Below are 115,343 nucleotides of genomic sequence, written 5' to 3'. Positions count from 1 at the left end.
GGCTTCAGGTGACGTTGGGGCGGGTTGAGTTGTAGGTGCGTCGGGGTCGCGTACGGTCTCCAGAGTGAAGGGATGAAGGCCCAACTGGTAGGCCTCCAATACAGCTATTCCCTCATTGTTGAGTACCTGGTTCGCGCTTGGCTGCAGCAACGGAAGTCCATAACGCAGCTTGTAGGTATCGGCGATGCCATCGTTCAGTGAGCTGATGTCCGCGCTGATATCCAGGTCTAGGCTTTCAACTACCGATGCTGCATCGAGTTGTTCGCCGCTTTGTACGTCCGATATCGTAAAAACTGCTGTCGCATCGTAAAGGAGCTCGTAGTACTCCATTGTGATTGCAACTCGTTCGTCAGCTGCGACGCTGATCTCGGCTGAATACTCAGTAGCAGATTGTTTTTTCCACTGATCAATAACCGCTTGACTGTCGACGAACAGGCGCACGCCGTCATCGGTTCGGGTGGTTAACCGGTAGTTCCGGGTTCCACCGTCATGGGGAGGCACAAACCACCCCTGCCAGCGGATACTGAAGCGGTTGCTGGGCATATCCGGTGAAGGTCTATCACTGCCCCAATTATTCTGGATAACTTGTTCTTTTCGAGTGTAAATCAACTCATCGAAATCGGTTCCGGAAAAATACTGGCCCACAAAGCCCGCAGTGTATTTTGGTGTCTGAGTGGGGCTGTCTTCGGGATCATTCGGGGCCGTGCCCGCTTTATATTCTTCCAGTACGCTGTAACCGTCACCGTCCAGGTCAACGGACTCATCTGACGGATTCCGTGGGTCCAGATCATAGGCGAACTCGTAGCCATCCGGGATGCCATCACCGTCGGTATCCGCGTCGTTGGGATTGGTTGCGCTCCAGAACTCGTCAAGTGCGCTGAGAAGGTCGTTATCCCGGTCTGAATTGGCGTCGGCTGGGTCTTCGGGGTTAAGCCCGTAAAGCACTTCCCAGTTGTCGTACAGGCCGTCCCCGTCTTCATCCAGAGCAGGGTAGTCGGGAGTAAATGCCAGCCCCTGCTCCGCGTCAAAGAAACCGACACGATAGCCCATTGCATAAGCATCTACGGCGGTCATTTCCTGGCCGGTGGTAGGTGAGCGCTGCGCGTAGCTGTGAAGGTATTGACCGCTGACGACCTGGAGGCTGATTCCCGGGCCCTCCCAGGCCACACTGAAGTGGTCGTCGTATCGGCCTTCTTTATGGCGTATTTCGAAATAGTATCGATTGCCCGCTTTGAGGTAGCGAATTGGTGAGGTTTGTGAGGAGTATCGGTCGTAGTCTTCGATGCGGGTGGCCCGGCCCGTTGTCGCAATCTGTTCGGCCGTATTGACACCTTGTGACTCCGATAACCAGAACGCTGTCTCGTCGTCGCCGCTGACATAGAAAGTGTATTCCCCAGTCTCTGGTGGCTCGATAAATCCTCGAACCAGAGTGCCATAGTTGTTCGCGCGGTCTTCAAGCCGCTGCAACTGGTTAAGCTCACTGATTTCATTAGGTGCGTCTGGATAGACGTCTGCACTGGTTAGGGAGTTTACAGTTTCTCCGCTAATACCGTCGAAATACCATACATCCACTTTCCCATGTTCACTTTGCTGGGGGATTGACGCAGTGGGTGGGAGTCTCTCGATGTCTCTGAGCTGCCAGCTTTGACAGCCACTGAACAGTACAACGGCGCTTCCAAGGCCAAGAACTTTACTTACCGACATAAACCTATCCTTCCGTGTAAGCCCGCGGAAGTTGCCTCCGCAGGCTCTTTCAGGTCAATGGTTCTACTTGGTAAGTATTGTTGGGCAATCCGTTAGTTGCCACCGGGTTCTTGGAACGTTTCGCTATGGTGCACAGATAGTTATTCTCTATATGTCTTGTCCGAAATTAACCCTGGTTCCCGAACTTTTTCAATATCCGCTTTGCATCGGCGTCGCGGCCGTTGGCGCGATAGGCTTCTGCAAGGTGCATGGCAATTTCCTCAGAATCCGGTTGTAGTTCGTGGGCTTTCTCAAGTACCGGCAGACTTTCTTCCGTTTGTCCGGCCTTAAACAGGATCCATCCGTAAGTGTCGGCAATGGCGCCGCTTTTGGGATTCAGATCGAATGCTTGTCTGGCAAGTTCCATGGCACGATCGTCGCCTTGCTGATGGTAGATCCAGGCCAGGTTGTTGAGCGCGACCACGTTCCGGGGGGTTACCTCAAGCAGCTCTTCGTAAGGAGGTATCGCCTTATCCGGCGCCTCGTTCTCCTGATGCAGCATGGCCAGATTCATCAAGATCTGAGGGTTCTGGGGGAAGGCCTGACTCGCGTTCTCGAGGGATTCAGCAGCTTTGATGCGTTGTCCGGACCGAGCCAGAGCACGGGCATAAGCGACTTCCAGTGCGACGTTTTTCTCCAGTTCGAGGGCAAGCTGATAGAGCTCAGCGGCTTGCTGGTATTCTTCTTGCCTTTCGAAATAGCTAGCTTCTATGCGGAAGGGAGCAGCGGATTCGGGATGTTGTTGTTTAACGTCTCTCAGGATGTCGCGAGCCTCTTTGGTGTTGCCTTCAGCAAACTGGATGGCAGCCGCTTGAATACCGATTTCTTCATTCTCTGGAAATAGTACGCGTCCTCTGCGTAAAACACTGGCTGCCTGATTCAGTCGTTCTCGCTGGGCCAGTTGGGTAGCAATGCCGTGATACACGGATGCAACTGCCGATTCAGCCGGAGCTGGACTGGACTCGTCTTCACGCTCCAGCAGGCTGGCTGTGAGATCATCGGCCCGCTGAGTGTCGTTGTCGATCAGAGCCGATTCCAGCAAAATCAATCTGGGGCCGTAGGCATCCGGATGTTGTTCACGGATCTGTTCCATCAGGGCGGTCAGTTCTTCTCGCTTCATTACAGCGGTCAGACCTTGGAGTGTCTGACGGTTGTCAGGTGATAGTTCAATGGCGCGGCGATAATAGTCTACTGCCTGGTCCGGTTCATCTCGTAACCGTGCGAGGTTGCCAAGGGCATTAAGTCCGGTGGGGTTATCACTATCAGCTTCTACAGCTCTTTGATAATACTGTTTGGCCTCTTCGATTTTTTCGGCGTTGGCGGCGACGTTGCCACGAGTAACCAGCGCGGCAACACTTTTGGGTTGCTCATTTACCCAATCGGAAGCGGCGGTAATTGCTGCGTCATTGTTGTCGGCGGATACATGGGCCTGGACGATCAACAATCTGGCTTGCTCAGAGTCCGGATCGTTCCCCAGTACCCGGTTTATCTCTTCTATGGCTCGTTCAGTCTGATTTGTGCGTACTAGATAGGTTGCGTATCGCAGTCGCAGGCTGTTGTTGTCCGGGGCCAGATCCAGGGATTTTTCGATAAACTGCTCGCCACTTTCGGTGTCGCCGCTGATCAGTGAGGCGATACCCACAAGCGCGAGTGTGTCGGGGTCAGAATCCTGATCTTCCAGATTGGCAAGAATTTCTCGTGCGCCTTCGGGATTGCGCATCTGAAGGCGGGTAGCGGCAAGCAGTTTTCTCGCCTGATCGGAGTTACCCATATCGGCAACTGGGGCCAGCAGGGATTCAGCTTCCTCTGACCGGCCCTGGCGAAAGCGAATGATGCCGAGCATCAGTGCCGCCTGTTCCTGACCCGGAGCCTGGGCCAATACTTCTTCGAGATAACGGGCGGCATTACTCAGTTCGCCGTTGTTGAATGCCTCCTGTGCGGCTATCAGGTTGCTTTTTATAGTTCCAGGTGCAGATTTGGCAAGAATTTCCTCGTAAACAAACGCTTCTGAGGATTTACCCTGCTCTCGAAGCACATCGATAAGCGAAGACATGGTTTCAAATTTCTGGAACGTCATAATGTCATACTGACCTATGGTTTCCAGTGCGTTGACGTAGGCCAGTTCAGCTTTTTCCCACTCTTTGGCCGCATGGGCGATTCGGCCTTTGAGGAGCCACAAATCCACATGTTCCGGGTCGAGCTCTTCGGCCTGAGCGACGAACTCATTACCCTGTTCCGTATTGCCTTCGCTGAAGGCAACTTTGGCCAGGCCAATTAATGGAAGGGCTGCGCTGGAGTCTAGATCACGCGCATCGGAGTAGGCCTCGCTCGCGTTATCGGCACGGCCGGCCGCAAGGTGAATGTCGCCCCTGATCAGTGAGGCTTCAAGTTGCTGGATACGGTCTGGATCATTCAAGCTCTCCAGGGCAGCCAATGCTTCCTCATATTGTTGCTGCATCAGCCTGGATTCCGCCCTGATCAGTGCTGCATCGTTCAGATTTTGCTGATCAATGGACTGCTCGCCAACATCCGCTAGCAGTTGGTCAAGCTGCCGTTCGGCGTTGCGGGCATCACCGGCAGTGAGCAGATTATTGACAATAAGGAGATAGGGCTCGATGCGGTCCGGCTGCATCTCAATCGCACTACGCGCCTCCAGAGTACTGGCTTTGAGTTCACCCTGGCGCTGGAAAAAGCGCGACTGGTCCAGGTGGCTGAGATACTGGATGTCCTCCTGGCTCATTTCATCGCTGTTGTTGCCGCCGCAGCCTGCAAGCGTCATCGATATGGCAACTGAAAGAAGGGTGGCACGTACTGCTAACACTGATTTCATGGCCCTGTTCCTTTCCTTTCTGGGTATTGTTATGGATTCCCTGTCTGTTACTCAGGCACTCGACGATTCAGAGGATGCCTCTATCCGGTATTTGTCAGTCAGGTTATAAAGCGTTGGCCGGGTGATGCCCAGTAGGCGTGAGGCTTGCGCCATATTGAAGCTGCATGACTGAAGTGCCTGTATAATTGCGGCACGCTCGGCGTTTTCGCGTACCTGCCGCAGGTTCAGCTGGCTTTCGGGGCCTTCCCGGTCGCAATTCAGCTCCAGGTCGCCAGCCGTCACCCGTTTGCCGTCCGCCATTATGGTGGCCCGCTTCACTTTGTTAATCATTTCCCGCACATTGCCTGGCCATGGATAGCTCTTGATGCCTTTGACGGCGTCTTCAGTAAAGGCGAGGTTGGGGCGGTCCATCTGTTTGCCAAGAGATTGCAACAACGATTGCGCGATGACCAGTGCGTCTCCTTCCCGGTCGCGCAGGGCGGGCACGTCGAGGGTGATTTCGCTGATACGATAGTAAAGATCTTCGCGGAAGGTGCCCTGGGTTATGAGCTCCTGAACGTCGCGGTGGGTTGCGCACACCACTCGGACGTCCACTGGGATGGGTTTCACGGCACCTACCCGGTCGACCATCCTTTCCTGCAAAAACCGCAGCAGCTTTGCTTGCAAGGCCATGGGCATGTCCCCGATCTCGTCCAGGAACAGAGTGCCGCCGTTGGCGTTCTCGATTTTGCCTTTTTTGCTCTGGGTGGCGCCGGTGAAAGAACCTTTTTCAAAGCCGAACAGTTCGCTTTCCAGAAGGTTTTCCGGAATCGCAGCACAGTTGATCGCTGCAAAGGGTCTCTCTGACCGATGGCTCAGGTCGTGGAGGGCACGTGCCAATAATTCTTTTCCGGTGCCGGTCTCGCCGGTGATCAGGGTTGTCACATCCGTGGGTGCGACTTTTTCCAGAGTGCGGCAAATGGACAGCATTTGAGGGCTGGCCGCAACGATGCCTTTGATGTTAGTGCCGTTACGGTGGCGGGCCAGTTCACGGTTGTCACGTTCAAGTTCCGCCAGCCTGAAGGCTCGGTTGACAACAAAAGTCAGGATGTCGGCGTCCAGGGGCTTCTGGTAAAAATCGCTTGCCCCCATTCCGATAGCCTTGACGGCATTCTCCTTATCCTCACGGCCGGTTACCACGATGATTTTGGTCATGGGGGCCAGTCGCAGGACTTCCTCCAATAACAGAAAACCTTCTGACGCTCCGCCAGGATCGGGGGGCAGGCCCAGATCCAGTGTGATCACGTCGGGTTCACTTCTGCGCAAGACTGCCAGGGCAGACTCCCGGTCAGCAGCAACAGTCACTTCCAGGTCTTCACTGAAACACCAGCGCATTTGGCTTTGCAGACCCGGATCATCTTCTACTATTAAGAGTCGTCTACTCACAACGGCTACAAATCCCTTTCTGTCTTGTGATGGTCTAGTGTTGAAAATCCCCACCCTTGATTCTTAACCGAACATTGACACTTTGCAATGATAAGCTTGGGTGGATTTGTCTTCCGCCAGTTATTTGGCGCCTCGCTGTGGCTCGGTCTGGCCATTGGTCAGCGGTTCCGGCTCGATTTTCGTCGACGTTTGTTCCCCTTCAGGCCGGACGAGAGGGAAGCGGATAGAAAAACAGGAACCCAGGCCGGGTTCGCTGGTAACGTCGATATTGCCGCCCACGTTGCGCACGTATTCCCGGGCCTGGTAGGCACCGATACCCATACCGGTCAGCCCCTTAGTGCTTTCAAAGGGTTTGAATAGCTGGGTCTGGATAAAATCATCAGTCATGCCGGCCCCTGTATCCTGAATAAACAGTACCACATTGCCACTGGCGGTTTTGAGGGTCAGGGTTATCTCGCCGGTTGGTGGGGTGGCGTCCTGAGCATTCTGTATCAGGTGGCCGAGAATGCTGCAGAGTTGATCTCGGTCAGCGTTGATGTGGATCTTTCCGGGCGTTCCAGCCACTCGGGGTGTTGGTTGACGACGGGAATAATGTTCCGCCAGGTGCGCAATAACCTCGTTGAGTTCTACAATTTCGGTTACCAAGGTCTCGTCGGCCGGTTTGCGGATGTGGTCCACCAGGTTGGACATTTTGCGAACTGCGTGGTCGGTGGTATTGATCATGTCGTCAATAAAGGCCGGGTTCTCCCGGTGCCTGGGAGCGTTCTTCACCAGTAACGAGAGTTGTGCAATCAGCGTTTTCAGGTCGTGGACCATAAAGGCCGAAGCTTTGCTGACGGCTTCGAATTGCATGGCTCGCGAGAGCCGGTTCTGTGCATCCGCCTGTGCCAGCAGGTTACAGGTTTGACGGGCGACAACCTTTATCAGATCGAAGTTTTCCCAGTTTAGCTCTACCCGGGCGTAAGGGGGGCCGATCAGGGCGATGCCATAGAGGTTGTTGCTGAGATACAGAGGAATGACGAGCCAGCCGTCGGGAATCTTCGAGATGGGGTCAGGAATTTCCAGTAGGTTGTAGGCAACCGGGTCGCGCTGGTACTCGCGAAGGTCAATAATCCACTCACGTTCACTCAAAAACCGGACCAGTTCTGAGTTAGCGTCGATGGTGGTGTATTTCGGCGTCACAAGATTTACGGCGTTTTTGAGTAGGTAGTCCCCTTGATCTTCCCTTATCCACAGCGCGCCAGCGTTGCTTTCCACCAGGCTGGTGAGGATGCGGATCACCCGTTCCGGTAGTGGCGGGTAGTCGCTGAGGTCCGCCATTTCGCGCGTCATTTTCAGCCATTCTTCCCGATAATCGTACTTGTAGTCGAAGAAGTTCTGACTGATGAATACCATCAGCCGGGATCTGACGCGCCGCGAGGTGAGTAGAGTGGTAAGAAATACCAGGGCAATGGTGAGGAAAAGTACCTGAAGGGCCTCTCCCCAATCACCGCCGAGGGTTTTTACGTAGTAGCCGCCCAGTGCGAGAAACAGGAGGTAGGCACCGGCCAGGAGTAGGGTTCCTGCATGGAATACCGCCGAGCGGGATAGCTGGAAGTCCACCGGCTGTTTGCGGGTATTGATGACGTTGACGGCAAACAGAGGCACCAGCACTGCATTCACCAGGCCCCTGGCATTCCAGAAGGAGTCTGCTACCTGACCAAATAGCAGGGCGTCGGCGTACATGAAAAAGTCGAAGGCAAACAGGGTGGCCACTGCGATGCAGACATACTTCATGCTGGAGCGGCCGAACGACAGCGAGTTACGCCAGATCTGTTCAACCAACGACAGGCCCAGCAGGGAGAGGGCGATCTGGCCAACCACTTTGGTTTTACCATCGAGGATCGTGAATCCGAAGGCGTATTCCATAACCCCGGAACCGAGCAGCAGGACGACCAGGGTAACCGTGGCGGTTGCCAGAATGCGACGCAGGCGACCAACCAGGTTAGCGGTGCGGAAGGAATCCCGCAGCAGGGCGAAAAGCACGATTATCCAGGCCGCGTCCCGCAACAGCTCAAGCGTATAACGGATGAAAAATCCGGGTGTTCCCCATAGGCTCTGGGTGATCAGCGACCCGGCCCAGATCAGGGTAACGAAAGAGGCGAGTACGAGTGAGCGGTCGATATCCCGCCGAAAGTATCGCGTGGCAATAACCAGCCCCAGCAGTCCATAGGCTATGGCTGCGGCGGAATGACTGATCAGGCTGAAATCATTCAGCATGGCTCGCGTCCTGCGTTATGCGCCATTGTTTACACCGGTTTTTTGTTTTCCCGGTAGAACCGGAATATTTCTTTTAGCGGGCGCCTGGGGCTGAATCCGAACTCCCTGGCGAACGCCCTGCCGTCGATGACTACAGGATACTTGAAAAAGTGCATCAGATACGAAGGAAAACTTCGCAGGTTAAGCGTGCGCAGTATCATCCGGGGCAACAAGGGGGGAATAGATGGCACGGGTATGCGGCTGCAGCCGCAGAGCTTCAACGCATGCTGGTAGGCCACCCAGTCTTGCGGCGCGACATTGAAAATCCCCCGTTGGGTTTTGTTGTAAGCCAGCACAATGGCATCGGCCATGTCATCAATATGAATAAACTGCATCATCGGTGAAAAGCCGGCCAGAACCGGCGCCCGCTCCATACCTAGCAAGGTGCTGATGGAATTGCGCACGCCTGGGCCGACGATGTTGCAGGGCCGCAAAATGGTGATGTTCAGGTCCGGGTAGCGCCAAAGATAGATGTTAGCCAGGTTTTCCAGTTCCACGGAGTCAATCAGATCGGCGCTCAACCCCGCGCTTTTTAGCGGTGCTTCCTCGTCAATCAGCGCCGGGTTGTAGGCCACTGCACCATAAACGTGGAAGGTGGACAGGACCACCACCCTTGTGATGTTGTATTTGTGGCTCAGGTCCAGCAGCTTCTGGGTGCCGAGCACATTGGCGTTGTAACGGCGCATTCGGGTGAGTTGGCTCGACATAATGCGGCCAAGGTGGATGACGCCGTCAAACTGGTAACGCCGGAAAAGGTCCTCGAAGGAGCGCTTGTTGAAGTCGATGCAGTAGCTGGGGATATCGTCGCCGAGATAAACCTGCTCACGGAAATCCACGGCAACGAGATTGCAGGTTTCCCGCAGGCGATTGATCACCTGTTGGGCCAGGGCCCCGGCTGCGCCCGTCACAAGAATCTGGGGTCTGCTTTTTTCAACCATCAGAACAGCCTTTTCCTTTCGCTCAGTCCGGTGTCGATCAATTCACTGATCGCCGCCTTCACCTGTTCCACCCGCTCCGTCACCTGTTCTTCGGGAATTTCCAGATCGTCAAACATCATGGGGTCGCCAAAGTTCAGGTGGACCTTGGCTGGCAAGACAAGCGGCATGGCCACCGGAGCGTAGGGAATGCCCAGCCAACGAGCCAGTGGTTTGATGTTGGCGATGGCGGGAATGGTTTCTTCGCACCCGACCACGCCTACCGGCACAATGGGTGCCTTGTATTTCATTGCCAGGTGCATGAAACCGTTGCCGAACCGCTTGAGCTGGTACCGATCCTGATACAGTTTGCCAGACCCACGAATGCCTTCGGGAAATACAATCACGGCCTCGCCGTTGGCCAGCATCTTGGCGCAATTGGTGGGGTCGCCAAGAACCGCGCCAAATTCGTTCAGCAGATTGCCCAGGTAGGGGACGGTCGGAAAAAAACGTTCGATCATCGCCCGGGGGATGCGGGGATTTTTCTCGCGGGAGGCGAGGGCGTAGGCGATCAGCAGGCCATCAACCGGCAACTGCCCACTGTGATTGGGAACGATCAGCACCGGCCCCTCTGAGGGTATTTTGTCAACACCGGTGGCTTCCACCCGAAAATATTTTTCATAGATCTGGCGGGTCAGGGAGAAGCCGTACTTCATCACTTCGTTGTTATAGCCCCAGGGATCGTACCCCAGAGAACCAATCGGCTTGCGGATGCGATTGATGTGGTTCTCCAGCTCTGCCGGGATCAACCGAGACTTCAGAATCGATGCTAGGCCCATGTGGTATCTACTCTCTTCCTATCATAACGCCAAGGGTATGACTCTGGCCTGTATTAAGCACGCGGTAATCGCCAAGGGCATTGGCACTTTCAACGCACAGCATGGACTGCCAGGCAACGTCGGGGAAATCCGACAATCGTGCCGCCTTCTCCGGCCCCGGATTCCAGACAACGGTGGAGTCACTGCCGATGGCGGTGATGCGCCGGTTCCCTGGTGGGGTTTCAACGATCAGCGAGTTACCGCTTTCATAGATGCGGTCGGTTTCACCCTCGAAGTTCACTGGCCCTTGCTGTGTGTGGTAACTCCAGTCTTTCAGGGAATCCACGTATCCGCAGTTTTCAAGGCCTCTGACCAGCGTTTTGGAAATGTCCGGGGTCGGAAGATAGGTGTGAAGTGCCTGGGTAAAGGCCAGAGGCTCCGAGCCGGAATTGGTGGTGGTTAATGCCAGTTGGCAGCCGTCGGCAGAGAAGTGGAAGGTCATCAGTAATCGGGCGCGGCCGTTCCAGGCATCGGAAAAGTCGCTGTTTGCGTCGAGAGACAGGCTGATCTCCACATCGTGCGCGGTTTCCCTTACATCCTCCAGTTTCCACACTGCCGTGCGGGCGAAACCGTGGGCGCTGGCGGTCAGTAGCCTGCGTCGAACTTCCGGGGGATTTTTCTCGGGCACCCCAAACCAGGGCCAGCATATGGGGATGCCACCACGGATGGCCACGCCGGGTTCAAAACGCGCGGTGTCGCTTATCCACAGCCAGTCAGGTTCGTTGTTGGCGGTAAAGTGGGTAAGGTGAGCGCCCTGCAGGAAAAGGCGGGCGCGGAACAAGGGGTGGTGTACCTCCATGGCTTCCAGTTGCCCGATGGTTGTCCATCGGGTGAACGACCAGTGCCCGGGTTTTAGTGTCACGTAGTGCCTCGTTACAGCTTTCTGGGTGGTCAATGGATTGTCGGTCTGAGGTGCCGCCAAAGTTACGGCATGTCCTTACACTCAGGGTAAATTAAAACTGTCCTTACGGCGAGAAACCATCATAAAATCGATCGTCCAAGTCGGAGTTTGATTAATGATTGATCCGTTTCTCGCCCTCGTCCCCGAGCCGTGTCAGGCTGGAGTCGGTTCCATGGAATCGACGCCCGGAAGCGATCAGTGGCTTGATGAGTTAGCCGATGGTCTCACGGAGCATGGCTGGATTAGCCAGGATGTGTCGGTGCAATTAACGCCGACCCTCTTACGGGGCCTTAGCAATGAAGTTCAGATACTGGACCGGACCGAGGCACTGCGTAAGGCGGGCGTAGGACGTGGCCAGGACTTGCTTCAGGACAGATCCGTAAGGCGGGACAAGATTGCGTGGCTACAGGGCGTGACGCCGGTTCAGGCCGCATTGTTCGAGTTCTTTGAGTCGGTCAGGCTTGGGTTGAATGAGCGTCTGTTCCTGGGACTGAAACGGTTTGAAGCACACTACGCCACCTACCACAACGGTGACTTCTATCGTCGCCATGTGGATAGCTTTCAGGGCAGGGCGTCGCGGGTTGTCAGTCTGGTGCTGTACCTCAACGAGGGTTGGCAGGAGTCCGACGGCGGCGCGTTACAAATTTACAATCGTGAAAACGAGAACGAGGTCTGTGGCGTCGTATTGCCACTGGAAGGGCGGGTGGCGCTGTTCATGAGCGAGGAAATTCCTCATGAGGTGTTGCCGGCCCATCGTACCCGTTACAGCATTGCTTGCTGGTTCCGTTGCGATGAAGTGCCGTTGCCATTGTAGTGCCCGAACCCTTTTGCTAATATGCGCGCCGCTTTGGAGGGATTTCGCCCCAAAGCCCGTTATGGTGGCTCCATTGGTGCCTCCGCAACGATAAACCGTGAACCCGGTCAGGCCCGGAAGGGAGCAGCCGAAGCGGTGGACTTGTGTGCCGGAGTGTCGCTGATGGAGTCACCCCCAGATTTCCTAACTATCTGGATTCGCTAGATATTTCCGCGATGTACGCCTAAGTGATACAAACAGGTGATACATCCGATGACTCATATTCCTTCCTATCTCCTCCGTTCTCGTCATTCAGTCTGGTACTTCCGGATAGCCGTTCCTCAGTCGATTCGCACACTCGTAGGTTGTCGTGAAATCAGACGTTCGCTTGGCACGCGCTCCAAACGACATGCCTTGATACAAAGCCGTGAACTACTGCGGCAGGTTCAGTCATTGTTTACCGAGGCATTTCAGGGCACTAGGCCGGACACGTCAGCCATTGGTTTCAAGCAGGAGTCATCAAAAGAGGCGTCAGACTGTCTCTATGGCGAGCCCACTGGCGCTCTCTCGGAGCGCGTACGTCGTGAGCCTGAGGCTCCGACAGGGTATGTCGGCCCAACAATCACGCAGGTGATGGACGAGTATGGCCAATATCAACGGCTGGAAGGCGTGTCTTTGAAGACCGTGGCCGACAAGGCCTCTGTCGTCGCGTTGCTGGTCCGGATAGTCAGAGACGTGCCAGTTTCCCATCTCAGCAGGAAGGACGCTCAGACGTTCCGAGAGACGGCCCTAAAGCTCCCACCGAGGGCCACCCAGCAAGCTGAGAAATCTCTGGCGAAATTGGCGGAACAGGCCGACAGAACCATCAGCGTGACCACCTTCAATCACTACGTAAAACACCTGAAGACGTTGTTTGTTTACGCTATTCAGGAGGGGTACTGCGACAAGAATCCCTTTGAGGGCCTGAAAATTCGTCAGAGGACCAAAACGAATAGCCTGCGAAGCCGGTTTGATTCGGACGATCTGCGAAGGCTCTTTTCACCAGCCACATACGAGCGTAAAGACAGCCCCAAAGCGTATCGCTATTGGCTACCGCTTCTGGGTCTGTACACCGGTGCCAGGTTGAATGAGCTGTGTCAGTTGTACGTCGACGACGTTGTCTCTATCGATGGCATTGACTGTATGCACATCCAGGCAACGAAACCGGGCCAGAAGCTGAAGAACGCGGCGTCCGAGCGTCTGATTCCCATACATCCAAAACTCAAGGAGCTGGGCTTCCTGACCTACGTCGATGGTCTCAAGAACAGAGGTCATCAGCGAGTATTCCCTGAGTTGAGTCTTCATAAGCGTCATGGGTTTGCAGCCAACCCGTCTCGCTGGTTTGCCAATTATCGCGCCAAGGTTGGCTTTGGAGACGGTGAAGAGCGTAAGGACTTTCACAGTTTCCGACATACCGTGGCGGACGAGCTCAAGCAGGCAGGTGTATCTGAAAGCCTGATAGCGGCTTTGCTGGGGCATACGTCGGGGGGAATCACTTATAATCGCTATGGCAAAGATTACGCACCGGGATTGTTATTGCCAGTCGTGGGCCAGCTGTCATTCGATGGCATTAAGACCTTGGGCTAGATGCCCAGACTACTTATTCTTGGTTTCCGTTCTCCTGATGAGCTGGGGTTGCTGCCGGAAGTCGTTTACCGATTGTGTCCAATCAGACCGGACCACGAACAGACACGGCCATCATCGGACATCCGCAGCCACTAACTCCGCCAACTGGTCAAGATCGTCAGAGGCTAAGTGGGTGTACCGTTGAGTGGTCTTGATGTCGGCGTGACCAAGCCATTCCTGGACATGCCTTGTGCTGGCTCCCATGCGAGTCAGTCTGGTTGCAGAGGTGTGACGGAGAGCGTGAAAGACAAACTCAACGTCCTTCTCGAGGTGCATGGCTTTTCTGAGCTTCCGCCATAACGCTTTTATCCGTTCTTTATCTAGGTCGTAAAACAGGCGCGAACGTTTGGCTGTCTTCGAGGACTCGATAAGTTCTTCGACAAGTTCCAGTACAGGCCCTCTGACAGGGATGTATCTTGATTTCCCGTTCTTGGTCGTATTCGAGCCTTGTGAACGATGTATGTAGAGCCGTGAGAAGTCTCTCTGGAAGTCGCCCACTTCGAGCGCAAGTAGCTCGCCCTGACGAATGCCTGTCCATAGAGCTAGCTGTATCGCCTGGGCCATTTGTGACGAGCCCTTGTTCTCGAAGGAAGCGAGAATGGTCGCCATCTTTCTCTGCTCTTCAGGTGTAATCTCCCGGCTGCGGCCCTTGCTCCGGTTTCTCTGACGATGTTGGCTCCAGTCAATCTTCTCCACGCCTGGAACTTCCCAATGATGGATGGCGAACTTCCATAGCTGCCCAAGAAGCGCCAGTCTGTGGTTTATCGTAGAAGCGCTTTCTCCCTTTCTCAGACATATATCGACGAAATTGCTGACATCTCTCGGACGAACCTCGCTGAGGACCGTTTTGCCTCCAAAGCGGGCGACAGTCTTGCCTCCCACATGAGTGTAATAGCCGTGCAGCGACTGTCTGTTTCTCCATTTCGTCTCCATAGCCAATCCGTAGGCTTCGCCCAAGGTGAATCTACTGGTGAAGCTGGGGTGAACTGACTCATCGTTTGTTGAGAAATCGAGCTCTTCTTTAGCTATTCCCTGTCGGAGTTGTGACATGACTTGGTCATGAATCAACTTCGCCTGAACCGCATTGACGCCTTTGAGGATTTTTCTAAATCTTGGGTGTCTCCTGAGTTGAATGTCTATTCGATATCCGTTTGGATGTTTAGCCACTGACATACCATGACTTCTCCTGATTGGTGTGAATAGATAGTTGACCAGCCAAACCACTGAGGGCTTGCCGCCTAAGTCTCAGTGGTGCAGCAACATAGCCTTCATGGACACGGCGTTGCGGTGGTCCCCCAAGCTAATGACGAGTAAGAACGATTATGCCTGTGCTCTGAGCCCTTGGGGCACAGGGGGTCTCACGATCCTATTAATGACATAGGTGGTCCCTAGGTATCCCGCATCAGTGTCCCGCCTCATAGGCATTACCTAGGCATGGTGGTCATCATCAATATAGACCACCACCCCTAAGTATTACCCTTGAACCAGTAGCCTCAGGCCTCTGATACCACAGGATAATGACCGCCCATGACCTTCCTGTACTCGTCAACCATCAACGCACGTAACAGGTCCCGGTCGTTCTCCTCGACCACAAAGGAATCATGTATGCCGAGGCAGGGCTTACCCGTTGCTGTCAGCTTCTCCATGATGTTCACGGCTATGGAGCTTTCGAGATAGTGGAGTTTCTCCCAGAGAGGATCCTCCATTGTTTGCCGGATGAGGGGATGGGACTCCCATACCGCCTCCAATAGCTCGGGCCCCGTTGGCAGGTCATCCGTTTCTGGCTCGTCCCGAAGCAGTTTACGGAGGGCTCCCAAGGTCTGCGGTTCGGACCTACAGTTCATGACCCGAATCGTGGCCTCCTTCATCAAAGGCCGGGGAATGCTCGGATGTTCATAGCAGTCCAAGGGAGGTGTCTTTCCATTGAGGTGATATAACATCCTTGCCTGGTGGGACTTGTAGTCAAGTTCAACGCCTCCTTTGCCATTAATCCGCAACAGTCCACGATCCTTCTTGCTTAACCGCTGCAGCGGGCAAGACAGACGTCCACCACTTTGGAAGTCTTCCCTGAAATTGCGTGTGAGCTCCAACTCTGAAGAGTGGACTCGGGCGTGGCCCTCACCAATCGGGATCTCAAAGCAATGATTCCTGATGACTTCGTTGATGCTGTCGATCTGCTTCCGCAAACCTTCAGTGTGCTCATTGTCTACGTAGTCAATCAGAACCTTGTCCCGGTCCTTCAGGTGAATGGGCTCATAACGAGTGTCCAGGTGGTCGGGGCCGAGAGCCTCGTAGTGGTCGCGGAACCATTCCTGGAGTTGGGCGGTTTGTTTGTAAGCGGCGGTCAGTCCCTGAAAATGTTCCTTGCCTTTGCAGCCGCCGGCAACCTTGACCAGAAAGCCCTGGCTTTGGAGCCACCGGAGAACGGTCACCCATGGAGTGAAGCCAATTCGATTCGGTCTGTATCGGCTGGGACACTGAAACGCACTTCGGGAAGAGGGCAAGCATGCGGCAACCCCTCCACCTTCCGTAGAGTGATAGTAGTTCTGGAATTCCCAGAAAAACGGAAGGAGGATGGCAGCCAACGATTGCGTATACTTTTCGGCATGCCTTCTACCTCTGGTCAAAGGCGCGGCTAACTCGTCCACTGGTCTTCCAAACAGGCCCCGCCGCTCCCTAGATGGGTTGATAGTAATGGTTGGTAAAGGAGTACCGTCCCCGTCGAGTAACTTCCAGTTATGTTGGGGGCGGTAGTAAACCACGGGCTGAATGTCGGTCATTTTTGCAGAGCCTCCTCGTTGTGTGTTGTTTTATTGGCCCGCTGTATTGCTTCTGATTTAGCAGCTCGGTCTGCAGCCTCATTGCCAATGTGCCCGGAATGGCCCCTTATCCATTCCCACCGGACGTACCGAGCCTGATTCAGTGAATCCAGCTGTAGCCAGAGGTCCAGGTTCTTTACTGGCTTCCTGCTGGCGGTCTTCCAGCCCCGTCGCTTCCACCTGTGAAGCCATTCTGTGATTCCTTTTTGCACGTACTCGCTGTCGGTCAGAATCAATAACGGCTGTTCAGTCGGTTGCGCCTCTAGAGCACGGATGACGGCCTCTAGCTCCATCCGCTGATTCGTGGTGTGCTGGGCACCGCCCGAGGTAACGCTAAGGACTCCCAGCTCGTCAGTGGTCATTACGACAAAGCCCCAGCCACCGGGGCCCGGGTTACCAATACAGGCTCCATCTGTTGCAATAACTACTGGTATTTCGAGGTTTTCATGTTCCGTGGTCATAGTGTTTCCTTGGTTGACCACCACCCCGACGAGCCGCCGTATGAGGCTTCCTAACGGCCACACAGAGGCGCATCAGCCAAAGATGGCCAATGGGTCGGGGTAGGTGGGATAGAATTTATTGCGGGCGCGTGTTGGCCCTTCGCTGCGTTACTGCGGGACTATTCGGAGGCTTCGGACGAGCTCCGGGGCCGGATTGGATGGAGCGGGCATTCGGTTACACCACACGCGCTCACCTGTTGCCGCCAATTGCCGGGCACCGATGGGTCATAAACGCAATCAACACACATGGCATTCACTCGTCTGCGCATTCCGGGGCGTGATATTTGTTGATGAATGATTTCGTGCCTGGTTCTGCGTCCATAAGGGTTATTCATGGTTGTCACTCCTTTGGTTGCGCTTCTTTCTTCTGCTGGCGCAATGCCGACAGAAACTCAATAGCTCCTGAGGGTCAGTGGTTGGGATCCCTTGGGCCGTCATAAGACCCAAGGCGCGAGCTATCACCGAAATGGAGAAAGTGATGCCGCAGCTACTCTGGATGCCTGTCTGGATCGTCTTCATGGCATGGAAGGACTGCGGGCAGTAGCTTGTGGGATAAACAACTCGTCCCGGACGTCTTTTACTGTGGCGGATTTCTGTCATAGATGAGCTCCTTAATTGGTTAGTAGGATGGTTGAAAGACAGACCCTCAAAGAAGGAGAGGGCCCTTAGGGGCAAGCAGAGGGATTGCGCCAGGGCGTGAGAGTCGCGATGCCTTACCCCGAAGGAGTAGGCCCAAAAAAATCATTACCCACTTGAAATCGGAAAGCTCGCGAGTCTCTATACTACTGTGTAGACCCGAACATTCGTGCGGAGTTGGAAATGCAAAAAATCGACGGGTTTACCCTATAGGAGTGACCCAAAATTGAGGCTGACCCGGCGGTAGGGCATTTCAGATTCTTCTGCCTATAGGATCGACCCGAAATCATTAACAATTGTCCCAACACAGCCCACCAATTGATCCGATAGTGTTTCCCTTGAAATTTCTTATCAGTGATTGCGACGGAACTATGACTAACCGCAAAGCTTGAACGTCCACAAAGCCATATTCAGTGACACTGAGAGGGGGGGGGTATGCAGTTGCGGGTTAACAAGAACTTTGGTCTGGAACTTGGACGGAGCCTGACGGGGGAGTCCATACCATTGAGAGCGGGGCCATGACAAACTCAAAGGGGCTTTGAAGCCCCCATCAAGCGGCACTATCAGCCCTTAGATGCCCGGGCGATAGTTGCCCGAGATGCGCCTGTAATCCGTTCGACCTCAGACCAGGTGTGCCCTTTATCGAGCATATTGCTGATATTCCGGCGAAGCTCGGTGTTTACCGGTCTCCCTCTGTACTTTCCTTTCGCCTTGGCTTCGGCGATGCCTTGGGCTTGCCTTCGCCTCCGATCCGAAAAATCCTTTCTCGCGATTGCCGCCAGCATATCCAGCATCATCCCATTTATGGCTTCCATCATTCGCGTGGCGAATTCGTCATTTTTATCCAGTAACTTATGCGAGGTTGGAAGGTCTAGGGCAACCACCCGAACTCCTCTGCTGGCTATCTCTAACCTGAGTTGCTCCCAATCCCTTGCATTCAGCCTGCTCAGTCGGTCTACCTGCTCAACAAGGAGTATATCTCCCGGATGACAATCAGAAAGCAGGCGAAAAAGCTCTGGTCGCTTGAGACTTGCTCCGGATTCATTCTCAACGTAGAAGGCCGCGATCTTAAGCCCTTCCTTTGCTGCGAACTCTTCTAAGTCTGCGCGGGCCCGGTTTGCATCTTGTTGGTCTGTAGAGGCTCTCAGGTAGGCACGAACAAACATCAGCGCATTCTCCTGCGGTTTATTTAGGGTGGTTTCATAATAACGGTATCGTTTGGGTTGTCAATGCCAATTACTAAACCGGTGTTGGAGACCACTTCGGGCGGTTTAGTTGATGCATACCCATGCAAGACCAAGGGCGTGATATCTGCAAACTGCTATCCTGTTTTCTCTGGTGAGACTTGAAACAGCGGTGAGGGATATTTCAGTAGGTTCCAAGCATTTCTTTAGGCGAGGGAAGCCACAAAAGTGAATGAAATAGTGGAGTTTGTATGTGGAAGTGACTGTCAAACCAATTGGTCAGCGATATCTGCTATGGCTACAACCTTTGCAGTTGTGGTCGCGCTGTGGATCCCTTTAAGTGAACGACGCATCCGACGACTAGAGAAATTTGAACGCGAGGCCAGAGCCGCAGTTTTGGTGAACCAAGCCATATCAGGGTTATTGGAAGTAATCCCACTGGCTATGGCTAAAATTGAATCAATGGATGGGGTGTTAATCGACGAGCCAGGGATGGAAATCCTGTACGGCCTTGACGAGTGCGAGATCGTCATCGAGAAAGAGGCGTTTGTCCATCAGTTGCCCGCATCGTGTTTAGCTTCCGGGGAGCTAACGGTCACGCTGGCAAAGATGTGGAGTCGACAAATCGAGACCCTTATCGGCTTCCAGCGTAGTAACGCCGGGCAGCAAGTCAGGCGGCCCAAGAATACCCCCTTCGCTTCCTCACTCGGCAGTCAGCTTTATGAGTCTACCGAACGGCTTCGAGAGCTTTGCAACGGCATCAAGCTTGACTATGAGAACGCCCAAAAACCTCTGACAGTACGTATGATGAGAAGCCTCTCAAAGCGGAGATCTTGAGCTGGAACGAAGTAGTTCGTGTCGCCCCTCGGCGGCTCGGCTCTTTCAGGCACCGAAATCGGGAAGAACTGGAGGCCTTAAAGTTTTTGCCGGTGACCCAAAGAACTCGCTTTCCTCTCTCGACTCATACTCGCTGCCCACCCCCACGGGGGGATTTTCGGCTGCGCTTTGTATATAAAGCCGCACTTAAAAATTTCCGGCGTTTTTAAATCAGACAGCGTCCATTCTTTCGATCCGGGGCATCACGACTTCCGTCAAAATAAAAGGAAATGTACCCCTCAGAGTGTTTGCTCTTCACATCTGCATTAAATCTGATTAACGTTAAGCTCAACCCGGATATGCAAGGACGACAACAACATGACTAAAGAAGACCTGATTAGCGTTCGCGGACCTGTCAAAAACTGGAACGCGCGGCAGACCTCCGTTCTGTCGTATTCAGTGTTTGTGAGTCATGGCGGGCTCAAAGAGAAAAAGGAACTAAAAAGCCGTGATCCATCCGTGCTACAGAGCAAACTGGATCAGCAGGTTCAGAAATGGGATGAAAAGTACCAGGCCCTGCTTGAAAAAAGAGCAAAGCAGCGTAACGCAGAGCAGGCGGAAACAGACACGCAGGAAGCGGCAAGAGTGCTTGAGGAGTGTGAGCGCTTGCTGCAAGCGACTCTCGATGTTGACGACGCCGTCGATTGGTCACATTTACGAACGCATCCAGAGTTTCGGCAGCCCAAAGGTTCGTTGAACAAGGTCAAATATAATGGTCAAGGTGAACCAGTAAAATTCGACCGATATCGTGACCCCTCGATACCAGAGGAGTCTGACCCTGAATTCCGCTCAGGTGTTCAGTGGTATCACAAGCTCATCCCGGGTTTGGCGGCAAAAAAGGAGGAGGAAGCTGTAGGCCGCTGGAAGAAGGCTATGAGCGCTTATGAGTCCAAGATTTCCCGAGTCAAAGAGAAGAACGACGATCTTAGGATTCGCTTCGAAGATGAGCGCACTAAATACTTCCATGCGCGCGACAAATACAATCTGGAAAACAGCCGTAAGGACAAGGTAATAGCCGAATTAGAGGAGAGCTGGCGTAAGGGAGATCCAGAAGCTATTCACGAGCATTCTGAGATGGTTCTCAACAACTCAAAGTATCCGGATTGGGTAAACGTCGATTTTGAGCTTGGCTATCGGCCTGATGAGAGCATGTTGGTTCTCAACTACGAGCTTCCTTCACCGGACTCCGTGCCTACGTTGAAAGAGGTCAGGTACGTTAAGACGAGAGATGAATTCGTTGAAAAACACATTACTGAGGCTCAGAAAAAAGCACTCTACGACAGGATTTGCTACCAAATAGCGCTCCGGACATTGCATGAAATTTGGGAAGCCGATGAGCCTGATAACATCCAAGGAATCGTATTCAATGGATTCGTTACCGCTATAGATAAGGCGACAGGGATTGAAGGTCGCTCTTGTATCCTGTCAGTCCAGGCTTGGAAAGAAGAGTTTCTCGCAATCAATCTTGAACTTGTGGATCCCAAGGAGTGCTTTCGGCGCCTTAAAGGTGTCTCTGCCTCAAGTCTTGCAGCAGTCCAGGCAGTTCCTCCGAAGATTAAGTTGGACTTTGAAGACTCTCGTTTCGTTGAGTCGAGGGAAGTGGTTGGTGGCGTTGATGAGGGAACGAACCTCGCAGCCATGCATTGGGAGGAGTTCGAGCATCTGATTAGAGAGATTTTTGCGAACGAGTTCAGTGGGCCAGGTGCTGAGGTAAAGGTAACCAAAGGCTCGCGTGACGGAGGTGTCGATGCGATTGCATTGGATCCTGACCCAATTCGTGGTGGCAAGATTGTCATTCAGGCCAAGCGATATACCAATACTGTGGGTGTGAGCGCGGTCAGAGACCTATACGGCACAGTTGTGAACGAGAACGCCAATCGCGGGATTCTTGTCACGACCTCCCACTATGGGCCTGACGCCTATCAGTTCGCAGACGGAAAGAACCTCACACTCATAGACGGCGGTGGGCTGCTAGATCTCTTGGCGAAGCACGGTCAAAAAGCCAGTATCGACATTAAAGCCGCGAGACTTCTCCTCAATGATATTTAACTGACAACCTGGATGTTCAAAACTTTGAGCTATCGGAAGGGCACTCAGGCATCCCCACATAAAACCCGAGAGTGGCAAGGTGCTGTTAAACGCTGAGCATCAGAATCACATGGAGAAGTTTGAGTATGGACTCTGCCCGGTTGGAAGAAGTGCTGAAAGCTCATGCAATTTGGCTACGAGGCTCGCCAGATGGGAGGCGGGCTGACTTCACTGACGTCGATTTACGCGAAGCCGATCTTTCTTGTCAAAATCTCTCGAATGCGATTTTCATTGGATCCAATCTCAGGGGAGCCTCACTGGCGGAATCAAATCTTACCGGCGCTTTCTTTACAAAAGCCGATCTTGCACTCGCCGATTTCTGCAAAGCGAATTTTAGCTACGCGGTGGCTCGAAACTCAATCTTAAACGGCGCAAACTTTACCGAAACAAGTGCCGAGGGCGCGGATTTCACGGGCGCGCAATTGCAAGGAACAAATTTCTTCCGCACTGACCTCCAAGGAGCGTGTCTAGAAGGAGCCAACCTACAGCAAGCGAGTCTTTTCGAATCAAACTTGGACGAATGTGTATTCAGTAGCCGATCACAAATCGGTGTTCTAGTTATGCAGCTTGGGTCATCACAGCTTGAACAGGCGATTTTCCGGGATGAATACAGCTCCAGCCAACACAGGGTAGACGAGAATTCGGAAGAGAGAATAGAGGTGAAAATCGATGGGGGAGATATCTCTCCCTATAACACTTCTCTCGTACTTGCTACGCTCAACGCCGCTTATAACAACCTGTTTTTCTTAGTTAATTACAGGGAAAAGCAAGTCAAAGGTGAAGAGCCTGAAAGTGAAGATTTCGGGATCTTTGGTTCAGAAAGAAATGAAGAGGAAGAGCAAAAGAAACAAAAAGAAAGGGAGCTTAGGAGCATCAGGGAATCGATGAGACCATTTTTCCAAGGGGTTCCTGCATCAGATAGTATCTTTATTACATGCATCCGCACTGGAAGCCAAATATTTGAATTGGCAACAGCGGCTGCTGACAACTTCCCCTTGCTCGGTCAGTTAATCGCTCTCTTTGGCGTCTCGGCGACGACCTACACATGGGTCACAAGGGAAAGGAAGAAACATCACGAGGTTGGCAAGTTAAAAGCTGAAACGAAGAAAATCCTTGCTGAGACTCGACTGCTTGAAGAGCAAGCGAACCAAAAAAATGTGTCATTCACGGCTTTATCCGCAACGGTCAACGATCCGGATTTAAAGAATTTACACGTGCATGTGGAACAGTTGAAATCAAACCCGGAAATTGAAGAAATCATTGGTGGACTTCCAATTAGGAGCGACGTAATCAAAGAGCATGCCGAGGATCTCGTTCTCGAAGCAATCAAACCGCTTCTACAAGCGAACAAGCGCCTAACCGCATACAACTATAAAATCACAATCACTCGAAAATGATTACCGGTGCCCGAAATAGTGAGTATTTACGAGCGAGAGGGGTTTCACGTCAACACGGCTGGCTGACCTCAAAGTGTTGGAAATCGGTTGTCGATAAGAGGCTCCTTGACCAATACGTTATGAAGCCATGGGAGATGAGCTGGATAAGTAGTGAACTGGTAGTTCCTTTAACGGCACCGGACAGAAACTTGATTGGTGCGCCTGAGAATGCAGACCTTTAACGAAGTGAGAGTTCAGTAATGGGGATCTCCGATTCAGTACCGGAGCGGCGCAATCTAGTGGTGCTTTCCGTTGTTATTATTCTTTACTATGCGGGGGGAGGCACTGTCGTGGGCTCTGACCTAAAGCTACCCATGGTTAATGTTGAGTTCACGAGATTATGGGTACTTGCTCTTTCAGTCTGGGTTGCTCTCTTGTGGTTTTACTTTAGGTACTGGCAAACATGGAGAGAGGAAGGGCGAGATCAAATCAAGGAGGACATCAAAAGCTTTTCCAATGCGCCTTGCGTGCACTCTTACGTTGTCGATAATGCTGAAGTATCGCCGGGTCAGAGGGAAAGATTCATTGTGAGAGGAATCGTCTTCGCTAAGCCGAAAAAAGAAATTCATTACGATAAACGTATTACACATAAAACAGAGGGACAGAATCTCAAAAAGCTCCATCGAGAAGAAAATTATAATGGCGTGAGCATTGATATCACGGGACCCACAGGACAAATCTTGGTAGCAAAACTTTATTTAAAGGCTTTATTCTTTCGGCAGGGCCTAATGTCCTACTATTCTCCATACATTCTTGGAGCAGTTGCGGCGGCCATGGGTTTATGGAGTGCCGTCTAGTGCAAGTAGTTTTCGGCACGAATACTTTCACATTCCAAGAACCTGGTTTAAAAGAAGTCAGAACAAACCTCTTCAATGAATAGTCGTGCAGCTGCCAGTTCATTATCGTTGAGGTCGTGCCTTTCAAATACAGCATTGACCCATTTGGGGCCATGTCCACCTATCGTCCTAACAAATCCTTCCAGCTCACCGACTAACAGAATGTGTAAGCCCACATTCGTGAAGCCATCTAGAACTGCTTTAAAAGCTGTGTAGGGGTCGCCCGCTGGAATGGCGCTCTCACCGTCAGATTTTATTCTCTTCCACGGCGATGCACGTTTGAGAACTTTCTGAATATTTTCCACTTCATTCCGAGAAACTGTATTTCCAGCGATACCGTCGAATATTCTATCAATTTCCACCCGAGCAATATCCGCAGAAATCTCCGCTTGGAGGTCACGGATTGATGATTGCAGCGTGTTCCAGGGCGCCTCAATTGATGACCAATCACCTCCATGAGCTTCAAATAGCTTCTTTGCTGTGTGTTTGTCTCTTACGAGGTCGATGTCACAGACCGATTTGACGGGAACATTCAATGCTCTGAGTGCATTTACGGCGACTTCCATCCGATCTTTTCCACCACAATGGGCAAACATAACGTCGGGATAGGTTGACTTTGACCTAGATGATTCTTCTAGAAGAGCGGAGAAAAAACGGCAGTCTGAGTCAGATTCGCAGACTATAACTCCTTGGTGAAATAACCCGTCTAAGATGTTTGAGTGTCGTAGGAGCGGGTCTTCCCAAAGTCTGTTTAGTTCCTCGCTATTCAAAAGAGATGTGTGGTTCACGTCTCCGCTTCGCTGAAGCCGGATTACCTTCACTTTTGCTTCGGGCTGGGCGATTGCCGATCTAAGCAACTCCCCACTGTGGGAAGATATCAAAGCTTGGCTATCTGGCAGGCTTCGACTGCAAAGGATCCCTCCAAGCATACGGACCTGAACCGGATGTAGAAAAGCCTCCGGCTCATCGATGAGAGTTATATCCTTCTCTACGATCTGAGTGTTCAAAACTATGCTTACAAAGCTTCTCATGCCATCGCCCTGCGTTTCTAAGCGCGGCAAGGAGGCGATCTGCCTTAGGTAGTTTTGGCTGAGGCGATCTTCTCCTACGCCAAGCGCAGGTCGTTGACCCACGATAAGGGGTAAATTTTTACCTGCGGATCGGTGGACAGTTATCGACGTGCCGAAAGCTTTTTCAAATAATCGGTTTACCTTTTCTTCAAGTCCGTCATCAATTTCGAGCTCATGTATGGCGTGATTGGGACCCTGTAGATCGTAGTCGACCCTCTCTACGGCGTTTGCGGCAGTAAGACGGTTTTCTGTTGAGAGTAGTTGAACAAAGACGTTTTTGAGCGATTGGGTTCCCTGATTATGAATGGCACTCGACTGTTGAAGAATACCCGATTCTTGGAGCCGTGTTGCCCCCAAAGAAAACATGAGTGGACCACCGCGACTTTGGATGGATCGATAATTTTTTTTGATTCTCTCTAATAGCTCGTCTTGAGTGCCGACAATCTCATACTTCACATGTCGTAAAACATTCCTTTGTCCTTGGTGGTTTTGGATGTACTGGTCGATTTCCTTAAGAGTGGCGCTTTTGCCAGAGTTATTTGGGCCAACGATAAATACGGTATCTCCGGGCTCTAACTTGACTTCAGTGCCATCAGAAAATGTAAGTAAAGACAGGTGCAGGCGCATTTCGAACCCTTTCATGGAAAGTAAGAAGTGTACTTTTAGTGTATTCAAGAGAACTGTCAAATTCGCTCACGGCTTCTCTGGCGTCCGCTATGCGGATCAATACGCTTCTTTTGTCGTGAGCGGGGGCTTTGGTGATACATTCAGGTGGTACAGAAGGCTGGATTTTGTGCTTTGCAGGGTTAAAATTAGTTGGTCGCGTTTCAACTGTACATCGTGGTCGCTATCTCGCTCGGGACCGCTCCATTGGTGCCTCCGCAACGATAAACCGTGAACCCGGTCAGGCCCGGAAGGGAGCAGCCGAAGCGGTGGACTTGTGTGCCGGAGTGTCGCTGATGGGGTCACCCCCAGATTCTTCATTTCCCCTCTGATTATCCCTCTCTGATTGCGTCTTGTTGGCTTCTTCTAACACCCTGACCGTGCTATGGTTGAACCCATTTTTAACGGCAGTTGGCAGAACATGAGCTACCAGGTACTTGCCCGTAAGTGGCGCCCCCGGACATTCGAAGATATGGTCGGCCAGGAGCATGTGCTCCAGGCGCTGATTCACGCCCTGGACAACCAGCGGCTGCACCACGCCTATCTGTTTACCGGCACTCGAGGCGTGGGCAAGACCACCATTGGCCGCCTGTTGGCCCGGAGCCTTAACTGCGAGACCGGCGTTACCGCCACACCGTGTGGAACCTGCTCCAGTTGCCAGGAGATTCAGGAAGGGCGGTTTGTTGATTTGATTGAAATCGACGCGGCTTCCCGCACCGGCGTGGACGATATGCGGGAGCTCACCGATAACGTCCAGTACTCGCCAACCCGTGGCCGCTTCAAGGTGTACCTCATTGACGAGGTGCATATGCTGACCAATCAGTCCTTTAACGCCTTCCTCAAGACCCTTGAAGAACCCCCGGAACACGTCAAGTTCCTGCTGGCGACAACGGATCCCCAGAAGCTGCCGGTTACCGTGTTGTCCCGTTGCCTGCAGTTCAACCTCAAGAGGATGACGCCTGAACACATTGCGGGGCATCTGCGCCACGTGCTGACCCAGGAAGGCATTCCCTTCGAAGAACCGGCCCTGTGGCTGCTGGCTCGTGCCGCGGACGGCAGTATGCGGGACGCCCTGAGCCTGACCGATCAGGCCATTGCATTCGGCAACCAGACGCTCAGTGGCAGTGACGTCAGCAACATGCTGGGCACGATTGACCAGAGCGATATTGAGAATCTGGTGAACGCGTTGGTGGAAGACGACGGGCCTGCGCTGCTGTCAGAAATCAATCGCATTTCCGATTTTGCGCCGGATTACAGCGTGATCCTGGCGGACCTGTTGTCGTTGTTCCATCGGGTGACCATGGAACAGGTGGTGCCGGGCAGTGTGGACAATGCCCTTGGGGATGCTGCGCAGGTGGAATCCCTGTCGCGTCGGTTGAGCGCGGAAGATGCGCAGCTGTTCTATCAGGCCGCGTTGATGGGCCGGAAAGACCTGGCGGTCACACCAGATGCCCGCATGGGGTTTGAGATGACACTGCTGCGAATGCTGGCCTTCCGGCCTGGTACGGACCGCCGTGAGCCTCCAGTAGTGGCCTCCGGGGCTTCATCGGCCGGGCAGGAGTCCCGGGAAGACCCAGAGCCTGGCCCTGCAGCGGCCGAGAAGGAAGCGGCGGATGTTCAGCCTGATCCTGCGCCGGAACCTGAACCAAAGCCAGAACAGCTGGCCGCGCCAGAGCCTCAGCCGGAACCCCCGCAGCCCGTGCCGGATTCCCAGCCTGCTCCCGCACCAGAAGGGTCTGATGATGCCTGGCTGGCGAGCCTGGATGAAGCGGCTGAATCGGCAGCAGCCGAGACTGCCAGCGCTGAGAACTATGACCCGGAACCAGTCGCGCCGGAACCGGAATACATCGAAGAGCCCCAGGCTGAAGCGCCGCAGGTAGACCCGGTAGAGTCGAAAGAGTCGACAGCGCCAGTCGAACCGATTGAAGAACTCCCGGATACCGGCGAATTTGCCTGGGAGCGTGATTTTCGTAGCCTGGGCATTGTTGGGATGCCGGGTAACCTTGCCAGCAACGCTGCTATGAGCCGCAACGGCGATGAAATCGTACTGACCATAGACGAAGGCCACGCCCGGTTGCTGAATGCCCGCCACGAAGAAAAGATTCTCGAGGCGTTGAGGAATCGGTTTGGCGCCACCATAACCCTGCGTGTGGAGCAGGGCGATGCGGGTGGCAAAACCCCGGCTGCCTGGGAAGAGCGCCAGCGCCAGGCACGTCAGGCGGCGGCCGAAGAGTCGATTCGCAATGATCCCGCGGTGCAGTCGATCGTTGAACGATTCGAGGCCCGGGTCGTCGAAAACAGTATCCGGCCGCCGAATCAGGCAAAGTCCGGGTAGGGCGGCGGTTGGAGCCACGTGTTGGCAACTCTCTAAGATAATTCTGTAAAAGGTGAGCATGATGAATAATATGGGCGACCTGATGAAAAAGGCCCAGCAGATGCAGGAAGAAATGAAGAAGGCCCAGGAAGAGGCCGCCAAGGCCGAGATTACCGGTGAGGCCGGTGCGGGCCTGGTCAAGGTGACCATGAATGGTCGCCATGACGTTCGTAAAGTGGATATCGATCCGTCCCTGCTGAGCGAAGACAAAGAAGTTCTGGAGGACCTTCTGGCGGCTGCTATCAACGACGCCGTGCGCCGTGTTGAGGAAAACCAGAAAGACAAAATGTCCGGCATGATGTCCGGTATGGGTATGCCTCCGGGCTTCAAAATGCCGTTCTGATTGAGGATAGCTGATGGCTTTTAGTCCGTTGGTAGACGAGCTGGTGGAGTCACTCCGCTGTCTGCCTGGCGTCGGTCAGAAAACGGCCCAGCGCATGGCCTTTCACTTGCTGGAGCGTGGCCGCTCTGGCGGCTCCCGGCTATCTGACGCGCTGGAACGTGCCATGACCGGTGTGCGCCGTTGTGAAAGTTGCCAGAACTTCGCCGATACGCCCACCTGCAATATCTGCGAGAACCCCGAGCGACGTAACGGTACGCTCTGTGTGGTGGAAAGCCCGTCCGATCTCCTTGCAATCGAGCAGGCGGGCGATTATCGCAGCAGCTATTTTGTGTTGATGGGACACCTGTCGCCTATCGACGGAGTGGGCCCGGAGGAGATCGGCATTGAGCGTCTGTTGAAGCGAATCCATGAAGAAGGGGTTACCGAGCTCATTCTCGCGACCAACCCGACCGTGGAAGGTGAGGCAACTGCGCACTACATCGCCGACAGGCTGGATGGTCGCAATATCCTGATTACCCGTCTTGCCCATGGTATCCCGGTAGGTGGCGAACTGGGTTATGTTGACGGATTCACCCTGACCCACGCCTTCCGTGGCCGTAAACCCCTGACTGAATAAACCTGACCGGGATTATTATATGGATTCCAACACCCCGGCCGCATCCGTTCCTGCGGCTCCCGACACGGTCACCTGGATTCGGGAGCCGGAAAACCTGGACCGCTGGCTTGCCGAAGGGCAGGGTGAGCCGCTCGCGCTGGATACAGAGTTCGAACGGGTCAACACTTTCTTCCCGATTCCCGGCCTGGTCCAGTTGGGGTTGGGGCAGCGGTTCTGTCTGGTGGACCCTTCGGTAGCTGAGGCTTCTGAGAGCTTTCGCAATGCGCTCACCGATCCGGGCATCCCCAAGCTGCTATACGCCATGAGCGAAGATCTGGAGCTGTTCCGTCACTGGTTGCAGCTGGAACCCGAGGGCATTCTTGACCTGCAGATCGGCGCTGCGCTGGCTGGCGCCGGCTTTTCCGTCGGTTATGCCCGGCTGGTGGAAACCCTGTTCGGTGAGTCACTGGATAAATCAGCGACGCGCTCGGATTGGGTCTCACGCCCGCTTTCTGCGGCTCAGGAACGCTACGCTTTGGACGACGTTCGCTTCCTTGTTCCCTTGTATCACTGGGTGATTAATCGGTTGCAGGAACGGGGCCTTGAAGTGGCGTTGACTAACGAATCCACTCGATTTTCAAAGGAATTGGCGGCACAGGACAACCCCGACAGCCATTACCTGAAACTGCGGGGCGGCTGGACATTGAGCCGCCAACAGCAAGGCGTGCTGAAAACCCTGGTGTGTTGGCGGGAACATGAGTCACGCACCCGGGATCGGCCCCGTAACCGGGTTGTGGCCGATTCACTGCTGATTGCCATTGCCCAGAGACTGCCACAGTCAGTACGCGAGCTGTCGGGGGTCCAGGGCTTGCCTTCAGTCGTGGTCAGGCGCTACGGGGATACGATTATCAATAAGGTTGCGGAGGCATCGACAGCGGACAATTCCGGCATTGACGTAATCGCCGCCCCCCTGAGCCGCCAGGATCAGATGTTCTACAAGCAGCTCAAGCGCCTTATGGTTAAAGCGGCGGAGGAGCGGGATGTGCCGGTGGAACTGCTGGCGCCCCGGAAACGTCTTGAAGCCGTTGTACAGCAACGAAACCTGGCTGCCGGGCTGTTTGACGAGGGCTGGCGCCGTGACATCCTGGCACCGGTGCAGGAGCAGATTGAGGAACTATTGAAATCATGACCGAAAAGACCTTTGTGTCGGTGTTTCGCAGCAGTAAGAAACCGGATACGTACATCTATGTTCGACGGGGGCAGGCCTGGGATGACCTGCCGGATAGCCTGCGGGGCATATTTGGCCAGCCAATACACGCCATGGACCTGATCATGACCCCGGACAGGAAGCTGGCCCGAACTACTGGCGAACAAGTTCTGAATGCCATTGCCGACAAGGATTTCTTTCTGCAGATGCCAGAGGAATCCAGTGGCTATGTCGTAGACTTCCGCCGTAAACCGGAGCAGAGCCCGGAATGATTGCAGAGATTCCGTTCTGGCAGCGTAAACGTCTCCACGAGATGACCGCCAAGGAATGGGAGTCCCTGTGTGACGGCTGCGGAAAATGCTGTCTGGCGAAACTGGAAGACGAAGACACCGGCGATGTCTACTACACTGAGCTGGTATGCCGGTACATGGAACAGGACAGCTGCCAGTGCAGCGTGTACTCCGAGCGCTTGCAGAAAGTGCCGGCGTGTACGGTGCTGACACCAGATACACTGAACGACTACCATTGGCTGCCCTACACCTGTGCCTACCGTACGCTGGCGGAAGGCCGTGCGCTTGCAGACTGGCACCCGCTACGGTCGGGTGACCCCGATACAGTTCATGAAGCGGGAATATCGGTGCGTAACCGTGTGATATCGGAAGCCGATGTGCCGGAAGACGATTGGGAAGAACACATAATTCACTGGATCCTTTGATGATAGACGCAGAAACAAACCTTGCTTATGGAATATTCTGGGCGCTGTACGCCGTTGCCTTTGTGGTGTTCTTTTACACCATATCCCGCCTTTTTCGGGTGATTCCGGTTTACGCCATCCGCACCCTGTTGCAGGCCGCGCTGATTGTCATCCTGTTGACACCGGTTGAGTCCGGTGAGGTTGCTGGCTGGTGGATGCCGGCCTGGCTGCACGGCGGCTACGAAACCATACTGGGTGATGCCGCCAACGCGGGCCGGGCGTTTGTAAACCTGGGCATAGCGTCCCTGGTGATGGTGTTGGTGTGGGTTCTCGACCTCGTCAGATACCGGCTGGTTAAACGCTGAGACTTCCCTTGATCAATACCTCGCATGGAGCTGCCCTGATGCGACTTCTGAGCCGCCTGTTTGTCGTCTTTCTTATCCTGCCAATGACGGCGCTTGCCCAGCAGGCGCCAACCCTTGAGTTGCCGGACAGTGCTGATGTCCGCATTATTGTTGACATCTCCGGCTCCATGAAAACCAACGATCCGAACAACCTGCGCCGCCCGGCTGTACGTCTGTTAGCGCGTATGCTGCCTGCGCAAGCCAGTGCCGGGGTTTGGACTTTTGGGCAGTACGTCAACATGCTGGTGCCCCATGGCAAAGTCACTGAGGACTGGCGGGGTCTGGCTGTCGGGCGCTCGGACGAGATCAATTCCGTCGCCTTGCGAACCAATCTGGGTGAGGCGATTCAGGTCGCCAGTGATGATTACCTGTTGGGCAAGGACAGTCTCGACAATACGGACTTCATTCTACTCACCGATGGCAAAGTGGATATCTCTGACAACGAGAGCGCCAATGATCGCGAGCGTGAGCGGATTCTGGAGACATTGCTGGACGAATTGAGCCGCCGTGGTGCCACCCTTCATACCGTCGCGTTGTCTGAGGAGGCAGATCTTGCTCTTCTGAAGAGCCTTGCGGAACGCACCGGGGGCCGCTATGCCCTGGCGTCGTCCGCTGATGCACTGACTCTGGCCTTTCTTGAGGCGCTGAATACCGCCGTACCGCAGCAACAGATTCCCATTGAGGACAATGGCTTCCAGGTGGATGGTGGCGTAGAGGAATTTACCGCGCTGATTTTTCGCGCGGGTGATGAATCCGCCGCCAATCGAACGCTAGAACTGGTCAGCCCCGGCGGCATCAAATCGGGGCCGGAGTCTGCCATCGAGGGAATGCGTTGGGTACGCGAAACGGAATACGACCTGATTACCGTCAACAACCCTGAAGCCGGTGACTGGAAGATCAATGGCGAATTGGGTGAGGGAAGCCGGGTCACGGTCGTCAGCGACCTGCGAATGGTTGTAAGCCCGGTTCCACCAACGTTCACGGAAAACGAGCCGATATCCCTTCAGGTGGCCTTCTTTGAGGAGGATCGGAAAATTGAAAATCCGGACTTCCTGGGGGTTATCGACGTCAGTGTGGCGTTAACGTCAGAAGACGGGCGTAGTGGCAACAAGGTGTTGGCACCGGATCAGCCACCGCAGGATGGCGTTTATACTGACGCCATTACACGTCTGCCCGATGCCGGGGAGTACCAGCTCAGCGTTGTTGCAGACGGCCAGACGTTCTCCAGGCGCTTCAGTACCGTCACCCGATATATCCAGCCCGAGGGCGAGCAAGCCACGGCCGATGCAGGCGTTGCTGCAGAAGAGGCTCCACAGGAAACTGCGGTGACGGAAGGTGATTTACCAGAGGCCTCACCCGCTCCCGAAATAGAGCCACCCGTGTCTGGCTCAGGGCCCATTGATATCACTCAGGTTGAGGAACCCGCCCCCAAGCCGCTTGAACAAAAGCCTGCCGATAAAGAAGAGGCGGAACCTGATACGCCGGCCACCAGCGATGAGGAAGGGGGCGGCATACCGTTCTGGTTATTGGCCGCTGCCGGCGTCTTGGGTGTGGTGGTTATTGCCGGGGTGGCATTCCTGTTGGTCAAACGCAGAAAATCAGCGCAGGACCAGGACGACGAGGAACCTCCGATGGTCGCCGAAGAGGCGCCCGAGGAAGAGCTTGCCGCCGAACCTGAATCGGAACAGGCGCCTGAAGACGCACCCGAAGAGATACCTGAACCAGAACAGGTGCCGGAACCTGAGCCCGAACCCGAACCCGAAGAAGAGGTACCGGAGCTTGAGCAGGACGAGGAGTTGCCCGAGGACGATATTCCGGTTGCTGACGCGGAAATCGAAGACGGCGAAGACGAATTCGGACTGGAGGATTTTGACCTCTCCGAGTTTGACGACCTGCCGGACACCGATGAGGAGAGCGAGCCCGCCGATGACAGTGAGTCTGAAGACGATGACGAGGGTGGGGGAAAGGATCGGCAATGAACGGTTAATCGAACAGGGCCCTTATCAGAGCGGCTTCGGTTCTCTATACTTTGAGTCTGTTTTCAAACAGACGTTTAACCGTTAATCGAACAGGACACTATCAGCATGAAGTTTACCGGTACCGAGAAATACGTAGCCACTGATGACCTGCAGATGGCAGTAAACGCAGCGATAACGCTGCAACGCCCGCTACTGATCAAGGGCGAGCCCGGCACTGGTAAAACCCTCCTGGCCGAGGAAATGGCGGCGTCCCTCGGCCTGCGCCTGATTCCCTGGCACATCAAATCCACCACCAAGGCCCAACAGGGGCTTTACGAATACGATGCGGTTTCCCGTCTGCGGGATTCCCAGCTCGGTGACGAGAAGGTCAAGGACATCAGCAACTACATCGTCAAGGGCAAGCTTTGGGAAGCCTTCGAGTCCGAGGAGCAGGTGGTGCTGCTGATCGATGAGATCGACAAGGCGGATATCGAATTCCCCAACGATCTCCTGCTGGAACTCGATCGCATGGAGTTCTTCGTGTACGAGACACAGCAGTCCGTGCGCGCCAAACATCGGCCTATCATCGTGATCACCAGTAACAACGAGAAGGAATTGCCGGACGCCTTCCTGCGCCGTTGCTTCTTCCACTACATCAGCTTCCCGGACCACGACACCATGAAGAGCATTGTGGACGTGCACTTCCCGGGCCTGCAGCAACAGGTGGTTCGCGATGCGCTGGAAGTCTTCTTCGACGTTCGCAAGGTGCCAGGGTTGAAGAAAAAGCCGTCCACTTCGGAACTGATCGATTGGCTCAAACTGCTGATGGCAGATGAACTGTCTGCCAAAATGTTGCAGGAAAAGGACACCAGTTCCGCCTTACCGCCGCTCTATGGCGCATTGGTGAAGAACGAACAGGATGTTCACCTGTTGCAGAAGCTGGCCTTCATGGCCCGTCGTCGCAGCTGAAATTCAGCAAGAGCAGCACCCTATGTTGATTGATTTCTTTCTCGAAGTCCGGCGGGCCAAGGTGCCCGCCAGCCTGCGTGAACTACTCGATTTGCTTGAAGCCCTGCAGAACAGGCTCGCCTTTGCGAACATGGAAGAGTTCTACTACCTGGCCCGAGTATGCCTGGTCAAGGACGAGCGCCATTTCGATAAATTCGACCGGGCGTTCCAGGCCTATTTCGAAGGTATAGAAAACCTCGATGATCTGATGCAGGCCTTGATCCCGGACGACTGGCTGCGCGCGGAATTCGAAAAGCAGCTGTCTGAAGAGGACAAGGCGAAAATCGATTCCCTTGGTGGTCTGGAAGAACTGATAGACACCTTCAAGAAGCGCATGGAAGAACAGAAGGAGCGTCATCAGGGCGGAAACAAATGGATTGGCACGGGCGGCACCTCACCCTTCGGTGCGAACGGCTACAACCCGGAAGGTTTTCGCATTGGCCAGAACAAGGGCCGTCATGGCCGAGCTGTAAAAGTCTGGGAAAAACGTGAGTTCAAGGATCTGGACGACAGCGTTACGCTCGGCATCCGCAACATCAAGGTAGCCATGCGCCGGCTGCGCAAGTTCGCCCGCCAGGGCGCCGCAGATCAGCTCGACATGGACGACACCATCCGTTCCACTGCCCGCAACGCCGGGTACCTCGACCTTAAGATGGTGCCCGAGCGGCACAACGCGGTGAAAGTCCTGATCTTCTTCGATGTCGGCGGCTCCATGGACCCCCACGTTCGTGTCTGTGAGGAACTCTTTTCAGCCGCCAGGCTGGAATTCAAGCACATGGAGTACTTCTATTTTCACAACTTCATCTACGAGAGCGTGTGGAAAAACAACATCCGCCGGATGAACGAAACGACGAGCACGTGGGATATCCTTCACAAGTACACGCCTGACTACAAAGTGATCTTTGTCGGGGATGCCACTATGGCGCCCTATGAGGTGTCACACCCTGGCGGTTCCATTGAGCACTGGAATGAGGAAGCGGGCGCAACGTGGTTTCAGCGACTTACCGACCACTTCCGCAAGGTGGTGTGGATCAATCCATTGCCGGAGAGTTACTGGGGCATGGGTGGGTCGCTGGGTATGACCCGCCAACTGGTGAATGACCACATGTATCCGTTGACCATTGAGGGTCTGGAATCGGCCATGAAGCAACTGAGCAAATAAAAAAAGCCGACGCGGTTGAGCGCATCGGCTAAGCTCGGCATATCAAACGGGGTGGCCCAAGGGCTGCCCCGCGCTTTTCTTGGAGCAAATCCGGGGCCAGTTCGAAATAGGCAATAAAAATCAATGCATTATCTGTATTGATGTGCGTTTTCCGGAAACGTGACATTCCTCTACGTTTTACTCCTGTCAAAAAAACCGACGGTTTCGGATTTCCAATTGGTGATCTGGATACCGTTCTTGCCTGTTACCAAGTGTTACTCTTTCCGCCGGTTTGTTACAGAACATTGCAAGAGGCAGGAAGCGTATGGTCGCCGGAGCGCAGCAAACAGTAGTGGTTGGGCGCCAAGTAAGGTTGGTGTGGCTGGTCATCGAGGCAGTGATGGTGGCGTGCCTACTCGGTTTCACGCGCGGTGCCTTTGCAGAATCACTCGATCATGAGATAGACCGCCTGAAAGCCGATGTGGCGGACCTCAGCCAGACGTTGTACGAATTGGAGGAAAACGTACTCTATCCCGTCGATACGCATGTGGCAGTTTTCCTGACACTCAGGAATCGGGATGGGTTGGATCTGGACTCGGTGGAACTGTACCTCGACGAGACGCCCGTTGCGTCACACCTTTATACCGACCGGGAACGGGACTCATTGAGGCAGGGCGGTGTCCAGCGGCTCTATATCGGAAACCTCCCTCATGGTTCCCATCAGTTGAAAGCCGTACTGACAGCTCGTTCGGCCAATGAGCGGTTCGTTCGCAGGGAAGCAACCCACCAATTCCGGAAGCGGCCCGGTGAATCTCGTATACAGATGACCCTTGATGCCGCGGCACCAGACTACGAACCGGTGGTTTCGTTTCAGGAATGGAAATAGGGCGGAGGGATGGTCGTGCGCGCTAAGCTTTGGAAAGCTTCCACTCTGTTTGCCCTCAGCCTGACCGTGGCCCTTTTTCCGGGGCTGGCGTTCGGGGGCGGCGATCTCGCGTCGTTACGTTCGGGGCTTGCACAATTTGCGCTGGACACCCATGACCCGGCCACAGCTTTGCGTTATACCCGGAATGCCGCTACCGAGGCCGACCGCCTGGTTCGCGCTAAAGCACTTTTGGTAACCGGGAATCATCAAGGGGCTGAACGTCTTCTGAGTGAACTGCTCGAAGGTCAGTATTACCGTGGACAGGCAGCATTACTACTGGCGGAACTGGCGACGGAACACGGCGATAACGAAGCCCGGGGATACCTTGAAACAGCCGCGAAGCGGGCCAGCGGTAGTGCCCGGCAGAAGGCGCTTTACCAGTTGGCAGAAATCGAGCGGGACGCCGGACATACCGATCGAGCCGGAAAGGTGCTGGCCTCTATGGAGCCTGGCTACTGGGCAGCGCTGGGTTACATGAATATTGCGGCTGACTATGGCAGGCAGGACCGAGATCCCTCGCGAGCACTGGTTGCACTTCGAGTGGCACTGGCCATGTCCGGAGAAGACGTCAATAGCCAGCGCAGCCAGGAGCTCAGAAGCCGACTACTGGTTCGCGCCGGCTACCTTGCCTACGACCACGAAGACTACGAAAAGGCCATCGGTTTCCTGGAAAAAATTCCGCTGGAAAGCTACAGCATACCTCATGGCCTGTACCTACACGGTCTTGCGCTTTCGGCCAGCGGTAACCAGCGGGCGGCCATGCAGTCCTGGCACCGGGCCAAGAAATACCCGCTGGCCTATCCTGGTGTGGCTAATGCCTGGCTTGGGACTGGCCGGGGGTACGACCTTGCCGGTTATCTGGGTCAGGCCGGGGAAGCTTATCTTGCTGCAAATGCTTCCTATGAAAGCGAACGTGTGACACTTCGCAAACTGGCTGACCAGATTCGCCAGAAAGGGGCCTATCAGTCATTGGTGCTGGATGCCCGGAATTCCGAGGCCCAATGGTTCCTTGCGGACAACCGCACCCTCACACAGCCCCGTACTGCCTATCTTCTTCGCTTCATCGAGCAGCCCGGTGCCCAGGCCGCCGTCAACCGGGTGGCTGAACTGAGAGAGATGACGCAAACACTGGACCAGAGGGAAGGCAGCCTTGGTGTTTTTCGGGGTGCCATCAGTGAGCGTTTGGGGCCGGTGGGGCTTGACGTCGATGGCGGTCCCTTCAGCGAGGACATTGAAGCGCTGGTGCAGCGGTTAGCGAACCTGAAGGCCGGGACCATCTCTCCTGCACAACAAGAGGCGCTGAAAGGTGTGACCACCACATTAGCCGATCTGAAGGCGTCCGTTGGCAGGCTTGATGGCAGATTGAAAAAGAAAGATCGCGAACTCAATGAATTGATGACACGTACCGACCACGCGCTGGAGCGGATACGGTCGGTTCGTCGCACTGCCGAGGCGCTTTTGAGTAAGGCAGAGTCGGTACTGGATGAAATGGCTCTGGCCTATGTCGAAGAGCAGGACCACCGTATGGCGTTTGCGTTGGATCGGACCGAGCAGCAGATTGCCCACCTCTACGAGTACCTGGCCTTGGAAAACCTCGAGCGAGGTCAGCCATGAAACCAGTGGTGTCGATTTCCCTGACCGCACTATTAGCAACGTTCACGGCGGGTGCGCAGGCACAGGAATCTTTCCGGGTAGAGCTGGGTCGCGACGGCGAAACAATCGCTGATATGCGCCCGGTATTCCTGGAATTTCAGTCTCGCCCGATGCCGGCGATATCGCCAACGGAAGTTGCTCGTCGATACCAGCGACTGTTTGAACATTCTGATGAACCTGAAGTACGCATTGATGCACTCAATCGGCTTTCCAATATCCAGAAGGTGACAGACGAAGACGTCAGCTTCAGCGAAGAACGCGAACAACAGGTTTACCGACAGGCGTTGGAAAGTTACGAATCCATCCTCGATCGAGGGGCATACCAGGGCCGGCTAGATGAACTGCTTTACCAGATGGCAAAGGCCCATGCCTACACTGGTCAGGCGGAGGAATCTATTGACCGGCTACGCCAACTGGTTGGTCTCTATCCTTCGTCTTCCCTGGTACCAGAGGCCCGTTTCCGCATTGCCGAAGCAGCGTTTTCGGCGCAAGCCTATGCCGAAGCTGAATCCGAGTACAGCCGTGTATTATCGAGTGCTGGCGCGGAGAGCCTGAAAACCAAGGCCCGGTACATGCAGGGCTGGAGCCAGTACAAGCAAGGCCCTTCTGCCCGGCGGAGGGCAGGAAAGACCTTCCTGGCGGTACTGGATGGTTTCGGTGAGGAAACCGGCGGATTTCGCCGCATTCCCGCCAACGACGCCGAACTGGTTGACGACACCTTCAGGATTGTCGCCCTGATGGCGGCGGAAGACCGGGGCGTTGAGTCCCTGGCAGGTTGGTTGGCCGAGGCAGGTGGAAAGAGCTACGGGTACCTGCTGTACGACCGGCTGGCAGATTACTACGCCAGCAACCGACGTTATGAAGACAGCGTGGCAGTGAACAATGCCTTCGTCCGAGATTACGAGGCGCACACAGCCGTACCGGCTTTTCTGGCCCAGAATGTGGACGTCTGGCGCCTGGCTGGCCGAACCGATTTCGCAAGGGCCGCCAGAGCTGAGTTTGTCCAGGCGTTTTCAGGCGATGACCGTTACCAACAACTTGCCGTGGCGGATCAGGAACGCTGGCGGAATTTCAGTCGGTCACTGGCGGACTATCACTATGATCATGCGGATAAGGCGCAGGGAAGTCGCCAAGCGGCGTCCTTCCGGCTGGCAGCTGGTTACTACAGCCTGTTGGCGGACCGAAGCAGCCGGAGGGGTGAGGTTCTTCGTCTGGCAGGTGATGCGTTCCTGCAGGCAGGCGAGCAACCTGACGCCTTCGAGCATTATCAACAGGCAGCTTATGCTACTAGAGGATATTCGGCAGCTGCGGATGCCGCCTGGGCGGCCATACTGATTCAGCGTGACGCGCTGGAGAATCGCAATTCGCTGCCCGCAACTCTGGACGACCTGGCCTCTTCGGCCGACCGCTTCGCCGCTGAGTTCCCCTCAGACCAACGACAGCCGGGTTTGGCTGTGGACATTTCCACTCGTATGCTCGCGCGGAACCGTCATGCTGAAGCCCTTCGGTTTGCTGAGGTTGCCATCGCCCACCCGTCTGTCAGTACCGCCGAACGTTACAGTGCCTGGGTAGCCGCCGGTGAGGCGCACGGGGCGATGGAGTCGTTTGGGCTCGCTGAACATGCCTGGCGTAAATCGCTGGGACTGATCGCTAATGAGCCATTACGGGAAGCACGGGCCAATGATGCCGACAGCCTGCAGCGTCAATTGGCCGGCAGCATCTACTACCAGGGAGAGAAAGCCGCGAGCGAGGGCCGTATCGATACCTCCGTGGCGCATTTCCAGCGTGTGGAGTCTGCACTTCCAGGGTCGGATATCGCGATCAAGGGTCGTTATGACGCAGCGAATACACTTCTGAAGGCGGAGCGCTGGCAGGCCGCCGCCAATGAACTGACCCGGTTTCGCATGGATTATCCACAGCATGACCTAACCACTAACGTGAGCGAAAAGTTGGTGTTCGCCTATCAGTCATCGGGCCAACTGGTGCGGGCGGCGGATGAAATCATGCATGCGGAAGAGAAGGAGTCGCCCTCCTGGCGCCAACAGTTGCGGGCGGCGGAGCTTTATCACAAGGCGGAAGCCTACAAGCGTCGGAATCTCATCTATGCCGCGTGGCTCAATCGCGACACTGCTGCTTCCGACTCCGACAGCCATATTCGTAACCAGACCCTGCGTCAGCGCCTTGTACTCGATAATGTGGAGCCGCGTCGATATCGAATCGATCTGGTGGAGCGAGAGCTGGCCAGCCAATGGCATTCGAAAGACACGCTGGCCTGGGCCGGGCGTGCTGCCATCGTGCTTGGTGAGGAGGCGTCCGAACGGTTTGCCGACGTTCCGCTGCAGAGTCCATTGGCCGAATCCCTGGCGCGCAAACAGGCGGCCCTCTCTGCTGCTCGGGAACGCCTGTCACAAGCTGAAGAGCTGGCCGGTGAGGGCGCGCGTTCGGAAATCCTGTTCCGTCGGGCCGAGCTATACAGGGTGATGGCGCAGGATCTAATGACGTCGGAGGCGCCGGCAAATCTGAACGATCTTGAGGCAACCCAGTACCGGATGTTGCTTGAAGAGGAGGCTTACCCATTCGAGGAAAAAGCCATTGACCTGCACGCAGAGAATCATCAACGCCTGGCGGAAGGTCGGTTTGATGGGTGGGTGGAGCGCAGCCTGCGTGTACTGGCTGATTTATTCCCCGGCCGGTACGACCGGGAGGTGCGCTGGATGACGTGGAATGAGGAGGCGAACGATGATGCCTGAAATAGCACGCGGGGTTCTGCTTTCGGGTTGCCTCGCCCTGCTGGTGGGTTGTGCCAGTCAGCCCAAACCGGAGCCGGTGGTCATCAACACCGCTGAGGCCAGTGAGCTGGCGCGTCAAGCCTGGCAGGCACATCAGCAGGGTCGAAAAAACGACGCCCTCGAACGGTACCGTGAGGCCTTCAGTATAAACCCGGGTAACGCGCTCACGGCCAACAACCTGGCGTTGTTGCTGCGAGAGCAGGGCCGATTTGATGAAGCGGTGACGGTGCTCGAGACGGGGGTCAGACATTCCCCGGCTACCGCCGAACTGCATTACAACCTTGCCGTTATCTCAGAGCTGTATCTGCTGGACCTGGACGGCGCGCTGGCGCATTACCGCCGTTACCGCGAACTGGCGGGTACCGGGGAGAAGCAGGTGGCCGGGTGGATTGCAGACCTCGAACGGAGGCTGGACTGAATGCGCTTCTATCGACGATTGGCGGCTGTCGGCGTGACCTTGATGCTTAGTCCTTTGATGGCCTTCGCGAATGAGCCGCCCAATAGCTCGGGCACGTCTGCCACCAAAGCTGCTGATAACACCGTCGCGTTGGGCGTGGACGGAATCAATCGCCATACCGGAGACGACGATCCTGGCGTGCTTTATATCCTGCCCTGGCAGCCGCCGACCTTGCCCAGGCGTTCACGCGCTGAACTGGATGCCGGAAGCGAGGAACTGCTCGAACCCAAGGATCCGCTGACCCTTGAGCGTCACCGGACGTTTCGTGAAACCCTGAATCCATTGTTGGATTCCACCCTTTCCCTGCAGTAGAGAACCGGGAGTCTGAATATGCTGGAAACTGTTGTTCGTTTTTTTCAGGAAGGTGGCCCCTTCATGTACCCGATTGCCATTGTGCTGGCCGTCGGCCTGGCGATTACCGTTGAGCGTTTCATCTACCTCGCTTCGGTGCGCCGCCGGAACCGGCTTGCCTTTGAGAAGGGCATACTGCCGCTACTCAGGAAACGGGACTACCACCGAGCGATGAAAGCAGCGACAAGCTCTGACAGCGCCATAGCGTCGATCATGAGCGCCGGCATTGGTCGCCTGCTGAACAATCACCCTCGCGAAGACGTAGAGTACGCCATGGAAGAGGGGTTGATGGAGGTCTTGCCCCGTCTTGAAAAGCGTACTCAATACCTGGCAACCCTGGCCAATATTGCCACGCTCCTCGGCCTGCTGGGCACCATCATCGGTCTCATCGCCGCGTTTACGGCCGTGGCCGCTGCAGATCCGTCCCAGAAGGCGTCGCTGTTATCGGAAAGCATCTCGGTTGCCATGAACACCACGGCGTTCGGGCTCATGTCGGCCATTCCCCTGTTGATGTTTCACGCGCTGCTTCAGACCCGTACCAATGAGATTGTCGACAGTTTTGAAATGGCCGGGGTGAAACTGCTGAACATTATCTCCGAGCAGCCCGCCCCACACTCCGCCTGAACCAGGGTTTGCCGCATGAGACGAAAGCATCGCAGGCTTGTCAGTAATCCGGAACTGGATATCACGCCATTCCTGAACCTGATGATCGTGTTGGTCCCGGTATTGCTGCTGGGCATGGTCTTTACCCAGATTCGTATGATTGAGCTCGACTTTCCCGGGATGGAGCCGGGTGAGGCGCCAAAGGCTGATGAACTAAGGCTGGTGGTGGCGTTGATACCTCAGGGTCTGGAAGTGTTGGACAGTGACAGGGGAGTGATACGAACCCTGCCGTTGGTTGAGGGTGAGCAGAACTTCGGAGGGCTGAGGGAAACCCTGAAACAGGTCAAGAAGCGGGTGCCGGAGAAGACCGATATCGTCCTGGAGGTAAGTCCCGACATCGACTATCAGACCCTGGTGACTGCAATGGACACGCTTCGCTCCTATCCGGCAGTTGTTGCGGCCAATGTGGTGGAAGGAGAGCTTTTTCCGGACGTGGCACTGGCAGATGCACCTGAAAACCGTACGCTAGCCGGTGACGGGGAGGGCGCATGAAAACCTCTCGCCGAGCTCGCCGTATTCAGCGCCACTACAGTCGTATGCACCGCCCAGGGGGCCTGAACCTGGTGTCCCTGATGGACATCTTCACGATTCTGGTGTTTTTCCTGATGGTGAACTCGTCCGATGTAAAGGTTATGCAGAACACGGCCGATGTCCCATTGCCGCAATCGACCGCGAACAAGGAGGCGGTTGAAACCCTGATGGTCCAGGTAATCGGCCGGTCCATTCTCGTACAGGGCCGGGAAGTTGCACGGCTGGATGGCATTGAAGTAGGGGACACCACCATTGGTGGACTGGCGGATGAGCTTGCCTGGGTGCGCAACCGGCGGGGCGAAGTGCCAGAGCAGGGGCATGTGGTGACCATTATGGCGGGCCGTGCTACCGACTACCGGTTGCTGAGAAAGATTATGCAGACCTGTATTGACGAAGATTTCCGACAGGTCCGGCTGGCGGTTGAGTCGGCGAGGGAGGTAGGCAATGGCTGAACGTCAGAATCTCCCGCCCAACAACCTCTCCTCCGGGCTGCCATGGGGGGCAGAACAGGGCGAGAACCGCCGCTTTGTGCTGGCGTTGTTGGTGATGGTGGCGGTCTTTCTGCCTCCTGCGCTGCTGATCCCGGCGCTTCAGCTCCCTGAACCCGATCGCAGCGAGGCGGAGAAGATTCCACCCCAGTTGGCGCGACTGGTAGAGCAACGCGAGCCGCCAAAGCCGATTCCAGTGCCTGAGGTTGAACCTGAACCCGAGCCGGCCCCGGAACCTGAACCGGAACCTGAGAGTGCAGAACCCAAAGCAGTCGAGCCGGAATTGGCAGAGGAGGTAACCCCACCCGAGCCTGTGCGCCCGACACCCGCTCCTTCCCAAACGGTCGAGCAGGCCCGTGAAACGGCGTCCAGGTCGGGCCTGATGGCGATGCAGGACCAGCTCGCCAGTATGCGGGCACCGGAACCGAAAACCGTGGACACTCTCGCAGCCAATGTCGAGGCTAAGGCCGCTAGTGGCGCGGGAGACCTGTTTAGTGCCGACGCTAACCCCGACAGGGCACTTGCTGGCAGCGGCGGCGTTACTCGGGAAGCGGCACCTGAAACCGAGGTGGCGGTGGCCGGCCATCAGGTACGGAATGTAGATGTGGCACAGGAAGCAGCGCTAGAATCCGCGCCGGAGCCCGCCAGCGGACCGGGGCAGCGGGGGATGAGTAACATCCGCCAGGTGTTCGACGCCCAGAAGACGTCGCTGTATTCCCTTTACCGGCGTGAACTGCGACAGGACCCAACGCTGGAAGGAAAGGTCATGTTGGAGCTGGTGATCGAACCGGACGGGTCAGTATCGAGTTGCGAGGTGGTGAGCTCCGAGCTTGGCAATCAAAGCCTTGAGCAACGAATTGCGATGCGCGTGCGCCTGTTCGATTTCGGCGAGGACGATGTGGAACCCAGAACGGTGCGATTCCCCATCGATTTCCTGCCGGGTTAATCCCAGCGGCGCCCATATTACACTAGTGAGCTATGGTAATTTTGGGGAGCTGTGGTTTGCTCAGGGACAGCTTTTGGGTGGGGGCGATCACTTTCGCCTCGCCCGTCACAACCCGCTCATCGTTCTGGTTGCGGACATCACAGGACAGGGTTACCCGGTTTTTGCGTTCCTTTGCCAGTACGGTCAATGTTACGGTCAGGGTGTCGTCCAGCTTTACCGGGCGCTTGAAGGTCAGGCTCTGTTCCAGATAAATGGTGCCTGGACCGGGCATAACGGTGGCCAGGGCCGCAGAGATCAGTGAGCCACTCCACATGCCATGGGCAATCCGTTCCTGGAACATGGAGTCGGCGGCGAACTCCGAATCCAGGTGGACCGGGTTAACATCTCCGGATACCGCAGCGAACAACACCAACTCATCCTCAGTCAGTGTTTTCACATAGGTTGCGGAGTCGCCTTCCTGGAGTTCGTCGTAGGTGATGTTCTCAAGCGTGTCCAAAGTGTCGCTCATGATGGGCTCCAGTGTTGGGGGTGGGGTTAGGTTGGTGGCTACAACCGCTACAGTTCTGCTTTGAAAACTACCTCATCGTTCACAAAACTGCTATTCTCTCCCGACTTTTCGAGGCTGATACTTTTGTCTGGTTGATTTTTTGACCAAAACGACATTGGTAAACATTATAAGCACAAATGCCAAACAGGAGATGGTGATGGATTTTGAGCAGTTCTATCAGGACAAATATCCCGCTGGTGTGTCCCGCGACGTAGACCTGGACAAATACAGTAGCATGGTTGACGTATTTGATCAGGCCGTGAATAAGTACGCTGATCGCCCTGCCTTCAGTGCCGTTGGCGCCACACTCACCTATCGCGACCTGGACACCCAGAGCCGGAACTTTGCCGCCTGGATACAGAACAAGACCGACCTCAAGCCGGGCGACCGGATTGCGGTGCAAATGCCCAACGTGTCCCAGTATCCTGTTGTCGTTTTTGGCGCCATGCGCGCGGGCCTGATAGTGGTGAATACCAACCCGCTGTACACCACTCGCGAAATGGAACATCAGTTCAATGATTCCGGCGCCAAGGCGCTTGTAGTACTGGCAAACATGGCCTACAACGCCGAGAAAGTGCTTCCCCATACCAGCATCGAGCATGTCATTGTTACCGAAATTGCCGACATGCACTCGCCGTTGAAGCGTACGCTGATGAACGCAGCGGTGAAGCATCTGAAGAAGATGGTTCCGGCTTTCAGTTTGCCCCAGGCTCACAAACTTCCGGCGGTGCTCAGCGCAGGCGCCAGGGAAAAATTCTCCCCGGTAGAGTGTAAGAAAGACGACATTGCCGTGCTGCAGTACACCGGTGGCACTACGGGTGTGGCCAAGGGTGCCATGCTGACCCATGGCAACCTGGTATCCAACCTCCTGCAGGTTCGGCCGATGATGGAAGATTCAGTGGACGAGGGCACGGAAGTGGTTATTGCTCCGCTACCGCTGTACCACATCTACTCGTTCACCCTGAACTGCGGCATCATGCTGGAAGCGGGCGCCCACAACGTTCTTATCCCGAATCCCCGCGATATTCCAGGATTCGTGAAGGAACTGAAGAACCATCGCTTCACGGCCTTCCTGGGGCTGAATACCCTGTTCGTGGCGCTGTGCAACAACGACGAATTCAACGCCCTTGATTTCAGTGGCCTGAAGCTGACATCGTCCGGCGGCATGGCGCTAACCAGCGACACCGCGAAGATGTGGCAGCGTGTCACGGGGTGTGAGATCAGTGAAGGTTACGGTATGACTGAAACCTCGCCGGTTGTCACGTTCAATCCCAATAGCGCGATCCAGCTTGGCACCATTGGCTTGCCAATTCCCGGTACCGAGGTTAAAACCATCGACGACGATGGCAACGAAACGCCTCTCGGTGAGCCCGGCGAACTGTGTGTAAAGGGGCCGCAGGTGATGCGTGGATACTGGCAGCGCCCGGAAGACACCCAGAAGTCCTTCACGGACGACGGTTTCCTGCAGACGGGTGACATTGCCCTTATCCAGGAAGATGGCTACATCCGCATTGTTGATCGCAAGAAGGACATGATTATCGTGTCTGGCTTCAATGTCTTCCCCAACGAAATTGAAGACGTGGTCAGCGGCCATCCAAAAGTGGTTGAGTGTGCGGCCGTCGGTGTTCCCGATGACAAGAGTGGCGAAGCGGTGAAGGTCTATCTGGTGGCAACCGCGGAAGGTGTTACCGAAAATGAACTCAAAGAGTTCTGCCGCGAACGCCTGACAGCCTACAAAGTGCCCAAGTCCTTCGTGTTCCGCGACGAACTGCCAAAGACCAACGTAGGCAAGATCCTGCGGCGTGAGCTTCGCGACGAGGCCAACAGCAAGTAACCGGTTCGTGCGGGCGGTTTGATCGCCCCAAACGGATGTCTTAAACCCCGCCTCGGCGGGGTTTTTCCGTTTAACGTGGCGCGGTATATCGTTAGACTGTCGCCACTCCCGAAGCGAGCCGGGTATCCAAGATCCAACAACGGTAAAACGGACCGATGACGCAAGCCCCCCCGGAACAGCCCACAAATACGCCAGACAGCAAGGCCGCTGTAAAAGCCATCATGGAGCAGTTGGACACCTGCAACCAGTTGGAAGCCGCCCGTATTCACAAGCTGGTGGCCCGAAAAAAAGGGCGCCCGGGCCAGACGGATCTTGAGAAGATGGCGCAATGGCTCGATCGGGGGCAGGCGCGTGTCACGCAGCGCCAGGCGATGCACAAGCCAGCCACGTTTCCGTCATCACTGCCAGTGTCCGAACGGGTCGATGATATCCGTGAGGCTATTGAGCAGAACCAGGTAGTGATCATTGCCGGTGAAACCGGTTCTGGTAAGACGACCCAGATTCCCAAAATCTGCATGAACAGCGGCCGGGGCATTCGCGGGCTGATCGGCCACACCCAGCCCCGCCGGATTGCAGCTCGTACCGTTGCCGGCCGAATCGCGGAGGAGCTAGGAGAGCAGACTGGTGGCCAGGTGGGGTATCAGGTGCGCTTTACCGACACCACGTCTGACCAGTCCCGGGTCAAAGTCATGACCGACGGCATCCTGCTGTCGGAAGTCCAGCATGACCGGTTCCTGGATCGTTACGATACCCTGATTATTGATGAGGCTCACGAGCGCAGCCTTAACATCGACTTTCTGATGGGCTACCTGCGGCAACTGTTGCCGAAACGGCCTGACCTCAAGGTCATTATTACCTCCGCCACCATCGAGGTAGAGCGCTTCAGCGAGTTCTTCAACGGCGCGCCGGTCATTGAAGTCAGTGGGCGGACGTATCCGGTAGATGTGCGTTACCGCCCCCTTACCGGCGATGAAGACGACCGGGACCAGGGATGGACGGATGGCGTGCTGCGAGCGATGGAGGAAATCGAGCAGCACGAGCGTGCGGAAAAGCAGCCACCGGGCGATGTGCTCATATTCCTGCCCGGCGAGCGGGAAATTCGCAGTCTCAGCAAGGTGCTGCGACACGCCGACCTGCGCCATACCGAAGTGCTGCCGTTATATTCGCGGCTCAGTAACCAGGAACAGAACCGGATATTCCAGGGCCATCGGGGCCGTCGGATGGTGCTCTCGACCAACGTCGCGGAAACCTCCCTGACCGTACCGGGCATACGCTATGTCATCGACACCGGTGTGGCCCGTATCAGTCGTTACAGCGTGCGCTCAAAAATTCAACGCCTGCCTATTGAGCCGGTGTCCCAGGCCAGCGCCAACCAGCGTGCCGGGCGCTGTGGCCGGGTGGCCCCGGGAATCTGTTTCCGGCTTTACGATGAAACCGATTTTATTAATCGGCCGGAGTACACTGACCCGGAAATCCTGCGCACCAACTTGGCATCCGTTATTCTGCAGATGACCACGTCGGGGCTTGGGGACATCCGCCATTTTCCATTCCTTGAGCCGCCCGACCGTCGCCTGATCAATGATGGCTACAAACTGCTTGAAGAGCTTGGAGCCGTTGACGACAAGCGCCGTGTGACAAACCTCGGCCGTACCATGGCGCGCCTGCCGCTGGACCCAAGGCTGGCGCGCATGCTGGTGACTTCCTCGGAACAGGGCAGCCTGGCGGAAACGCTGGTGATCATTGCCGGCCTGAGCGTTCAGGATCCAAGAGAGCGGCCCCAGGACAAACAGCAGGCTGCCGATCAGGCCCACGCGCCGTTCAATGACAAGGAATCGGATTTTCTGACCTTGTTGAATATCTGGAATTTTTACGAGGAGCAGCGCCAGGAACTGTCTCAGAATCAGCTGAAAAAAGTCTGTCAGAAAAGTTTCCTGTCGTGGATGCGGATGCGGGAATGGCGTGACATTCACCGGCAACTGACGTTGATCTGCCGCGAACAGAAACTAAAACTGAATAGAGACGCTGCCAGTTACGAGTCGCTGCACAAGGCCATTCTTGCGGGCTTGCTGGGGCAGGTGGCCGTGAAACTCGAAAAGAAAGAGTATCTGGCGACCCGCAATCGTAAGGTCATGATCTTTCCGGGCTCGAAAGTGTCGAAAACCGGACCGAAGTGGATAGTGGCAGCGGAGATTGTCGAAACCAGCCGGGTGTTCGCCAGGGTAGTGGCGAAGATTGAGCCGGAATGGATCGAACCCCTGGCCGGACATGTGGTGAAGCATCACTTTTTCGAACCCCATTGGGAGCAGAAACGTGCCCAGGTGATGGGCTATGAAAAGGTCAGCCTCTATGGCCTGGACATCATTGCCAAGCGTCGAATTCCTTACAGCAAGGTGGACCCGGCCGAGTGTCGCAACCTGTTCATTCGCCGCGCCCTGGTGGAAGGCGATTACCTGTCCAAGGCGCCCTTCATTGCCCGCAACCGCGAACTGCTGGACACCGTCGAGAACCTCGAGCGCAAGACGCGGCGGCGGGACCTGTTGGTGGAGGACGAAGCGCTGGTGGCGTTCTACGATCAGCGCCTGCCCGAAGACATTGTTAGCGGCCGTCATTTCGAAAGCTGGTGGAAACAGCTCAGTGCTGACCAGCTCCGTGACATGGAGTTGACGGAGACCGATATCCTCCAGCGCCCAGTGGATGAGCAAGCGGGCTCACTTTATCCGGACTATCTGGAGTGGGAAGGAGTGAGGTATCCCCTCAGCTATGAATTTGAGCCCACCAGCGAGCGGGATGGCGTTACGCTGCAGGCACCGGTGATGGCCCTGAAACAACTGCCGGCACGGCGGCTTGAATGGCTTGTGCCGGGGCTTCTGCGGGAAAAGTGCATCGCTCTGGTGAAAGGTCTTCCGAAGGCGTTGAGGCGCAATTTCGTGCCGGTACCGGATTTCGTGGATGCCGCCCTGGAGAATCTTCAGGCATCCAACGAACCATTGGCACTGCAACTGGGTGAACAGCTCCGGCGAATGACCGGTGTCAGGATCGACGTTGATGCCTGGCCACAGGAGGACCTGCCGAAACACCTGAGAATGAACCTCCGGGTTGTTGACGACGCCGGCAAGCCCATTGCCGAGGGGCGGGAAACTGAAAAGCTGCAGAGCGAACTGGAAGGGCGGGCAGAAGCTGCCTTGTCGTCGGCAACCCGCAGAGAGCCATCGGCGGAGCCAGAACGCACGTCAACGGTCTGGGATTTCGGATCGCTGCCCGAATCTGTCAGGACCGAAAAAGGCGGTATGGAAGTCACCGTATACCCGGCCCTGGAGGACATCGGGGATTCCGTGCGCCAGACACGGTTCCTGGATCGGCTCACGGCGGAGGATGCAACCCGCAAGGCGTTGGCGCGACTGATCCTGATTCGGCTGGGCAACACATTGGAGGACATTGAGCGTCGGCTACAGCACTTCAAGTCATCTGCGTTGATGTTCTCGCCGGTCGGCAAGGCGCGGGTGCTGCTGGACGATCTGCTGCTGGCCACGGCAATGCAGCATTTTGTGCCCGACGACGTGCCCCGTGACGAAAACGCGTTCGAGAGCGCGTTTAACGCAGGTCGGGCGGAGTTCATACCGGCGCTTGAGCAGGCCGACGAGCGACTGTACCAGGCCATGACGGGTTATCATGGTGTCATGAAGCAGCTCAAGGGCAAAATCAACCTCGCTCTCGCAAACAGTATGTCGGACTTGAAGTTTCAGCTGCAAAATCTTGTATATCCAGGCTTTATTGTTGCCACACCGCCAGAATGGCTTACCCATTTTGGGCGCTATTTCGAGGCAGCCAGCATCCGCTTTGAGAAGATGCCCAGAGAGCTTGGCCGTGAGCGGGAGTTCCTGCACACCATGGAGCCGCTTTGGTCCCGTTATGCCAGTAAGCGCGATGAGCAGCAGCGCCAGGGTGTAAGGGACCCAGAACTGTCACTGTACCGCTGGATGCTTGAGGAATTTCGGGTATCGTTCTTCGCGCAACAGTTGGGCACAGCTGTGCCGGTATCGGTCAAGCGCCTTGACCGGCAGTGGGAGCAGACGCGCGTGTAAGCCGGTCACGTTTGCGGGCAAAACCTTGAGACTGTGTTAGTATTTGAGCAATATTGGTGCAGTTAAATTGTTCGTTTTTACAACTATGACGTGGGGTTAGCGTGATTAGAGCCGTTATCAGCGGGACTGGGTTGTACACACCGCCAGCAACCATAACCAACGAAGAGTTGGTGGAGGCGTTCAATGCCTTCGTCGAACTTCACAATGCGCGTCATGCTGACGATATTGCCGGTGGCGATCTTGAGCCCCTGCAGCCGTCTTCGTCCGCTTTTATTGAGAAAGCGTCCGGTATCAAGCGTCGCCATGTGATTGATAAGCAGGGCATCCTTGACCCTGAACGAATGTGCCCGAATATTCCGGACCGAACCAACGAAGAAGCCTCGGTGCAATGCGAGATGGCGCTCGCAGCCAGCAACGAGGCCCTCAAACAGGCCGGCAAAACCGCCGCTGACGTTGATGCGGTTATTGTCGCCTGCTCCAATATGCAGCGCCCGTACCCGGCTATCTCCGTTGAGGTTCAGGACGCGTTGGGCATTGATGGCTTTGCCTACGACATGAACGTGGCGTGCAGCTCTGCGACCTTCGGGCTGCAGGCGGCGGCAAACGCTGTTGAGAATGGCACGGCCCGTGCGGTATTGGTGGTTAGCCCGGAAATCTGTTCCGGCCACCTGAATTTTCGCGATCGGGACAGCCACTTTATCTTTGGGGATGCCTGCACGGCCATCCTGGTGGAACGGGATTCCGACGTTGCGGAAGGGCAGGGTTTTGAGGTTCTCGGAACGAGCCTGAAAACCAAGTACTCCAACAACATTCGCAACAACTTTGGCTTCCTGAACCGAGGTGATAAAGAGGGCATAAACAAGCCGGACAAGCTGTTCGTGCAGCAGGGGCGCAAGGTGTTCAAGGAAGTGTCGCCGCTGGTGGCTGAAACCATTCTCAAGCAACTTTCCAGTCTGTCGTTGTCGCCGGATGACCTGAAGCGCATGTGGCTGCACCAGGCCAACCTGAACATGAACCAGTTGATCGCCCGCAAGGTGCTGGGACGTGACGCGGACACGAAAGAGGCGCCGGTTATTCTGGATGAGTACGCCAACACCAGCTCTGCAGGCTCGATCATTGCCTTCCACAAACACCAGGACGACTTCGACTCTGGCGAACTGGGCGTGATCTGTTCGTTTGGTGCAGGCTACTCCATCGGCAGCGTTGTAGTTCGCCGCCGATAGAATTGGGGGTTGGTGATAGGCGGTCTTATTGGGCCGCCAACGCCCTGAGCTTGTCAGGCAGTGCCATTGACGTGCGTTTGGTGCGGTCAAACCAGACAATCTTCGCATAGCCTTCCGCGTAGAGTGTGCCGGTCTCGGTATCGGTCAGGGTATGATAGGTGTCGAGGCTGGTATTGCCCGCTTTGTCGGCGTAGGTTCTGACCTCTACCGTTGCCGGGTGGGCCAGTTCCTTCAGAAAGGTGGCGCTGGTCTTTATAATGACCGGTCCGTCGGGGTCGTTTTCCGCACCCAGTTCCAGGGACGCCAGCCAGGTGATGCGGGCTTCCTCGAAAAAGCGAAAATAAACCGTATTGTTGGCATGGCCGTATGCGTCCATATCTCCCCAGCGCAAAGGCATGGAGAGTGTGCTAACCAGATTCCCGGGTACTGACATTGGGGCTACTCCTGAAAAAGGGGACAATAATAAAAAAAGCAGAGCGCCGGTATTTTCGACGAACAGAAACAGTTTTAACAACCTCAGGTTTGACGATGAGAGACATTCTTTTCCGGCACCCAGCAATCGGCGCCCTGATTTTCATCTGCCTGTTTTCAGGCAATGCGGTCGCGCAGACCGTGCAGCCAGTCAATCCAGACATGGCAGAACGAAAGCTTGATGCCCCGCCCAGCGAGATCGACCCCTATGAGGATTGGAACCGGAAGGTCTATGGCTTCAACGAAACCATTGATAACTGGTTCCTCCGCCCCGTTGCGAAAGGTTACCGCACCGTTATGCCGGGCTTTGCGGACCGCGCTGTCACCAATTTTTTCAATAATCTGACTGAAATACGTAACTTCGCAAACAGTATCTTCCAATTGAAGGGTGAATCTGCCGTCGTGGCGGCGGGTAGATTTACCTACAACACGGTTTTTGGTCTGGGTGGGTTGATCGATGTGGCCACCAAGTTTGACTTGCCTGAACGCCCGGAGGACTTTGGTCAGACCCTTGGTTATTGGGGTTCTGGGTCTGGGCCTTACCTGATGCTACCGTTTTTGGGGCCGTCGAATCCCCGGGACTTTGGCGGATTTGTATCCGACAACCTGTTGCTGCCCTCGGCCTGGGATCTGGCTGAGACTCCGGATGTCTATTATGCGAGGGCGCTTCAGATCGTTGATAAGCGTGCTGACCTGATTCCTGCGGAAGGGTTTATTTCCGGTGACGGCTATACGTTCGTGAGAAACGCATACCTGCAGCGGCGGGCTTACCTGATCAACGATGGCAAAACTGTAGATGACCCTTTTGCCAGTGGTGACGACGAGGATTTGATGCTCGACGATTTCTGACGCATCGAGTCGGCTGGAACAACGGAGGTTTACCTGATGGTTGATGACCGTATCCGGAAATTCCGCAAGATGCTCGCGGAGGCACCCAATTACGAAGTCTGGAAGGCGGCGGCACTGGAACTGGATTTCCTTGAGGGAAACGTGGAGTGGAAAGAGGAGTTTGGCTCTGACCTCTACCATTACGAGCTGATCTACGACCGGCTCAGTCACCTGCGCACGTACCGCCAACAGAATGATTTCGAGCGCCTGAAACGGGCGCTGAGGGAAGGGCTCCACCACGACCTGGGCAACATGGGCAATGCTGCCCTGTATACCCGCTCCAGGGTTGGAACCAAGCATCTGATCGAAGAATACATCGCCCAGGTGTGCGAGTCGCTGGATTTCCTGTGCGACACCAAGGTGCCGGGATTCCCGGTGGCTGACAAACTGCAGTTCTTTCGCGATACTCTGACCAGCTTTGGTCGACCGGCTTTGCTCCTTAGCGGCGGTGCCACGCTGGGTATGTTCCATTTCGGTGTCATAAAGGCGTTGTGGGAAAAAGGGTTGTTGCCGCAGGTCATTGCCGGCTCCAGCATCGGCGCCATCATCGCCGGAATGCTGGGTGTCCACAGTGATGCGGAAATTCCGGACATGCTGGTGCCTGAAAACCATGACATGAGAGCCTGGAAGTGGCGAGGGTTATTCAGTGCCATCCGGGGTGATGGCCTGATGGACCAGGAGCAGTTGAAGGCCTGCCTGCGCGCCAATATCGGTGAATACACCTTCGAGGAAGCGTTTCAGAAGACTGGACGGTCCATTAACGTGAGTGTGTCACCGGTTCAGGTTCACCAGAAAGCCCGCTTGTTGTGTGGCTATACGTCACCCTATCTGTTGGTCTGGAGCGCTGTGCTGGCCAGCGCAGCGGTACCGGGTATTTTTCCGCCGGTGCCACTGATGAAGAAAGATATCCATGGAAATGTGTTGCCTTACATGTCGCGGCTGAAGTTTGTGGACGGTTCGGTCGTCAGCGACTTGCCCATCGAACGGCTGATGCACCTCTACGACGTGAACTTTACCATTGTCAGCCAGACCAACCCCCATGTGGTGCCTTTTCTGAACCGTCGTGGGCGGGATGAAAAAATCAGTGTCGCGAATCTGCCAATGCACCTGCTGAAATCGGAAATCCAGTTCCATGGTCAGGGCCTGTTCGATTACCTGCGAAAGCGTGTGCAGCCAGAAATGCTGCGGCAGGTATCGGGCCAGATGTACACCATCATGGGGCAACGCTATTCGGGGGATGTCACCATCTCGCCGACGTATCGTCTTCGTGATTACCGCCGCATGTTGTCGAACCCCGATCCTGCGTGGGTCCGGGAGATGATACTGCAAGGTGAGCGTGCGACCTGGCCCAAGATCTCAATGATTCGCTCACACGCCAGAATCTCCAAAACCCTGGAGCGATGCATTCGCCGGTTAAAATCCGAGCAGCGCCGCTCCACGGCTGAACTGAGACTGGTAAGCAGTGCGGATTCCGGCACTTCATGAGATGACAGCCCCGGGAGCCGGGCGGTATGATACCGCGATAGCCGGGGAGCCCGATGGCGGCTCCCGCAAGCTCCGCCTGAGCACCTGACTGGACACGCATGTACTACGACTTCTTCGGTTTTCGGGAGCCCCCGTTTTCGATTGCCCCGGACCCCCGCTATCTGTATCTCAGCGAGCGCCACAAAGAAGCGTTGGCACACCTGATGTATGGCGTACAGGGGCAGGGCGGTTTTATTGTCATTACCGGTGAAGTCGGTACCGGCAAGACCACGGTCAGTCGCTGTTTCATTGAGAACGTACCGGATCATGTGGATATCGCACTGATCCTGAACCCCAGGCTGTCGGCCCGCGAACTGTTGTCCTCCATTTGCGATGAGCTTGAGATTGGCCATCCGGTCGGCTCATCTATCAAGGAACTCGTGGGCCTGATCAATGATGATCTACTCAAGGCACACGCGGCAGGTCGCCACAAGGTTCTGATGATCGATGAGGCTCAGAATCTCTCTGCGGAGGTGCTTGAACAGCTGCGGTTGCTTACCAATCTCGAAACCGCAGAGAAAAAACTGCTACAGATTGTGTTGCTGGGACAACCTGAATTACAGGAAATTCTGGGGCTACCGGAGCTTCGTCAACTGAATCAGCGCGTAACAGCCCGTTACCACCTCGACGCCCTCGGCCGCGCAGAGATAGAGGCCTACCTGCGTTACCGGCTCAGCGTGGCGGGCCTCCGGGGCGAAATTTTTACCGATCGCGCCATCCGCGCTTTGTACCGTGCCAGCCAAGGTGTACCGAGACTGATTAACCTGATCAGTGACCGGGCATTGCTGGGTGCCTATGCCGAAGGTGAGCACCAGATCACGGCGCCCCATATCCGTAACGCCGCCCGGGAAGTGAACGGCCAGAATTTGCCCGGTCGGTCTCGCAAGTCCCATGCGCTGGTGTTGGCTGCGGGCCTGCTGATGGCCATCATCATGACGACTTGGCTGTTTATGGGGCTTCCTGGGAGCGGCACCAAGGCGCCCGATGCTGTTGCCGAAAATCAGGGAAAGCCGCTTACCGGTACCATCCAGCGGGTCGAGCCGGATGAGCCTGTTGCCGGGCTATCGGAACTGGTGCCCGAAGCCAGCCTGGAAACCAGTACGCCAAAGGAGCAAGAATCGCTGCCCGGATTCGAGTTTCCTGAGCAGGCTGTGTCATTACCGGTTGCGTTCCGCGAGCTGTTCGAACTGTGGGGGATGGATTATCGCGCTTCGGAAAGTCCAGTGGCCTGTGAGTTTGCTGAGAGCCAGGGATTGCGTTGCCTGCAAAACAAAGGGGCGCGACGAAGCCTGGAGTTTCTGGACCGGCCAGCGATACTTCAGCTTCGCAACGGTAACGGGGACAGTCACTACGCCGTTTTGAGCAGCCTCCAGGATAATCGCGCCACCATCGAACTCCCCAGTGGGCGCCGGGAGGTGACCTTCTCCAGCCTGCAGCCCTACTGGTTTGGGGAATTTACCGTAGTTTGGGAAGCACCCGCCTACACCCTGGATGACGCTTCCGGTAGCGAACGGGGTACCGGCAAGGTGGCCGAGCAGATCTGGATGGGGTCAAGAATGATGGAGCTCGCCAGCCAATACGCCGGCAGTCGGCAGGAAGAAAGCCGAGTCAACCGTATGCCGATCGAAGAGCAGGTCCGGTGGTACCAGCGGCAAAGAGGCTTGACGGTGGATGGCATTGCCGGTGCCATGACCATCATCCAGATGAATAACGACCTGGAATCCGCCGTTCCCCGGCTGACGTCCGGAAGGATGGTGAACTGACATGTCCTATATCCTTGATGCCCTCAGAAAATCCGAAACCGAAAGACGACAGGGGCGCATACCGGACCTTGGTCAGCAGGTACAACTGATCCACAAGCCGAGGAAAAAGTCGATTCCGGTTCTTGTGTGGGTTGCGCTCGGCCTGGTACTCAATGCGGCGGTATTGGCCTGGGTTTTCTGGCCCCAGGCTCGCCAGGTTTCCTCACCGGACAAGCCAAGCCCTTCGACCGATATTTCTGTGCCTGTACCCAAGATTGAGCCTGTTACCGCTGGCGATAAGCCGGAATCGCCCCGACAGGTATCGGCGCCGGAACGTGTCTCATCGCCACAGACCAGCGACACGCTTGAGGGTGCCATTGAGATTCCAACACCGGGCGCCACCATCGATGCTTCGCGGGAGGCGGTAGCAGAGACCGGTGACGCGGAAGAGCGGGAGCGACCGACGGTCATTGTGCCCACATCGCGTGCACCCAGTGCGATCAATCCCGGTGATCCGGACGGTGCCGCCACGCAGACAGCGCCGCACCTTGTAGAACTTCCACTTTCGTTTCAGAAAAGGGTGCCCGACCTGATTTTCAACAGCCATATCTACGCGTCCGAACCGTCGTCGAGACGGGTAATGATCAATAACAACTACCTGCGCCCCGGAGAGTCGTTTTCCGGAATCACCGTTGAGCGGATCACCGAAGAGGGCGTTGAGCTGAGTATGGATGGCCGCCGCTTCCGGGTAGGTGTGGTTCGCAATTGGGTGAGCCCGGAATAATGGCACTCACCGAGGACGTTAAGCAGCTGATACAACAGACCTATCGAGATGTCTTGGCTGGCAAGGATATCCGTGCACGATACGGCCAGCGTCTTATGATCGCTGAAATCGCCCGGTACATGGGTGAGATCACGGAGAACGACGGTCAACGCACGTCGCAGGCCGGCACCTGTGTGGTTGAGGCGGGGACGGGAACCGGTAAGACCTTGGCCTATCTGATTGCTGCCATTCCCGTGGCCCGTGCCCTCGGCAAAACACTGGTGATATCAACAGCGACCGTTGCCCTGCAGGATCAGATCGTCCACAAGGATCTGCCGGACCTGAAAAAGCACAGCAAACTGGATTTCACCTGGACCCTTGCCAAAGGCCGCGGCCGCTACCTGTGTATGTCTCGTCTCGAAGCTCGTTTGCATGATGAGGGTAACGGCGACAGCGATACCATGCCGCTGTTCCTGCTGGATGGCCCCGGCAAGGAGGAACCCGGCACCCGGGCCTATTTCGAGGACATGCTGGCCAGTTATGGGTCCCGAAAGTGGGACGGTGACCGCGACCATTGGCCGGACCAGATACCGGACGACATCTGGCGCCAGGTCACCACCGACCACCGTCAGTGTACCAATCGCCACTGCAGCTATTTCGACAGCTGTGCCTTCTTTGATGCCCGCAAGGGCCTGGACGATGCCGACATCGTGGTGGCGAACCACGACCTGGTGCTGGCGGACCTCGCCCTTGGTGGTGGTGCCATCCTGCCAGAGCCGGAAAACGCATTGTTTATCTTTGACGAGGCGCACCACCTGCCGGACAAGGCACTGAATCATTTTGCCGCGTCGGTGCCGTTGAATTCCACGCGTCAGTGGCTAAAGCAGTTGTCCCAGGCACTGGGCAAGATGCAGCCGTTCCTGACGCCCGGCACCCAGGCCGCTAAAACCATCGATAGGATCAGTTCCGCCTCCCGGGAAGTGGATATCTGTTTGACGAAGGTGTACGACGAGGCCGAACAGAATACCGGTTGGGAGTTTAACGAAGAGCGACGTTCCGCCCAGTGGCGTTATCCCGAGGGCGAATTACCTGAGGTGCTTGCAGGACTGGCGGTGGAAACCCGGGTGGCGACGGCAACCCTGGTTCGCCAGCTTGGCGTGATGGTGGACGAGCTACAAACGGCCTTTGATGAACGCAAGGCCAGTGATGTCGATCGCGATACCGCGGAGTCGTGGTATCCGGTGATTGGATCCTTCCACAGCCGTGCCGAGGATCAACTGCGACTATGGACCGCGTGGTGCGACAATCCGGGCCAGCCGGCCAGTGAGTCGGCAGATGGTGAAGAAGCCGCGCTAGCGCCAAAGAAAAAGTCCGGGCCGCCTGCAGCGCGCTGGGCTGTGCGTCAGCGCTGGGAGCACGCGGAAGACATTACGCTATATAGTAGCCCGGTTCTCGCGGATAACCTGCTTTATTCACGGCTCTGGTCAAGGGCGTACGGCGCTGTTCTGACCAGTGCGACCCTGACAGCTCTTGGGCGCTTTGACCGGCTCAAGGCAAGGGCAGGCCTGCCCGAAGCCAGCCGTTTCGTGGTGGTACCCAGTTCCTTCCGCTACGGCGAGATGGCAACTGTGGAAGTGCCAGCCATGACCGCCATGCCCACAGACGACAGCTTCACCGACCAGGTGGTGTCTCGGCTACCTGCCTTGTGGGCCGGCGAGAAGGCGACTCTGGTACTGTTTACCTCCAGGCGCCAGATGCAATTGGTGCGCGACGCTCTGTCACCAGAGTATCCGGACCTGATCACTACACAGGACGACATGGCCAAAGGTGAGGTGTTGCGCCGCCATTGCAGCCGAGTGGATGAAGGGTTGCCCAGTGTGTTGTTCGGTGTTGCAAGTTTTGCCGAGGGCATCGACCTGCCTGGCAAGTATCTGAGTCATGTAGTGATCACCCGGCTGCCGTTTTCGGTACCCGATGATCCCATCGAAGCCAGCCTGGCGGAGTGGGTGACGCACCGGGGCGGCAACCCGTTTATGGAAATCACCGTCCCCGATGCCTCCATCAAACTGGTACAGGCCGTTGGTCGTCTTCTGCGGACGGAATCCGACACCGGTCGCGTCACCATCCTTGACCGTCGCATCATCGCTCGCCGTTACGGGCAGTTGCTGTTGGACGCCCTGCCACCTTTCCGGCGGATCATAAAGCCCTGATAAATAGAGCCCCGATAAAAGGGGAGCCAAAAAAAAGAGCCAACCCATGTGGGTGGCTCTTGTAGAGTGGGCCCTTATCGAACCCGGGCGTCGAAACAACGCGGAACAAGAAGTCTGAAGGCCTGAAGTTTCAGAAATCTTACCGAGGTTTCCCTCAGCGTTGGGAGAATAATAAGGGAGGAGGGGGCGTATACGGATCGTCCAAAGGGCGTAGTGGGCCGACAAAATTCCTGAAAAGTGTGACGCGGTTCACAAAATGGCGGTGGGAAGTTCACAGGAACAGGCTGTTCAGGCCAGTAACCGTAACGCTCGCGCCCGGGCCAGAGCTTCAGTGCGTGAGCCCACAGCCAGTTTGCCATAGAGATTGCGGATATGGGCTTTCACCGTGGTGGGCGCGACTCCCATGGTGCTGGCAATGTCCTTGTTGGCAAGGCCTCGGTTAATCAAATCCAGCACTTCCAGTTCCCTTTGGCTCAGGGGCTCGGGAAGGCCTGTATTGCCAGATTCCTCCGCGGCATCTGTCAGCATCTCTTCTGCATTCGTTTCATGAGATTCCGCTTCTGCCCGTTCAGAAAGCATGGCTGTGACCCGGCTGTTCCAGCGGCCTGGTGCCTTGAGAGCCGGGAGTGCCTTACATAGCTGGCGGATGGTTGGACTCTCCTCCGCGAGCAGGCGCATAAATCCGGCCTCCGATGCCCGCTGGACAGCCTGCGCCAGCATCTGTTCCGCTTCTTTCATTTTACCGTCGGCGAACAATGCCTCGCTGTAAACCAGTTGTATTTCCACCAGGTGGCGGTAGTGCTGGTCTTGTTCCGCACTGAGACGAAGAGGAGCCAGTGTCGCCATCGCATCCGCCGGGCGGCCCAGTGCCACCTGAACGCGGGCGATGCTGATTTGGTTCTGCTCCCGGTTCAGCGGATTGGTGAACCGGTCATTGCTCACTTGTTGCATCCACTGCTCCGCCAGATCCAGATGATCATTGGCGAGATAGCAACGTGCCAGCATGGCTGAGCAGGCTGGCGGTTCGAAGAGAATGTGGTCCCGGCGGCGTCTGGCGACACTGGCGGCATCTTCCAGCGCCTCCATGGCCTCCTGGTAGCGCCCTTCGCTGAAGGCCAGATGGCCTCGCACGTACTGGATAACCACGTGCTGCCCGGGTTCGGTTCCATTGTTGACGTGGTCCAGTAGCGGGGCCAGGTAGGAGGCCGCCAGCTGGGGTTCGTTGCGCTCCCGGTAGATCTCGATCAGGGCGCTGTTCTGCCAGCATGAAATCAGCATGGGTTGGCGGGGGTCACTGTGGTGTTGGTCGACCCATTGCCGTACACTGGTACAGGTGTCCAGGGCTTCGTCGATGTCTCCCCGGTTGTACTGAATCCAGGCAAGCAGGCCGCCGCTTGAGAGCACGGTGCTGGGTTTGCGTTCCAGTTCTCCATAGCGCACGGCGGAGCTCAGGGCATCCTCGGCTGCTGCCAGGTCGCCCTTTCCGTAATAGTCCAGTCCCACTCCGTAATAGGTCACCGATTTCAGGGGTATACGGGTGTGGTCAATGTCACGTAATACCTGTTGGGTCAGGTCACTGGCGTTCTTGTCGTCGCTTTTGGACCGCGCGAGGTAGGAGCGGATCAGGGAAATCTCACTTTGCAGGCCCAGGGCGCCCTCGGCATCGGGGTGGGAATCGGCCACCTGTTTGTCGAGCATGTCTTCCAGCTCACCCAGGAGGGGATCCAGCACGTCCACCCGATTGGCAAAAAACAGCGCCCATACCCTCAGCATCAGCAGTTGTGGGCTTTCCTGGAGGCTGTTCGCGGGCAGCGAATCCAGCCAACTGAGTACGGGCAGGTGAAAACCGCCGTGGATCAGGTTGTTGCCGTGCTCAGCCAGCACCTTTGCGAGCCAGGGCCAGTCGTGGTGTTGGACGATCTGGGAGATGCCTTCCTGAACGTGGCCATGGACCAGCAGCCAATGGACGGCTCGTTGCCATCGCTTTTCAGTATCTTCCGGCTTGAACTGTCTGGCCCGTTGCAACAACGCATCCCGGAACAGGTCGTGATAGCGGAACCATTCATTGTGGGTATCCAGCGGAATCAGGAACAGGTTTTCCCGCAGTAGCTGTTCCAGCAGGACCTGGCTGTTGGTGGTGCCGCGAACCGCATCGCAGAGTGAGGCGCACAGTCGTGGACAGCAGGCCGTATCAAGCAGGAAGTCGCGCACCGGCGCAGGTTGCTGCTCAAGCACTTCGGTCAGCACGTAATCGCTGATGCGGCGCTCGTCCAGGTCGAGGCGTTGGAAACCGGCCTCGGGTTTCTGATCATCGATGTTGCCGCCAGACAGGGCGGACAATTGCATGGCGGCCACCCAACCCTCGGTTTTGCTGCAGATCCTGCGAACCTCCTGCTCGGAGAGTGCAAGCCCCATGGTGTCGTGGAAGAAGCGCTGGCATTCCCCCTCGGAAAACGCCAGCAGGCCCGGGTGTATGTCTTCTACCCAGCGCCGCACCCGCCAGCGTGAAAGCGGCAGGGCTGGTTCGGTGCGGGAGGCCAGGGTCACCAGAGTCCCAGGGGGCAGGTAGTCCATAAAATACGACACCTGGCGCTGCAATTGTGGATCGCGGATAAAATGATAATCGTCCAGGATCAGTGACCAGGGCGCGCCATCGGCGGCGAGGACATTGATCAGCGCAGTGATGGGACCCTCCAGCTCCTGGTGGCTGCAGTGGCTGAGTTGCTGACGACATTGCTCCAGACCTACGAGACCATTGTGTTCAAACGCCCCCACCACGTACTGCCAGAAGCGGCGGGGCTCATCATCGTGCTCATCCAGGGAAAGCCAGGCAACGGTAGAGGGGGATTGGGAACACCATTGGCTGACCAGCGTGGTCTTGCCAAAACCCGCTGGCGCCACCACCAGATTCAACCGCTTGGCACCGTCCGGCTGCAGCAGGGCGCTCAGGCGTTCCCGTTGTACCGAACGGGGATCTGCGGTTGGTCTGAGGAACTTGGTGGTTAACAGCATCGTTTCCCTGAATGCCGGTGAATGGTTCGATAAGGATTGTGTGCTTTGTCACCGTTAAGTCAAGGGCCGTAAAGACAAATGACGCCGTCGTCATGCGGCGTTATCGGTTTTTTGGTCTAAACTGTGTTGGAAGGGATTCTGTATACTCAAAAAGAATGAAAAATCACGTTTTTATGCGTATTCTTCTAATAAAATCAGCGTATACATGCCCGGTCTATACCGGGCCTTATGGGGAGCGACAGGGCAAATGAAATTACAACAGTTGCGCTATATCTGGGAAGTTGCGCACCATGATCTCAACGTATCCTCCACTGCCCAGAGTCTTTTTACCTCACAGCCGGGAATATCCAAGCAGATCCGTCTTCTGGAAGATGAACTGGGACTGGAAGTTTTTGCGCGTAGTGGCAAACACCTGACTCGTATAACGCCGGGCGGTGAGATCATCATACGCGAGGCGGGTGAAATACTGCGCCGGGTGGAAGGCATCAAAAAAATCGCGCAGGAATTCAGTAACCAGCGCAAGGGCGACTTGAGTATCGCCACCACCCACACTCAGGCCCGTTATGCGCTGCCGCCCATTATTCAGGGCTTTATCGAGTCCTACCCTGAGGTGTCCCTGCATATGCACCAGGGCACACCCATGCAGATTTCAGAAATGGCCGCCAATGGCGCGGTGGATTTCGCCATCGCTACCGAGGCCATGGAGCTGTTCAATGACTTGATCATGATGCCGTGCTATCGATGGAACCGCAGCATCATCGTGCCGAAGGATCACCCGCTGGCGAAGAAACCCGAACTGACGTTGCCGGATCTTGCCGAGTTTCCGCTGGTCACTTATGTGTTTGGCTTTACCGGCCGTTCGAAACTGGATGAAGCCTTCCAGGCTCACGGGCTGACCCCGAAAGTGGTGTTTACCGCCGCCGATGCGGATGTCATCAAGACCTACGTGCGATTGGGCCTGGGGGTTGGCATCATCGCCAGCATGGCGTTCGACGAGCAGAGCGACCCCGACCTTGTCTGCCTGGATGCCAGTAAACTTTTCCGCCCGAGCGTGACCCGGATTGGCTTCCGTAAGGGAACCTTCCTGCGAGGGTACATGTACGATTTCATCCAGCGATTTGCGCCACATCTGACCCGTGAGCGGGTGGATGAAGCCGTGACCCATCAGGGCAGCAGGGCGGAGATCGAGGAACTGTTCAACGACATTGATCTGCCGACCTACTGACGGCCCTGGCAGGTTTACTCACGGGCGATCAGGTTTCCGGCGTGTAGGCCACATTCCTTCTGGGTGGCCTCTTCCCACCACCAGCGGCCCTCGCGCTCGTGTTGTCCTGGCAGGATAGGGCGTGTGCAGGGCTCGCAGCCAATGCTGACAAAGCCCTTTTCGTGCAGTTTGTTATAGGGCGCTTCCGTCATGCGGATGTAGTCCCAGACTTCCTTTGAGCTCCAGTTCGCCAGCGGGTTGAACTTCACCAGCTGCTTTTCGTCCGTGGAAAACGCGTCGTCAATCTGCACTACGGGAACATCGTTGCGGGTGCCGGGGCTCTGGTCCTTTCGCTGGCCGGTAATCCACGCATCAACAGTGGCCAGTTTCCGCCGTAACGGATTGACCTTGCGGATACCGCAGCATTCGCCATGACCATCTTCATAGAAACTGAACATGCCCTTACGGGTGACCAGGTCCTGTACTTCGCCTGCATCGGGAAACATCACTTCAATGTTGATTCCGTAATGCTCACGCACCCGATCAATAAATTGATAGGTTTCCGGGTGCAGGCGAGCCGTATCCAGGGTGAACACCTGAAGGTTGTCGGTCAGCTTGTGAGCGAGCTCAATCAGCGCGACGTCTTCCGCGCCACTGAAGGAAATGGCGATGTTGTCGTACTTCGCCAGAGCGGCCTTGAGGATGGCCCTGGGACTCGCGCCTTCAAGCTCGGCCTGTAATTGTTCAATGTCCGTCATTTGAAAGGATCACCTGGAGTGTAAATGTGTGATAAATCTACCATTAACCGGCAGCAGTCTGAAGGAATGGGGGAGTATATCGTTATAGCCGCACAGATGTACGATGCATTCCGCGCCGGTTTTTCTTATCATACCGCCTGATTCCAATCCCCGGCGGCATTCGCCGGGCTGACCAGCGTTCAACTATCAGGAGACCATTGTGGAACTCGCGTGCCTTGACCTTGAAGGAGTACTGATCCCGGAAATCTGGATCGCGTTTGCGGAAAAAACCGGCATTGAGGAGCTCAAGGCGACCACCCGCGACATTCCTGATTACGACGTACTGATGCAGCAGCGCCTGAAGCTGCTGGACCAATATGGCTATGGCCTGCCGCAGATCCAGGAAGTGATTGGTGAGCTGGACCCGCTGCCCGGTGCCCGGGAATTCCTGGATTGGCTTCGGGAGCGGTTCCAGGTGGTGATTCTTTCCGACACCTTCTACGAGTTCGCCATGCCACTGATGGCCAAGCTGGGCTACCCGGCACTGCTGTGCCACAAACTGGAAGTGAATGACGAGGGCAGGATCACCGATTACCTGCTGCGCCAGCGTGATCCCAAGCGCCAGTCAGTGCGCGCGTTCCAGTTGCTGAACTACCGTGTTGTCGCGGCGGGTGATTCCTACAACGACACCACTATGCTGAGCCAGGCGGAAGCGGGCATCCTGTTCCATGCACCGCAGAATGTAATCGAGGAATTTCCCCAGTTCCCGGCGGTGCATACATTTGGCGAGCTTAAGGATGAATTCCTGAAGGCCAGCGCTATCCATAACTGATTGCGCTGACCAGGCCGGGGCAGGCTCGCTGCCCCGGCTTTCCAGTCTTTGCATTCCTCCCCTTACAGGGCTTCCAATACCTTCATCAGCTTCTGAACCTTGTCCACGGATTCCCGGTATTCATCGTCGGGGTCTGAATCCGCGACGATCCCACACCCCGCCCAGCAGTGAATCTGCCCGTCTGGATCCGTCATCAGGGTGCGGATAGCAATATTGCTTTCCAGATTATTGGCGAAATCCCAGAGGAAGACTGAGCCGCAGTAGGGCCCGCGTCGATGTAATTCCAGGCTGTCGATGATTTCCATCGCCCGACGTTTGGGCGCGCCGGTGATAGAGCCGCCCGGGAAAGCGGAGAGAAGGGCTCGAAGTGGTGTGGTACCCCCCTGCAGTTTACCTTCCACGGTACTGACCAATTGATGCACATTCTCGTAGCTTTCAATGCTGAACAATTGCGGAACTGACACTGAAAAGGGTTCGCAAAATCGGGACAGGTCGTTGCGAATCAGGTCTACGATCATCAGGTTTTCAGCCCGGTCCTTTTCGGCGGCGGCCAGCGATTCGGCAATCCGCTGATCGTTCTCCGGAGAGTTCAAATCCCGGGGCCGAGTGCCCTTTATGGGCTTGCTGATGACCCTGCGGCCATTCTCAATACTCAGGAACAGTTCCGGTGAAATGCTGAGGACCTGATAGGCGCCAGCGTTCACATACGCAGCATGGGGAACAGGAACAGCCAGGCACAATGCTTCAAAGGCCGAGTAGGGCGAGCCCTGATATTGCCCGGTGTACTTATTGGAGAGGTTGACCTGGTAGCAGTCCCCGGCATGGATGTAGTTCAGGACCTTGGACACATCACTGCGATAGCGCTCGGCCGGTTGGTCGGCTGTAAAGCCCTGGCTGACATGGAAGGGAGCAGGGCGTATGGGATTATCACCGGAGAGTTCTAACACCCGCTCTTTCGTCTGATCGTCGCACTCGGGGTGAAAGTCGAGCATGGGCGGATTGGTGCCCGAGGCATCCAGCGTCAGCTGCCAGAGGTAGAGCCCGATATAGCCATAATCCGCCACATCGCCCTTGCAGGAGAATCCGGGTACCGTGTGGTTCCCCGCTTCGTAGAACAGGGTTCCCATGATGCCGCCGGCCGGTTTGTGGCCAGGTTGTTGCGCCAGTCCAGCCCATACCTCCTCGAGCTCTTCCGTCAGACGTGAAAAAGCGAGCGCATCCTTGGGAACAGCCCAGTACTTCACGGGGAATGCCGTAACGATCCGCCATTGCCTGCCGGTGTCGGTGTAATCGATAAACCCATGTTGGCTGCTGATCTGTGAAACGAGGCGTTCCGCCTCTTCCGCACTTAATGTTTTCACGATGTTACATACTTAACAAAATCTTGCATGGGTTCACGGTAGCCTGTGCGGCAAGTCACCTGACTTCGGGCTTGGGAAGGCTTGGGCCGGTGCATTCTAAACAATAATCCTAAGGGCAGTAACCAGTATGAAGACTTGTAACGGCATTGGTAAGCAATTTGTCTTGGCGATTATCGCAGGATTTGCGATGTCCACGGCGGCGTTGGCTCAGGATGCGATTGATCGGGAGGACCACGTGCTGTCCGATGGCAAGCTGGACGACAAGGACCTGGCGGCGGTCGTCGCGGTTGCGCAGCGGCATCTCACGGAGCTGACGGATGCGGTTGTTAAGAGCGCCGGTACAGAACTGGAGGAGGCCGGCATATTCCGCCCAATGGCGTTCATGGTGATGAAGTCCGACAAGGTTCAGCAAATGAGGCTGGAGGAAAAGGCTGAGGAAGCACCGGGGCAGGTAAAGGTGCTGATGTACCGCGCAGGCCTGAAATCCATCGCCCGCCGCGGTGAAATCCATGCGTCTGCGATTGCATACCCGGGCAGCATTGAGAAAGACGGAGAGACCATCCGTGCCTTGGTTCTTGAACATGAACATCGTCTTGGAATTTCAGGGTTCAAGCTCATTCCCATCAACCTGAAGAACGGAAAAGCGAGCTTTGGAAAGCCGATGTCGCAGGAAAAACCGTTCCAGATCTTTTACGACGACAAGGGCGATGAAGATTCTTCAACTAGATGATAATAAAGTAAATATCTGTCGATTATTACGGACAGAGTTGTTTTGTGACAATTTGTGAATGCATTCACGGAACCAGACTGTAAAACAATCTTAAATGGAGTGGTGAGGTTGAGCCTCACAACAAAGTTAAAAGTTCAACTGGATAACAATAAGTTCAATCAAGGAGAACAATATGAAAGGCCTGAAGAAAATTGCATTGGCAACAGCCGTTGCCGCTGCGCCCTTCGCCGCTCAAGCAGAGCTGCAGGCGATGGACGACAGCATGATGGGTAACGTCACCGGTCAGGCCGGTGTGACCATCGAGCTGGAAACCCAGGTAAGCATCGGTCAGTTCACCTACACGGACGAAGGTACCTTCGCCGTTAAGGACATCAATCTGGGTGGTGCGCTTACCAGTAGCCATAAGTCTGCTACAGACTATGCTACGGCTACCGGCGCTGGCGCTCTGTTGGACCAGCTGAAAATCGACATCGACATCGGTTCTGATGGCGATGCAATCATTCACGTTGGCTCTCTCCAGACGGATGGCAGCGGCAACCCGATTCCCATCGACTGGGGTATGACTGCAGGCTCCATGGAGCTTGAAGGTGGCAGTGGTGAGAACACGGTTCTTGTTTCCAACATGGACGCTTGGGGTCTTCTCGGCGCTCTGGACATCATTGTCGATACTGACAACGTAGATAACCAGGCTGGTACTGGAACCCTCAACATCGACGCAGCGTTCACTGTTGAAGAAATGAGCTTCGACGTTGACTTCCTGGGTGTCGGCATCGCTGGCATGACCATCAAGGGCTCTGAGTCTGGTGGTGTAGAACTCGGTGCAGCCGGCCTTGCGCAGATCTTCGGTGAGGATCCTGCCAACCTGACTCCGGAAGAACAGCGTAAAGTTGGTCTGGCTCAGGCTGGCTTCGCGATTGTTGGTCTGGACATCTACAAGGGCGGCGGCCTGGGCGCTTCCACAGCGACTGACGTACTGCGTGTAGATGTTGATGACGTCCTGATGGACATCAACGTTGCCGAAACCAACATCGGCGGTGCAAACATCGGTACTATCGGTATCGACAACCTGCACATCAGCAACACCAAACTGGCTGTATACGGTCACTAAGCTGATCGCATAACACCTTTGGTGTGAACGCCCCGCTTTGCGGGGCGTTTTTTTGTGCCTGTCAAAAAGTACAGGCAAAAAAAGAGCGGTGACTCGCCAAGAGTGACCGCTCTTTCTGTTTCGGATGTATAGTGACCCGCCTTATCGATCAGGCACCGCTATGGATAGATCAAAACCACCGCCCGGGCGGGGCGTCAATGTGATCGGGCCTTCATTAATGCCATGGGGTACCTGGATGTTATCAATACCCGGCGGGTTACCAATGGAAAAGTTCAGGTTCTGGCCATCAAACCCGACCCCCAATTGATCATTGAGAAAGGTCTGACTGAACGGTTCATCCGGTATCTGGGCCTGTTGCCCGAAAATAATTGGCGGAATCGTCGGTGTGAACTCAGCCGGAGGCTGTGCCCGGGCCAGTTCTTCCTGGGGCAACAGAAGAGCACGACGAAGGAATTCCTCTTCTGCGCTTTCAAGGGCACCTTTCTTGCCTTCCCGTTCGAACCGCTCCAGGGCTTCGCGATAGGCTTCTTCTTCCGCCTCCGTCAACACCGGCTCACCCGGCGAAATGGTCAGGGAGCGTATAATCTTCTGCCGGTCCGCGTCCGTCTTTTGCCGTTCTTTCGGCACCACGATGACGGCGGAATCCTTCACGTAGGTTTCAACCATCTCATCGGAGGTCAGGGTCTGTACCCCAGCCATCAGTGGGGAGGTAAACGAAACAGCCAAGCTGGCGGTACCAGCCAGGGCGATATACAGGGGTGTTCGGCGGTTCATGACGTAGCCTCTTGCCGTGTCCAAACGCGAAATGGAGGCGCTTCCGACACTAAACTGCAGTCAGCATGCTCCTTATTGGCAGTATTCTGCGCAAAGAAGCGGATTTCAAGGTGATTGTGTGGCATTTGTGATCAGAATCGGACTATTGTCAGTATTCTTCTGTGAAGCCACTCAAACGTGTTTATATAAAGGGCGTGATCCATTCAGGTTTGTAACAGGGCATTTATGTTGAAGGCATTTCGTTCGCGCTGGCAGCGCTGGGTAAACCAGCGGATTCCGCGAACCGACCAGCGGGTATTCGGGCAGCGCAATATCTTTATCCTGCCCACGGGTGCGGGTGTGGTGTTTGCCGGTTTGCTACTGATCATGCTGATTACCGGCATTAATTATCAGAATAGCCTGATCTATCTGCTCACATTTCTGTTGGGCGCAGTGGTTGTTGCGGCCATGCACCAGACTCACCGCAACCTCTCGGGGCTGGAGCTAACGCTGATTCAGGCCGGCGATGGTTTTGCGGGAGACATGATTCCCTTCCGGCTCCGGGCTGTTGCCCCCCGCCACGACTCCCTGGCGATTTCCCTGTTCTGCGATGACAGTGAGCTCAGCCAGCAACACGTCATGGCCAGCCAACAGCTGGACATGACTCTGGCGATACCGTCATACCAACGCGGCTACCTTCAACCAGAACGTATCCGTGTGGAAACCCGGTTTCCCTTCGGTCTTTTCAAGGCCTGGTCCTGGTTGCGCCCGGTCACGTCCGGCATTGTTTACCCAAACCCGCTGCCCGCCCCGGATATGGCGAGCACGGTTCAGGATGGCGAGGAACACTCGAAGGCGCGTTCGGTGGATGGAAATGACCACGCGGATATCCGGCCCTGGCGGGAGGGGGATTTGAGTCAAAGGGTGCAGTGGAAGCGTTACGCGCGTACTGGGGAAATGGTCATTACCGACTGGGAAGGTGAGCAGGGCAGCCCCCACTGGCTGGACTACGATGCGTTCAGGGGCGTAGACCGGGAGTTCCGCCTGGGCTACCTGGCCCATCAGGTGATGGAGCGGGCCCGGAGCAATAGTCGTTTCGGACTGAACCTGCCTGGGCAGGTGATTGAGCCGGACACCGGCGCCGCCCACACTAATCGATGCCTCAAGGCGCTGGCTATCTTTGGTCTTGAACAACCTCGGGAAGGCGGGCCTCTGCCCCATGGTACCCGCTCTGATGAAGTTGGAAACCGGGCCTCTGGATCGTCTGTTTTTGGGGAGGGGAGGACATGATTCTTCGTTTCTCAAGAGGGTTTGGGGGCTCAAGTGCCTTTCAGGCGGCCGAATTGGTATCTGGCCGTGCATTGATATGGCTGATCGCGGGATTTGCGTTGTTACTGGTTCCCCAGTGGGATCGATTGCCGATCTGGCTGGTGGCCAGTTGCGCTGTGCTTGCCGGTTGGCGCTGGCTGGCCCAGTCAGGGCGGGTCCGGCTGCCGGGAAAGTGGATGCGGACCGGGATCATGCTGGTGCTGGTGTCGGTGTACATCGCAACAGTGCAGGGGCGATTCACGGTTGATACCGCCGCTTCTTTTTTCGTGCTTGCGGTTGGACTCAAGTGGCTTGAAACCCGTTCCGTGCGGGATTTCTATGTGCTGTTTTTCATTCTGGTGTATCTGGCAACGGTTAATTTTCTGTTTCACCAGGAGATTCATTGGAGTGTCATCAATATTACGAGCGTTGCCTTGCTGTTGATCGGCCTGCAGGTGCTGAATGCTCCTGAAATACCCGGTGCCATGAAAAAAGGATGGAGGCGGCTGGGGATGATGCTGCTGAAAACCCTGCCTATCGTGGTGCTTCTGTTTGTGTTCTTCCCGCGCATGTCGCCCCTCTGGAGTGTGCCCCTTGTCTCAGGAGAAGCTCGCACCGGTATCAGTGACACCATGACCCCCGGCGATATCTCCAGCCTCGCCCAGAGCAGTGAGCGGGCATTTCGCGCTACCTTCGGTGGCGAGCTGCCGGCTTATCGGGAACGTTACTGGCGCGGATTGATCCTTGATCGCCTGGACGGTGACACCTGGCGGCAGGGGTTCGGGAAGCAGTTTCGCCGGCTGGGCCGGGTTGACGTGGACGGCGGCGTGGGGCCGCTTGGGCCAGACCAGTATGACGTATTGATGGAGCCGACGGACCAGACCTGGGCCTTTGCACTGGAGGGTTCCGTGGCGGTGTCCAATAACGTTGAACCAACCGACGAGGGTCTGTTCCGGTTTGACCGACCGGCGGACAGCACGGTTCGCTACCGGATGGAGCGGGTCAGGAGCCAACAAAACGATGGCGCGAGCACTGAACCGGATAGCCTTCAACGCTACCTGCAGCTACCGCGAAGTGGCAATCCCAGGGCGCGGTCGTTTGGGCAGCAACTGGCTGATCAGCACGAAAGCCCGCAGGCGTTGGTGCAGCAGCTTCTGAGCCGCTTTAGAGAGCAACCCTATTTTTACACCCTACGCCCACCGGCCATGCCGGTGGATGGCATCGACAGCTTGTTGTTCGATGAGAAACGCGGTTTTTGCGCTCATTACGCGGGCGCCACCACGTTTGTGTTGCGAGCGGCGGGTATTCCGGCACGCATTGTTGTCGGGTATCAAGGCGGAGAACCAGGGATCGATGATGAATACCTGATCGTGCGGCAGTATGATGCCCATGCTTGGGTAGAAGCATGGTTGCCCGGCCAGGGTTGGGTGCGGGTTGATCCGACGGCGGCCATCGCCCCCGAACGTATTGAGTCTGGTCTGCGGGACGCGGTTGCGGAGGAAGGCTCGTTCCTTGAGAACGACTGGGCGTCGCCACAGCGCTACGGTGACATGGCGGTGCTGCAGTGGGCTTCCCTGCAACTCGATAAAATCAACTATCACTGGCAACGGTGGGTTGTTGGTTACCAGGGCCAGTCGCAGATGGACCTGATGTCGCGCCTGCCCGGTGGGATAGGTATGCGCGAGCTAGGCTATATCACCGCCGGTCTTGTTGGTGTGGCATTACTACTGGCAGGTTTGGTTACAGCGTGGCAGTACCGACGCGTGGAAAGCCGGGACCCGCTTGGCCGACTTGTTGTTCGCTGGTACCGGTTGTGTGACCGTGCGGGTGTACCCGTGCGTCACGGCGAAACCCCCGCGCAACTGGCCGCCAGGCTGGCGCAGGCAAAACCTGCGGCAGCCGGTACGGCAACGGCTTTTGCCCGATTGATCAACAAACATTACTATGGCCAGGATTCTGATACTGGTCATCATGGCGAACTGGCGAAAATGAAGCGCTTGCTGGCCACAATGAAGCGACAGGCGGATCGACCGTCAACCAGTTCATCAAAGGGGTGATTAAGTGAACGCATCCATAGCAACCATGGCATGGCTTGAGGGCGCCTGGAGCCGGCTGCTCCAACGCATCGCCGGCAACCGGATGCCCCATGCCCTGATGGTGACGGGCGAGAACGGTGTGGGTAAGCGTCAGTTTGCCAATGCATTGGCCGGATTGCTGGTCTGCGAGAAGTCAGACATGGCCAGCGGAACTCCTTGCGGCTCCTGTAAGCAGTGCGAGCTGGTCGCCGCCGGTACCCATCCGGACATCCGGCTCTATACGCCCGAGAAGTCCCGGATGATCAAGATCGACCAGATTCGAGCACTGTCTGCGTTTGCCGTGGGTTCACCCCAGGTGGCCGCGCGTAAGATCGCCATTATTGATCGTGCCGATCAGTTAAACATCAACTCCGCCAATGCCCTTCTGAAGACTCTGGAAGAACCCGCAGAGGATGTGGTGCTGCTGTTATTGCAGGAAAGCGGCAGGCCCGTTTTACCGACGATCCGTTCCCGTTGCCAGAGTTTGCTGATCGCCACGCCGGACGAAGATCAGGCCGCTCGCTGGCTGGCGACGGCCGTTAGTGAGATGGAGGGCGAAGGCCGGCCAACGCCGGAACAATGCGCCAAGGCTCTGGTACTGGCAGCCAATGCGCCCCGTCTTGCCCTGGAATACGCGAGCGGAGATTTTATTAGCCTGCGAGACGAGGCTCTGGACAATTTTCGCCGCTTCATGAAAGGCCAGCTTTCCATTGCGGAGGCTGCAAAGCCGTTCAAGGCAATGGGGCTTGAAAGTGCCCTTTGGCTGTTCGAAGGCTGGGCGGGTGACCTGGCCCGTATCGGTGCCGGTGGGCAGCCAAGGGATGCGGAAGCGTCTGAAATGTTGACCTTCCTGGCCAGAAGCAATCCTCCCTGGCGGGCCTATGAGCTCCTGGACGCTATCCATGAATCCAGATCGGCAGGCGTGTACAACGTCAATCCCGAACTGGAGGCCGGCCGGTTGTTGATAGCATGGCAAAAACTCATGCCGCGCCGCCGGCCCGCTGCGGGCTGATGGGCACGGCAGGATAGGGCAGTTTTGAACAACTACTGCTATGATTGCGGAATATCAGGAGTTTATTGACTCCGATTACTATTAATCCGGTTACGATCAATACAGAGAAAGGTGTTTACTATGGGGCCTGGTTTTGGCGCACGCAGTGGCATTCTCACGCTGACCATTAAGGATAAAGCGGTACTCTACGCGGCTTATATGCCTTACATCCGGCAGGGCGGGCTGTTTATCCCCACGCAGAAACAGTATCAATTGGGTGATGAGGTGTTCCTGTTGCTCAACCTGATGGATGAGCCCGAAAAGATCCCCGTGGCTGGCAAGGTTATTTGGATTACCCCGAAGGGTGCCCAGGGAAATCGTGCAGCCGGTATTGGCGTGCAGTTCAATGGTGAAGACGAAACCGCGCGTACCAAAATTGAGTCCTATCTGGCGGGTTCCTTGAGCTCGGATCGACCCACCCACACCATGTAAGCGCTTCGATGAATGACACCGTTCTGGAAACCCCACTTGATACAACATTGGCGTGTCAGGAAACTAACTGGTCCCTTAAACACATTAACCTTGCTGGCCTGCACTGGCCCGCTGAAACAGCTTCTGAAATCTGCCCTGTACTGATGATCCATGGCTGGCTGGATAACGCCCTGTCGTTTGCCAGATTGGCCCCTGCATTGGCAAACAATCGCGACGTGTACTCACTCGATATGGCTGGGCACGGGCACTCCGGGCACAGACCTGAAGGCCAGGGTTACCTGTTGATGGATTACGTTGCTGACCTGGCGGAACTGATAGAGGCCCATTTTAAGGATTCCCCAGCGGGGCAGGTCGATCTGGTGGGCCATTCGCTCGGAGGGATTGTCAGTGTGCTCTACGCAGCGGCGTTTCCCGAACGGGTGCGCCGGCTGGTCATGATCGACAGCATAGGGCCCATCAGTCGTAAACCGGATGAAGTTATCGGGCAGATGCGCAAGTCGATCATCAAACGAATGACGGGATCCGGGAAACCGGTCGTATACCCTGATATAGAGTCGGCAGCCAAGGCTAGGGAGGGGGGCATGATCCCTCTGTCGCCGGAAGCCGCTCGGATGCTGGTTGCGCGTAGCATGAAGTCCTCCGGAGAGGGGTTTGTGTGGCAAACCGATCCACGCTTGCGTCATCCTTCGATGATGATGATGGACGAGGCGCAAGTGAGCGCTTGCCTGAAACAGGTAGCCACGCCAACGCGTTTCCTGCGGGCGACGCAGGGGCTTCTGGCCAGCCGCCCCGAGCTCGATTCACGTTTGGATGCCATCGCGAATCTGGATGTTGTGGCCGTGCCTGGAGGCCACCATTGCCACCTGGACGGGGATGTTGAACCCGTCATTGATGCAGTCAGAGGCTTTTTAGACGATGCAGAATAAGCGCTTGTCGCAGTTAGGAAAATGGGGCGCCGCCCTTTTCATGGGTTTTTCGACCATGGTGTCGGCGCAAATGCCGCCGCCGGAACCGTTTCCGGAAGCGCGTCTTGATCAGGAGATCAGCATCAAGTCGCCGGGGCACCTGGTACTGTTCAGTCCCGTCCGTGAGGTGAATAACGAAATTCGCTCCGCTTCCATGGCCCGGCTCCCGGTCAAGGGCGTCGGGCAGTTGTACGAAATTCAGGGCGGCGCTAACCGTGAAGAAGCTCGCGATCACTATCTAAGGGAACTACAGGCCCGTGGTGCGCAGATACTGTTTGAGTGTTCCGGAAGGAATTGCGGGCGCAGTAATGTGTGGGCCAACCAGATTTTCGATCAATCCAGTCTCTATGGGCGGGACAACAATCAAGACTATCTCGTCGCCGGTTCGCTCGATGAGAACGGCCAGCCCTGGTTGACACTGGTCTACACGGTCACTCGCGCCAACCAACGCCAGTTCGTCTGGGTTGAGCATCTGGTAGCCCCTCAGGGAACCGATATTCCCGGAATGGGCAACGAAAGCGCCAGAATCAAGGGGCCGGTAATTGTGCCCTGGCAGGGCACAATTACCTACCGGTTTGAGTGGAGCGGAGCTGACCGTCGCATCATCAATGACTGGGCCGGCGAGGCCGATGCCCGGGTAATACTGACGGCCTACTCCCAGCTCAAGGAAAATGAAAGCCTGGAGGCGTCTATGGAGCGGGCCGAGGCGGCGGCGCAGTCCCTTTCCCAGGTATTGGCAAAAAGTGGGGTTTCCGAAAGCCGCCAGATGATCATTACGGTTGGCCCCACAGTTGTGATACCGAATCCTGACCGGCAAGGTGACCGGGTTGAAGTGATGGTGATTACGAGGTGATGGGGATGAACAGGCCATCCGAAACCGAGCTTCAGGATGAAGAACAGAAGCCGACAGACGATATCTCCCAGATTGTCACAAGCACTGGCATATCCGCTGCGCAGACCGCGTCCGAAAAAGGTGATCCCCGGCCGACCGCTCCTGGTAAGGGCAAGACTGTTGCGCTGACTCTTGGCAGTGGCGGGGCAAGGGGCTACGCCCACATCGGAGCGATCGAGATACTGGTGGAGCGCGGCTATGACATTGTCGCCATCTCCGGATGCTCCATGGGTGCGTTGATCGGCGGTGTCTTCGCGGCTGGAAAAATGAAGGATTACAAAGATTGGGTAACCGGGCTGGGCCAGTTCGACGTGCTGAAACTGTTGGATGTGACCTTTAGCTCTGTCGGTGCCATCCGCGGAGAAAAGATATTTTCCGTGGTGCGGGAAATGATTGGAGATACCCGGATTGAAGACCTTCCGATCGCTTTTACGGCTGTGGCGACGGACCTCCTTGCCCATAAGGAAATATGGTTTCAGGAAGGGCCGCTGGATCAGGCCATCCGGGCGTCGGTTGCCATACCCAGTGTGGTGACGCCGTTGGTGTTGAATGGCCGCGTGCTGGTGGATGGCGCTTTGCTCAATCCACTGCCCATCATTCCGACCATCTCGTCCCATGCCGATATGATTGTGGCTGTAAACCTCAGTGGCGAAGACGACCGCGGGCGACGATTGCCGGATGCTGCGTTCGATAATCCCGAGGACGACGGTGATACTGAGGAATGGGTCGAAAAGATCCGTGACAAGGCCTCCCGCTGGTTTGACTGGGATGCCCTGAAAACCTTCAGCACCAGAAAAGAGGGTGCCTCGTCGAGTTCGCCGGAAGAGAAGATCAGCAAGGCAGTGGCCAAGAACGAGCACAACAAAAAAACGCCTGCGATAAAATCGGAACCAAAGAAGCATCAGGATGATCACGAGACTATTGACTGGGATAAGTTGGGTATCGGTAAGTTCGATGTCATGAACCTGACCATCGAGACCATGCAAAGCGCCTTGGTCCAATACAAGATCGCCGGATATCCGCCCGATTTGCTGGTGAATATTCCCAAGAACGCCGGCCGCAGCTATGACTACCACAAGGCGCCGGAACTGATCCGGCTTGGACGGGAACGCATGGCCGCCGCGTTGGATCGCTACGAAGAGAACCAGAACAGCTCCGGCCCGATGGCAATATGATCCCGCAAACCGCAATTGCGACGGGTGGGCTGCAGCCTGTGCCGGAATGAGCGTATAATTCTGCGCCTTGATCATTTCCGAACAGGACGAGCGTGTGTGAGTAAGCCCATTGATGACCTGCATACCGTCAGAGACTATCTGAGGTACGTTTCCTCTCGCTTTGCCGATTCGCCGCTGTATTTTGGCCACGGCACGGACAACGTGTGGGATGAGTCTGTCCAACTGGTGATGCGCAGCCTCCATTTGCCTCTGGAAAATAATACGCTGTTCCTGGATGCGCGGTTGACCCGGGAAGAACGTGCGCTGATCCTTGATCGCATGCAGCGCCGCATTGATGACAGGGTTCCGTTGGCTTATCTGTTGGGTGAAGCCTGGTTCATGGGGCTGCCATTTCATGTAGATGAACGCGTGCTGGTACCACGCTCGCCGTTGGGGGAACTGATTCAAGGCGAATTACAGCCCTGGCTAGGCAACAAGCCGGTGAGCCGGATTCTGGATTTGTGCACTGGCAGTGGATGTATTGGCATTGCAGCCGCGAGCGTGTTCTCGGACGCCGAGGTGGACCTTGCGGATATCTCAACCGACGCCCTCGACGTGGCGGCGGTCAACATCGACTATCACGAGGTCGGTGACCGGGTAAGCACTGTACGCTCCGATGTGTTCGATGGCCTTGAAGGGCGATACGATGTCATTCTCAGCAACCCTCCCTATGTGGACGCTGACGATATTGCCGATATGCCGGCGGAGTATGGCCACGAGCCGGAACTTGGCCTCGCTGCCGGGGGAGACGGACTGGACATTGCTCATCGGATACTCTCAAGGGCAGCCGACTACCTGAATCCCGGTGGCCTCTTGATTGTTGAGGTCGGGAACAGCTGGGTGGCGTTGCAGGAAGCCTATCCTGATATGCCCTTTACCTGGCTGGAATTTGAGAATGGCGGCGACGGCGTGTTTCTGTTGACTGCTGAAGACTTACATTAAAAACCCTGGATAAGATACTGAATCATGTCTGGAAATAGCTTCGGAAAATTGTTTACGGTGACCAGCTTTGGCGAGAGCCACGGTGCTGCGCTGGGGTGCATTATTGATGGTTGTCCTCCGGGGCTTGAGCTGTCTGAGGCAGATATGCAGCGGGATCTTGACCGCCGCAAGCCCGGCACATCGCGGCATACTACCCAGCGCCGCGAAGCGGACGAAGTGAAGATCCTCTCTGGGGTGTTCGAGGGGAAGACCACCGGTACCCCCATTGGGCTGGTGATTGAGAATACCGATCAGCGCTCAAAGGATTACTCGAAGATCGCTGAACAGTTCCGTCCTGCCCATGCTGACTATACCTACATGCATAAGTACGGTGTGCGGGATTATCGGGGTGGTGGGCGTTCCTCAGCACGTGAGACGGCGATGCGTGTTGCCGCTGGTGCTGTCGCGCGGAAGTTTCTGGAGCAGCGCCTGGGCATCACGATCCGGGGTTATCTCTCCCAGCTAGGTCCGATCCGTATTGAGAAAATCGATTGGGATCAGGTCCACGAGAATCCGTTCTTCTGCCCGGATGCCGATAAGGTGCCTGAAATGGAAGCCTACATGGATGCCTTGCGCAAAGAGGGCAATTCCATCGGTGCCCGTATCAATGTGGTCGCAGAGGGTGTGCCTCCTGGTTTGGGCGAGCCGATTTTTGACCGTCTGGACGCGGACCTGGCCCACGCGTTGATGAGCATTAATGCGGTGAAGGGTGTTGAGATTGGTGCCGGCTTTGGGTGTGTTGAGCAGAAGGGCACTGAGCACCGGGATGAGTTGACCCCTGAAGGGTTCCTATCGAACCACGCTGGCGGTGTTCTCGGCGGGATTTCGTCGGGGCAGCCGATTCTGGCCAGTATTGCGCTGAAACCGACGTCCAGTTTGCGGTTGCCGGGGCGGAGTATTGATGTTCATGGTGATCCGGTAGAGGTGATCACGACCGGGCGGCATGACCCGTGTGTGGGTATTCGTGCGACGCCGATAGCGGAGGCGATGATGGCCATTGTGTTGATGGATCATTATCTGCGACATCGTGGCCAGAATGGGGATGTCACTGTGTCTACGCCGAATATTGGGCAGGCCTGACGCGAGTCGTTTACCTCGCAGGGTTAGCCAAAGTTCTAGCCTGACAAATAGCAGGTCGTCTCAATTGGCGAAGCGGCTTCGGCGGGAAACATGGTTCAAAAAACGCCCGTAAATACGTCCTTGTAGGGCTCGGTCGCGCCATCCATGGCGCTCCACGTTTTTGAACCATGTTTCCCGCCAAACCCGCCAGGCTTATTTAATATCTCCAAAGAGGTTTTGTTATCTACTGGCGCCTTTCAAACCTCTACTTCTGGTTCTTTGCCCTCCTGGGAGGGCTGCTGCCGTATTGGTCCCTGTATCTGGAAGGCAGGGGCTTTTCCTACCTAGAGATCGCCACGCTGATGGCGACGATTCAATTAACCAAGATTGTCGCACCCAGTGTATGGGGATGGCTGGGGGATCGAACCGGGCAGCGGGTTCGGTTGGTTCGCTTCGGTGCTATTACAGGGTCGCTGTTTTTCGCCGGTGTGTTTATGGAGCCGGGGTTTTATGGGCTTCTGCTGGTGATGCTGGCGTTTACGTTTTTCTGGAATGCAATCTTGCCGCTTTATGAAGTGATTACCTTGCGGTCGCTGGGGTCGCAGCGTGAAAAATACGGCAAGGTGCGGCTGTGGGGGTCGGTTGGCTTTATCGGTGCGGTGGCGCTGGTAGGCGGGATTCTTGAGCTTATTCCGATTACTCTTTTGCCGTGGTTGTTGCTGCCGGTGTTTGCCGGGATTGCGGTGTCGGCGTTTCTGGTGCCGTCGGAGCGGGGAGAGCGTAAGCCGCCGGCGCCAAAGGGCAGTCTGAAGGCGATTGTGACGCACCCGGCAGTGGTGACGTTTTTCCTGATGAATTTTCTGTTGCAGGTGTCCCACGGAGCGTACTACACGTTTTTCAGTATTCATCTGGAGCAGCACGGGTACGGTAAGTTGGCGATTGGGTTGTTGTGGTCGCTAGGGGTGCTGGCAGAGATCGGGTTGTTCCTGGTGATGCATCGCATGACCCGCAATTTCACCGTGCGGCAGATTGCGATTGCGGCACTGGCGCTGACGATGATTCGCTGGGTGTTGATCGCGGAAGTGACGGATGTGGTGGCGGTGCTGATTTTCGCGCAGTTACTGCATGCGGCCTCTTACGGTGCCCTGCACGCTATTTCGGTTCAGTATATTCAGGGTTTCTTCGGGCAGCATCACCACGGCCAGGGGCAGGCGCTCTACAGCGGGCTGACGTTTGGTGCCGGTGGTGCGATCGGGGCCTGGATGTCGGGGTTTCTGGTGGATGGTTTCAGCACTTCGGCTGCGTTCTGGGGTGGGGCGATTGCTATGGCTATCGCTATTGTCATCACCTGGCGGGGGCTGAGGCCGCCACCCGAACATTGAACGGCATTATTGCAGGGTTGATGCAATATCCAGCAGAGCCTTGGCCTGGGGGCTCAACGATCGGCCCTTAAGGCCAATGCCGCCGAGGATGCGGCTTACGGAATGGGGTACGGAAAGTACGGTGAGTGAGTCGTCGACCATGCTCACCGGCAGCACGCTCCATCCAAGCCCGACGCTGGCCATCATTTTGATGGTTTCAAGGTAGTTGGTTGGCATCTGGATTTTCAGGGGCAGGCTGGCATCGAGAAACAATCGGCTGATGGATCGGTAAGTGGCGGTGCCGGCCTCTGGAAGCAGAACATCATACCGGGACAGATGCTCTAACCCGGGCTTTTTCAGCGACGCCAGGGGATGCTCCGGCGAAACCACGAACGCCATGGCGTCTTCCCAGCGCACATGCACCTCGAATGCCTGGTCCATGCTTTCACTGAGCGTTACGAACGCTAACTCGGCGGTGCGTTTTCGCATCTGCCCGAAAGCACTTTCAGAATCCATGAACTGCAGTTCCAGAGACACCTCAGGATAATCCCGGTTCAGCCGCCGCAACCAGGCAGGGAGGTGATGTAGTCCGATGTGGTGGCTGGCGATCACTGATAGCTGTCCTGAAACCGATCCCTCACGATCTGACAGCGCCTGTCGGGCATTGTGCACTTCATCCAGAATTCGCCGGGCATGGGGCAGAAGGCGTGCCCCTGCGTCCGTCAAGCGGACCTGTCTATTGCTCCGGTCGATCAGCTTCGTTCCCAACTGGTTCTCCAGCGCTGCCAGACGCTTGCTGATTGCGGGCTGCGTTAGGTGTAGCAGTTCTGCGGCTTCCGAGAACGACTTCTGATCCACTATTGTCAGGAATGCTTTCAGCGCGTTTGCGTCCACGGTGTTTTCCTCTTTAGCTACTTGTTTTGGAGAAGGTCACATCCCGGGAAGACCTTTCCAAAAAACGCCCGTTAATACGTCCCTGTAGGGCTCGGTCGCGCCATCCCTGGCGCTCGACGTTTTTGGAAAGGTCTTCCCGGCATGCTTCCCAAACTTTTGAGTTGCCTGCCATTCATCATTTATGTGTAGGCCCGGGAAATATCCGAGAAGCGTGGTGGCAATAGCCTCCCAAAACCGTGGAGCGCCATGGACGGCGCGACCGAGTCCCCATGGATGGGTTAACGGCGTGTTTTGGGAGGCTATTGCCACTACGCGACCCGCGCCCAGCAAGCAGGCCCGGCTTTAAGGCAGGTCCCACCAAATCCTAATATTCTAAGTGGGAATGCACAACATAAAAAACATGAATTGAGGTTATCAAAGGCTAAGCGTTAAGATGGAACCATACTGAAAAAACAGAAACCCCCAGAGAGTGAGAGAGAACATGGCGGGCAAGACCTTATACGACAAATTGTGGGACGACCATCTCGTCAAACAGCGGGATGACGGCTCTGCATTGATCTACATCGACCGGCACCTGCTGCACGAAGTTACCTCGCCGCAGGCCTTTGAAGGCCTCCGCCTGGCCGGGCGTAAGCCCTGGCGGCTGGACGCCAACCTGGCGACGCCGGACCACAACGTACCCACCACCGACCGCGCCCGAGGCATTGAAGGCATTGTTGATCCGGTATCGCGGATTCAGGTGGAAACCCTCGATAAGAACTGCGACGAGTTCGGCATCCTGGAATTCAAGATCAAGGACCAACGCCAGGGCATCGTGCATGTAATCGGGCCAGAGCAGGGCGCAACGCTGCCAGGCATGAGCATTGTTTGTGGCGATTCCCACACCTCCACCCACGGTGCATTCGGCTGTCTGGCCCATGGTATCGGCACGTCAGAGGTGGAGCACGTGCTGGCCACCCAGTGTCTGGTTCAGCAGAAAATGAAAAACATGCTGGTGAAGGTGAATGGCAAGCTTGGGTCCGGCGTGACCGGGAAAGACGTCGTCCTCGCCATCATTGGCAAGATCGGCACCGCTGGCGGCACGGGCTGTGCGATTGAGTTTGGCGGCGAGGCGATTCGTGGCCTCTCTATGGAAGCCCGAATGACCATCTGCAACATGTCCATCGAGGCCGGTGCGCGGGTGGGCATGGTCGCGGTCGACCAGACCACCATTGATTACGTCAAGGATCGCCCGTTTGCACCCGAGGGCGAGATACGCGAGAAGGCCATTGAATACTGGAAGACGTTGCACAGCGATGACGATGCAGTGTTCGATAAGGTTGTTGAGCTCGACGGTTCCGAAATTATGCCGCAGGTGAGCTGGGGGACGTCTCCCGAGATGGTCGCCGGCGTTGGCGGCAATGTGCCGGACCCGGATGCGGAAGCCGATCCCATCAAGCGTGAGGGGATTGTTCGTGCCTTGAAGTACATGGGCCTGAAGCCGAACATGCCGATCACTGAGATCAAGCTGGATCGTGTGTTTATTGGCTCCTGTACCAACAGCCGTATTGAGGATCTTCGTGAAGCAGCGGCGGTCGTGAAGGGGCGGAAGGTGTCTTCATCACTCAAGCAGGCGATGGTGGTGCCCGGTTCCGGCCTGGTGAAGGTGCAGGCGGAACAGGAAGGGCTGGACAAGATCTTTATTGAAGCCGGTCTTGAGTGGCGTGATCCGGGGTGCTCCATGTGTCTGGCGATGAACGCTGACAAACTGGGGCAGGGAGAGCACTGTGCCTCCACCTCCAATCGTAACTTCGAGGGCCGCCAGGGCTTCGGCGGGCGTACCCATCTGGTTAGCCCTGCCATGGCAGCGGCGGCGGCGATCAACGGCCATTTCGTTGATGTCCGCGAGATGATGAACTGATCCACAGGAGACACACCATGCGAGCGTTAAAGCAACACCAGGGTATTGTTGCCCCCATGGACCGGTCCAATGTGGATACGGACATGATCATTCCCAAGCAATTTCTGAAGTCCATAAAACGCACCGGCTTCGGGCCGAACCTGTTTGACGAACTGCGCTATATGGATGAGGGCAAGCCGGACCAGGATTGCTCACAGCGTCCTATCAATCCGGACTTCATGCTTAATCAGGATCGCTACAAGAGCGCCAGCGTACTTTTGGCTCGGCGCAACTTTGGCTGTGGCTCTAGCCGTGAGCACGCCCCCTGGGCGCTTGAGGATTTTGGGTTCCACGTAATTATAGCGCCCAGTTTTGCCGATATTTTCTATAACAATTGCTTTAAGAATGGTTTGTTGCCGATTGTTTTAGATGAAAAAATCGTAGACCGTCTGTTTTTTGAAACTGAGGCGGAAGAGGGCTATCAACTGGCGATAGACCTCGAAGCCAAAACTGTTACCACGCCGTCTGGCGAATCGTTCAGTTTTGAGGTCGATGATTTTCGTCGACATTGTCTGCTGAACGGCCTGGACGATATCGGTGTCACGCTTGAAGATGCGGAGGCCATACAGGCCTACGAAGCGTCGAGACGCGAAACGGCACCTTGGCTATTTGACGCCGGTCGCTGATCCGCACCGTTTTACCACAACGAATTGACCTTCAAGGAACAACTATGTCTCGATCTATCCTGATGCTCCCTGGTGATGGCATTGGCCCGGAAATTGTTGCCGAAGCGGAAAAGGTTCTGCGTAAGATAAATGAGCAATTCGGTCTGGAGCTGCACTTCGAGTCTGCCCTGGTCGGCGGTGCCGCCATCGATGAAACGGATACGCCACTTCCGGACGATACCCTGGACAAGGCACGCAAGGCGGACGCTATCCTGCTGGGCGCCGTGGGCGGCCCCCAGTGGGACAAGCGTCCGATGGCCAGTCGCCCTGAAAAAGGGCTGCTTGGGCTGCGCTCCAACCTTGAGTTGTTTGCCAATCTGCGTCCGGCGATCCTGTACCCTCAGCTTGCTTCCGCTTCTTCCCTGAAGCCGGAAGTAGTGTCAGGCCTGGATATCATGATTGTTCGTGAATTAACCGGCGGCATTTACTTTGGCCAGCCACGGGGCGTACGCGAACTGGAAAGCGGCGAGCGTCAGGGCTACAACACGTATGCCTATACGGAGTCGGAAATTCGTCGTATTGGCCGTGTCGCCTTTGAGGCGGCCCAGCAGCGTGGCAAGAAGCTCTGTTCTGTCGATAAGGCGAACGTGCTGGAAGTGACTGTTCTGTGGCGGGAAATCATGGAAGACCTGCGCCGGGAATATCCGGATGTCGAGCTCTCCCATATGTACGTGGATAACGCCGCTATGCAGTTGGTCCGGGCGCCCAAGCAGTTTGATGTGATTGTGACTGGCAACATGTTTGGTGATATTCTTTCTGACGAAGCGGCTATGCTGACGGGGTCAATTGGGATGTTGCCCTCAGCCTCCCTGAACTCCGAGAAGCAGGGTATGTACGAACCCTGTCATGGGTCTGCGCCTGATATAGCAGGCAAGGGCATAGCCAATCCGCTGGCCACTATCCTCAGTGGCGCAATGATGCTGCGATACAGTCTTGGCGAGGAGAAAGCCGCCGAGGCGATTGAGGCGGCGGTCAGCAAAGTGCTGGATCAGGGCCTGAGGACGGCGGACATTATGTCTGCTGATGGCCGGAACGTATCGACCCGCGAAATGGGCGATGCGGTTCTGGCGGCACTCTGAGGCCGGCAAGTTTTGAGACCCGACGACAACGCGATGCGGTTGTCGCGGGATCATCCATCCTGTCCCTGTCAGCGATACAGGCAGAGGGCGGGCATAAAACGAGGTTCAAAGGTCGCACATGAAGCGGGTTGGACTTATTGGCTGGCGCGGTATGGTGGGCTCTGTCCTCATGCAGCGCATGCGTGAAGAAAACGATTTTGCGGATATCGAACCGATCTTCTTTACCACCTCCCAGGCTGGAAAACCGGCGCCGGACGTGGGTAAAGAAGGTGTGCCTGCGCTGCAGGATGCCTTCGATATCGATACCCTGAAAACGCTGGATGTGGTGGTTACCTGCCAGGGCGGGGATTACACTGGTGCCGTGTACCAGAAGCTCCGTGATGCCGGATGGCAGGGGTACTGGATTGACGCCGCTTCCACGCTGCGGATGGTCGATCATTCCGTCATCGTTCTGGATCCCGTCAACCGCAACGTAATTGACGATGCATTGGCAAAGGGTGTGAAAGACTATGTTGGCGGTAACTGTACTGTCAGCCTGATGATGCTGGCCCTTGGTGGCTTGCTGGAGCAGGATCTGGTTGAGTGGGTATCTCCCATGACCTATCAGGCGGCGTCCGGTTCCGGCGCTCAGAACATGCGGGAGCTGCTCAACCAGATGGGTGAGCTGAAGGGCAGTGTGAGTGGTGAGCTGGCAGACCCATCCTCAGCTATCCTTGATATTGATCGCAAGGTAACTGAAACCATGCGATCAGATGGATTTCCCACTGAGCACTTCGAAGTACCGCTGGCAGGTAGCCTGATTCCGTTTATCGACAAGCAGCTTGATAACGGCATGAGCAAGGAAGAATGGAAAGCGGGCGTCGAGACCAACAAGATTCTTGGTCGCAGCAGCAATCCGATCCCCATCGATGGCATCTGTGTTCGTATCGGTGCCATGCGGTCCCACAGCCAGGCCTTGACCATCAAGCTGAAGAAGGATCTTCCGGTTTCCGAGATTGAATCCATCCTGGCAAAAGCGAACGACTGGGTGAAAGTTATTCCCAACGAGCGGGATGCCACCCTCCGGGAACTCACTCCGGCGAAGGTAACGGGTACCCTGAGTGTTCCCATTGGCCGCATCCGGAAACTGACCATGGGGCCAGAGTACATCTCTGCGTTTACCGTGGGCGATCAGTTGCTGTGGGGGGCTGCGGAACCGCTCAGGCGGATGCTTCGCATCCTGCAGGAGCAGTAACTCAGTCCGCAGTGGGCAAGATTATGCCAACTGTGTCCGGTTTCAGAGAACCGGTCAGGGGCGGAGGCTGAAATACGCCTCCGCCCCTGTTATTTTCAGAAGCGTTTTTGTACCGGTTTGCGCTGGTGTGGTCTAGACTTCCGCCATCGAGGTAGTCGGATCATCGTTCGGTAACAATATGTTCCCGACCATTTATGAAAAAATGGTGCAAGGACAACGGCTGATTGATTGATAAAAGAGGTTTTATCAACAATACTTGCCGGACTGAATATTAAAATCTTTACATAATAACGATAGTAATCAAGACGGAAGTCATCCAACCTCGTCCGATTCTGTTTGTAAAAACAGTAACGAATAACGGAGACTGGTAAGGAAAAAGCATGAAGGTACGCAAGCTTGCGGTTGCTCTGGCTCTGGCGGGAGGGCTCGGTTCCGGCGTCGCACAGGCCCTGGGTCTGGGTGAAATTGAATTGCAGTCCTATCTCAATGAGCCTCTGGACGCAGACATCAATCTGCGTAAAAGCGAAGGAGTTGACCCCGGTGATGTGTTTGTAAACATCGCCCCCGATTCGACCTATGAACGGGTTGGTATCGATCGGAACTATTTCCTTACCAAACTTGATTTTCGCGTGACCACCGCCAGCGATGGCAGTTTGGTGGTGAATGTCTCTTCCCGTGAACCGTTGCGGGAGCCCTACCTCAATTTCCTGCTGGAAGTGACGTGGCCCAATGGGCGGCTGATGCGGGAATACGCAGTACTGGTTGACCCCCCGGTGTATGCCGAGGAGTCCGGTGTGCGGGAAGAGGTCGCCGCTCCGGCCACTCGTCAGGCTTCCGAGCCAGCGCGTCAACAACAGGCCAGATCGACGTCCCAGGAGCCCCGTCGCACAACGACTCAGCGTGCAAGGACTCTCGGGCCCACCGGGCCTTCCGATACCCTCTGGAATATTGCTGAGAGTGTTCGCCCTGATGGCAGTGTGTCCATGCAGCAGGTCATGCTTGCACTCCAGGACCTGAACCCCGATGCGTTTATTGCGGGCAACATCAACCGGCTTAAGCGTGGTGAAGTCCTGCGGGTGCCGGATATCGGACAGATTCGCAGTCGTTCCCGTGCCGAGGCCAATCGGCAGGTGGCTGCGCAAAACGAAGCGTTCTCGACGCCACAGCGCACGGTGGACGCCACAGATACCGAAGTTGCCTCAGGGCAAACGGGTGGTGGGCAGACCGGCGGTGATGAGCTGAGGTTGCTTGCAAGTGAAGACAGCAATACTCGTGATGCCGAAGACGGTGGTTCTGCCGGCGGTGATGGTGATACCGCTGGCGGCGTGGACGCCGGCTCCGCCGTCGCCATGGAAGAACTCGAAAGCGCCCGACGAGAAAATGAAGAACTGGGTGGTCGAGTTGATGATCTTCAGGATCAAGTGGAAACGCTTCAGCGCCTGCTGGAACTGAAGAATACCCAGCTTGCCGAAATGCAGCAGGCAGAAGGTGATAGCGGCCAGCCAGTTGATGCACCACAGACAGAGACATTGTCTGATCAAGTAGCTCAAGATGAGGCAGAGACGTCGCCTGACGGTGACACCGCTGATATGGCCGTAGAAGACTCGGGTGCTGCAGGCGAAATGGCTGCTGACGAAGATGCGTCGGATCCTGCCGCAACCGATATGGATGAAACCACTGTCGCTGGCGAAGAAGGTAGCGAAGAAAGTGCCGAAGAGGGTGCCGACGCAACGGCGATGGGTGATGATGCCGATATGACAGAGGACGAAGTAGCGTCCTCCGATGGCATGGATGCCGGAACTGCCCCTGAAGAAGAGGTCGGCCAGCAGCAAGCGGACGTTGCAGCGCCTGCGTCCGAGCAACCGGCCAGTGAGGTGTCAACATCACCGGCGGAGCCTGACAAAGGCTTTCCGGACAACATTATCAGCGCGATTACCAACAACCCGATGTATCAGATAGCCCTCGGTGGTGGTCTGGTTGTTCTGTTGCTGCTTCTGCTGTTGTTGGCACGTCGCAATGCCAATCGTGAGAAAGAATTTTACGACCAGCTGAATAGTGAAACGGATGCGGAGACCGATACCTTCGATCTCACCCTGGATGACGAAGACGGCGCGGAAGCGCCAGAGAGTGATCCCCTGGCGGAGGCCGATGCCTATATTGCGTATGGGCGCATGGATCAGGCTGCGCAATCTCTGGAAAGCGCGATTTCCCGTGAACCCAGTCGTACAGATCTGCGCCTGAAACTGCTCGGCGTGTACGCGGATACCCAGGATCGGCAATCCTTTGAGAAGCAGCTCGGCGAGGTTGAAACCCTGGACGATGAACAGGCTATCGCCGAAGCGCATCAAATGCGCGCACGCCTGGAAGAAGCTGAGTCAATGCCTAGCATTGATGATCTCGAGTCGCAGCTGAGGTCGGATTCTTTCGAAACCAGCTCGCGTGACGAGGATACCGTATTCGATGAACCGGCTTCGGACCGCGATGAAGCGTCATCGGACGACAAGGCCGAAGACGAGTTTGGTAGTCTGGAAACGAATTTTTCAGATCTGGACGAAACTGAAGACGCCTACGCTGAGGATTTCGAAAAAGAGCCGGGTCCGGATGATCTGATTGAATATGACCTGTCTGGCATTGATACCTCGGGTGACAAAGAAGAGGCGTCTACTGATGAGTCCGAAGATCTGACTGACGACGCTTTTGATTTTTCGCTTGACGACGAGTCAGCCGAGGAGCCGAAAACATCCGAGGAAGATGATGATCTCAGTCTTGATTTCGCAGAGGATGAACAGAAATCCAGCGAAACAACTGACGAAACGGATGAGTTCGACTCGCTGGAACTTGAAGAGGACGACCTGGAAGCAGCCGACGCTGACGACCTGACAGATCAGGAGCCGGAAGGTGGCGATCTGGAAGAAAGCGACGACCTGGAAGAAGGTGATCTGGACTCTCTGGACGAATCATTCCTGGACGAACTGGATGCTGAGTTGGATAAAGTTGCCGGTGAAGATGAGACGCCTGCCTACGACGAACAAAGCGAACTTGACGACCTTGAGCTAGACGTTTCCGACGAGGATCTTGCGCTGATGGAAGAGTTTGCCGATTCTGGCGATTCCGCCGGTACAGAAGCGAATGACGACCAGCAGCAGGAGGACTCCGCTCCGCTGGATGAAGAGCTCGGTCTTGAGGATACCCTTACAGGTGAGGAACCCGCTGATCCGGAAGAGATGGTTGCAGGTATTGAGGAAGTGGAAGAAGATCTTCCCGAGCTCAGCGATGATGATCTTGCGGCTGTCGAGTCCGCGGAGGAGGAATCAGGTGAGCCTCCTGTGGCGTCTGATTCCGGGTCTTCAAAGGCTGCTTCAAGCGCGGATGACATCGATGAAGCCGATTTGGGTGACGACGATGACTTCGATTTCCTGACAGGCACCGACGAAGCATCAACCAAGTTGGACCTCGCAAGGGCCTATGTGGAAATGGGCGACGTCGATGGAGCCAAGGACATCCTTGAGGAAGTGGCTTTGGAAGGAAATGAGGAGCAAAAAGCGGAAGCGCAGGATCTCCTTAAAAATCTGTCCTGATTCGATATAATCAGCACAGGGAACGCGAAACGCCGGCTACCGGGCCTGCCCCGGATTGAAGCCGGCGTTTTGTTTTTAACATCAGCTCGCCAATCCGGACACTTCATTGTTTGTTACGCCACAACCACTGACCACTGACAGCGCCATCGGGGCGGGACGGGTCGCACTTGCTTTTGAATACGATGGCCGGGGCTTCCACGGCTGGCAATATCAGAAATCAGGCGTGCGGACGGTTCAGGGAGAGCTGACCCGCGCAGTTTCAAAGGTTGCTGACCATCCTGTTGAGCTCGTGTGCGCAGGCCGCACGGATGCGGGTGTACACGCCAGTTACCAGATTGCGCATTTCGAAACACCATCGGTGCGTAACCCCAGGTCCTGGGTTATGGGAATCAACACCTCATTACCGCAGGACATAGGTGTTCACTGGGCGGGTAATGGGGTTGATGACTTCCACGCCCGTTTTACCGCAACCTATCGCCGGTACCGTTATGTCATTTATAACCACGCGGTAAGGCCGGGCATCCTTCATGGTCAGGTGAGCTGGACGTTTCGCCCTCTGGACGCGGCACTTATGCACCAGGCTGCTCAATTCCTTTGCGGTGAACACGACTTTTCTTCGTTTCGCGCGGCTGGCTGCCAGTCTAGGTCACCCATTCGGTTCCTTGAAGCCATTGACGTAACCCGAAAAGGAGATTTCGTCGTAATAGATGTGCAGGCAAATGCGTTCCTGCACCATATGGTTCGGAATATCGCCGGCGCACTGATGTCAGTGGGCACGGGGAAGCAGCGGCCGGAGTGGATTCGTGACATACTTGAGGCCAGGGATCGGACTGTTGCAGGCGTAACTGCACCGCCTCATGGGCTCTATCTGGTGGATGTAGGGTATCCAACAGAGTTTTCTATCCCGGCAGCTCAGTGCGGGCCAGCGTTCGTTGCACCCTGGTTCGGCGCCGACGAAAACCGACCACGCAGTCCGACTCACATACACCGAAAACAGCGATAGACGGCTTATGAGAACCCGGGTCAAGATCTGTGGTATCACTCGAAAACAGGATGTTGTCGCCTCTGTTGACGCTGGAGCGGATGGCCTGGGCTTCGTATTCTACGAACCCAGCCCAAGGTACGTGGCACCTGATGCGGCCAAGGCACTGGTTGATGCAGTTCCTCCTTTTGTAACCGCAACGGGGCTGTTTGTTAACCCTGAAGAGTCATACGTCCGGGAGGTGCTGGCGCAGGTGCCGCTGGGCCTTCTCCAGTTCCATGGCGATGAATCTCCAGCATTTTGTGACAGCTTCGGTGTTCGGTGGATCAAGGCCGTGCGGGTGCGCGAAACGGATGATATCGAGCAGGCCTTTGAGCGTTACCACAGTGCCAGCGGTCTGTTGGTTGACGCATGGGATCCGCAGAAGTATGGCGGTACCGGCCAGTCCTTTAATTGGTCCTTGATACCTTCCAGGCGCCCACTGCCTCTCATATTGGCCGGCGGCCTGGCTTCTGATAATGTATCCCGCGCTGTTGCGCAGGTGCGGCCCTGGGCTGTCGATGTCAGTGGTGGTGTGGAACGCAGCAAAGGCATCAAAGACGTCCAAAAGATCACTGATTTTATAAGCGAGGTTCACCGTGTCGATGAAACTGACTGAAGAAATGCTCAAGGCGCTTCCGGATGCACGGGGTCATTTCGGCGCCTACGGCGGAAGATTTGTCTCCGAAACCCTGTTCGATTCACTGATGACTCTTGAGCGCGAATACAAAAGGCTAAAGGACGATCCGGAATTCCAGGCGGAGTTTGATCGGGACCTCGCGCATTATGTTGGCCGCCCCAGCCCGCTGTATTTTGCGGAACGACTGAGCCGGGAAACCGGTGGCGCCCAGATCTGGTTGAAGCGTGAAGATCTCAACCACACGGGCGCGCACAAGGTAAACAACACCATCGGTCAGGCGCTGTTGGCGAGTTTTCTCGGCAAAAAGCGGGTGATCGCGGAAACGGGCGCGGGGCAGCATGGTGTCGCCACGGCGACCGTGTGCGCGCGCCTGGGGCTTGAGTGTCACGTGTTCATGGGCGCCGAGGATGTAAAGCGCCAGTCCCTGAACGTTTACCGGATGAAGCTGCTCGGCGCTGAGGTTCACTCGGTTCAGAGTGGCACGCGCACCCTCAAGGATGCCATGAACGATGCGATGCGTGACTGGGTGGCGAACGTTGATGACACCTTTTACATCATTGGTACGGTTGCCGGGCCTCATCCTTATCCACTGCTGGTGCGTGATTTCCAGTCAGTGATCGGGCGCGAAGCCCGTGAGCAGTCCCTGGCTCAGGCAGGTAAATTGCCGGATGCCCTGGTGGCCTGTGTTGGCGGTGGTTCCAACGCCATCGGTCTGTTCTATCCATTCCTGACCGACGAGAGCGTGGAAATGTACGGTGTGGAAGCCGGTGGTCTGGGTATCGATACCGGCAAGCATGCGGCGCCGCTGAGTGCTGGACGCCCGGGCGTGCTTCACGGTAACCGGACTTACCTGATGGAAGACGAGAATGGTCAGATCGCGGGCACGCATTCGGTCAGTGCTGGCCTGGATTATCCGGGCGTCGGGCCAGAGCACAGCTGGCTCAAGGACATCGGCCGGGCCCACTACGTGTCAGTGACCGACGAAGAGGCTCTGGACGGTTTCCGCAAGCTGACACGGGTGGAGGGCATTATGCCGGCACTTGAGACCGCCCATGCGGTGGCTTACGCTATCAAGCTCGCTGCCACCATGGATAAGGATCAGGTGGTAGTGATCAACGTCTCCGGCCGTGGTGACAAGGACATACACACCATCGCTCAACTGGATGGCATAGAAGTTTAAGCAGCTGCCCGGTACCTGACGGCAGGTGCCGGGCCGGTACGGACTGCAGTGCAGGATAATCACAGGAGCAGGCATGAGTCGAATTGAAGGGGTGCTGAAAGCCCTGAAAGGGCAGGGGCGCAAGGCGCTGATTCCGTACATTACCGCTGGCGATCCCCATCCGGATCTCACCGTTGACCTGATGCATACCCTGGTGTCGGCGGGTGCCGATATCATCGAACTGGGCGTGCCGTTCTCAGACCCCATGGCGGATGGCCCGGTGATTCAGCAGGCGTGTGAGAGGGCGCTGGTGCATGGGACGTCATTGCGCCAGGTTCTGGGAATGATTAAGACGTTCCGTGAAAAAGATGACGCCACGCCGGTTGTGCTGATGGGTTACCTTAATCCCATGGAAGCCATGGGCCACGAAAAGTTTGCCGACGCAGCTGTTGATGCGGGTGTCGACGGTATCCTTACAGTGGATTTGCCGCCGGAAGAGGCGGACGAAGTGGCGCCGTTGTTTACGGCTCGTCATCTTGACGCGATTTTTCTGTTGGCACCAACCACGACGGACGACCGGATTCGTGCAATCAGTGAGCACAGTTCGGGCTATGTGTACTATGTTTCATTCAAGGGTGTGACGGGCGCCGGTAAGATCGATGTGGATGAAGTGGCCTCGAAGGTGTCCCATATTCACGAACTGACCGCGCTTCCGGTGGGTGTTGGATTTGGCATTCGTGATGCCGCAACAGCGGCAGCGGTCGGCCGGGTATCCGATGGTGTAATTGTCGGTAGTGTACTGGTCGATACAATAGCCCGAAATCAGGCAGATCCTGATCAGCTCAAACGGGCGCTGTCGGATCTGCTTCACCCGATGCGAGAAGCACTGGACAGCCTGGCTTCCTGACAGCCAGGTTACCGCAGGCATCAAAGGACAGGATGAGATCATGAGTAACTGGCTGGACAAGATCATGCCGAGCAAGATCCGCTCGGAATCCAAACAACGGACCGGCGTTCCTGAAGGTCTGTGGAAGAAATGTCCCAAGTGCGGGGCGTTTTTGTACAAGCCGGAGCTGGATAAGAATCTGGATGTGTGCCCCAAGTGTCAGCATCACCTGAGGATAACCGCCCGCCGTCGCCTTGATGTTTTCCTTGACGCCGACGGCCGCCAGGAAATTGCCGCGGATCTGGAGCCTTGGGATCGCCTGAAATTCAAGGACAGCAAACGGTACAAGGATCGCCTGAGCCAGAACCAGAAAGCCACTGGCGAGAAAGATGCCCTGGTTGCCATGCGTGGCGCCTGCCTGGATATTCCGCTGGTCGCAGTGGCCTTTGAGTTCAATTTCCTTGGTGGCTCCATGGGGCAGGTCGTGGGTGAAAAGTTCGTTCAGGCGGCCAATGTTTGCCTGGAGGATCGGATTCCTTTGGTGTGTTTCTCAGCCAGTGGTGGCGCACGGATGCAGGAGGCAATCCTGTCGCTGATGCAGATGTCCAAGACGGCCGCTGTACTTGAACGCATGAAACAGGAGGGCATTCCCTATATCTCGGTCATGACCGACCCGGTATTCGGTGGTGTATCCGCAAGTCTTGCCATGCTGGGAGATCTGAACATTGCGGAACCCTATGCTCTGATCGGTTTTGCCGGCCCTCGTGTTATCGAGCAAACCGTTCGCGAAAAGCTGCCCGAAGGCTTCCAGCGCAGCGAATTTCTGCTGGATCATGGTGCAATCGATATGATTCTCCATCGCCACCAGATGCGCGAGCGCATCGCTGCCTTGTTGGCCAAATTTACCGATCTGGACAAGCCAGCCACGGAAGCGCCAATCGAGTTTGAAGTGTCGGAGCGACCTGAAGCCGATGCTCCCGAAGAATAGTTCTTCCGCCCGGCGCTTTCCCGTGCCGGGCGGCGAAGCCACACTGGATCAGTGGCTGGGTTACCTTGAATCGATCCACCCTTCTGAAATCGATCTCGGCCTGGACCGGGTGCTACTGGTGCTGCGACGTTTGTTTCGCCGCAATCCTACCGGGCGAATCATCACCGTTGCAGGTACCAATGGAAAGGGCAGTGCGGTAGCGGCACTTGAAAAGCTGTTGCTGGCATCGGGGCGATCGACGGGGGCCTATACTTCTCCCCATCTCCAGAATTATAACGAGCGGGTACGGATCAATGGGGTGGATGTTAGCGACGACCAGTTGGTTCGTGCTTTTTCCCAGGTAGAGATAGCGCGCCGTGATACCACGCTGACGTATTTCGAGTTCGGAACCCTCGCTGCGTTTGTGTTGTTCCAGGAGGCGGGTGTCGAGGACTGGGTTCTTGAGGTTGGGCTGGGCGGGCGCCTGGATGCGGTCAACGTTATGGATCCGGACCTGGCCATTATTACCTCCGTTGATATCGATCACGTTGCCTTTCTCGGAGATGACCGTGAGGTCATCGGGTTTGAGAAGGCGGGCATTCTTCGCCCTGGTATACCCGCTGTCTATGCGGATATTGATCCACCTGCGTCGGTGTTGCAGCAGGCGGCCGCTCAGAAAGTTCAGCTCGAAAGGCCTAGTGAAACCTATCAATTAGTGCCGTGCGATCGAGACATAGCACCAGCCGGCAGTATTTGGCTGGAACAGGCGCGCTACGGTGACCGGGTATTGTTGCCGGATAGTGGGCTTCCCGCCCACAGTCTTGCGGCAGCAGTTGTTGCAATAAGACAGTTGCAGCCGGAGTTGGAGATCAAAGCCATTGAGCAGGTTATCGCCCGGTTGACGTTACCAGGTCGCTACGAAGTGTTGCAGCAGCAACCTCGGGTAGTGGTTGATGTCGGTCATAACCCTCATGCCGCCAACTGGCTAGCGGCTCGCATCGGGCGGCGCGAGCCTGAGTCCGGTCGCGTTATTGCTGTCTACGCCGCCCTGGCAGACAAGGATGTGGAAGGTGTGGCGAGCGCCATGGCGCCGGTGGTCGACGATTGGCATCTGGCTGGTCTGGATGTTCATCGCGGGTTGTCCAGCGTCGAGCTGGCTGACCGCATAGGCGGGCTGCTTGGGCAGTCGGCAGTCACAAGTTCCGTCTCTGTGGCTGCGGCTGTGGAGAAAGCTCTGGACGGTGCCAGCCAGGAGGATATGGTGGTGATATTCGGGTCTTTCTACACAGTAGCGCAGGCCCGCGTCGCCCTGGGCAAAACGGCGCCTTAAATATCCTTCATTCCGTGGCTGAAGCTTTGAGTTATCCGCATTGGGCGGTTAGTATCGGGCACAGAAAGTCGTCAATGATGGCGGGGCAGGAACAAACAGGGGACAACCTAACGTGGACGGACTGAAACAAAGAATCATCGGGGCTCTTGTACTGGTGTCACTTGCCGTAATCTTTGTGCCGATGATGTTCGATGAGCCACACTCCGAGCGTGAATCCACCACGATCAAGATCCCGGAAGAACCGCCGTTCCCCGAGGTAGATGCACCTGAGCCGGAAATTTCCGATGCCCCGGCGTACCGGCTCGAGGAAAGCGACGCGTCTGGCGAACAGGATCAGGCTCTCCAGCCTTCAATAGACCAGCCAGCTACCGATGACGATATGGCGGATACTGAATCACAGCCTGCCGCTAATCCCGTCGAAGAACCCCAGAATCCACCAGAGCCAGCGCCATCTGAAGAGCCGTCGTCATCCGCCAACGCCGGCTCCGATGATCCGGCCGCTGAGACGGATTCGGCGGAGTATACCCGCTCGTTGGAAGGCGCGTGGGTTGTCCAGCTAGGCAGCTTTGGCAGCGGTGATAACGCCAAGCGCTTGCGTGACAAGGTTCGTGACAAAGGGTACAACTCCCATCTGCAGCAGGTCACGCGCGGTGACGCCGAACTGACCCGTGTTTTTAGTGGCCCTTTCGCGGAAAAGGCTGAGGCTGAAAGAGCGAAACAAGCGCTCGACAAAGCCTTTGGTCTCAACAGCCTGGTTACCTCCGGCGGCAAATAACACGGGCTTCTCCGGTCACTTATCCACACAGAGCGGTTTGGTCGGGTGGCGTTTCCTGATAGAATTCGCGCTTCCTTATTTTCACCGGATTTTCCATGGATGCGCTGATCTGGATTGACTGGGTCATCATTGCCCTGATAACGGTTTCCACCCTAATCAGTCTGAAGCGTGGCTTTGTGAAAGAAGCGCTTTCGCTGATTACCTGGGTGGGGGCGTTTATCCTTGCCCGGACATTCCATCCTCAAATGCAATCTCTCCTCGAGAGCACCGTTGAAACGCCGCTTGTGCGGCTTGTCGCTGCCTTCGCGATCCTGTTCTTTGGTACCCTTATTGTTGGTGCCATAATCAATAACATGATCGGCCATCTGGTCAGGGCGACCGGGCTTTCCGCCACTGACAGAGTGCTCGGTATGGGATTCGGCCTGTTACGGGGCGTTGTGGTGGTGATTGTCGGGATTGCACTTACCCGCTATACGCCGCTGGCACAGGACACCTGGTGGCGTACGTCCATCATGATAGACCGTCTGGCCGTGGTGGAAGATTGGTCAAGAAGAACCCTCGGAGACGAATTTGCCCGCTTTCTCGGGCCGGCAGGCGGGGAAATGGATAGCCCCTCCGGTTCTAAGCAGGAAGATAACGTGGAACCCGCTTCCGCGTCCCGCTAACATTCAGTATTAACGCTTCGGAGATTACCGTATCCATGTGTGGCATTGTCGGCATAGTCAGTACTTCCAACGTGAATCAGTCGCTTTACGACGCGCTGACCGTATTACAGCACCGGGGCCAGGATGCAGCGGGAATTGTTACGTTTCAGGATGAGCGCTTTTACCTGCGCAAGGATAACGGGCTGGTGCGGGACGTGTTCCGTACCCGTCACATGCGTCGCCTGGTGGGTAATGTTGGTATCGGCCATGTCCGGTATCCCACGGCGGGCAGCTCCAGCTCTGCCGAAGCACAGCCGTTTTACGTCAACAGCCCCTACGGCATTACCCTCGCCCACAACGGCAACCTGACCAACGCCGACGACCTTAGCCGAGATCTGTTTCGTACCGATCTGCGCCACATTAACACCAACTCTGACTCGGAAGTTCTGTTGAACGTGTTTGCCCATGAGCTTCAGAAATTGGGCAAACTCGACCCGACCAAGGAAGAAATTTTTGCGGCTGTTCGGGCCGTGCACAAACGCTGCCGCGGCGCTTATGCGGTTATAGCCATGATAACCGGGTACGGCATCGTCGGTTTTCGCGACCCCAATGGCATTCGTCCTGCCTGTTATGGCGTGCGCAAGACCGAAGAGGGGGAGGAGTACATGATTGCCTCCGAGAGCGTGGCGCTGAGTGCGGCAGGTTTCAAGCTGGTGCGGGATATTGCACCGGGTGAGGCGGTGTACATTGAAACCGATGGCACCCTCTACACCCAGCAGTGCGCTGAGGAGGCTCACCTTTATCCTTGTATATTCGAGCACGTGTACTTTGCTCGCCCGGATTCCATTATCGACAAGGTGTCAGTGTACAAGGCACGGTTGCGAATGGGGGAAACTCTCGCCGAGAAAGTCCTGCGTGAGCGTCCGGACCATGATATCGATGTGGTGATGCCGATACCGGATACCAGTCGCACCTCTGCGATGCAGATGGCGCATCGGCTGGGGGTGAAGTTCCGTGAAGGCTTTATCAAGAATCGCTATATCGGCCGTACCTTTATCATGCCGGGCCAGAAGATGCGGAAGAAGTCCGTGCGCCAGAAGCTGAACCCGATCGATCTCGAGTTCCGGGGTAAGAACGTCATGCTGGTGGACGATTCCATTGTGCGTGGAACCACCTGCAAGGAAATCGTGCAGATGGCCAGAGATGCCGGTGCCCGTAAGGTTTACTTCGCGTCAGCAGCGCCCCCGGTTCGTTACCCCAATGTCTACGGCATTGATATGCCGTCGGTGAACGAGTTGATCGCCCACGACCGAAGTGTTCAGGAGATTGGCGAGCTCATCGGCGCGGACTGGTTGCTGTACCAGGATCTGGATGATCTCATTACCTGTGTGAATGACGTTAATCCGGAGATCGAGGGGTGGGAGTGTTCCGTCTTTACCGGCAATTACGTTACCGGTGATGTGGACGCAGCCTATCTCAATAAATTGGAGGCGGCCCGCAATGACGAGAACATGTCCCAGGCCGGCGCCGGGGATTCTTCCGACAACGGCATTATTGATCTGTATAACGACGAAGACTGACCCAGCATGGCCATAAACAGGAGTTTGTCATGACCTATCGCCGCGAAGAACATGTTCTGATCCCCGAGTCGGATCTTGAGGGCATGTCGGTGGACACTCTCGCGGTCCGTGCCGGTCAGATTCGCACCGGCCAACTGGAGCACAGCGACGCGATTTTCCCAACGTCGAGTTTCGTCTATGGCAGTGCTGCGCAGGCGGCCGCACGGTTTGGTGGTGAAGAGCCCGGTAATATTTACTCCCGCTTTACCAACCCGACGGTGCAGGCGTTCGAGTCCCGTATCGCGGCAATGGAGGGCGGTGAGCGTGCGGTCGCGACGTCGTCCGGCATGGCGGCCATCCTCGCGACCTGCATGGCGCTGCTGAAAGCGGGTGATCACGTGATTTGCTCACGGGGTGTGTTTGGTACCACCAATGTGCTTTTCCAGAAGTATCTGGCGAAGTTCGGTGTGGACACCACCTTCGTGGGCCTGACGGATATGTCGCAATGGCAGGCTGCGGTGCGTCCTGAAACCCGGATGCTCTTCATTGAAACGCCTACAAATCCATTATGTGAAGTTGCCGACATGGAGGCACTGTCCGGGTTGGCCCGGTCGAATGATGCCTTGTTTGTCGTGGACAACTGTTTCTGTACGCCTGTGCTGCAGCGACCATTTGAGCATGGCGCCGATATCATTATTCACTCTGCCACCAAGTATCTGGATGGCCAGGGTCGTTGTGTTGGTGGTGTCGTTGTTGGTCCCAACAAATTGATGGAGGAGGTATATGGCTTCCTTCGTTCTGCCGGTCCTACCCTGAGCCCATTTAACGCGTGGGTTTTCCTTAAGGGCCTGGAAACCTTACCAATCCGTATGCGCGCCCATTGTGACAATGCGTTAGAGTTGGCAACGTGGCTCAAGGGGCAGGGCGCGGTGGAGAAGGTATTTTATGCTGGCTTGCCCGACCATCCACAGCATGAACTGGCGAAACGTCAGCAAAGCGGGTTTGGTGGTGTGCTTTCCTTTACCGTCAAAGGTGGTAGGGAACAGGCATGGACGTTCATCGATGCGACCCGGATGATCTCCATTACCGCCAATCTTGGTGACGTAAAAACCACCATTACCCATCCGGCGACAACCACGCACGGCCGCCTGTCCCCCGAAGACAAACAACAGGCGGGCATTACTGAAAATCTGGTAAGGGTCTCGGTGGGTATTGAAGCCATTGAGGATCTCAAGACCGATCTGCAACGCGGGTTTGAGGCTCTTGAAAATTACCGTCAGGGAACTGTCTGAGCATTCATGGCTGAGAGCGTAAAAGCGAAAAAATCCGGTGAGCTGACCGAAAAACAGGAGCGGTTCCGTCGTTTCCTGGCCCAGGGGGCCAGGGAAGGCGCGGTGATCGCCCTGATAGCACTGTGTATCTACCTCGGGATGGCGCTGGTTACTTTCAGCCCTTCGGACCCCGGTTGGGCCAGCATCGGCCATGACACCAGCGTGCAGAACTACGCTGGCCGAACCGGCGCCTGGTTGGCCAGTCTTCTGCGTGACTTCTTCGGCCACGTTGCCTTTCTGTTCCCCGTGATGATTGCTGGCTATGCGTTAATGCTGATACGCCGCCGCAATGATCCTATCGACATGCATATGCCGCTGTTCCTGCTTCGTTTCGGCGGTTTCCTGCTGATCCTGCTGTCGGCCACCAGTCTGCTGTCGCTCTACTCTGTGTTCGGGCTGGGAGTGACGTCCGGCGGTGTTCTGGGCGCTGCGGTGTCTGAAGCCATGGTGCGTTTCTTTAACCTGCCGGCCACAACTCTGTTGTTGATTGCAATCTTTCTGTTTGCATTGACCGTCAGCACCGGGTTGTCATGGTTCTGGTTGATGGATCAGGTGGGGAACCTGACGCTCCGTACGGGTAATAACATCAAAAACCTGTTTTCCTCTGACGGCAAGGAAAAAAACAAGCCGGCGGCAAAAGCCCCGACTGCCCCCGAACCCGCGAAGAAGTCAGCGGAGCCCCCCACGGTGCGGGACCGGGTGGCAACCCAAAAATCTCCTGAGGCACGCAATTCCTGGTGGCGGCGTCTATTGGGTCTTGGGCCGCGAGCCAATAAGGTCAAGGCGCCGGTACCACGCCCGGAGCGAAAAGAACCAGGCCTGGAAGGCGTGTTGCCAGTTGATGATGCTGAACCAGCGCGACTGGAAAGCTTCAGTTCCCATGATGACACGACACCGGTGCCCAAACCGTCAGGAAAGGGGACTTCCAAGCCGACCGCGAAATCCCTGAAGATATCGCCGTTCAAGCGGGATGATCAGTCCCCCGGCAAAACCAATGGCGCAAAGAACAAACAGGCGTCTCTGCTGGAAGATATCGAAAGCACGATTCCGCCCATTACCCTGCTGGACCCACCTGAAGAGCACAAGGAAAGGGGCTATTCCGAGGAGTCGCTTCAACATATGTCGCGTCTGCTGGAAGAAAAGCTCGCGGACTTCGGTGTTACCGTTGAAGTCGTCGAGGTTAACCCCGGGCCGGTCATCACACGGTTCGAGATTAAACCCGCGCCTGGTGTCAAGGTCAGCAAAATTTCCAACCTTGCGAAGGACCTTGCCCGTTCCCTGGCGGTTCTCAGTGTTCGTGTGGTTGAAGTGATTCCAGGCAAATCGGTAGTGGGTATCGAGATACCGAACGAAGAGCGGGAAATGGTCCGGCTCAGTGAAGTACTGAATGCCCGGGTGTTCCAGGATTCGTCGTCTGCCTTGACCCTGGCGCTGGGCAACGACATTGGCGGCAACCCGATGGTGGCCAATCTGGCGAAGATGCCCCATCTGCTGGTAGCCGGTACCACGGGTTCTGGTAAGTCGGTGGGTGTGAACGCCATGATCCTGAGTATGCTTCTCAAGGCCACGCCGGAAGAAGTCCGCTTTATCATGGTAGACCCGAAGATGCTGGAACTGAGCATCTACGATGGCATTCCACACCTGCTGGCGCCGGTGGTTACCGACATGAAAGACGCCGCCAACGCATTGCGTTGGTGCGTGGCCGAGATGGAGCGTCGCTACCGGTTGCTGGCCAGCCTGGGGGTTCGTAATCTGGCCGGCTACAACCGCAAGGTGAAGGATGCGGCCGCTGCAGGGGAGCCGTTACTGGATCCAACCTGGAAACCGGATGAGTACCTGTCTGACGACGAGCAGGAACGCCCGGAGCTGGAAACCCTGCCGTTCATTGTGGTGGTTATCGACGAATTTGCCGACATGATGATGATCGTCGGCAAAAAAGTTGAGGAACTGATTGCCCGGATTGCCCAGAAAGCTCGTGCCGCCGGCATCCACCTGGTACTCGCAACACAACGGCCGTCCGTGGACGTTATCACCGGCTTGATCAAGGCCAACATTCCGACCCGGATGTCGTTCCAGGTGTCGTCCAAGATCGATTCCCGCACGGTACTGGATCAGGGCGGGGCGGAGCAGTTGCTGGGGCATGGCGACATGCTCTACCTGCCTCCCGGTTCCGGGTTGCCGGTCCGGGTGCATGGCGCCTTCGTAGACGACGATGAAGTTCACCGGGTTGTCAGTGCCTGGAAGGCCCGAGGAGAGCCCATTTATGTGGACGATGTACTTAACGGGGCTGAAGGCGAGAACCTGCCTGGCGTGCCTAACCTGAGCGAAGGTGGCGGCGACAGTGAGGGGGACGCTCTGTTCGACGAGGCGGTCGCCTTTGTGACCGAGGGTCGACGGGTTTCGATTTCATCCGTGCAGCGTAAATTCAAGATCGGCTATAACCGGGCCGCCAACCTGGTCGACGCCATGGAAGCATCCGGTGTGGTTAGCGCTGCCGGGCACAATGGTGCCCGGGAAGTTCTGGCACCACCGCCACCGAGAGATTAGGAGTAGCGATTCATGAGAGTTTCAGCAAAAGCCCTTTGGTTGATCACCGCGTTTTCCGCCCTGATATCCGCGGTTACGCCGGCTATGGCGGAGGATGCCAGTGCAGAGGCCGCGGCGGATCTGTCTGCGTTGCTCAAGAATTACGAATCCTTTCAATCCGACTTTATCCAGATCGTGGTTAACGAAAATGGCAATCGCGTTCAGGAGAGTCGTGGGTCCCTGAAAGCCAAGCGTCCTGGATTGTTCTACTGGGAAACCCGTCAACCTCACTCCCAGTTCGTGGTTAGCAACGGCGAAACGGTAGAGGTCTACGATCCGGACCTGGAACAGGTCACCATCCACAACCTGGACGAGCGTGTTCAGACCACACCGGCCCTTCTGCTCAGTGGTGAAGTCGATAACCTCAACGAGACCTATCGGGTGTCATCCCGTTCACCCGGAGACAACACTCGTGAGTTCACTCTGGAACCGAGAAGCGAGGATTCCCTGTTTGTATCCCTGAGACTGACCTTCCATAACGATGAATTGCAGGAAATGCGCATGCGGGATTCACTGGCGCAGCTCAGTGTTCTCAGTTTCGAGGACATTCGACTGAATGCCCCGGTGGAGGACAATGCATTTACCCTGAATTACCCTGACAGTGTGGATGTGATCCGGGACGGGGCCTGATGCAGGATAGCCTGTTCGCGGAACAGCAGGGTTTCCGCCCGCTGGCTGCGCGAATGCGCCCGGCGAGCCTCGATGAATACGTCGGCCAGGCGCACTTGGTAGGCGAGGGCAAGCCGCTGCGCAGGGCGGTTGAGCAGGGGCAGCTTCATTCCATGATCCTGTGGGGGCCTCCGGGTGTCGGCAAAACCACCTTTGCCCGCCTGCTGGCAAATCTCAGTGATCTGAGCTTTGAAACCGTCTCGGCCGTTCTCAGCGGCGTAAAGGATATTCGCCTGATTGTGGAGCGGGCGAAGGAACGTAAACGCAGCGAGGGGCGCGATACCCTGCTGTTTGTCGACGAAGTTCACCGTTTCAACAAAAGCCAGCAGGACGCGTTTCTTCCCCACATAGAAGACGGCACGTTTATATTTGTCGGTGCCACCACCGAGAATCCTTCCTTTGAGCTGAACAGTGCATTGCTGTCCCGTACTCGCGTTTACGTACTGAAGAATCTTGCCGAAACAGACCTCCTGGAATTGCTTGAGCGGTCGCTGTCCTCGCCGGAGGGGTTGGCAGGGCGATTCACCGTAGAAAAGAGTGTCCTGGAGCTGATGGCAACCGCGTCGGGCGGCGATGCCCGACGTGCGCTGAACATTCTGGAAGTGGCAACGGATCTTGCCGAGCCCGATGAAGACGGTGCCGCCAGAATTACGTCTGATCATCTGGAACAGGTGCTGCAAACCAGTCTTAGGCGTTTCGATAAAGGTGGCGATGTTTTCTATGACCAGATATCGGCTCTGCACAAGTCGGTACGGGGTTCCGACCCCGATGGCTCCCTGTACTGGCTATGTCGTATGCTGGATGGCGGTTGCGACCCGTTGTACGTAGCCAGACGCCTGGCGCGGATTGCCAGCGAGGACATTGGCAATGCCGATCCCAGGGCGTTGCAGGTTGCCATGGATGCCTGGGAGGCGCAAGAGCGTTTGGGTTCCCCCGAGGGTGAACTGGCGCTCGCCCAGGCGGTCACGTACCTTGCGCTTTCGCCCAAGAGCAACGCGGTCTATTCCGCCTTTAACCGCTGTATGGCCGATATCCGCAACGACCCGGACTACGAGGTGCCCGTTCACCTGCGCAATGCACCCACCAAACTGTTGAAATCCATGGGGCATGGTGACGAATACCGCTATGCTCATGATGAGCCGGACGCGTTCGCCGCCGGGGAATCCTATCTCCCCGAGGCCATCCACCAGCGCCGTTACTATGGGCCTGTCCATCGTGGCCTGGAAATCAAACTCGCCGAAAAACGTGACCGGCTCGATGATTGGAACCGCAACAGCGACCGCAAACGTTACCCGCAACGCTGAAATCCGCCACACGCTCCCGCCGGCTGTGGTCATAGCCGGCCGCGCAGGTATAATGCCCAGTCAATCGTGAACAACAGAAACAGGATAATCATGCTCGATCCCAAACGTGTCCGCACCCAGACTGAAGAGATCGCCCGTCGCCTTGCCATCAAGGGGTATACCTTTGACAAAGCCACTTTCGATCAGCTCGAGGAACGCCGTCGTGCGATCCAGGTGAAAACGGAAACTCTGCAGGGCGAGCAGAACCGCAGGTCCAAATCGATTGGCAAGGCCAAGGCGGCCGGTGAAGACATCCAGCCATTACTGGACGAAGTGGAAGCCCTTAAGAAACAGAAGTCAGAAGCGGAAGACGAGTTGCGGGTATTACAGGAGGAACTAAACGATTTCCTCGCCAGCATCCCGAACCTGCCCGACGACACCGTGCCGGCCGGAGAAAGCGAAGAAGACAACGTTGAGGTTCGTCGCTGGGGTACCCCAAAACACTTTGATTTCGAGCCAAAGGACCACGTTGCATTGGGCGAAGCGCTTGGTGGCCTGGACTTCGAGACCGCGACCCGCCTGGCTCATTCCCGTTTCGCCGTGATGCGTGGCCCGGTTGCACGTCTGCATCGCGCGCTTGCCCAGTTCATGATCAACCTCCATACGGACGAGCACGAATACACCGAAGCTTACGTGCCGTACCTGGTAAACGCAGACACGCTGTTTGGGACGGGCCAACTTCCAAAGTTCGAGGAAGACCTTTTCCGCATGGATGGGGAGAAGCCGCTGTACCTGATTCCCACGGCGGAGGTTCCGGCCACCAATCTGGTCAGCAACTCCATTCTGGATGCAGCTGAGCTGCCGCTGAAACTGGTCTGTCACACCCCCTGCTTCCGTAGCGAAGCAGGCTCTTACGGCCGTGATACACGAGGCATGATCCGCCAACACCAGTTTGACAAGGTGGAGCTGGTGCAGGTGGTTAGGCCGGAGGATTCCGAAGCAGCGCTGGAAGCGCTGACAGGACACGCTGAAAAAGTACTTCAACTGCTGGAGCTGCCGTACCGGTTGGTGGACCTCTGTGGCGGCGACATGGGGTTTGCGGCCGCCCGGACCTACGACATCGAAGTTTGGTTGCCGGGCCAGGACAAATACCGCGAAATATCCTCCTGTTCCAACGCCAGGGATTTTCAGGCACGGCGCATGCATGCACGCTGGCGTAATCCGGAAACCAATAAGCCGGAACCCGTTCATACTCTGAATGGATCCGGGCTTGCCGTTGGCCGCGCACTGATTGCAGTGATGGAGAACTACCAACAGGAAGACGGCAGTATCCTGGTTCCCGAGGTCCTTAAACCGTATATGGGAGGCGTAGACAGAATACAATGAGTGACAGACTCGACGATGCACCATGGAAGGGCGTTGGTGCAAAGCCTGCACCAGTTAGGTACCAGAAAAATCCGGTAACGGAAAATCCGAACAGCTCCGAAGGGGAGGTTGCACTCGTTGGTGCCGGCCCCGGGGATCCGGAGCTACTGACGTTGAAGGCGTGGCGCCTGATACAGTCAGCGGAAGTGGTGTTGTACGATCGCCTGGTGTCGCCGGATATCCTGTCACTCATACCTGAATCCGCCGAACGTATTCATGTAGGCAAGCAGCGTGCTAACCACACCTTGCCCCAGGATCAGATCAACAGCCGCCTTGTGGAGCTCGCCCGCCAGGGACGAAAGGTGGTACGTCTCAAGGGCGGTGACCCTTTTATCTTTGGCCGTGGGGGCGAAGAGATTGAAACCCTCGCGGCTGCGGGTGTGCGCTTCCAGGTGGTGCCCGGAATCACCGCGGCCTCCGGATGCGCCGCCTACGCCGGCATTCCGCTCACCCACCGGGACCATGCCCAGTCGGTTCGGTTTGTGACCGGCCACCTGAAGAATGACACCTGCGACCTGCCTTGGAAGGACTTTGTCCAGAACAACCAGACTCTGGTGTTCTATATGGGCCTGGTCGGGCTACCCATTATCTGCCGGCAACTGGTTGCCTTTGGCATGTCGCCGGAGATGCCGGTGGCGCTCGTTTCAAGGGGAACAACGCCGCACCAGCAGGTGGTGACAGGGGACCTGACAAACATCGTGGAAAGGGTGGAGAAGAATGCCGTGCCTGCCCCCACGTTGGTCATCATCGGCAACGTGGTGACCTTGAGAAACAGGCTCGACTGGGTCGGGGGCTGAAATCAGCCCCGACGCTTCGGCAGAACGTCCTTCAGTTTTTCTCGCATATCGCGCAGAGCTTTTTCAGTGGTCTCCCAGTCAATACAGGCATCGGTCACCGACACACCGTATTTAAGATCTGCCAGATTTTCCGGAATCGACTGATTGCCCCAGTTCAGGTTGCTTTCGACCATCAAGCCCTGAATGGACTGGTTGCCCTCAACGATCTGGTGGGTAATGTCCTGCAACACCAGCGGCTGGATGGCCGGGTCTTTGCTGGAGTTGGCGTGGCTGCAGTCGACCATGATCGACTTGCGCAGTTTGGATTTCTCCAATGCCTGCTCACACAGGGCAACACTGACCGAGTCGTAGTTGGGCTTGCCACCGCCGCCACGCAGAACCGCGTGACCGTAGTTGTTACCCCTGGTCCGAATAACGGCAACCTTGCCTTGCTGGTCAATGCCCAGGAAGCTGTGGGGATGAGAGACCGACTTCATGGCATTCACTGCAACATCCAGGCTGCCGTCGGTGCCGTTCTTGAAACCAATGGCCATGGATAGACCGCTGCTCATTTCGCGATGGGTCTGTGATTCTGTGGTGCGCGCACCAATGGCGGACCAGGAAATCGTATCCTGCAGGTATTGCGGGGAGATAGGGTCCAGTGCTTCCGTGGCTGTGGGCAGTCCCAGTTCGGAAATGTCCAGAAGCAGGCGGCGCCCGATGTGCAGGCCCTGTTCGACATCGAACGTGTCGTTGAGGTGCGGGTCGTTAATCAGCCCTTTCCAGCCAACGGTGGTACGGGGCTTTTCAAAATACACCCGCATGACGATCAGCAGGGTATCGCTGACTTCGTCTGCCAGCTTCTTCAGCTTGGCGGCGTATTCCCGGGCAGCTTCAACATCATGAATGGAGCAGGGGCCCACCACCACAAACAGGCGATGGTCCTTGCCGTCCATGATGTCATAGATGGCCTGGCGGCCTTCTTCCACGGTTTCCGCAGCTTTGCCGGAAAGCGGCATCTCCTGCTTGAGCGCTTCAGGGGTAATCAATGGTTCCTGACTCGCCACATTCAGATTCTCTAGTTTGGTGCCCGACATTCTGTTGTTATCCCCGTCGCATAAAACATGACCGGCCAGCGCTTAGTTGCGGTAAACCCCGGCGAGTTGGTTATACTGCGTTATTTGATGAACCTTTTCAACGCTTCTGACGCGCGGGGAACGGATGCAGCAGAGCACGCAGAAAAAGCGCAAAGTATTGTCCCGGAAACAGGTCATAAAGAGGATTGGGGACGTGCTTGCAGGCATTCGTGTACCCGATCTTCCTTATCCTGCGGGCAAGGTCGCTGCAGACGCAGCCAGCGACTGGCGGCCACTGTTGCTGTCCTGCTGGACTGAGCAGCGGGATGAGCCTGTTACCCGTGTTATCCGCTCGGTATCTTTGACCTGGTCGGTCAGGCAGATCAATTCCGCCTATGTGGCGGACCGAATAATGGACGTGTTTCTCAAGACCAGCGGTCTCCATCCCGAACTGGCCCTGCGAATTGCCCGACTTCGGTTCTTTCTCGCCTGGCGAATGAACCTTGAAGGTGCCGAAGCGCTGAATGAAACCGTCGTGCACTGGCTTGACAGTCTGCAGGACTGCAGGGGATGGAGTGGTTCCGGTGGGCGCTCAGGAAAAGCCCTCCTGGACCAGTTAGATTCACTGACCATCGCGGTTTCCGGCTGTTTCGATTCCGGGGATGTGGGGCCGGTTATCGAGTTCTGTCGTCAGTGGGAAGAGGATGCCGGAAAGCGTGAACAGCAGAATGAGCGTTTACGACAACGGTTGTTGGAAACGGAGCAGGGTGCTGCCCGGCAAAGGAAAGCGGAGCAGACGGCGAGGGCGCTGGTAGGCCGCGCCCTCCAGAATCGTCAACTGCCGCACGCCGTGGTTCGGTTTATCTTTGACCACTGGTTTGCGCTGATCAAACAGATTGTCTGGCAGGAAGGCATCGAGGGCGACAACTGGCGGCATGCCAGCAAACTATTGGAATGGCTGGTGTGGATTGGCGATCCGGCACTTTCCGACAAGGACAGGAACCGCCTTTACACGGTCGGAGAACAGATTGGTGACCGGATTAGCGACGTCTGGAGTCGGGTTAATGGAAAGCCCCTTGATGAATCGGCCCTACAGGGTGTTCAGTCGGTAATGGTGGATCGGCTAAGGGGCGAAACGCCCGAGTTGGTTTCTGCACTGCCGGAGGACGATCGATTCTCATGGGATGCTTCCTGGTTGTCGTTTTCCGCACCGTCTGAATCCGAGGTTGAGCCCTCGCTGGGAAGGTGGTTTGTGGAAGGCGAGGGCGCCGCGGAGCGACGTCGGTTTTTCTTCGCCCTGCTACCGGATACCTGCGAAGTGCTCTGGACCAACGGTGCCGGCGTCAAACTGGGACTAACGCCCTGGCCAAGGTTCTCCACGGCTCTCGATAGCGGCACCCTGGGACCATTACCACCACTGACTCCCTTCGGTCAGGTGCTGGCTGAAACCATTACCTCGCTATCTGTGGTACTTGAACGCCAGACGCTGCAGCGGGAAGAAGCCGCCAAGGAGGCGAGAGCCCGGGCAGAATCGTTGCGTCGGGAAAAGGCGGAAGCGGAGCAGCAGCGTCAACAGGAGGAAGCCGCCAGACAGGCCGAACTCGCGAGGCAGAAAAAGGAGGCGGAAGATCGACGCATCGCTGATGAAGAAGCAGAGCAGCAGCGCCTGTTGCGCGAGCGGGAAATTGCTGCGAGGGAACTGGTGGAAGGCATCAAACTGGGCGGCTGGATAGTCGAGGAGAGTACCGCTGAGGGTAAGGATGCCGTTCGCCTGAAGTTGGCTGTACGGATCAATGCCTCCCGGAAGTTGGTGTTTGTGGACCGGCTGGGACTTAATCGCCGCGAGTTCCTGGTGGATGAACTGGTGGACCACGTGGTGATGGGCCGGGTACGGGTACTTGGTAGCTCCGCAGAATTTGATGACACTCTGTCGCGGGTGGTGGGCCGTATCAGGGTGGGGCGAAACTGACCGGATAAAACACTATCGGATATATGATCATGGGCGATATCGATTACAGTTTTGGCGACTACGAGGATGCTCCGCAATCCGGGGATAATCGTTCTGAGTACCGACTGACAGCGAGCGCAAGTGTGACCCTGGAGCTGGAATCACCGATTCCGGATGAAGAGGGTGGCCAGTCAGGACGGTCACTGGTATCACGCACCAGCGATGTTTCCGCTCGCGGAATCCGGTTGACGACCGCAGAACCGCTAACTCAAGGCGCGCTTTTACCCGCCTGGGTTAGCCTGGAGGATGATAACGAGCCGTTCGGTCTGATGGTGGAGGTTGTCTGGTGTCGTGCAAACACTGAAAGCAGTTGGTTGGTGGGGCTTCAGATATTGGAGTCGGATGACACGTCGTATCTGGAATGGGTAGAGGCAGTGGCCAAGGCAATGTCGGAGGGGTGAAGCGCCCCGACAAGGCCTGGAAGCCCTGCCGGGAAAACGGGAAGGCTCAGTCTTCCAACTCGCCCATCCCGGTAATGTTGAAGCCGGCGTCAACGTACATGATTTCACCGGTGATGCCGCTGGCCATGTCGGAGCACATGAAGGCAGCGGCGTTGCCCACTTCGTCAGTGGTAACGTTGCGGCGTAATGGTGCCCGCCTGGCGTTCTCGGCCAGCATGCGACGGAAACTCTTGATGCCAGAGGCCGCCAGTGTCTTGATTGGCCCCGCTGAGATGGCATTCACCCGAATACCATCACGCCCCAGGCTGCCGGCCATGTAGCGAACGTTCGCCTCGAGGGAAGCTTTGGCCAGTCCCATGACGTTGTAGTTCTGCAATACTTTTTCAGCACCCAGGTAGCTAAGCGTCAGCAGGGAGCTGTTTTCATGCATCATTTTTCGACCGGCCTGGGCCAGAGCAACGAAGCTATAGGAGCTGATGTCGTGGGCGATGCGGAAGCCTTCCCGAGTAGTGACGTCCACATAGTTGCCATCCAACTCGTTGGCCGGGGCGTAGCCCACTGAATGGACAATAATGTCGATATCGTCCCAGTGCTTGCCCAGCTCGGTAAACACGGCTTCTATTTCGTCATCACTGGCGACATCGCATGGAAAAATCAGCGAACTGCCCCAGCCTTCGGCGAACTTCTCTACCCGGGACTTGAGCTTTTCATTCTGGTAGGTGAATGCCAGCTCGGCGCCCTGCTTGGAAAAGGCTTCCGCAATGCCATAAGCGATGGAGTGTTTGCTTGCAACGCCGACAATCAGTGCTTTTTTGCCACTGAGTAATCCCATAACGATTCTCCCTGTGTTTCAGTTTAAGGCATTATCCATGAACCGCAGCGGTGCGGGTAACGCTCAATTGGTCGTAGTAATCGGGCGTGGTCTGTCCATGCTCTTTATTGGCTGTAGAACAGGGCCGCCCCAAGCAATTCACGGGTGTAATCGTGCTTTGGTGTATTGAATATCTCGGCCGCTTCGCCGTATTCCACGACCCGACCGCTCTTCAGTACCAGTAATTTATGGCTCAGCGCCCGGACCACGGCCAGATCATGGCTGATAAACACATAGCTTAGACCATATTTGTCCTGTAGATCCCGCAGCAGGTTAATCACCTGTTTTTGCACGGTGCGGTCCAGGGCGGAAGTGGGTTCGTCCAGAACGATGAGCTCGGGCTGCAGCACCAGCGCCCGAGCAATGGCAATACGCTGGCGTTGGCCACCCGAAAATTCATGGGGGTAGCGGTGACGTGCCTGTGGGTCGAGTCCGACGTCTGTGAGCGCCTGTATGACTCTCCGGTCCTGTTCGTCGGGTGTCGCCGGGACGTGTATCTCCAGACCTTCCCGCACTATCTCGGCGACTGACATTCGCGGGCTAAGGCTGCCAAACGGATCCTGGAAAACGATCTGGATACGGCTGCGCCATGGCCGGAACTGTTTCTGGTCGAGGAAACCGAGTTCTTCATCGCTGAGCCGAATGCTGCCGCGACTGGAGGTGAGCTTCAGCAGGGCGTGGCCGATGGTGGTCTTACCGCTTCCGCTTTCACCAACAATGCCCAGGGTTTCGCCTTCTTTGAGCGAGAAACTGACATCGTCGACCGCCTGAAACCATGTCTGAGGCCGACCAAACAGGCTTTTGCGGGTAACGAAGCGAACATCAAGGTTATTCACATCCAGCAACGACCTGTTGTCGATCTTGGTGCCCGACGGTGAGGCCGGTGGTTCCGCGTCCAGCAAGCGACGGGTATAAGCATGCTGTGGGTCTTCAAACAGCTGCGCTGTCGGCGCCTCCTCGATCAGTTGTCCCTGTTCCATAACCACGACATGGTCCGCGTAGCGCCGCACGATGGACAGGTCGTGGGTGATCAGCAAAATCGCCATACCCAGCTTGTGTTGCAGGTCCTTCAACAACTCCAGCACCTGCTTCTGGACAGTGACATCGAGTGCTGTTGTGGGCTCGTCTGCGATCAGCAGGTCCGGCTCGTTGGCGAGGGCCATGGCAATCATCACACGCTGCTTCTGACCGCCGGAGAGCTGATGAGGGTAGCTTGTCAGGCGCTCTTCAGGTGAGGGGATGCCGACCAGATCCAATAGTTCCACGCAACGGGCCCGAGCCTGTGGGCCACGCATCCCCTTGTGCAGTGCCAGGGTTTCACTGATCTGCTTTTCCACCGTGTGCAGTGGATTGAGCGAGGTCATTGGCTCCTGGAAAATCATGCTGACGTGACGGCCGCGGATCTGTCGAAGGCGTTTCTGGCTGGCTTTCAGCATGTCCTCCCCCTGGAACAGGATGGCACCGGACGGATAGCTGGCGTGGCGTTCGTCGAGTAGCCGCAGGATGGACAGTGCCGAAACGGATTTCCCGGAACCGCTTTCCCCAACTAGGGCAACGGTTTCACCATTGTCGATACTCAGCGACAATCGGTCCACAGCCTGAATGGTGTCGTCAAAACGTATGGACAGATCCCGAATTTCCAGCAGTTGCGACATATCAGTTCTTTCTCGGATCGAAGGCATCACGGACGGCTTCACCGACAAACACCAGTAGCGTCAACATGATGGACAGGGACACAAACGCCGATATACCCAGCCATGGTGCATGAAAGTTGGATTTTCCCTGGGCGATCAACTCGCCCAGGGAAGGCGAGCCAGACGGCAGGCCAAATCCCAGAAAATCCAGCGACGTCAGCCCGGTAATGGCACCGGTCAGGATAAACGGCAGAAAGGTGAGGGTGGCCACCATGGCGTTGGGCAGTATATGGCGGAACATGATCTTGCGGTTACCCAGCCCAAGGGCTCTCGCAGCCTTTACATATTCGAAATTACGGGCGCGCAGGAATTCCGCGCGAACCACGTCAACCAACCCCATCCAACTGAACAACAGCATGATGCCCAGTAGCCACCAGAAATTGGGTTGTACAATACTGGACAAAATAATCAACAGGTAGAGCACCGGAAGCCCGGACCAAACTTCGATAAACCGTTGCCCCAGCAGATCGACCTTGCCGCCGTAGTAACCCTGGATAGCTCCCACAACCACACCGACGATGCAACTGAGAATGGTCAGCACAAGCCCGAATAGCACGGAAATTCGGAACCCATAAATCACCCGCGCCGCCACATCCCGGCCCTGGTCATCGGTGCCGATCCAGTTTTCAGCGCTGGGCGGGGCCGGTGATGGAACCTCTAGGTTATAATTCGTGGTGTTGTAGCTAAAACGAATGGGTGGCCAGATCATCCAGCCGTTAGCTTCGATTTCATCCGCAATAAACGAATCTCGGTAATCTGCTTCGGTGGGCAGAAACCCGCCAAACGTTTCCTCGGGCACACTTTCCACGATTGGAAAGTAAACATCCCCTTTGTAATAGGCAACCAGCGGGACGTCATTCGCAATCACCTCAGCGATGAGCGAGAACCCAAAGAGGACCAGGAACACCCACAGGGACCAGAAACCACGACGGTTATTGCGAAAGTTGCGAAGCCGCCTTTGCTGGATGGGAGAGAGCGTTACCATATCTACGATCCCTCCCGGCTTTCGAAATCAATGCGGGGGTCCACAAGAACGTATGTGATATCGCTGATCAGCTTCAGCACCAATCCCATAAGCGTGAAGATATAGAGGGTGCCGAATATCACCGGATAATCCCGATTCAACGCCGCCTCAAAGCCCAGCAACCCCAGGCCATCCAGCGAGAAGATAACCTCAATCAGCAGCGAGCCAGTGAAGAACAACGAAACAAGCACGCCGGGAAGGCTGGCAATGACAATCAACATCGCGTTGCGGAACACGTGCCCGTAAAGCACCTGTTTCTCTTCCAGACCCTTGGCTCTGGCAGTCACCACATACTGCTTGCTGATCTCGTCGAGGAAGGAATTCTTGGTCAGCAGGGTGAGGGTGGCAAAGCCACCGATTACATTGGCCGTGACAGGCAATGCCAGGTGCCAGAAGTAATCTCCGATTTGCTGGTACCAGTTAAGTTCATCGAAGTTGGACGACGTCAGCCCCCGCAGCGGAAACCAGTCCAGATAACTGCCCCCTGCGAACAGGACGATCAGCAGTATCGCAAACAGGAAACCCGGAATGGCGTAGCCCACCACGATGGCAGAACTGCTCCAGACGTCGAATCGCGAACCGTCGGTGACCGCCTTGCGGATACCAAGGGGGATCGAGATCAGGTAGATAATCAGGGTGGACCATAACCCCAGGGAGATGGACACCGGCATTTTGTCGAGGATCAGCTCGGTGACCGAGCGATCGCGGAAAAAAGATTCGCCAAAATCAAAGGTGGCGTAGTCGCCGAGCATTTTCAGGAATCGCTCATGGGCCGGCTTGTCGAAGCCGTACATGACTTCTATCTCTTTGAGCAACTCGTCCGGCAGACCGCGGGAACCTCGGCTGTCGCCACTTGACGAAGTAACCTCGCCGCTGGCATCACCACCGCTCGCCCGGGCAAGGGCGCTGCCACCGTGCCCCTCGGTTTCCGCAATCAATTGTTCAACGGGGCCGCCCGGGGCGGCCTGAACAATCACGAAGTTAAGCAGCATGATCCCGAGCAGGGTGGGGATAATCAGCGCCAGGCGCCTGAGGATATAACTGCCCATTCAGCGGAACTCCGTCATGGTTGAGTCAGAGATCTGCGTCATTGGTCAGTGCTTTTTACCCACCAGTTGTTGACGTCGACGCCGTTTTTGGGAACCGTATCCGGCCGCTGCAGAAACGACCAGTAGGCGATCCGGTCCTTGGGCAGGTACCAGTTTGGAATCACGTAGTGTCCATGCAGCAGCACGCGGTCCAGCGCTCGCGTACGGTGGACAAGCTCCTCGCGGGTAGGTGCCTGAATCACCAGGTTGACCAATTCATCAACCACCGGGCTGTCCACCCCCATATAGTTGCGCGAGCCTTTCACGTCGACATTGGATGAATGCCAGTATTCCCGCTGC

92 protein-coding genes, 2 other RNA genes and 3 pseudogenes (2 of these 97 cut by a window edge) are annotated in these 115,343 nt (G+C 56.2%); 72 read left to right on the top strand and 25 right to left on the bottom strand.

What is annotated here, in order from left to right:
- The 7 genes from AC0B60_RS08775 to AC0B60_RS08745 form a co-directional block, all read right to left on the bottom strand.
- On the bottom strand, positions 1 to 1,704 hold the 5' portion of the coding sequence (locus AC0B60_RS08775) for a PA14 domain-containing protein (protein ID WP_465085373.1). Its footprint begins 261 nt before the window's first position; 1,704 of the gene's 1,965 nt are visible here — the first part of the coding sequence; its start codon is at positions 1,702 to 1,704; the stop codon falls past the left edge of the window.
- A 166-nt stretch (positions 1,705 to 1,870) separates the two neighbouring features.
- Positions 1,871 to 4,573, bottom strand: coding sequence for a tetratricopeptide repeat protein (locus AC0B60_RS08770; protein ID WP_465085371.1), 2,703 nt, complete (start codon positions 4,571 to 4,573; stop codon positions 1,871 to 1,873).
- A gap of 51 nt (positions 4,574 to 4,624) precedes the next feature.
- The gene (gene prsR / locus AC0B60_RS08765; RefSeq protein ID WP_465085370.1) at positions 4,625 to 5,998 is read right to left on the bottom strand and encodes a PEP-CTERM-box response regulator transcription factor; all 1,374 of its coding nucleotides are present in this window, start codon (positions 5,996 to 5,998) and stop codon (positions 4,625 to 4,627) included.
- Positions 5,999 to 6,118: 120 nt separating this feature from the next.
- Positions 6,119 to 8,257, bottom strand: coding sequence for an XrtA/PEP-CTERM system histidine kinase PrsK (prsK, locus tag AC0B60_RS08760; protein ID WP_465085369.1), 2,139 nt, complete (start codon positions 8,255 to 8,257; stop codon positions 6,119 to 6,121).
- 29 nt (positions 8,258 to 8,286) lie between these two features.
- Positions 8,287 to 9,234 (bottom strand): SDR family oxidoreductase, encoded by a 948-nt coding sequence (locus tag AC0B60_RS08755; RefSeq protein ID WP_465085367.1) that lies wholly within the window; start codon positions 9,232 to 9,234, stop codon positions 8,287 to 8,289.
- The gene (locus AC0B60_RS08750; RefSeq protein WP_465085366.1) at positions 9,234 to 10,049 is read right to left on the bottom strand and encodes a lysophospholipid acyltransferase family protein; all 816 of its coding nucleotides are present in this window, start codon (positions 10,047 to 10,049) and stop codon (positions 9,234 to 9,236) included. Before AC0B60_RS08750 ends, AC0B60_RS08755 begins: the two co-directional genes overlap by 1 nt.
- A 7-nt stretch (positions 10,050 to 10,056) precedes the next feature.
- On the bottom strand, positions 10,057 to 11,010 hold the full coding sequence (locus tag AC0B60_RS08745) for a D-hexose-6-phosphate mutarotase (protein ID WP_465085365.1): 954 nt from the start codon (positions 11,008 to 11,010) through the stop codon (positions 10,057 to 10,059).
- Between the two features lie 94 nt (positions 11,011 to 11,104).
- Between AC0B60_RS08745 and AC0B60_RS08740 the strand changes: the two genes are divergently transcribed.
- The 3 genes from AC0B60_RS08740 (at position 11,105) to AC0B60_RS08730 (ending at position 13,408) form a co-directional block, all read left to right on the top strand.
- The gene (locus AC0B60_RS08740; RefSeq protein WP_465085364.1) at positions 11,105 to 11,803 is read left to right on the top strand and encodes a 2OG-Fe(II) oxygenase; all 699 of its coding nucleotides are present in this window, start codon (positions 11,105 to 11,107) and stop codon (positions 11,801 to 11,803) included.
- Positions 11,804 to 11,874: 71 nt separating this feature from the next.
- Positions 11,875 to 11,971, top strand: an RNA gene (ffs, locus tag AC0B60_RS08735) — signal recognition particle sRNA small type.
- Between the two features lie 84 nt (positions 11,972 to 12,055).
- On the top strand, positions 12,056 to 13,408 hold the full coding sequence (locus AC0B60_RS08730) for a DUF6538 domain-containing protein (RefSeq protein WP_465085363.1): 1,353 nt from the start codon (positions 12,056 to 12,058) through the stop codon (positions 13,406 to 13,408).
- Between the two features lie 111 nt (positions 13,409 to 13,519).
- Here AC0B60_RS08730 and AC0B60_RS08725 read toward each other — a convergent pair whose 3' ends face one another.
- The 4 genes from AC0B60_RS08725 to AC0B60_RS08710 form a co-directional block, all read right to left on the bottom strand.
- Positions 13,520 to 14,620, bottom strand: coding sequence for a tyrosine-type recombinase/integrase (locus AC0B60_RS08725; RefSeq protein ID WP_465085362.1), 1,101 nt, complete (start codon positions 14,618 to 14,620; stop codon positions 13,520 to 13,522).
- A gap of 320 nt (positions 14,621 to 14,940) precedes the next feature.
- Complete coding sequence (locus tag AC0B60_RS08720; RefSeq protein WP_465085360.1) at positions 14,941 to 15,879, bottom strand: hypothetical protein; 939 nt, start codon at positions 15,877 to 15,879, stop codon at positions 14,941 to 14,943.
- 344 nt (positions 15,880 to 16,223) lie between these two features.
- Entirely contained in the window at positions 16,224 to 16,727 is a 504-nt protein-coding gene (gene rnhA / locus AC0B60_RS08715) for a ribonuclease HI (protein ID WP_465085359.1), read from the bottom strand.
- Positions 16,728 to 17,965: 1,238 nt separating this feature from the next.
- Positions 17,966 to 18,568: a recombinase family protein gene (locus tag AC0B60_RS08710; protein ID WP_465085358.1), complete on the bottom strand. Its 603-nt coding sequence runs from the start codon at positions 18,566 to 18,568 to the stop codon at positions 17,966 to 17,968.
- 312 nt (positions 18,569 to 18,880) lie between these two features.
- On the opposite strand from AC0B60_RS08710, the gene AC0B60_RS08705 reads away from it, so the two are divergent.
- From AC0B60_RS08705 to AC0B60_RS08690, 4 genes are all read left to right on the top strand, one after another.
- Positions 18,881 to 19,423 carry a hypothetical protein gene (locus AC0B60_RS08705; RefSeq protein WP_465085357.1) on the top strand — a complete coding sequence of 181 codons (543 nt, stop codon included), beginning with the start codon at positions 18,881 to 18,883 and terminating at the stop codon, positions 19,421 to 19,423.
- A 357-nt stretch (positions 19,424 to 19,780) separates the two neighbouring features.
- Positions 19,781 to 21,511, top strand: coding sequence for a restriction endonuclease (locus AC0B60_RS08700; protein ID WP_465085356.1), 1,731 nt, complete (start codon positions 19,781 to 19,783; stop codon positions 21,509 to 21,511).
- Positions 21,512 to 21,636: 125 nt separating this feature from the next.
- Positions 21,637 to 22,947 (top strand): pentapeptide repeat-containing protein, encoded by a 1,311-nt coding sequence (locus AC0B60_RS08695; RefSeq protein ID WP_465085355.1) that lies wholly within the window; start codon positions 21,637 to 21,639, stop codon positions 22,945 to 22,947.
- A 239-nt stretch (positions 22,948 to 23,186) separates the two neighbouring features.
- On the top strand, positions 23,187 to 23,783 hold the full coding sequence (locus AC0B60_RS08690; RefSeq protein ID WP_465085354.1) for a hypothetical protein: 597 nt from the start codon (positions 23,187 to 23,189) through the stop codon (positions 23,781 to 23,783).
- A 47-nt stretch (positions 23,784 to 23,830) separates the two neighbouring features.
- Here the strand turns inward: AC0B60_RS08690 and AC0B60_RS08685 are convergent, their stop codons facing one another.
- Complete coding sequence (locus AC0B60_RS08685; RefSeq protein ID WP_465085353.1) at positions 23,831 to 25,519, bottom strand: ATP-dependent nuclease; 1,689 nt, start codon at positions 25,517 to 25,519, stop codon at positions 23,831 to 23,833.
- A gap of 241 nt (positions 25,520 to 25,760) precedes the next feature.
- Between AC0B60_RS08685 and ffs (AC0B60_RS08680) the strand changes: the two genes are divergently transcribed.
- The 20 genes from ffs (AC0B60_RS08680) to AC0B60_RS08585 all read left to right on the top strand — a co-directional run bounded on the left by ffs (AC0B60_RS08680) (position 25,761) and on the right by AC0B60_RS08585 (position 44,082).
- Positions 25,761 to 25,857: signal recognition particle sRNA small type (ffs, locus tag AC0B60_RS08680), an RNA gene on the top strand.
- Positions 25,858 to 25,976: 119 nt separating this feature from the next.
- Positions 25,977 to 27,890 (top strand): DNA polymerase III subunit gamma/tau, encoded by a 1,914-nt coding sequence (gene dnaX / locus AC0B60_RS08675; RefSeq protein ID WP_465085606.1) that lies wholly within the window; start codon positions 25,977 to 25,979, stop codon positions 27,888 to 27,890.
- A gap of 58 nt (positions 27,891 to 27,948) precedes the next feature.
- Complete coding sequence (locus tag AC0B60_RS08670; protein WP_465085352.1) at positions 27,949 to 28,272, top strand: YbaB/EbfC family nucleoid-associated protein; 324 nt, start codon at positions 27,949 to 27,951, stop codon at positions 28,270 to 28,272.
- A gap of 13 nt (positions 28,273 to 28,285) precedes the next feature.
- Positions 28,286 to 28,888 (top strand): recombination mediator RecR, encoded by a 603-nt coding sequence (gene recR, locus AC0B60_RS08665; RefSeq protein WP_465085351.1) that lies wholly within the window; start codon positions 28,286 to 28,288, stop codon positions 28,886 to 28,888.
- Positions 28,889 to 28,907: 19 nt separating this feature from the next.
- Entirely contained in the window at positions 28,908 to 30,056 is a 1,149-nt protein-coding gene (locus AC0B60_RS08660) for a ribonuclease D (protein WP_465085350.1), read from the top strand.
- Positions 30,053 to 30,346 carry a YcgL domain-containing protein gene (locus tag AC0B60_RS08655; RefSeq protein WP_465085349.1) on the top strand — a complete coding sequence of 98 codons (294 nt, stop codon included), beginning with the start codon at positions 30,053 to 30,055 and terminating at the stop codon, positions 30,344 to 30,346. The genes AC0B60_RS08660 and AC0B60_RS08655 overlap by 4 nt, the downstream gene beginning before the upstream one ends.
- Positions 30,343 to 30,789, top strand: coding sequence for a YcgN family cysteine cluster protein (locus AC0B60_RS08650; RefSeq protein WP_465085348.1), 447 nt, complete (start codon positions 30,343 to 30,345; stop codon positions 30,787 to 30,789). The genes AC0B60_RS08655 and AC0B60_RS08650 overlap by 4 nt, the downstream gene beginning before the upstream one ends.
- On the top strand, positions 30,789 to 31,133 hold the full coding sequence (locus tag AC0B60_RS08645; protein ID WP_007152562.1) for a hypothetical protein: 345 nt from the start codon (positions 30,789 to 30,791) through the stop codon (positions 31,131 to 31,133). Before AC0B60_RS08650 ends, AC0B60_RS08645 begins: the two co-directional genes overlap by 1 nt.
- Before the next feature lie 38 nt (positions 31,134 to 31,171).
- Positions 31,172 to 33,151, top strand: a complete 1,980-nt coding sequence (locus tag AC0B60_RS08640) for a hypothetical protein (protein ID WP_465085347.1) — start codon at positions 31,172 to 31,174, stop codon at positions 33,149 to 33,151.
- A 105-nt stretch (positions 33,152 to 33,256) separates the two neighbouring features.
- Positions 33,257 to 34,099, top strand: coding sequence for an AAA family ATPase (locus tag AC0B60_RS08635; protein WP_036205447.1), 843 nt, complete (start codon positions 33,257 to 33,259; stop codon positions 34,097 to 34,099).
- 22 nt (positions 34,100 to 34,121) lie between these two features.
- Complete coding sequence (locus tag AC0B60_RS08630) at positions 34,122 to 35,300, top strand: vWA domain-containing protein (RefSeq protein WP_465085346.1); 1,179 nt, start codon at positions 34,122 to 34,124, stop codon at positions 35,298 to 35,300.
- A gap of 304 nt (positions 35,301 to 35,604) precedes the next feature.
- Positions 35,605 to 36,165 (top strand): AraC family transcriptional regulator, encoded by a 561-nt coding sequence (locus AC0B60_RS08625; protein ID WP_465085345.1) that lies wholly within the window; start codon positions 35,605 to 35,607, stop codon positions 36,163 to 36,165.
- A 9-nt stretch (positions 36,166 to 36,174) separates the two neighbouring features.
- Positions 36,175 to 37,818: a tetratricopeptide repeat protein gene (locus tag AC0B60_RS08620; protein WP_465085344.1), complete on the top strand. Its 1,644-nt coding sequence runs from the start codon at positions 36,175 to 36,177 to the stop codon at positions 37,816 to 37,818.
- Positions 37,815 to 40,607 (top strand): hypothetical protein, encoded by a 2,793-nt coding sequence (locus tag AC0B60_RS08615; RefSeq protein ID WP_465085343.1) that lies wholly within the window; start codon positions 37,815 to 37,817, stop codon positions 40,605 to 40,607. Before AC0B60_RS08620 ends, AC0B60_RS08615 begins: the two co-directional genes overlap by 4 nt.
- The gene (locus AC0B60_RS08610; RefSeq protein WP_465085342.1) at positions 40,597 to 41,064 is read left to right on the top strand and encodes a tetratricopeptide repeat protein; all 468 of its coding nucleotides are present in this window, start codon (positions 40,597 to 40,599) and stop codon (positions 41,062 to 41,064) included. Before AC0B60_RS08615 ends, AC0B60_RS08610 begins: the two co-directional genes overlap by 11 nt.
- Positions 41,065 to 41,415: a hypothetical protein gene (locus AC0B60_RS08605; protein WP_465085341.1), complete on the top strand. Its 351-nt coding sequence runs from the start codon at positions 41,065 to 41,067 to the stop codon at positions 41,413 to 41,415.
- Between the two features lie 18 nt (positions 41,416 to 41,433).
- On the top strand, positions 41,434 to 42,078 hold the full coding sequence (locus AC0B60_RS08600) for a MotA/TolQ/ExbB proton channel family protein (protein ID WP_465085340.1): 645 nt from the start codon (positions 41,434 to 41,436) through the stop codon (positions 42,076 to 42,078).
- Positions 42,079 to 42,093: 15 nt separating this feature from the next.
- Entirely contained in the window at positions 42,094 to 42,609 is a 516-nt protein-coding gene (locus AC0B60_RS08595) for an ExbD/TolR family protein (protein WP_465085339.1), read from the top strand.
- Positions 42,606 to 43,100 carry an ExbD/TolR family protein gene (locus AC0B60_RS08590; RefSeq protein ID WP_465085338.1) on the top strand — a complete coding sequence of 165 codons (495 nt, stop codon included), beginning with the start codon at positions 42,606 to 42,608 and terminating at the stop codon, positions 43,098 to 43,100. Before AC0B60_RS08595 ends, AC0B60_RS08590 begins: the two co-directional genes overlap by 4 nt.
- On the top strand, positions 43,093 to 44,082 hold the full coding sequence (locus AC0B60_RS08585; RefSeq protein ID WP_465085337.1) for an AgmX/PglI C-terminal domain-containing protein: 990 nt from the start codon (positions 43,093 to 43,095) through the stop codon (positions 44,080 to 44,082). The genes AC0B60_RS08590 and AC0B60_RS08585 overlap by 8 nt, the downstream gene beginning before the upstream one ends.
- A gap of 22 nt (positions 44,083 to 44,104) precedes the next feature.
- Here AC0B60_RS08585 and AC0B60_RS08580 read toward each other — a convergent pair whose 3' ends face one another.
- Positions 44,105 to 44,590 carry a MaoC/PaaZ C-terminal domain-containing protein gene (locus AC0B60_RS08580; RefSeq protein WP_465085336.1) on the bottom strand — a complete coding sequence of 162 codons (486 nt, stop codon included), beginning with the start codon at positions 44,588 to 44,590 and terminating at the stop codon, positions 44,105 to 44,107.
- A 196-nt stretch (positions 44,591 to 44,786) separates the two neighbouring features.
- Here AC0B60_RS08580 and AC0B60_RS08575 point away from each other — a divergent pair, with 196 nt between their 5' ends.
- The 3 genes from AC0B60_RS08575 (at position 44,787) to AC0B60_RS08565 (ending at position 51,768) form a co-directional block, all read left to right on the top strand.
- Positions 44,787 to 46,463 (top strand): AMP-binding protein, encoded by a 1,677-nt coding sequence (locus AC0B60_RS08575; protein WP_465085335.1) that lies wholly within the window; start codon positions 44,787 to 44,789, stop codon positions 46,461 to 46,463.
- 155 nt (positions 46,464 to 46,618) lie between these two features.
- Entirely contained in the window at positions 46,619 to 50,545 is a 3,927-nt protein-coding gene (gene hrpA, locus AC0B60_RS08570) for an ATP-dependent RNA helicase HrpA (protein WP_465085334.1), read from the top strand.
- Positions 50,546 to 50,646: 101 nt separating this feature from the next.
- A complete protein-coding gene (locus AC0B60_RS08565) occupies positions 50,647 to 51,768 on the top strand; it encodes a beta-ketoacyl-ACP synthase III (RefSeq protein ID WP_465085333.1) in 1,122 nt (373 codons plus the stop codon).
- Positions 51,769 to 51,793: 25 nt separating this feature from the next.
- Here AC0B60_RS08565 and AC0B60_RS08560 read toward each other — a convergent pair whose 3' ends face one another.
- Positions 51,794 to 52,201, bottom strand: a complete 408-nt coding sequence (locus AC0B60_RS08560; protein WP_465085332.1) for an acyl-CoA thioesterase — start codon at positions 52,199 to 52,201, stop codon at positions 51,794 to 51,796.
- A gap of 95 nt (positions 52,202 to 52,296) precedes the next feature.
- Here AC0B60_RS08560 and AC0B60_RS08555 point away from each other — a divergent pair, with 95 nt between their 5' ends.
- The 5 genes from AC0B60_RS08555 (at position 52,297) to dinG (ending at position 59,366) form a co-directional block, all read left to right on the top strand.
- A complete protein-coding gene (locus tag AC0B60_RS08555) occupies positions 52,297 to 53,088 on the top strand; it encodes an MlaA family lipoprotein (RefSeq protein WP_465085331.1) in 792 nt (263 codons plus the stop codon).
- Between the two features lie 36 nt (positions 53,089 to 53,124).
- Positions 53,125 to 54,612 (top strand): DUF3336 domain-containing protein, encoded by a 1,488-nt coding sequence (locus tag AC0B60_RS08550; RefSeq protein ID WP_465085330.1) that lies wholly within the window; start codon positions 53,125 to 53,127, stop codon positions 54,610 to 54,612.
- Between the two features lie 98 nt (positions 54,613 to 54,710).
- Positions 54,711 to 56,414 (top strand): ExeA family protein, encoded by a 1,704-nt coding sequence (locus tag AC0B60_RS08545; RefSeq protein ID WP_465085329.1) that lies wholly within the window; start codon positions 54,711 to 54,713, stop codon positions 56,412 to 56,414.
- 1 nt (position 56,415) lies between these two features.
- A complete protein-coding gene (locus AC0B60_RS08540) occupies positions 56,416 to 57,177 on the top strand; it encodes a general secretion pathway protein GspB (protein WP_465085328.1) in 762 nt (253 codons plus the stop codon).
- Positions 57,177 to 59,366, top strand: coding sequence for an ATP-dependent DNA helicase DinG (gene dinG / locus AC0B60_RS08535; protein WP_465085327.1), 2,190 nt, complete (start codon positions 57,177 to 57,179; stop codon positions 59,364 to 59,366). Before AC0B60_RS08540 ends, dinG begins: the two co-directional genes overlap by 1 nt.
- A gap of 288 nt (positions 59,367 to 59,654) precedes the next feature.
- Here the strand turns inward: dinG and AC0B60_RS08530 are convergent, their stop codons facing one another.
- Positions 59,655 to 62,378 (bottom strand): LuxR C-terminal-related transcriptional regulator, encoded by a 2,724-nt coding sequence (locus AC0B60_RS08530; RefSeq protein WP_465085326.1) that lies wholly within the window; start codon positions 62,376 to 62,378, stop codon positions 59,655 to 59,657.
- Between the two features lie 247 nt (positions 62,379 to 62,625).
- Between AC0B60_RS08530 and cysB the strand changes: the two genes are divergently transcribed.
- Positions 62,626 to 63,603, top strand: coding sequence for an HTH-type transcriptional regulator CysB (gene cysB / locus AC0B60_RS08525; protein WP_465085325.1), 978 nt, complete (start codon positions 62,626 to 62,628; stop codon positions 63,601 to 63,603).
- A 14-nt stretch (positions 63,604 to 63,617) separates the two neighbouring features.
- Here the strand turns inward: cysB and AC0B60_RS08520 are convergent, their stop codons facing one another.
- Positions 63,618 to 64,340 (bottom strand): phosphoadenylyl-sulfate reductase, encoded by a 723-nt coding sequence (locus AC0B60_RS08520; protein WP_465085324.1) that lies wholly within the window; start codon positions 64,338 to 64,340, stop codon positions 63,618 to 63,620.
- A gap of 199 nt (positions 64,341 to 64,539) precedes the next feature.
- Between AC0B60_RS08520 and thrH the strand changes: the two genes are divergently transcribed.
- On the top strand, positions 64,540 to 65,151 hold the full coding sequence (thrH, locus tag AC0B60_RS08515; protein ID WP_465085323.1) for a bifunctional phosphoserine phosphatase/homoserine phosphotransferase ThrH: 612 nt from the start codon (positions 64,540 to 64,542) through the stop codon (positions 65,149 to 65,151).
- Between the two features lie 62 nt (positions 65,152 to 65,213).
- On the opposite strand, the gene AC0B60_RS08510 is transcribed toward thrH, so the two are convergent.
- Positions 65,214 to 66,512: an anthranilate synthase component I family protein gene (locus AC0B60_RS08510; RefSeq protein WP_465085322.1), complete on the bottom strand. Its 1,299-nt coding sequence runs from the start codon at positions 66,510 to 66,512 to the stop codon at positions 65,214 to 65,216.
- A gap of 127 nt (positions 66,513 to 66,639) precedes the next feature.
- Between AC0B60_RS08510 and AC0B60_RS08505 the strand changes: the two genes are divergently transcribed.
- Positions 66,640 to 67,242: a hypothetical protein gene (locus AC0B60_RS08505; protein ID WP_465085321.1), complete on the top strand. Its 603-nt coding sequence runs from the start codon at positions 66,640 to 66,642 to the stop codon at positions 67,240 to 67,242.
- A gap of 172 nt (positions 67,243 to 67,414) precedes the next feature.
- The gene (locus AC0B60_RS08500) at positions 67,415 to 68,350 is read left to right on the top strand and encodes a DUF6160 family protein (protein ID WP_465085320.1); all 936 of its coding nucleotides are present in this window, start codon (positions 67,415 to 67,417) and stop codon (positions 68,348 to 68,350) included.
- Positions 68,351 to 68,491: 141 nt separating this feature from the next.
- Here AC0B60_RS08500 and AC0B60_RS08495 read toward each other — a convergent pair whose 3' ends face one another.
- Positions 68,492 to 69,124, bottom strand: a complete 633-nt coding sequence (locus AC0B60_RS08495) for a hypothetical protein (protein WP_465085319.1) — start codon at positions 69,122 to 69,124, stop codon at positions 68,492 to 68,494.
- 225 nt (positions 69,125 to 69,349) lie between these two features.
- Between AC0B60_RS08495 and AC0B60_RS08490 the strand changes: the two genes are divergently transcribed.
- The 10 genes from AC0B60_RS08490 to AC0B60_RS08445 all read left to right on the top strand — a co-directional run bounded on the left by AC0B60_RS08490 (position 69,350) and on the right by AC0B60_RS08445 (position 80,462).
- Positions 69,350 to 70,393: a DUF58 domain-containing protein gene (locus tag AC0B60_RS08490; RefSeq protein ID WP_465085318.1), complete on the top strand. Its 1,044-nt coding sequence runs from the start codon at positions 69,350 to 69,352 to the stop codon at positions 70,391 to 70,393.
- Positions 70,390 to 72,468 (top strand): transglutaminase TgpA family protein, encoded by a 2,079-nt coding sequence (locus AC0B60_RS08485; RefSeq protein ID WP_465085317.1) that lies wholly within the window; start codon positions 70,390 to 70,392, stop codon positions 72,466 to 72,468. Before AC0B60_RS08490 ends, AC0B60_RS08485 begins: the two co-directional genes overlap by 4 nt.
- Positions 72,469 to 72,493: 25 nt before the next feature.
- Positions 72,494 to 73,498 carry a DNA polymerase III subunit delta' gene (gene holB, locus AC0B60_RS08480; RefSeq protein WP_465085605.1) on the top strand — a complete coding sequence of 335 codons (1,005 nt, stop codon included), beginning with the start codon at positions 72,494 to 72,496 and terminating at the stop codon, positions 73,496 to 73,498.
- 120 nt (positions 73,499 to 73,618) lie between these two features.
- Positions 73,619 to 73,969 (top strand): PilZ domain-containing protein, encoded by a 351-nt coding sequence (locus AC0B60_RS08475; RefSeq protein WP_215985089.1) that lies wholly within the window; start codon positions 73,619 to 73,621, stop codon positions 73,967 to 73,969.
- Between the two features lie 8 nt (positions 73,970 to 73,977).
- On the top strand, positions 73,978 to 74,895 hold the full coding sequence (locus tag AC0B60_RS08470; protein ID WP_465085316.1) for an alpha/beta fold hydrolase: 918 nt from the start codon (positions 73,978 to 73,980) through the stop codon (positions 74,893 to 74,895).
- Positions 74,885 to 75,787 carry a DUF4892 domain-containing protein gene (locus tag AC0B60_RS08465; RefSeq protein ID WP_465085315.1) on the top strand — a complete coding sequence of 301 codons (903 nt, stop codon included), beginning with the start codon at positions 74,885 to 74,887 and terminating at the stop codon, positions 75,785 to 75,787. The genes AC0B60_RS08470 and AC0B60_RS08465 overlap by 11 nt, the downstream gene beginning before the upstream one ends.
- A complete protein-coding gene (locus tag AC0B60_RS08460) occupies positions 75,787 to 77,001 on the top strand; it encodes a patatin-like phospholipase family protein (protein WP_465085314.1) in 1,215 nt (404 codons plus the stop codon). The genes AC0B60_RS08465 and AC0B60_RS08460 overlap by 1 nt, the downstream gene beginning before the upstream one ends.
- A 96-nt stretch (positions 77,002 to 77,097) precedes the next feature.
- A complete protein-coding gene (gene prmB / locus AC0B60_RS08455) occupies positions 77,098 to 77,982 on the top strand; it encodes a 50S ribosomal protein L3 N(5)-glutamine methyltransferase (protein ID WP_465085313.1) in 885 nt (294 codons plus the stop codon).
- A gap of 24 nt (positions 77,983 to 78,006) precedes the next feature.
- Positions 78,007 to 79,101, top strand: a complete 1,095-nt coding sequence (gene aroC, locus AC0B60_RS08450) for a chorismate synthase (protein WP_465085312.1) — start codon at positions 78,007 to 78,009, stop codon at positions 79,099 to 79,101.
- 221 nt (positions 79,102 to 79,322) lie between these two features.
- Positions 79,323 to 80,462 (top strand): MFS transporter, encoded by a 1,140-nt coding sequence (locus AC0B60_RS08445; RefSeq protein ID WP_465085604.1) that lies wholly within the window; start codon positions 79,323 to 79,325, stop codon positions 80,460 to 80,462.
- Between the two features lie 6 nt (positions 80,463 to 80,468).
- Here AC0B60_RS08445 and AC0B60_RS08440 read toward each other — a convergent pair whose 3' ends face one another.
- A complete protein-coding gene (locus tag AC0B60_RS08440) occupies positions 80,469 to 81,335 on the bottom strand; it encodes a LysR family transcriptional regulator (protein WP_465085311.1) in 867 nt (288 codons plus the stop codon).
- 481 nt (positions 81,336 to 81,816) lie between these two features.
- Here AC0B60_RS08440 and leuC point away from each other — a divergent pair, with 481 nt between their 5' ends.
- The 21 genes and pseudogenes from leuC to cobA all read left to right on the top strand — a co-directional run.
- The gene (gene leuC, locus AC0B60_RS08435; RefSeq protein WP_465085310.1) at positions 81,817 to 83,235 is read left to right on the top strand and encodes a 3-isopropylmalate dehydratase large subunit; all 1,419 of its coding nucleotides are present in this window, start codon (positions 81,817 to 81,819) and stop codon (positions 83,233 to 83,235) included.
- Between the two features lie 17 nt (positions 83,236 to 83,252).
- A complete protein-coding gene (gene leuD / locus AC0B60_RS08430) occupies positions 83,253 to 83,900 on the top strand; it encodes a 3-isopropylmalate dehydratase small subunit (protein WP_465085309.1) in 648 nt (215 codons plus the stop codon).
- A 44-nt stretch (positions 83,901 to 83,944) separates the two neighbouring features.
- Positions 83,945 to 85,018: a 3-isopropylmalate dehydrogenase gene (gene leuB, locus AC0B60_RS08425; RefSeq protein WP_465085308.1), complete on the top strand. Its 1,074-nt coding sequence runs from the start codon at positions 83,945 to 83,947 to the stop codon at positions 85,016 to 85,018.
- A gap of 118 nt (positions 85,019 to 85,136) precedes the next feature.
- Positions 85,137 to 86,252: an aspartate-semialdehyde dehydrogenase gene (asd, locus tag AC0B60_RS08420; protein ID WP_465085307.1), complete on the top strand. Its 1,116-nt coding sequence runs from the start codon at positions 85,137 to 85,139 to the stop codon at positions 86,250 to 86,252.
- A 380-nt stretch (positions 86,253 to 86,632) separates the two neighbouring features.
- Positions 86,633 to 89,830 carry a FimV/HubP family polar landmark protein gene (locus AC0B60_RS08415; RefSeq protein ID WP_465085306.1) on the top strand — a complete coding sequence of 1,066 codons (3,198 nt, stop codon included), beginning with the start codon at positions 86,633 to 86,635 and terminating at the stop codon, positions 89,828 to 89,830.
- Positions 89,831 to 89,936: 106 nt separating this feature from the next.
- Positions 89,937 to 90,833, top strand: a complete 897-nt coding sequence (gene truA / locus AC0B60_RS08410) for a tRNA pseudouridine(38-40) synthase TruA (RefSeq protein ID WP_465085305.1) — start codon at positions 89,937 to 89,939, stop codon at positions 90,831 to 90,833.
- A 7-nt stretch (positions 90,834 to 90,840) separates the two neighbouring features.
- Positions 90,841 to 91,470 carry a phosphoribosylanthranilate isomerase gene (locus tag AC0B60_RS08405; RefSeq protein ID WP_465085304.1) on the top strand — a complete coding sequence of 210 codons (630 nt, stop codon included), beginning with the start codon at positions 90,841 to 90,843 and terminating at the stop codon, positions 91,468 to 91,470.
- A complete protein-coding gene (gene trpB, locus AC0B60_RS08400) occupies positions 91,457 to 92,671 on the top strand; it encodes a tryptophan synthase subunit beta (RefSeq protein ID WP_465085303.1) in 1,215 nt (404 codons plus the stop codon). The genes AC0B60_RS08405 and trpB overlap by 14 nt, the downstream gene beginning before the upstream one ends.
- A gap of 73 nt (positions 92,672 to 92,744) precedes the next feature.
- The gene (trpA, locus tag AC0B60_RS08395; protein ID WP_465085302.1) at positions 92,745 to 93,557 is read left to right on the top strand and encodes a tryptophan synthase subunit alpha; all 813 of its coding nucleotides are present in this window, start codon (positions 92,745 to 92,747) and stop codon (positions 93,555 to 93,557) included.
- A gap of 40 nt (positions 93,558 to 93,597) precedes the next feature.
- Positions 93,598 to 94,524: an acetyl-CoA carboxylase, carboxyltransferase subunit beta gene (accD, locus tag AC0B60_RS08390; RefSeq protein ID WP_465085301.1), complete on the top strand. Its 927-nt coding sequence runs from the start codon at positions 93,598 to 93,600 to the stop codon at positions 94,522 to 94,524.
- Positions 94,508 to 95,833 (top strand): bifunctional tetrahydrofolate synthase/dihydrofolate synthase, encoded by a 1,326-nt coding sequence (gene folC / locus AC0B60_RS08385; protein WP_465085300.1) that lies wholly within the window; start codon positions 94,508 to 94,510, stop codon positions 95,831 to 95,833. The genes accD and folC overlap by 17 nt, the downstream gene beginning before the upstream one ends.
- A gap of 112 nt (positions 95,834 to 95,945) precedes the next feature.
- Positions 95,946 to 96,608: an SPOR domain-containing protein gene (locus tag AC0B60_RS08380; protein WP_465085299.1), complete on the top strand. Its 663-nt coding sequence runs from the start codon at positions 95,946 to 95,948 to the stop codon at positions 96,606 to 96,608.
- 95 nt (positions 96,609 to 96,703) lie between these two features.
- On the top strand, positions 96,704 to 97,273 hold the full coding sequence (locus AC0B60_RS08375; RefSeq protein ID WP_465085298.1) for a CvpA family protein: 570 nt from the start codon (positions 96,704 to 96,706) through the stop codon (positions 97,271 to 97,273).
- A 35-nt stretch (positions 97,274 to 97,308) separates the two neighbouring features.
- Positions 97,309 to 98,832 (top strand): amidophosphoribosyltransferase, encoded by a 1,524-nt coding sequence (gene purF, locus AC0B60_RS08370; protein ID WP_465085297.1) that lies wholly within the window; start codon positions 97,309 to 97,311, stop codon positions 98,830 to 98,832.
- A 29-nt stretch (positions 98,833 to 98,861) separates the two neighbouring features.
- Positions 98,862 to 100,103 carry an O-succinylhomoserine sulfhydrylase gene (locus AC0B60_RS08365; protein WP_465085296.1) on the top strand — a complete coding sequence of 414 codons (1,242 nt, stop codon included), beginning with the start codon at positions 98,862 to 98,864 and terminating at the stop codon, positions 100,101 to 100,103.
- Between the two features lie 6 nt (positions 100,104 to 100,109).
- Positions 100,110 to 100,640: pseudogene (locus AC0B60_RS08360) on the top strand (DNA translocase FtsK 4TM domain-containing protein); the annotation flags it as partial.
- Positions 100,641 to 101,144: 504 nt separating this feature from the next.
- A pseudogene (locus tag AC0B60_RS08355) lies at positions 101,145 to 102,689 on the top strand (DNA translocase FtsK); the annotation flags it as partial.
- A 12-nt stretch (positions 102,690 to 102,701) separates the two neighbouring features.
- Positions 102,702 to 103,358 (top strand): outer membrane lipoprotein periplasmic chaperone LolA, encoded by a 657-nt coding sequence (gene lolA / locus AC0B60_RS08350; RefSeq protein WP_465085295.1) that lies wholly within the window; start codon positions 102,702 to 102,704, stop codon positions 103,356 to 103,358.
- Positions 103,358 to 104,701 (top strand): replication-associated recombination protein A, encoded by a 1,344-nt coding sequence (locus tag AC0B60_RS08345; RefSeq protein ID WP_465085294.1) that lies wholly within the window; start codon positions 103,358 to 103,360, stop codon positions 104,699 to 104,701. The genes lolA and AC0B60_RS08345 overlap by 1 nt, the downstream gene beginning before the upstream one ends.
- A 90-nt stretch (positions 104,702 to 104,791) precedes the next feature.
- A complete protein-coding gene (serS, locus tag AC0B60_RS08340) occupies positions 104,792 to 106,066 on the top strand; it encodes a serine--tRNA ligase (RefSeq protein ID WP_465085293.1) in 1,275 nt (424 codons plus the stop codon).
- A 14-nt stretch (positions 106,067 to 106,080) separates the two neighbouring features.
- A pseudogene (gene cobA / locus AC0B60_RS08335) lies at positions 106,081 to 106,902 on the top strand (uroporphyrinogen-III C-methyltransferase); the annotation flags it as partial.
- A gap of 2 nt (positions 106,903 to 106,904) precedes the next feature.
- Here the strand turns inward: cobA and AC0B60_RS08330 are convergent.
- Positions 106,905 to 107,978, bottom strand: coding sequence for a 3-deoxy-7-phosphoheptulonate synthase (locus AC0B60_RS08330; RefSeq protein ID WP_465085292.1), 1,074 nt, complete (start codon positions 107,976 to 107,978; stop codon positions 106,905 to 106,907).
- Between the two features lie 124 nt (positions 107,979 to 108,102).
- Between AC0B60_RS08330 and AC0B60_RS08325 the strand changes: the two genes are divergently transcribed.
- Positions 108,103 to 109,926, top strand: coding sequence for a DUF1631 family protein (locus tag AC0B60_RS08325; RefSeq protein ID WP_465085291.1), 1,824 nt, complete (start codon positions 108,103 to 108,105; stop codon positions 109,924 to 109,926).
- Positions 109,927 to 109,955: 29 nt separating this feature from the next.
- The gene (locus AC0B60_RS08320) at positions 109,956 to 110,366 is read left to right on the top strand and encodes a PilZ domain-containing protein (RefSeq protein ID WP_465085290.1); all 411 of its coding nucleotides are present in this window, start codon (positions 109,956 to 109,958) and stop codon (positions 110,364 to 110,366) included.
- A 46-nt stretch (positions 110,367 to 110,412) separates the two neighbouring features.
- Here the strand turns inward: AC0B60_RS08320 and AC0B60_RS08315 are convergent, their stop codons facing one another.
- From AC0B60_RS08315 to AC0B60_RS08295, 5 genes are all read right to left on the bottom strand, one after another.
- Positions 110,413 to 111,198, bottom strand: coding sequence for an enoyl-ACP reductase FabI (locus AC0B60_RS08315; RefSeq protein ID WP_465085289.1), 786 nt, complete (start codon positions 111,196 to 111,198; stop codon positions 110,413 to 110,415).
- Between the two features lie 104 nt (positions 111,199 to 111,302).
- On the bottom strand, positions 111,303 to 112,892 hold the full coding sequence (locus tag AC0B60_RS08310; RefSeq protein WP_465085288.1) for an ABC transporter ATP-binding protein: 1,590 nt from the start codon (positions 112,890 to 112,892) through the stop codon (positions 111,303 to 111,305).
- A 1-nt stretch (position 112,893) separates the two neighbouring features.
- Complete coding sequence (locus AC0B60_RS08305; protein WP_465085287.1) at positions 112,894 to 113,916, bottom strand: ABC transporter permease; 1,023 nt, start codon at positions 113,914 to 113,916, stop codon at positions 112,894 to 112,896.
- Positions 113,917 to 113,918: 2 nt separating this feature from the next.
- Positions 113,919 to 115,004, bottom strand: a complete 1,086-nt coding sequence (locus AC0B60_RS08300) for a microcin C ABC transporter permease YejB (RefSeq protein ID WP_465085286.1) — start codon at positions 115,002 to 115,004, stop codon at positions 113,919 to 113,921.
- 38 nt (positions 115,005 to 115,042) lie between these two features.
- Positions 115,043 to 115,343, bottom strand: partial view of an extracellular solute-binding protein gene (locus AC0B60_RS08295; RefSeq protein ID WP_465085285.1) — the 3' end only. 1,523 nt of this gene lie beyond the right edge of the window; only the last 301 of its 1,824 coding nucleotides appear in the window; its start codon lies off the right edge, out of view — the gene reads right to left on this strand; the stop codon is at positions 115,043 to 115,045.

The sequence above is a fragment of the Marinobacter sp. V34 genome (assembly GCF_055524115.1).
Note: the sequence above shows the minus strand (reverse complement) of the source record. Positions and strands in the feature narration are given on the sequence as shown.

What these genes read in the sequence shown, in the direction of transcription:
- AC0B60_RS08315 (WP_465085289.1), bottom strand. Translation starts at nt 111,198, where the DNA reads ATGGGATTACTCAGTGGCAAAAAAGCACTGATTGTCGGCGTTGCAAGC.
- aroC (WP_465085312.1), top strand. Translation starts at nt 78,007, where the DNA reads ATGTCTGGAAATAGCTTCGGAAAATTGTTTACGGTGACCAGCTTTGGC.
- AC0B60_RS08580 (WP_465085336.1), bottom strand. Translation starts at nt 44,590, where the DNA reads ATGAGCGACACTTTGGACACGCTTGAGAACATCACCTACGACGAACTC.
- AC0B60_RS08600 (WP_465085340.1), top strand. Translation starts at nt 41,434, where the DNA reads ATGCTGGAAACTGTTGTTCGTTTTTTTCAGGAAGGTGGCCCCTTCATG.
- trpB (WP_465085303.1), top strand. Translation starts at nt 91,457, where the DNA reads ATGAAACTGACTGAAGAAATGCTCAAGGCGCTTCCGGATGCACGGGGT.
- AC0B60_RS08575 (WP_465085335.1), top strand. Translation starts at nt 44,787, where the DNA reads ATGGATTTTGAGCAGTTCTATCAGGACAAATATCCCGCTGGTGTGTCC.
- AC0B60_RS08755 (WP_465085367.1), bottom strand. Translation starts at nt 9,234, where the DNA reads ATGGTTGAAAAAAGCAGACCCCAGATTCTTGTGACGGGCGCAGCCGGG.
- cysB (WP_465085325.1), top strand. Translation starts at nt 62,626, where the DNA reads ATGAAATTACAACAGTTGCGCTATATCTGGGAAGTTGCGCACCATGAT.
- AC0B60_RS08465 (WP_465085315.1), top strand. Translation starts at nt 74,885, where the DNA reads ATGCAGAATAAGCGCTTGTCGCAGTTAGGAAAATGGGGCGCCGCCCTT.
- AC0B60_RS08655 (WP_465085349.1), top strand. Translation starts at nt 30,053, where the DNA reads ATGACCGAAAAGACCTTTGTGTCGGTGTTTCGCAGCAGTAAGAAACCG.
- leuC (WP_465085310.1), top strand. Translation starts at nt 81,817, where the DNA reads ATGGCGGGCAAGACCTTATACGACAAATTGTGGGACGACCATCTCGTC.
- AC0B60_RS08330 (WP_465085292.1), bottom strand. Translation starts at nt 107,978, where the DNA reads ATGTCGGGCACCAAACTAGAGAATCTGAATGTGGCGAGTCAGGAACCA.
- AC0B60_RS08490 (WP_465085318.1), top strand. Translation starts at nt 69,350, where the DNA reads ATGTTGAAGGCATTTCGTTCGCGCTGGCAGCGCTGGGTAAACCAGCGG.
- AC0B60_RS08705 (WP_465085357.1), top strand. Translation starts at nt 18,881, where the DNA reads ATGGCTACAACCTTTGCAGTTGTGGTCGCGCTGTGGATCCCTTTAAGT.
- AC0B60_RS08405 (WP_465085304.1), top strand. Translation starts at nt 90,841, where the DNA reads ATGAGAACCCGGGTCAAGATCTGTGGTATCACTCGAAAACAGGATGTT.
- AC0B60_RS08300 (WP_465085286.1), bottom strand. Translation starts at nt 115,004, where the DNA reads ATGGGCAGTTATATCCTCAGGCGCCTGGCGCTGATTATCCCCACCCTG.
- AC0B60_RS08545 (WP_465085329.1), top strand. Translation starts at nt 54,711, where the DNA reads ATGTACTACGACTTCTTCGGTTTTCGGGAGCCCCCGTTTTCGATTGCC.
- AC0B60_RS08365 (WP_465085296.1), top strand. Translation starts at nt 98,862, where the DNA reads ATGACCTATCGCCGCGAAGAACATGTTCTGATCCCCGAGTCGGATCTT.
- prsK (WP_465085369.1), bottom strand. Translation starts at nt 8,257, where the DNA reads ATGCTGAATGATTTCAGCCTGATCAGTCATTCCGCCGCAGCCATAGCC.
- AC0B60_RS08415 (WP_465085306.1), top strand. Translation starts at nt 86,633, where the DNA reads ATGAAGGTACGCAAGCTTGCGGTTGCTCTGGCTCTGGCGGGAGGGCTC.
- AC0B60_RS08685 (WP_465085353.1), bottom strand. Translation starts at nt 25,519, where the DNA reads ATGCGCCTGCACCTGTCTTTACTTACATTTTCTGATGGCACTGAAGTC.
- serS (WP_465085293.1), top strand. Translation starts at nt 104,792, where the DNA reads ATGCTCGATCCCAAACGTGTCCGCACCCAGACTGAAGAGATCGCCCGT.
- AC0B60_RS08475 (WP_215985089.1), top strand. Translation starts at nt 73,619, where the DNA reads ATGGGGCCTGGTTTTGGCGCACGCAGTGGCATTCTCACGCTGACCATT.
- AC0B60_RS08470 (WP_465085316.1), top strand. Translation starts at nt 73,978, where the DNA reads ATGAATGACACCGTTCTGGAAACCCCACTTGATACAACATTGGCGTGT.
- AC0B60_RS08710 (WP_465085358.1), bottom strand. Translation starts at nt 18,568, where the DNA reads ATGTTTGTTCGTGCCTACCTGAGAGCCTCTACAGACCAACAAGATGCA.
- AC0B60_RS08485 (WP_465085317.1), top strand. Translation starts at nt 70,390, where the DNA reads ATGATTCTTCGTTTCTCAAGAGGGTTTGGGGGCTCAAGTGCCTTTCAG.
- AC0B60_RS08460 (WP_465085314.1), top strand. Translation starts at nt 75,787, where the DNA reads ATGGGGATGAACAGGCCATCCGAAACCGAGCTTCAGGATGAAGAACAG.
- AC0B60_RS08725 (WP_465085362.1), bottom strand. Translation starts at nt 14,620, where the DNA reads ATGTCAGTGGCTAAACATCCAAACGGATATCGAATAGACATTCAACTC.
- AC0B60_RS08605 (WP_465085341.1), top strand. Translation starts at nt 41,065, where the DNA reads ATGCGCTTCTATCGACGATTGGCGGCTGTCGGCGTGACCTTGATGCTT.
- AC0B60_RS08625 (WP_465085345.1), top strand. Translation starts at nt 35,605, where the DNA reads ATGGTCGCCGGAGCGCAGCAAACAGTAGTGGTTGGGCGCCAAGTAAGG.
- AC0B60_RS08505 (WP_465085321.1), top strand. Translation starts at nt 66,640, where the DNA reads ATGAAGACTTGTAACGGCATTGGTAAGCAATTTGTCTTGGCGATTATC.
- AC0B60_RS08555 (WP_465085331.1), top strand. Translation starts at nt 52,297, where the DNA reads ATGAGAGACATTCTTTTCCGGCACCCAGCAATCGGCGCCCTGATTTTC.
- AC0B60_RS08700 (WP_465085356.1), top strand. Translation starts at nt 19,781, where the DNA reads ATGACTAAAGAAGACCTGATTAGCGTTCGCGGACCTGTCAAAAACTGG.
- AC0B60_RS08320 (WP_465085290.1), top strand. Translation starts at nt 109,956, where the DNA reads ATGGGCGATATCGATTACAGTTTTGGCGACTACGAGGATGCTCCGCAA.
- recR (WP_465085351.1), top strand. Translation starts at nt 28,286, where the DNA reads ATGGCTTTTAGTCCGTTGGTAGACGAGCTGGTGGAGTCACTCCGCTGT.
- AC0B60_RS08560 (WP_465085332.1), bottom strand. Translation starts at nt 52,201, where the DNA reads ATGTCAGTACCCGGGAATCTGGTTAGCACACTCTCCATGCCTTTGCGC.
- purF (WP_465085297.1), top strand. Translation starts at nt 97,309, where the DNA reads ATGTGTGGCATTGTCGGCATAGTCAGTACTTCCAACGTGAATCAGTCG.
- AC0B60_RS08740 (WP_465085364.1), top strand. Translation starts at nt 11,105, where the DNA reads ATGATTGATCCGTTTCTCGCCCTCGTCCCCGAGCCGTGTCAGGCTGGA.
- AC0B60_RS08305 (WP_465085287.1), bottom strand. Translation starts at nt 113,916, where the DNA reads ATGGTAACGCTCTCTCCCATCCAGCAAAGGCGGCTTCGCAACTTTCGC.
- asd (WP_465085307.1), top strand. Translation starts at nt 85,137, where the DNA reads ATGAAGCGGGTTGGACTTATTGGCTGGCGCGGTATGGTGGGCTCTGTC.
- hrpA (WP_465085334.1), top strand. Translation starts at nt 46,619, where the DNA reads ATGACGCAAGCCCCCCCGGAACAGCCCACAAATACGCCAGACAGCAAG.
- holB (WP_465085605.1), top strand. Translation starts at nt 72,494, where the DNA reads ATGGCATGGCTTGAGGGCGCCTGGAGCCGGCTGCTCCAACGCATCGCC.
- leuD (WP_465085309.1), top strand. Translation starts at nt 83,253, where the DNA reads ATGCGAGCGTTAAAGCAACACCAGGGTATTGTTGCCCCCATGGACCGG.
- AC0B60_RS08520 (WP_465085324.1), bottom strand. Translation starts at nt 64,340, where the DNA reads ATGACGGACATTGAACAATTACAGGCCGAGCTTGAAGGCGCGAGTCCC.
- AC0B60_RS08630 (WP_465085346.1), top strand. Translation starts at nt 34,122, where the DNA reads ATGTTGATTGATTTCTTTCTCGAAGTCCGGCGGGCCAAGGTGCCCGCC.
- AC0B60_RS08660 (WP_465085350.1), top strand. Translation starts at nt 28,908, where the DNA reads ATGGATTCCAACACCCCGGCCGCATCCGTTCCTGCGGCTCCCGACACG.
- accD (WP_465085301.1), top strand. Translation starts at nt 93,598, where the DNA reads ATGAGTAACTGGCTGGACAAGATCATGCCGAGCAAGATCCGCTCGGAA.
- folC (WP_465085300.1), top strand. Translation starts at nt 94,508, where the DNA reads ATGCTCCCGAAGAATAGTTCTTCCGCCCGGCGCTTTCCCGTGCCGGGC.
- AC0B60_RS08650 (WP_465085348.1), top strand. Translation starts at nt 30,343, where the DNA reads ATGATTGCAGAGATTCCGTTCTGGCAGCGTAAACGTCTCCACGAGATG.
- AC0B60_RS08670 (WP_465085352.1), top strand. Translation starts at nt 27,949, where the DNA reads ATGATGAATAATATGGGCGACCTGATGAAAAAGGCCCAGCAGATGCAG.
- AC0B60_RS08585 (WP_465085337.1), top strand. Translation starts at nt 43,093, where the DNA reads ATGGCTGAACGTCAGAATCTCCCGCCCAACAACCTCTCCTCCGGGCTG.
- AC0B60_RS08495 (WP_465085319.1), bottom strand. Translation starts at nt 69,124, where the DNA reads ATGAACCGCCGAACACCCCTGTATATCGCCCTGGCTGGTACCGCCAGC.
- AC0B60_RS08540 (WP_465085328.1), top strand. Translation starts at nt 56,416, where the DNA reads ATGTCCTATATCCTTGATGCCCTCAGAAAATCCGAAACCGAAAGACGA.
- AC0B60_RS08595 (WP_465085339.1), top strand. Translation starts at nt 42,094, where the DNA reads ATGAGACGAAAGCATCGCAGGCTTGTCAGTAATCCGGAACTGGATATC.
- dinG (WP_465085327.1), top strand. Translation starts at nt 57,177, where the DNA reads ATGGCACTCACCGAGGACGTTAAGCAGCTGATACAACAGACCTATCGA.
- AC0B60_RS08550 (WP_465085330.1), top strand. Translation starts at nt 53,125, where the DNA reads ATGGTTGATGACCGTATCCGGAAATTCCGCAAGATGCTCGCGGAGGCA.
- AC0B60_RS08590 (WP_465085338.1), top strand. Translation starts at nt 42,606, where the DNA reads ATGAAAACCTCTCGCCGAGCTCGCCGTATTCAGCGCCACTACAGTCGT.
- rnhA (WP_465085359.1), bottom strand. Translation starts at nt 16,727, where the DNA reads ATGACCACGGAACATGAAAACCTCGAAATACCAGTAGTTATTGCAACA.
- AC0B60_RS08770 (WP_465085371.1), bottom strand. Translation starts at nt 4,573, where the DNA reads ATGAAATCAGTGTTAGCAGTACGTGCCACCCTTCTTTCAGTTGCCATA.
- AC0B60_RS08695 (WP_465085355.1), top strand. Translation starts at nt 21,637, where the DNA reads ATGGACTCTGCCCGGTTGGAAGAAGTGCTGAAAGCTCATGCAATTTGG.
- AC0B60_RS08375 (WP_465085298.1), top strand. Translation starts at nt 96,704, where the DNA reads ATGGATGCGCTGATCTGGATTGACTGGGTCATCATTGCCCTGATAACG.
- AC0B60_RS08635 (WP_036205447.1), top strand. Translation starts at nt 33,257, where the DNA reads ATGAAGTTTACCGGTACCGAGAAATACGTAGCCACTGATGACCTGCAG.
- dnaX (WP_465085606.1), top strand. Translation starts at nt 25,977, where the DNA reads ATGAGCTACCAGGTACTTGCCCGTAAGTGGCGCCCCCGGACATTCGAA.
- AC0B60_RS08310 (WP_465085288.1), bottom strand. Translation starts at nt 112,892, where the DNA reads ATGTCGCAACTGCTGGAAATTCGGGATCTGTCCATACGTTTTGACGAC.
- AC0B60_RS08730 (WP_465085363.1), top strand. Translation starts at nt 12,056, where the DNA reads ATGACTCATATTCCTTCCTATCTCCTCCGTTCTCGTCATTCAGTCTGG.
- AC0B60_RS08750 (WP_465085366.1), bottom strand. Translation starts at nt 10,049, where the DNA reads ATGGGCCTAGCATCGATTCTGAAGTCTCGGTTGATCCCGGCAGAGCTG.
- lolA (WP_465085295.1), top strand. Translation starts at nt 102,702, where the DNA reads ATGAGAGTTTCAGCAAAAGCCCTTTGGTTGATCACCGCGTTTTCCGCC.
- AC0B60_RS08530 (WP_465085326.1), bottom strand. Translation starts at nt 62,378, where the DNA reads ATGCTGTTAACCACCAAGTTCCTCAGACCAACCGCAGATCCCCGTTCG.
- AC0B60_RS08640 (WP_465085347.1), top strand. Translation starts at nt 31,172, where the DNA reads ATGCGACTTCTGAGCCGCCTGTTTGTCGTCTTTCTTATCCTGCCAATG.
- trpA (WP_465085302.1), top strand. Translation starts at nt 92,745, where the DNA reads ATGAGTCGAATTGAAGGGGTGCTGAAAGCCCTGAAAGGGCAGGGGCGC.
- AC0B60_RS08500 (WP_465085320.1), top strand. Translation starts at nt 67,415, where the DNA reads ATGAAAGGCCTGAAGAAAATTGCATTGGCAACAGCCGTTGCCGCTGCG.
- AC0B60_RS08620 (WP_465085344.1), top strand. Translation starts at nt 36,175, where the DNA reads ATGGTCGTGCGCGCTAAGCTTTGGAAAGCTTCCACTCTGTTTGCCCTC.
- AC0B60_RS08615 (WP_465085343.1), top strand. Translation starts at nt 37,815, where the DNA reads ATGAAACCAGTGGTGTCGATTTCCCTGACCGCACTATTAGCAACGTTC.
- AC0B60_RS08645 (WP_007152562.1), top strand. Translation starts at nt 30,789, where the DNA reads ATGATAGACGCAGAAACAAACCTTGCTTATGGAATATTCTGGGCGCTG.
- AC0B60_RS08345 (WP_465085294.1), top strand. Translation starts at nt 103,358, where the DNA reads ATGCAGGATAGCCTGTTCGCGGAACAGCAGGGTTTCCGCCCGCTGGCT.
- AC0B60_RS08610 (WP_465085342.1), top strand. Translation starts at nt 40,597, where the DNA reads ATGATGCCTGAAATAGCACGCGGGGTTCTGCTTTCGGGTTGCCTCGCC.
- AC0B60_RS08325 (WP_465085291.1), top strand. Translation starts at nt 108,103, where the DNA reads ATGCAGCAGAGCACGCAGAAAAAGCGCAAAGTATTGTCCCGGAAACAG.
- leuB (WP_465085308.1), top strand. Translation starts at nt 83,945, where the DNA reads ATGTCTCGATCTATCCTGATGCTCCCTGGTGATGGCATTGGCCCGGAA.
- AC0B60_RS08690 (WP_465085354.1), top strand. Translation starts at nt 23,187, where the DNA reads ATGGGGATCTCCGATTCAGTACCGGAGCGGCGCAATCTAGTGGTGCTT.